Genomic DNA, 115,343 nt, shown 5'->3' on the forward strand with positions numbered 1-115,343 from the left:
CGGCAGATGTTCGGCCGCGCGGGCTTGGCCCTGCTCCGCAAGCGCGTCCTGCTGGCCGGGTGACCGTGCGGCGGGGGCGGGCCCGTGACCGTCCGTCAACGCTGCACGGAAAGTGATCCAGAACCAGGATTCACCCGTCGCCGACAGGTGAGGACCTCCCGCCCAGGTGCATCCCGGCGGCGTCATGGTGGGCGCGGTGGTGGAGTAGATAGCGACCAGGGACAGGTCCACCGCGCCCCGCTTCGCCGCCTCCGCTCAGGTCCTCCGGCAGGGCTTCGGACACTCCGGCGTCACGCCACTGGCGGAAGCGGTGGGAGACGGTTGACGAGGCACCGAACTCACTCGGCATCTCCCGCCGCTGCCCGCCCGTCCGGAACCGCCAGATCACGCCCTCGAACTGCTGCCGCAGGGTCCTGGGGTACGGGCCGTGCTCGCCGATCGGCAGGTGCGGCTCGATGAACTCCCACTCTTCGTCCGTCAGTTGCGCGAGCGTCACGCAGGCGGTCTACCGGGCCAGGGCCGGGAGGGGGGAAACCCACGGATCGATCACGGCTCGATCCGTGCCAGGCGGGCTGCGGGGTGGGCGTTGGGGGGAGCGGCCGCGACGTCGCGGGGCTCGCGCATGACCAGCAGGCCGTTGACCACCATCAGTGTCGCGGTCAGGCAGTGGACGCCGAGCGCGATGGCCACGGAGCCGTGGTGGGCCAGGACGTTGGTCATGTCGCCGTACGCGGCGAGGGCCTCGATCAGGAGCACCCAGCCCAGCGCCCGGCGGTGACCCGTCACCAGCAGGATGCCCAGCACCAAGGCCAAGACGACGTCGCGGATCCCCTTGATGATCAGGAAGCCGTCGCCGTCGCCGGACGGCCAGCTCGGCAGGCCGTAGCCCGGCGCCATCGTCTCCGGGCTCAGGATGTACTCCGTCCCGAACCAGAGGATGAAGAGGATGAAGGCGGCGGCCAGGACAGTGTTGATCTTCTTCAGCAACATTTTGCCTCCCTGCGAGCCTTCGTCGGCTCGGTGAGCTTCGTGGAGCTTGCGTTGTCGTGGGGCCTGGTCGGCCGCGTGGACGCGGCCGATGGGGCGTGCACCTGCGGGATTCGCGGGAAGGGGTGGTATCAGACGAGGGCGGCGACCAAGAGGGTGAAGGCGACGATGATGACGGCGACGCGAAGGTAGTGATAACGCTCCCAGCGGCGCAGCTGCTGCTTCCAGTCGGCGGGCCGGTTCTCTGGCGTCCAGGTCTTGTTGCGGTTGTTGATCGGGACGAGCAGCAGCAGCGACATGATCACGCTGAGAATGAGCAGGCCGGCAGCCGTGAGGACGAGTCCGGTGCCCTGCTGGTGCCAGCCGGCGATGGCCCAGATCGCGCTGAGGGCGAGCGAGCCGATGTACCAGAACGGCATCAGGGCGCCGAGCATTCGGCCGCCGTGGGCGTGGCCGAGCTGGCTGCTGTCCTCGGGAAGCGCGCCCAGGATCCGGTTCATGATGAAGGCTACGGAGAACTCCACCCCCACCATCAGGCCGACGATGACGGTGGTGACGACCTGGAGTGTGCTCAGCATGACGATCCCCCCCAATTGCCTAGCGCTGCTAGGCGATGAGGCAACGCTAGCACTGTCAACGCTCACTTGCCTAGCAACGCTAGGATAGATTCATGTCGGTAAAGGAACGCAAGGAGCGCGAACGGGCGGAGCGCGAGCGCCTCATCGTGAGGACCGCCCGCGAACTCGCCGAGCAGCAGGGCTGGGACGCAGTCACCACCCGCCGACTCGCCGAGCGCATCGAATACAGCCAGCCCGTCCTCTACAGCCACTTCCGCGGCAAGCGCGAGATCATCGGCGCGGTCGCCCTGGAGGGCGCCACCGAGCTGGCCGTGGGGGTGCGTGCCGCGACCTCCGGAGCGAACAGCCGTCGCGAGCGGGTCGCCGCCCTCGCCCGCGCCTACCTCGACTTCGCCGAACACAACCCGGCGGTCTACGACGCCCTGTTCCAGCTCGACGGCGGCCTGTCGTACGCACAGGAGGACACCCCCGAGCCACTGAAGGACGCCTTCGCCGCCCTGCTGGAGACCTTGGCCGAGGTTGCCGGCGACGGCGTCGATCCAGGTCCGTTCACCGAGACGTTCTGGGCCGCCCTGCACGGCCTGGCCACCCTGACCCGCGCGGGCCGCTTGCCGCCCGAGTACGCCGAGCACAGAGTGGAGCTGCTGGTGGACCGGCTTGCCATGGTCTGACACGCCGTCCCAGCGGGCACGCGGCCGGGGCCCCCGGGCCTCGCCGCTCCCAGGGCATACGCCTGCGCAGACCGGTCCGCACCACGATCCCGGAGCCGTCGGCGGCACCGGTCCCGGACCTGTTCCAGCGGGACTTCACCGCCCCGGCGCCCGGAGGCAGGTACATGGGCGACATCACCTATCTCCCCACCGGGGAAGGCCAGTTCGTCTACCTGGCCACCGTCCTTGACTGCTTCAGCCGCCGGGGGTCGGCTGGTCCCTCGCCGCCCACATGCGCACCGAACTCGTCACCGACGCCCTGCGGAGGGCAGCCGCCACCCGCGGCGGTCTGAGCGGCGCGGTCTGCACCGCGATCGCCGGGCTGGTCACGTCCGTGCATTCGGTGTTCTTCGTGGCCACGGTGAAGGAGGGAACGGTCACCTGGGCGAGCGTCGCCGGAGGCGTCACGGTGTGCGCCGCCGTCAGCCTCGTCATCGGCACGCTCGCCGGGCGATCCTCGGTCAGGGCCGCCGCCCGGTGGCGTCCCACCGGTGACTGACCGCACGGACCGCGCATCCGTCTGCGGTCGGCACCGGCGTGACCGTCCTGAACGCGGGCCCAGCGGAGCTGGTCCGTCACGAGGTCAGCTGGGTCGCGGCGCGCCCTTGCGGGCGTAGCGGATCCAGGTGATGGCGACGCACATGACCGCCCAGGCGATGCCCACCGCGTAGAAGGCGGTGGCGCCGATGGTGGTGATGCCGGCGCCGAAGAAGAACGGGCCGAAGGCGGCGATCGCGGCGGTCCAGCCGATCACACCACCGGCCTGGCGGCGTTCGAAGATCATCGGCATCTGCTTGAAGGTCGAGGCGTTCCCGATCCCGGAGAACAGGAAGATGGCGAGCATGCCCCACAGGAACTGGTGGAAGTCCGACTCCAGGGCCGCGGCGGAGCTCACGTCCGGCGTGAGCGCGGGAATGGTCCAGGCGATGGAGACGATCAGGCCGAGGCCCGAGACCAAGGTCCAGATCGCGCCGCCCATGCGATCGGTGAGCGGGGCGAAGACCACGCGCGCCCCGGCGCCGATGAGCGGGCCGAGGAAGACGAACTCGACGGGGTCCGGCACCGAGTAGCCCTGGATGAGGACGGTGGCCGTGGCACCGGTTCCGCTGACGATGTCGCCGTTGCCGGAGCCGTACAGGTTCGACATGAGCAGCCCGAACTGGGCGGCCAGGCCGGAGAACGTCCCGAAGGTCATGATGTAGAGCAGCGTCATCCACCAGGTGTCGCTGTTGTTGAAGATGTCGAACTGCTGCTTGATGTTGGCCTTGACCGGCACCGACTTCAGCAGGGCCCAGGCGAGTGCGGCGCCGATGACCATCAGCGGGATCCAGACGAACGCCGCGTTCTGGTACCAGACCTCCTTCGACGGCTTGCCCGGGACGGCGAGTTGCTGGCTGTCACCGAGGAAGGCGAAGAACGACACGGCGATCAGGTACGGCGTGAGCAGCTGGACCAGCGAGACACCGAAGTTTCCGAGGCCGGCCTGGATGCCCAGCGCCGTACCCTGCTTGGCCCGGGGGAAGAAGTAGGAGGTGCTGGGCATGAACCCGGAGAACGCGCCGCCGCCTATGCCGGCGAGGAAGGCCAGCACCATCAGTTCCCAGTAGGGGGCGGTGGGTGACTGGACGCGCACTCCCCAGCCCAGGGTGGAGGCGATGAGCAGCAGGGTGGTCAGGGAGACCAGCTTGCGGGTGCCGAGTGTCGGCGGGAGCGTCATCCAGACGAGCCGGAACAGGCCCGCCGAGAGGCCCGGCATGGCGGCCATCCAGTACAGCTCGGTGGTCGTGAAGCTGTAGCCCAGGGCGTTGAGCTTGGGGATGATCGCACTGGGCAGGAACCAGGCGACGAAGGCCAGGGTGAGGCAGAAGGTGGTGATCCACAGGGTTCGCCACGCGAGCCGGGAGTCCCAGGTGGACTGGTCCTCCGGGTCCCACGACTCCAGCCGTTCCCCCGAGTGGGTGTCTGTCGCTGATCTCATGCCGGTTCCTCCTCAGGGCCCCGCGGGGGGGGTGTTTCGATGTGACGTGCCCGGGCGGCGGCCGTGTCCGGTTCGCGCGGGTCGGGGCCGGGTACGGCCTCGGCGCGGCCGTGCGGGCAGACCTGCGCGCAGGCGCGGGTGGACTCCCGGATCACGATGAACTGCTTGTCCGCCGCGCTCCTGCACTGCCGGCGGAACGCCCGGGCGCCGCTCACCGGGTCCTCCGTCCCGCGGTCGTGTGCGTCGTGCGTCCGGCCGCCCGGGAGTCAGGGCAGACGTGCCGGGCGGCCGGACGGTGACCGGCCCGGACCGTGCGCACCACCCGTGACGGCGGACGGCGGTGGAGGCAACCGCACGGATGCCGGTTGCAGTGGTACACGGGACACCTCCGGATCGGTCGCTGATCAGCATGGGATGTCGATCAGGTCCGACGCGGCGGCCGTCCAGCCCTTCGCGATGGGCCGACAGTCCCTCGCTTCCGGGAGCAGGGCACAAAACGGACGGCGCGCCATGCCCGTCGCGTCAGCGGCGGCGGCCGAAGCCCGGGCGCAGGAAGCCGCCCGTGCTCTTCGAAGAGCACGGGGCCGAGGTGATCAGAGCCGTGCTGCCGCGACTCGCCGTGGCACCGGATGTTCGGTCTCCGGGCGTCGAACGGGCGAGGGCCGGTGGGCCGTGCGGTGAGGGCCGTTGGGCCCAAGGCCCTGCCGATGGCGGAAACCTAGCGTTCACGACCATGGAGAACGAACGGAAGGCACGGCCGGGACCGTCGCGCATCGAAGGAAGCTGGCCGCTGGCGGCGCGCAGGCTGCTGAGCCGGCGTGAGGTCTCGGCCGACGGACGCGCCGTCTTCGGCCAGGCCGACCCCGCGTGGGAGGGCTTCTACCGGGACCGCTGGGCGCACGACAAGGTGGTGCGCTCCACGCACGGCGTCAACTGCACGGGGTCCTGCTCCTGGATGGTGTACGTCAAGGACGGAATCATCACCTGGGAGCACCAGGCCACCGACTACCCGTCGATCGGAACCGACTGCCCCGAGTACGAGCCGCGCGGCTGCCCGCGCGGAGCCTCGTTCTCCTGGTACACCTACTCCCCCAGCCGGGTGCGCTACCCCTACGTACGAGGTGCGCTGCTGAAGTTGTGGCGTGAGGCGCGGCGCAGGCTCGGGGACCCCGTGGCGGCCTGGGCGGAGATCACCGGCGATCCGGCGAAGGCCCGCGCCTACAAGCGGGCCCGGGGCAAGGGCGGTCTGGTGCGCGCGGACTGGGACGAGGTGGCCGAGCTGGTCGCCGCCGCGCACGTGCACACCATCAAGGCGTACGGCCCCGACCGCGTCGCCGGCTTCTCCCCGATCCCGGCGATGTCGATGGCCTCGTTCGCGGCCGGGTCCCGGTTCATGTCGCTGATCGGAGGGACGCTGCTGTCGTTCTACGACTGGTACGCCGACCTCCCGATCGCCTCCCCGCAGGTCTTCGGCGACCAGACGGACGTACCGGAGGCGGCGGACTGGTGGAACGCGGGCTACCTGGTCATGTGGGGCTCCAACATCCCGGTCACCCGCACGCCGGACGCCCACTTCCTCACCGAGACCCGCTACAACGGCACCAAGGTCGTCGCCGTCAGCCCCGACTACGCCGACAACGTCAAGTTCGCCGACGAGTGGCTCGCCCCGCACCCGGGCACGGACGGGGCGCTGGCGATGGCCATGGGGCACGTGATCCTGCGCGAGTTCCTCGTCGACCGCGAAGTGCCCTACTTCCAGGGCTACCTGCGGAAGTTCACCGACGCCCCCTTCCTGGTGACCCTGGGCGAGCACGACCGCGGTCTCGTCCCGAACGGGTTCCTGACCGCCGCCGACCTCGGACAGGACACGGAACACGCCGAGTCCAAGACCGTTCTCCTCGACTCCGCCACCGGCGAACCGGTGGTGCCGAACGGCTCGCTCGGCTTCCGCTGGGGGCAGGCCGAGCCGGGTCGCTGGAACCTCGACCTGGGCGACACCGTGCCCGAGCTGAGCCTGCTCGACCGTGCGGACGACGTGGTGCGGGTGGCGCTGCCGCGGTTCGACGAGGGCGCCACCGAGGGCGGCTCGACGATGGTCCGCGGCGTCCCGGTCCTCAGGATCGGCGGCCGCCTGGTGACCACGGTCTTCGACCTGATGCTGGCCCAGTACGGGGTGGCCCGGCCCGGCCTGCCGGGGGTCTGGCCGCTGGCGTACGACGACGCGTCGCAGCCGTACACCCCGGCCTGGCAGGAGACGATCACCTCGGTCCCCGCCGTGCAGGCGGCCCGGATCGCCCGCGAGTTCGCCCGCAACGCCGAACGCACCGAGGGGCGCTCCATGATCGCCATGGGTGCGGGCACCAACCACTGGTTCCACTCCGACACCATCTACCGGGCCTTCCTGGCGCTGACCACCATGACCGGCTGCCAGGGCGTCAACGGTGGCGGTTGGGCTCACTACGTCGGCCAGGAGAAGGTCCGCCCGCTGACCGGATTCCAGCACCTCGCCTTCGCCTTCGACTGGCAGCGCCCCGCCCGGCACATGGCCGGCACCTCCTACTGGTACCTGAACTCCGACCAGTGGCGGTACGAGGCCTTCGGTCCCGACGAGTTGGCCTCCCCCCTGGGGAAGGGACGCTTCCAGGGCAAGGGGTTCGCCGACTGCCTGGCGCAGGCCGTGCGCCTGGGGTGGACACCCGGCCACCCCGGCTTCGACCGCAACCCCCTCGACCTGGCGGACGAAGCGGCGCGGGCAGGCAGGCCGGTCGCCGAGCACATCGTCGACGAGCTGAGATCCGGGCGGCTGCGGTTCGCCGTCGAGGACCCCGACGACCCGGCCAACTTCCCGCGGGTGCTGACGGTGTGGCGGGCCAACCTGCTCGGCTCCTCCGGCAAGGGCAACGAGTACTTCCTGCGCCATCTGCTGGGCACCGACGCGGCCGTCCGCTCGCAGGAGACGCCGCCCGACGCACGCCCGGAGGACGTGGTGTGGCGGGAGGAGGCACCCGAGGGCAAGCTCGACCTGCTGGTCTGCATGGACTTCCGGATGACGTCGACCGGGCTGATGGCCGACGTGGTCCTGCCGGCGGCGACCTGGTACGAGAAGGACGACCTGTCCAGCACGGACCTGCATCCCTTCGTGCACGCCTTCACCCCGGCCATCGCGCCGCCCTGGCAGGCCCGCACCGACTACGACACGTTCCTCACGCTCGCGGACAGGTTCAGCGAGCTGGCCGCCGAGCACCTCGGCACCCGCACCGACGTCCTGGCCGTGCCGCTCACGCACGACACCCCCGACGAACTCGCCCAGCCCGGAGGTGTCGTACGGGACTGGAAGGCCGGCGAGTGCGATCCCGTCCCCGGCCTGACCATGCCCAAGCTCGTCACCGTCGAACGTGACTACGCGGCCGTGGCCGAGAAGATGCGCGCGGTCGGCCCGCTCCTCGACAAGCTCGGGACGACCACCAAGGGTGTCACCGTCCGCCCCGACCGGGAGATCGAGGAGCTGCGCCACCGCTGCGGAACCGTCCGCGACGGCATCGCCGCGGATCGGCCCTCGCTGGCGACCGCCTCCGACATGTGCGAGGCGATCCTCGCCCTGTCCGGCACCACCAACGGGCGGCTCGCCGCAGAGGGCTTCCGTGAGCTGGAGCGGCAGACCGGCAGCGAGGGCCTGGTGGAGCTGGCCGCCGAGCGCGAGGCCGAGCGGATCACCTTCGCCGACACCCGCAGCCAGCCGCGATCCGTGATGACCTCGTACGAATGGTCGGGCTCGGAGACCGGGGGCCGCCGGTACTCGCCCTTCGTCATCAACGTCGAGCACAAGAAGCCCTGGCACACCCTCACCGGCCGCCAGCACTTCTTCGTGCAGCACGACTGGACGACCGAACTCGGCGAACAACTCCCCGTCTACCGGCCGCCGTTGAACGCACCCCGACACCACGGCGACGAGCACCTGCACGAAGCGGGGCGGGCGGAGGTCACCGTCCGCTACCTGACCCCGCACTCGAAGTGGTCCATCCACTCCAACTACCAGGACAACAAATACATGCTCGACCTGTCCCGCGGCGGACCCACGATCTGGATGTCCACCGCGGACGCCGAGAAGATCGGTGCCAAGGACAACGAGTGGATCGAGGCCTACAACCGCAACGGCGTCGTCGCCGCCCGCGCGGTCGTCACCCACCGGATGCCCGAGGGCACGGTGTACATGCACCACGCCCAGGACCGCAGCGTGAACGTCCCGAAGACCGAGGTCAGCGGCAAGCGCGGCGGGATCCACAACTCCCTGACCCGGCTGCTGCTCAAGCCCACCCACCTCGCCGGCGGCCACGCCCAGTTCACCTACGCCTTCAACTACTACGGCCCGACCGGCAATCAGCGCGACGAGGTCACCGTCATCCGCCGTCGCTCGCAGAACGTGGAGTACTGACATGCGTGTCATGGCGCAGGTGGCGATGGTCATGAACCTCGACAAGTGCATCGGCTGCCACACCTGCTCGGTCACCTGCAAGCAGACCTGGACCAACCGCTCCGGCGTCGAGTACGCCTGGTTCAACAACGTGGAGACAAAGCCGGGTGTCGGCTACCCCCGCCGCTACGAGGACCAGGAGCAGTGGAAGGGCGGCTGGACGCTGGACCGCAGGGGACGGCTGGTGCTGCGCTCCGGCGGCCGGGTCAAGCGCCTGCTGTCCCTGTTCTCCAACCCCGACCTTCCCTCCATCGAGGACTACTACGAGCCGGTCACCTACGACTACGACAACCTCGTCAGCGCCCCGGCCGGGACCGACGTCCCGGTCGCCCGCCCCCGCTCGGTCCTCACCGGCAGGCCCACCGCCATCACCTGGGGCGCCAACTGGGAGGACGGCCTGGGCGGCGCGCCCGAGCACGCGGGCGGCGACCCCAACCTGACCGGCGAGTGGGCCGAGAAGGTCAGGTTCGAGTTCGAGCAGACCTTCCTCTTCCACCTGCCCCGGCTGTGCGAGCACTGCCTCAACCCGGCCTGTGTGTCGGCCTGCCCGTCGGGCGCGATGTACAAGCGGGTCGAGGACGGCATCGTGCTCGTCGACCAGAACCGCTGCCGGGGCTGGCGGATGTGCGTGACGGCCTGCCCGTACAAGAAGGTGTACGTCAACCACGCCACCGGCAAGGCCGAGAAGTGCACCTTCTGCTTCCCGCGGGTCGAGGCCGGGCAGCCGACGGTGTGCTCCGAGACCTGCGTCGGCCGCCTGCGCTACCTCGGGCTGCTGCTGTACGACGCCGACAAGGTGGGCGAGGCCGCTGCGACCCCGGACGAGCAGTCCCTGCTGGACGCACAACGCGATGTCTTCCTGGACCCGTTCGACCCCGAGGTGATCGCCGCCGCCCGGGAGGCAGGCATCCCCGAGGACTGGCTGGACGCGGCCCGCCGCTCGCCGGTGTACGCGCTGGTGTCGAAGTACAGGGTGGCGCTGCCGCTGCACCCGGAGTACCGCACGCTGCCGATGGTCTGGTACGTGCCGCCGCTCTCCCCCGTCCTGGACGCCGTCACCACCGCGGGCGGCGACCAGGACGACCCGGACCACGTGTTCGCGGCCGTGACCCGTCTGCGCATACCACTGGAGTATCTCGCCGAACTGTTCACCGCCGGGGACACGGACGTGGTCGCCGGGGTGCTGATGAAGCTGACCGCGCTGCGCTCGTACATGCGGCAGAGGACGCTCGGCGAGGCCGCCGACGAGGCCGCGATCGGGGCCGCGGGGCTCACCGCCAGGGAGGCAGAGGACCTGCACCGGCTGCTCGCGGTGGCCAAGTACACGGACCGGTACGTCGTCCCCGCAGCCCACAGGGAGGACGCGGCTGCGTTGACCGCCGTGGAGGACCGCTGCCCGGTGGAGTCCTCCGGAGAGCCGGCCGAGCGGAAGGTCATGCTCGGTATCCCCACCCTCCGCCGCCGTACGCCCGAAGACCCCGCCGGAGGCCGTCCGTGAGTCCCCTGCCCGCCACCGTTCCCGCCATCGTCCGCACCCGGCTGCGAGCGGCCGTGCGCCGCCCGGCCCGGCTCACACCCGAGGAGGCCGAGGCACGGGCCCTGCTGCTGCGGCTGTGCTCGCTGCTGCTGCAGTACCCGGACGGCGAACTCGCCGCCGCCCGGTCGGTACTCACCGCCACCGTCGGCACGCTGCCGCCGTCACCCGCCGCCGAACAGCTGGGAGCCTTCACCGACTGGTTCGCCCACCGGCAGCCGGAGGAGTTGGAGGGGCACTACGTCGAGACGTTCGACCTGCGCCGCAGGAGCAGCCTCCACCTCACCTACTACCTGCACGGCGACACCCGCCGGCGCGGCATGGCCCTGCTCGCCCTGAACCAGCGCTACCGGGCGGCCGGCTGGGAGATCGACGGCGGTGAACTGCCCGACCATCTCCCGGTCGTCCTGGAGTTCGCCGCCCTCGCCGGCCCCAGGGCGGGGGAGGCACCACTGCGGCAGCACCGCCGCGGACTGGAACTCGTCCACCGGGCTCTGACGGAGGCGGACTCCCCCTATCGGCACATCCTGGCCGCCCTGCTCGGCCTCCTGCCCCCGGCGTCCGAGGCAGACCTGCGGGCCGTGGCCGAACTGGCCGCCCAGGGACCGCCCGACGAGGACGTCGGCCTCGACCCGTACGGGAGCGGAGAGTTCGCCCCGCCCGGCACCTTCGTCCCGCCCGAGCAGGCCCAGCCGACCCTCGTTCCGCCCCCGTCGTCCCCGGAAGGCCTTCGATGAGCACCGCCGAACCCCTCGCCGCCACCGGCGGACCCGACCTGCTGCTGTGGGTGGCGTTCCCCTACACCTGCCTGGCCGTGTTCGTCGTCGGGCATGTGTGGCGCTACCGGCACGACCAGTTCGGCTGGACCTCCCACACCAGCCAGCTGCTGGAGAACCGCTGGCTGCGCTGGGGCAGCCCGCTGTTCCACCTCGGCGCCTTCCTGGTGATCGCCGGACACGTGGTGGGGCTCGCCGTGCCCGCGTCGTGGACCGAGGCCGCCGGCATCGGCGAGCACGGTTACCACACCACGGCCGTGTGGGCCGGTTCCGTGGCGGGCGTGGCCATGGTCACCGGACTCGGCATGCTGTGCGCGCGGCGGCTGCTGACCCGGCGGATCCGGCTCGGTACCGACCGCAGCGACAAGCTCCTGTTCCCGCTGCTGTCCGCCACCGTGCTCCTGGGCATCTCCGCCACCGGAGCGCACAACGTCTTCGGGCCCGGCTACGACTACCGTCGAACCGTCTCCGTCTGGTTCCGCGGCATCTTCACCCTGCAACCGGACCCGGGGGCGATCAGCGGAGCCCCGTTGCTGTTCCAGCTCCACGCGCTGACCGCCTGCCTGCTCTTCGCGGCCTGGCCGTTCACCCGCCTCGTCCACGTGTGGAGCGTCCCGATCGGCTACCTCGCCCGCCCCTATCTGGTCTACCGGAGGCGGCCCACACCGACGGCCGGTTCGGCCGCCCGGGTCCGCACCCGGCAGACCCGTCCGGGGCAGCGCGCCGCATGATCCGCCCATCCGCCCGCACGCCGAACACCACGACCGCACCGCACGGCCAGGGGGCGGGCGCGAGCCGCAGGACCGGCCTGGTGCTGCTGCTGACCGGCGCCATCGGCTGGCTCGCCTCCTTCCGGCTCGCAGTGGACGACTGGCGGCTGCTCGAGGACCCCGCCTACCGACCGGCGTGCGACATCAGCCCGGTGGTGAGCTGCGGCAGCGTCATGTCCAGCCCCGAGGGCAGCGTGTTCGGCTTCCCCAACATGCTGCTCGGCCTGGGCGCGTTCGCCGCCGTCGCCGTCCTGGGTGCCGCCGTGCTCACCGGTGCGCGTCTGCACCGGCGGCTGTGGCGCGCGCTGGCCGCGGGGGCGCTGGCGGGGGTCGTGTTCGTGCACTGGCTGATCGTGCAGTCGCTGTACGAGCTGAACAAGATCTGCCCCTACTGCGCCGTCGTCTGGGTCGTCACCATCGGCCTCTTCTGGTGTGTGACCCTGCACTGCGTCGACCACGGGATCGTGCCGGTCCCCCGCCGCGTCGCCGGACTCCTGCGGGACACGCACTGGATGCTCCTCGGCGCCTGGTACGGGGTGATCGCCCTGCTCGTGCTCACCCGGTTCTGGCCGTACTGGAGCCGCTTGGTCTGACGCCTCCGCGCAGCTTCGCCGACCAGCCGCACGACACGCACGACGAGGGCGACGAGGGCGACCGACGCCACGCGCGGGCGTACCGGGACGGTGGGCGCGGGTTCCCGCACCCGTGCCCACCGCCGGGTTCCCGGTCAGGCCGCCTCGGCGGCCCGCTCCCGATGGCTGCGGACGATGTCCGCGTAGCGGTGTCCGGAGCCCTTGATCGTGCGGGCCTGCGTGGCGTAGTCGACGTGGACCAGGCCGAAGCGCTTGTCGTAGCCGTACGCCCACTCGAAGTTGTCCAGCAGGGACCAGGCGAAGTAGCCGGCGAGCGGGGCGCCGCGGCGGGCGGCGCGGGCGCAGGCCGCGAGGTGCTGGACCAGGTACTCCTGGCGTGCCGGGTCGTCGATCGTACCGTCCGGGCGTACGACGTCCGGGTAGGCCGAGCCGTTCTCCGTGACGTACAGGCGCCGCGCGCCGTACTCCTGCGTCAACCGCAGCAGCAGTGTCTCGATGCCGCCCGCGTCGACCTCCCAGTCCATGCCGGTGCGCGGGACGCCGGCGCGGCGGACGGCGCGGGCGTGCGGCACCGGGCCGGCGGGGTCGTCGGCGACGGTGGCCGGGAAGTAGTAGTTCAGGCCGAGCCAGTCCAGGGGGGCGGCGATCACGGACGGGTCGCCGGGGCGCTCGGGCAGTTCGACGCCGTACACCTCCCGCATGTCGTCGGGGAAGCCGCGGCCGTGCACCGGGTCCAGCCACCAGCGGTTGGTGTGGCCGTCCATGCGGCGGGCCGCGGCGACGTCCTCGGGGCGGTCGGTGGCCGGGTGGACGGTGGAGAGGTTGTTGACGATGCCGACCCGGGCCCGCGGGGACGCGGCGCGGATCGCGGCGGCGGCGAGCCCGTGGCCGAGCAGCAGGTGGTACGACGCCCGGACGGCGGCGGTGAGGTCGGTCAGGCCCGGCGCCATCAGTCCCTCCAGGTGGCCGATCCAGGCCGAGCAGAGGGGTTCGTTGAGGGTGGTCCAGTGGGCGACGCGGTCGCCGAGGCGTTCGGCCACCACCGCGGCGTACGCCGCGAAGTGCTCGGCCGTGGCGCGCTCGGGCCAGCCGCCGCGGTCCTGCAGTGTCTGCGGCAGGTCCCAGTGGTAGAGGGTGACGGACGGGGTGATGCCGGCTGCCAGCAGGGCGTCGACGAGCCGGTCGTAGAAGTCCAGGCCCTTGGCGTTGACCGGGCCGTCGCCGCCCGGCCGCACGCGGGGCCAGGCGACCGACAGGCGGTAGGCGTTGGTCCCCAGACGGCGCATCAGGTCGATGTCCTCGCGCCAGCGGTGGTAGTGGTCGCAGGCGATGTCGCCGTGGTCGCCGTTGTCGGTCCGGCCGGGAGTGTGCGAGAACGTGTCCCAGATCGACGGCGAGCGGCCGTCCTCCGCCACGGCCCCCTCGATCTGGTACGCCGATGTGGCCGTGCCCCACAGGAAGTCGTGCGGGAGTGCGGCGAGGTCGATGGTCACGGAGGGCCTTTCGGACAGCGAGAGGGACGGGTGAGGCGTGCGGGGCGGGGCAGCGGGGCGCGGGGCCCCCGGGGGGCTGTTCGGGGACGTGGACGGGGTCACTTCACCGCTCCGGCCGTCAGTCCCGCGACGAGGTAGCGCTGCAGGAGGAGGAAGCCGGCCACCACCGGGACGCTCACCACGAGGGAGGCGGCCATGATCTGGTTCCAGTAGACGTCGTTGAGGGTGGAGTAGCCCTGCAGTCCGACGGCCAGCGTGCGGGTGGTGTCGTCGGTCATGACGGAGGCGAAGAGGACCTCGCCCCACGCGGTCATGAAGGCGTAGACGGCGACCGCCACGATGCCGGGGATCGCGGCGGGGACGACGACGCGGAACAGCGCGCCGAGCGGGCCGCAGCCGTCCACCAGCGCCGCCTCGTCGAGGTCGCGCGGCACGGAGTCGAAGTAGCCGATCAGCATCCAGATGGAGAACGGCAGCGAGAAGGTCAGGTAGGTCAGGATCAGGCCGCCGCGCGAGCCGAACAGGGCGATGCCCGTGGCGTTGCCGATGTTGACGTACAGCAGGAACAGCGGGAGCAGGAAGAGGATGCCGGGGAACATCTGCGTCGACAGCACCGTCACCGTGAAGACGCGCTTGCCGCGGAACCGGTGGCGGCTGACGGCGTAGGCCGCGAAGACCGCGACGACCACCGAGCAGGCCGTCGCGGCGCCGGCGACGATCAGGGAGTTGGCGAAGTACCGGGCCAGCGGGACGGTCGACCAGATGTCGAGGTAGGGCCGGACGGTGAGACCGCTGGGCAGCCAGCGGAACTTCCCCGACACGTCCGCCAGCGGCTTCAGGGAGCTGGAGACCATGACGTACACGGGTACGAGGACGAAGCCGGCGAGGAGGGTGAGGAGGATCCGGCGGGTCCACAGGAAGGAGACCGGGGGCGCCATGGGTGAGGTGCGGGGCGGGGTCGGGGCCGGGCTACGCATCGGCGCTCCTCCGTCCGCGCGAGGTGACGGCGAGGTACACGCCGGTCACGACCAGCAGGAAGAGCAGCAGCAGGACGGACATGGCCGAGCCGGTGCCGAAGTTCCAGGTGACGAAGGACGCCTGGTAGATGTGGACGGAGATGAGGTCCGCGGCCTGCGGGGCCGCCCTGCCGAACAGGACGTACGGCGTGTTGAAGTCGTTGAACGTCCACAGGAAGAGGACGAGGACGAGGACCTGGTTGACCGGGCGCAGGGACGGCAGGGTGATCCGGCGGATCTGCTGCCACATCCCGGCGCCGTCCAGGGCCGCGGCCTCGTACAGCTCGCGGGGGATGTTCTGCAGGCCGGCCATGACGATGAGGAAGGCGAACGGCCAGCCCTTCCAGACCGAGACGGTCAGCAGGGCCCAGAAGCTGTTGTCGCCGATCAGCCAGAAGGACGGCTGGTCGGTGAGGTGCAGCTGGTCGTGCAGGACGTGGTTCACCAGGCCGTTGTCGCGCTGGAACATGAACACCCAGGTGATGACGGCCGCGTAGACCGGCAGCGCGTAGGGGACGAGGAAGAGCGCCCTGAGCGGTCCCCGGCCGCGGAAGGTGTCCTGCATGCAGATCGCCGCCGCGGTGCCGACGAGCCAGCACAGGCCGACCGAGAGGAGGGTGAAGGCGACCGTGACGAGGAAGGAGTGCAGGAGGGCCTCGCCCACGGGGGCGTCGAAGTCCACCGACATGCGGTAGTTGTCGAAGCCGGACCAGGGCGCGGTGCCCCAGTCGCGGATGTAGAACTGGGTGAGTTCCTTGAAGCTCATCACGATGCCGATGACCATCGGCACCAGGTGGACGAGGAGTTCGAGGACCAGCGCGGGCAGCAGGAGGAGGTACGGGAGTCCGGCGCGGCGGAGCCGCCCCGGGCGGCGGCGGGGGGTTCCCCGCGGCGCCGCACCGGGGGTGCTCCTGCCCACCGGCCGTTCGGCGGTGGTGGTGGTCATCGTGCTCACTTCGCCGGCATCTGCTGCTGGGCCTTCTCCAGCTTCGCCCTCACCGATGCGGTGGTGACCGGGCGTCCGGCGGCGGCGTCGGCGAACAGTTCCTTCACGGCGGTGCCGACCGTCGTCTCGAACTGGGATTCGTCGGCGACCTGCGGCAGGGCGGCGGCGCTCGTGGCCAGGGTGTTCTTGAGCACGGCGGTGGCGGGGGCGCTGAAGGCGGGGTCGTTCTGGGCGCCGGCCACCGGCGGGATGGTGCTGTAGGCCTTGTTGAGGATCTTCTGCTCCTCGTCGCTGGTCATGAACTTCACGAACCGGGTGGCGCCGTCGAGGTTGTCGGTGTTCTTGAAGACGGCCAGGTTGATGCCGGCGACCATCGAGTTGACCTGGGTTCCGGTGCCCGGCGTACCGGACTGCACGGGGACCGGGGCGATGCCGTAGGCGTCCTCGCTCATGCCCTGGGACGTGAGGTTGGCGGAGGCCGACTGCCACAGCAGCATGGCCGTCGTGCCCTTGGCGAAGTCGCTGACGGACTGGTTCTGGGCGTACTCGGCGTTGCCGGTCGGGATGACCTTGTCCGCGGCCATGAGGTCGACGTACTGCTTCACCGCTGCCACCACGCCGTCGTCGGTGAAGTCGGCCTTGCCGTCGTCGGTGAAGAAGCGGGCGCCGTGCTGCTGGGCGAAGACGAAGACGTGGTGGATGTTCTCGGAGACGTTGGCGCCCTCGGCGCCGAGTGCCTGCTTGCCCTCGGCCTGGATCTTCTTGGCGTCGGCGGTCAGTTCGGCCCAGGTGGCGGGGGGCTGGGCTATCCCGGCGTCGGCGAAGATCTGCTTGTTGTAGTAGAGCGCGTACGCCATCGAGTACAGCGGCACCGCGGCCGGGTCCTTGCCCGGGGCGCCGGTCGAGCCCAGCGCGGAGGCGACGAACCGGTCCTTGCCGCCGATCTTCCCGAAGTTCTGCGCGTCCCAGGGCAGCAGCGCGCCGGTCGCCTGGAGGGAGGCGGACCAGGTGTTGCCGATGTTCAGCACGTCGGGGCCCTGCCCGGAGGTGGTGGCGGTGAGGATCCGGTTGAGCAGGTCGGACCAGGGCACGACCTCCAGCTCGACCTTGATGCCGGTCTGCTTCTGGAACTTGTCGAGCTCGGGCTGCAGGACCTTCTTGTCGATCTCGATGCTGGCGCCCTGGTTGGAGGCCCAGTAGGTCAGGGTCGTGGGCTCGTCGTTCGATCCGCCGCCGGTGGACGAACCGCCTCCGCAGGCCGAGGCGGCGAGCGCGAGGGAGAGAGTGACGGCGCCTACGGCCGCGGCTCGGATGCTGCGCATGGCTCCTGGTGTCCCTTCCGGGAAGTCATCACGGCTTAATTTAGGACGTGAGTTAAACCGTGCCGACCCCGTCCGTCAAGGGTTTGCACAGACCTCGTCGAACTCTGCCGGACCCCTTGACGCATTCATTTCAGCAATGAACCATTCCCGGGCAAGAGAGCGCTCCCAATACCACCGACCGTTCACTTCCCGAACCGGCCGGTACTCCCCGACGCTGACGACACAGGAGAGCCGCCCCATGTCCTCCGTCTCCCCGGACTCCCCTCCCCCGCACCGCCCGGCCGTCCGCCGCAGAGCCGTCCTCGGCGCCGCCGCCGCGGTCGCGCCCGCCATCGCCGGCCTGACGGCCGGACCGGCGTCCGCCGCCCCCGCCTCCCGCCGGCCCTGCCGCCGCGTGCTGCGCGGCGGCGGGGACCTCGGGCCGAACGTGCTCGTCTTCGACCCGTCGACACCCGGCATCCAGGAGCGGCTGGACGACGTCTTCCGGCAGCAGGAGTCGGCCCAGTTCGGCACCGGCCGCTACGCACTGCTGTTCAAGCCGGGCACCTACCACGGCCTCGACGCCCGACTCGGCTTCTACACCTCGATCGCGGGACTGGGCCTGTCCCCCGACGACACCACCATCAACGGCGACGTCACCGTCGACGCCGGCTGGTTCGGCGGCAACGCCACCCAGAACTTCTGGCGCTCGGCGGAGAACCTCGCCCTGGTCCCCGCGAACGGCACCAACCGCTGGGCGGTCGCGCAGGCCGCGCCGTTCCGGCGGATGCATGTGCGCGGAGACCTGAACCTGGCGCCTTCCGGCTACGGTTGGGCCAGCGGCGGCTACATCGCCGACAGCCGCATCGACGGCCAGGTCGGACCGTACTCCCAGCAGCAGTGGTACACCCGGGACAGCGCGGTCGGCGGCTGGGTCAACGCCGTGTGGAACATGGTGTTCTCCGGTGTCGAGGGCGCGCCCGCGCAGAGCTTCCCCGACCCGCCGTACACCACGCTCGACACCACGCCGGTCTCCTGCGAGAAGCCGTTCCTGCACGTCGACGGCGACGCGTTCCGCGTGTTCGTGCCGGCGAAGCGGACGAACGCGCGCGGGGTGAGCTGGGCCGGCGGCACACCGCGCGGGGCGTCCCTGCCGCTGGAGCGGTTCTACGTCGCCGGGCCCGGCGACAGCGCGGCCACGCTCAACCAGGCCCTGGCGCAGGGACTGCACCTGCTGCTGACGCCCGGTGTCTACCACCTGGACGAGCCGGTCCGGGTGAACCGGCCGAACACGGTCGTGCTGGGTCTCGGCTACGCCACCCTGGTCCCCGGCGACGGCGTCACCGCCCTGAAGGTGGCCGACGTCGGCGGAGTCCGGCTGGCCGGGTTCCTCGTCGACGCCGGGCCGGTCGAGTCCCCCACCCTGCTGGAGATCGGGCCCCGCGGCGCGTGGCGCGACCACTGCGCCAACCCGACGACCGTGCAGGACGTGTTCGTCCGCGTCGGAGGGGCCGGAGCCGGCCGGGCCACCACCGGCATGGTGGTGAACAACCGGCACACCGTCGTCGACCACACGTGGATCTGGCGCGCCGACCACGGCACCGGCGTCGGCTGGGAGACCAACCGGGCCGACCACGGCCTCGTCGTCAACGGCGACGACGTGCTGTGCACCGGCCTGTTCGTGGAGCACTTCAACAAGTACGACGTGCAGTGGTACGGGCAGCGCGGACGCACCGTCTTCTTCCAGAACGAGAAGGCCTACGACGCCCCCGACCAGGCGGCGATCCAGAACGGCTCCGTCAAGGGCTACGCCGCCTACAAGGTCGGCGACCACGTCACCGAGCACGAGGCGTGGGGGCTGGGCAGCTACTGCTTCTACAACGTCGACCCGACGATCGTGCAGCACCACGGCTTCGCCGCCCCCGAGCGGCCCGGCGTGCGCTTCCACGACGTGCTGGTGATCTCACTCGGCGGCAACGGGCAGTACGAGCACGTGATCAACGACACCGGGGCGCCGACCTCGGGGACGTCCACCGTCCCGTCCACCGTGGTGTCGTACCCGTAGGCGCCCCTCCGCGCCGGCCCCGTCACCGCCGTCGCCGCCGCTCACCCGACCCGGGTGGCCCCGCCCGCGCAGGGGCGGGGCCACCCGGCACCGCTCACGTCGTCGTGGCCGGTGCCGGGGCCGGCGCGTAGCCGCTCGGCCGGGCCGTGAAGGTGCCGCGGCCCTGGGTGCGGCTGCGCAGCCGGGTGGCGTAGCCGAACAGCTCGGCCAGCGGCACGGTCGCGGACACGACCGCGGTGCCCGAGCGGACCTCCGAGCCGGTGACCCGTCCGCGGCGGGCCGCGAGGTCGCCGAGGACCGTGCCGACCGCGTCCTCGGGCACCGTGACGGTCACCTCGGCGACCGGCTCCAGCAGGGTCATCGCGCAGGCCCGCAGCGCCTCGCGGAGCCCGAACCGGCCGGCCGTGCGGAACGCGGCCTCGGAGGAGTCCTTCACATGGGTCGAGCCGTCGGTCAGCGTCACCCGCAGGCCGGTCACCCGGTGCCCGCCGAGGGGGCCCTCGGCGAGGGCGTCCCGGCAGCCGGCCTCGACCGCGCGGACGTACTCCTGCGGCACCCGGCCGCCGACGACGGCGGAACGGAACTCGAACCCGCCGTCGACGCCCAGCGGGGCGACGTCGAGGACGACGTGCGCGAACTGTCCCGCGCCGCCGTCCTGTTTGGCATGCCGGAACACCAGCCCGGACACACCGCGCGCCACCGTCTCGCGGTGACTGACACCCGGCCGGCCGACGTTCACCTGCAGACCGTGGTCGCGCCGCAGTCTCTCCGCCGCGACCTCCAGATGGAGTTCGCCCATGCCGGACAGCACGGTCTGGCCGGTCTCCGGGTCGGTGCGCACGGCCAGCGAGGGGTCCTCCTCGGCGAGCCGCGCGAGCGCGCCGGCCAACCGGCCGGAGTCGGTGCCGCGCCGCGCCTCGACCGCGACCGAGACGACCGGGTCGGCGACGCCCGCCGGTTCCAGGACCAGCGGGGCCCCGGGCGCGCACAGGGTCGAACCGGCACGAGCGGACCTCGGTCCGGTCACGGCGACGATGTCGCCCGCGACGGCCCGCTCCAGCGGCGCGTGCCGGTCGGCACGCACGCGCAGGATCCGGCCGATCCGCTCGGTGCGGCCGGCGCCGGCGTCCCACACGGTGTCCCCCTTCTCGATCGTCCCCGAATAGACCCGCAGGTACGTCAGGCGCCCGGTCGGCGTGGCGTGCACCTTGAACGCCAGCGCCGCGAACGGCGCCGCCGGGTCGGCGGGCCGCTCCTCGTCCGCGCCGTCCCGGGCACCGCGCACGGGCGGCCGCCCGCCGGGCGACGGCAGATAGGCCACGACGGCGTCGAGCAGCGGTTCGATCCCGCGGTTGCGGTAGGCCGACCCGCACAGCACGACCACGCCCTCGCCACTGCGGGTCAGCTCCCGCAGTGCGGCGGCGAGCGTCGGCGTCGACACCTCCGCCGCGGCGCAGAACTCCTCCAGCGCGCCCGCGTGCAACTCGGCGACCTGCTCCTCCAGCAACCGCCGGCGGTGCCGCGCCTGCTCGTCGAGCTCCTCCGGGACGGGCCCCTCGACCATGCCGTCCCGCCCGTCCGTCCAGGTCAGCGCCCGCATACGGAGCAGGTCGACGACGCCGGTGAAGTCGTCCTCCACCCCGATGGGCAACTGGACGACCAGCGGGGTCGGATGCAGCCGCTCCCGGATCGAGGCGACGGCCGCGTCCAGGTCGGCGCCGGCCCGGTCCAGCTTGTTGACGAACGCGATGCGCGGAACACCGTGCCGGTCGGCCTGCCGCCACACCGTCTCGCTCTGCGGTTCCACGCCCGCCACGGCGTCGAACACGGCGACGGCGCCGTCCAGGACGCGCAGCGAACGCTCCACCTCGTCGGCGAAGTCGACGTGCCCGGGGGTGTCGATCAGGTTGATGCGGTGGCCGTCCCAGGCACAGCTGACAGCCGCGGCGAAGATGGTGATGCCGCGGTCGCGTTCCTGCGGATCGAAGTCGGTGACGGTGGTGCCGTCGTGGACCTCGCCACGCCGGTGCGTGGTGCCGGTGGCGTAGAGGATCCGCTCGGTGACGGTGGTCTTACCCGCGTCGACGTGGGCGAGGATGCCCAGGTTGCGGACGGTGTCGAGCAGATCGACGAGGTGACGGTCGGATGTGTGGCGCACGGCCCTTGGCCCTTCGAGGTGGTACGGCAGGGGGCAGCGCGATGTCCCGGACGTCGTGCGGATGCCTGGTACGGCCGATCGGCGGGCGGACTCAGGCGGACGTCGCGGGCCTCCGGTGCCGGCCGCGCAGCGGGCACCGGACGGTGGGAGACACGAGGATCACCTCGTAGCGGGCGCGGGAAGCGGCGACAGCGGTGCGGTCACGCACGGCCGGGCTCCCCTCACTCGTCGGCGGCGGCGCGCCGCCGGTGTTCGGTCGTGGGGCGGCGCGCGCTGGCGTTGCGAGTGTAGGGAGACGGGCCGGGAGCGGGCACGCGATTTTCCGCGTGCCGGGTCGCCCGGCATCGGGCGCCGGGTACCGGTCCCCGAGGCGCCGGGCGCCGGCCTCCGCGTGCCAGGTCCAGCCTCCACGTGCCAGGTGCCGGCTTCCGGCTTCCGGCTTCCCGGTGCCAGTGCCGGATGCCGAGAGCCGGGCCCCGAAAACCGGTGTCGTCAGCGGTACTCGGCCAGGAAGGCCTTGATGTCGGCCCACACCGACGGGTGTTCGCGCAGCAGTTCGTTGCCGTGCGCGGCGCCCGGCACGATGTCGAGCTTCGCGCCCGCCGAGTTCCTCGCCAGCGCGCTCAGCTCCCGGGCCTCGTCGGCGGGCAGGCCGTCGTCCTCGGCCGCGACGAAGTACACGGGCAGGGACAGGTCGGGCACGATCGCGGCGGCGTCCATGGCGTTGAACCGGGAGCGGCCGGAGATCGACACGACGGCCGCGACGGACGGCTTCACCTGCGGGACGGCGACGAGGGAGGCGGTGCCGCCCTTGGACGTCCCCATCAGGAGCAGCTTGCGGACACCCTGTCCGTTCAGCACCTCGGCGGCGCCGCGGATCTCCTCGACCTCGGAGCCGTTGCTGTTGACGGCGATCACCCGGTAGCCGTCCTCCGCCAGTTCGTCGGCCTGCGGGATCCAGGCGCACACGTCGTTGTCGACCTGGTGGGACAGGATGACGCCGGTGGTGCCGGTGCCCGTCTCGTAGGCGTGGACGTCGTTGCCGTCGGTGTCCTTGAAGAGGATCGACCTGTCCTTCTGCTTGCCCTTCAGACACCCGAAGTCCTCGGTCGACGGGCCGGCGCTCGCGGGCCCTGCGGCGGGCTCGGAGACCGGGGGCAACGTCTCGCCCGGTGCCGCCGCCTCCGTGCCGAGCGCCGAGGCGCCCGCGTCGCCGCCGTCGCCGCCGCACGCCCCCAGGGTCAGTGCCCCCGCGCACACCAGAGCCAGCGCGGCCGGTACGGACCGTCTCATACGTCACTCTCCCCATCGGGAGGGTGGAGGCACCTCCCCGGCCTCCACCCGCGATCCGCCGCAAAGTAACGACCCCGTCGACGCACAGTCAACGGACGGGAAATAACGAAAAGCGATCATGCGGCCGATCCGTCCCGGATCGGTTCGCCGGGGAGGTAGAAGGCACGGCGGACACGGAGCAGCCAGGCCTCGGCGGCGGACTCGTCGGGGTGCGGGGGCAGGACGCTCGGGGTGGTGTCGAAGGCCTCCTCGAACCGGCGCATCAGGGACGCGGCGGCGGTGGGATCGTCGGCGACCCGCTCACCGAAGCGGTGATAGGCCTCGGGGTCCTCGACACGTACGGTCAGCCGGCCTGTCGCGTACAGTTCGAGGCCCTGCACGCACAGCCGCTTCAGATGGCGGGCGTGCTTGGCGGTGCGCCGGCTCGCCTCGGCGGAGAGGGGACCGTCGCCGCGGCCGAGCAGCTTCCTGAACTGCTGGGTGGCGTAACCGAGATAGGCGTCGCGGACCCGGGTGGCGCTGAGGAAGGACGTGCGGATGCCGATGAGCTCGTCGCCCAGCGGGGTGCGCACCTCGTAGAACTCCTCTGGCAGCCAGACGAGTTCCATCACCGTCGGATTGCCGCCGAGCGCCAGCCGGCACCATTTGCCGGCCTCGTGGAGCGTGCGGTCCGGTGCCGTGCTGACGTGGGACTCCTTCGGCCGGTGCAGGCCGAGCAGCCGCTCGGTGGGCGCGGCGAACAGGCCGAGCCGGTCGATGTCGGAGCCCGCCCGGGCCAGGCCGTAGGCGGTCGAGCCGACCACGCCGGAGAGCAGGATGGTGTCGACGGTCATGGATCCCCCCGGGCGGTGCCGCGCCGTGCCGCGGTCGCGATCACGGCACGCCCATGATGCCGGGAACGCTTTCCTTCCCGCCTCACCATTTCCGCGGGGCCGGATCTGCGGCGCCCCGACCTTGCCGGCCCCGGCAGGGGACCGGGGGCGAACCGCGGGTGGGGGGGCACGGCAGAGGTGCGGTTCCGGTCGAGAACGTGCCGACGGCGAAGGCGACGGCGCCCGGGAAACGCCGATGCGGGCCGAGCTCCGCTCGACCCGCATTCGGTGTTCGGTGTCCGAGGGGGGACTTGAACCCCCACGCCCGATAAAGGGCACTAGCACCTCAAGCTAGCGCGTCTGCCATTCCGCCACCCGGACCAGGTGCCTGTCGGTCGACGGGGTGCTCCCCCGCGGCGACATGGACAACAATACCAAGCTTTGGGAGTGCCTCTCACCTGCGTATCCGGGGCTCCGGAGCGGGTCCGCCGGGCGGGAGGGAGGGGGACTTAGAGTCTCACCATGGGTGACTGGATGACTACCGGGGGCTTGCGGGAGGGGCGGCGGCCGAGGGCGCTGTCGCCGTTGCGGGAGCACCTGCGGGACACGTTCTGGTTCGCGCCCGCGGCGACCATGGTGCTGGTCTTCGTGGTGTGGACGGGAGCGTCGAGCCTCGACACCAGGATCGTCGAGACACTGCAGGAGGCGGGCGAGTACGACGCGATCCGCGATCTGGTCGGGATCGCCGAGGACGCGCGGACGGTGGCCAACACCATCAGCTCGGCGATGATGACGTTCATCGGCGTGGTGTTCAGCATCTCGCTGGTGGCCGTGCAGATGGCGAGCGGGCAGTTCACACCTCGCGTGGTGCGGTTCTACGTGCGCAGCCGCATCACGAAGGCCACCTTCGCCGTCTTCCTGTCGACGTTCCTGCTGTCCCTGCTCGTCCTGACGTCGGCCACCGTCGAGACCGACCCGCGGCGCGTGACCACGGTTCCGCTGGTCCAGTCCCTTCTTATGATCGTCATGCTGGGGCTGAGCCTGGTGCTGTTCGTGATGTACGTGAACGCGACGCTGCGGCTGATGCGGGTCAGCCACGTCATCGACCGGATCACGGCGGAGTCCTTCCGCATGGTCGCGCTCATGCCCACCGCCGGGGCCTCGGCCGCCGAACAGGAGCTCGGGCCGGTGACGGCGTGGGTGGCGCACCGGGGCCGGGCGGGCGTGCTGCGCGACGTGAACATCTCCCGGCTGGTCAAGGCGGCCCGGCAGCGCGGGGTCGTCCTGCGGCTGGTCCCGCGGATCGGCGACTTCGTGGTCCCCGGCACGCCGTTGCTCGCCGTGCACGGCGGGCCGGCGCCGTCGGTGCGGTCGCTGAGCTACACCGTCTCGGTCGGTGTGGAGCGGACCTTCCACCAGGACTTCGCCTTCGGGCTGCGGCAGCTGGCCGACATCGGGTTGCGCGCGCTGTCCCCGGGGGTGAACGACCCGACGACGGCGGTGCAGGCCGTCGACCGGATCGTGCAGTTCCTCGCGACGCTGGCCCGTCGGCCGCTGCACGCCTCGCTCCATCGCGACCGGCAGCGCGCCGTGCGGCTGGTGCAGCCGGTGCCGAGCTGGTCCGAGTTGGTGGATCTCGGATTCGCCGAGATCAGGGGCGCCGGCATCGGCAGTCCGCAGGTCACCAGGAGGCTCGTCGCCGCGCTGGACGACCTGCTGCTGGTCGCCCCGGAGGAGCGCCGCCCTCCGCTGGAGCGTCACCGCGAGCTGCTGGCGGAGGCGGTGCGGCAGGCGGTGCCCGCCGCCGCGGACCGCGACTTCGCCCTGCGGCCCGACCGGCAGGGCATCGGATAGTGCCGCGATCGGAAGGCCTGCCGGAAGGCTCGCGGCGTCCGGTCCGGTACGTTGCGTTGCGTTGCACGGAGCCTCCGCCGACCTGTTGTGTGTCGGAGATCGACAAGTGCACCGAGGACGCCTGCTCGCTCGTCCACCACCCGCCGACGGAGGTGGTGGGGCCCTCGGTCGGAACGTTCCACGTCAGTCACCGAGGGTGAGTGAACGAAGGTCGGCGTCCAGCACGCGGACCAACTCACCGGTCCGTCCGCCGCCGCTCGGCGCCGCCGGGAAGCGATTGAGCACGTCAACGACGATCGGCGCCGCACGATGCACCGTCCGCTGAAGACGCGGTCGGCCGTGCGGGGTTCAGGAGCCGGAGCGGGCGTGGTAGGCGCGCCGGGTCCGCTCGGTGTGTTCACGCATCAGCCGGGTGGCGAGGTCGGCGTCCCGGTCGGCGATCGCGGCGGTCAGGGCCTGGTGCTCCGCCCAGGAGCGGTCGCCGCGCTGCCGGGCGACCGGGGCGTGGTACCAGCGGACCCGGCGTTCCACCCGAGCCGCGAGCCCGGCGAGGACGGCGTTGCCGGCCAGCTCCATGATGCGGGTATGGAAGCGGGCGTTGAGGGCGACGATGCCGTCCACGTCGGCGCTCTCGACCGCCGTCATGCCCTCGGCGACGATGTCCTTCAACGCCTCGACGCCCGCGCCGTCGGCGTTGAGCGCGGCGAGCCGGGCGGACTCGGCCTCCAGCAGCGTACGGACCGTCAGCAGCTGGTCGGCCTCCTCCTCGGTCGGCTCGTGCACGAACGCGCCCTGGGCGGGGCGCAGTTCGACCCACCCGTCGGTGTCGAGCCGCTGCAGCGCCTCCCGCACGGGCTGCCGGGAGACGCCGAGACGTCCGGCCAGATCGCTCTCGACGAGGTGGGCGCCGGGCTCCAGGGCCCGGGTGGTGATGAGGTCGAGGAGCGTCTCGTAGACGCGTTCGCGCAGCGGGCCGGGCCGTTCGAGCCGGGGTGCCGCGCCCTGCGGCGGTCCTGACGGCAGCATCGGTTCCCCTCCTGAGCGAGCGCCGGCCGCCCGTCATCGGTGGTCTTGCGGCCACAGCCTACGGGGCGCAGGGGCTCCGGGGCGGGAACTCGGCCTGCCCGCCGTGCGATGGGCCGGGCCCGCTCACGGGCAGCGCACGACCTGTCCCGCGTACGACAGGTTGCCGCCGAAGCCGAACAGCAGCACGGGGTCGCCGGTGCGGATGCGGCCCTGCTCGACCAGCTTGGACAGGGCGAGCGGGATGCTGGCGGCGGAGGTGTTGCCGGAGTCGGTGACATCGCGGGCCACCACGGCGCCGGTGGCACCGATGCGCTGTGCGAGCGGTTCGATGATGCGCAGGTTGGCCTGGTGCAGGACGACGGCGGCGAGGTCCTCGGGAACGAGTCCGGCGCGCTCGCAGGTCTGCCGGGCGAGCGGGGGCAGGCGGGTCGTGGCCCAGCGGTAGACAGCCTGCCCCTCCTGTGCGAAGCGGGCCGGCTGGCCCTCGATCCGCACGGCGTGGCCCATCTCCGGCACCGATCCCCACAGCACCGGTCCGATGCCCGGCTCGGCGCCGTCGGGGCAGGTCTCGACCACGGCGGCACCCGCCCCGTCGCCGACGAGGACGCAGGTGGTGCGGTCCGTCCAGTCGGTCACGGCGGACATCTTGTCGGCGCCGATGACGAGCGCGCGGCGGGCGGCGCCCGCCCGGAGGGTGTGGTCGGCGGTGGCGAGGGCGTGGGTGAAGCCGGCGCACACCACGTTGACGTCCATGGTGGCGGCCTGCGGGACGCCGAGGCGGGCGGCGACGCGGGCCGCGGTGTTCGGGGAGCGGTCGACGGCGGTGGACGTGGCGACGAGCACCAGGTCGATGTCGGCGGGCGTGAGGCCGGCCGTGGCGAGGGCCTTGGCGGCGGCGTTGGCCGCGAGTTCGTCGACCGGCTCGTCGGGGCCGGCGATGTGCCGGGTCCGGATGCCCACCCGGCTCCTGATCCACTCGTCACTGGTGTCGACCATGCCGGCCAGGTCCTCGTTGGTGAGCACCTCGGCGGGCTGGTAGTGGCCGATGGCGGCGATCCGCGAGCCGTTCATTGGGTGGTTCCCCCTCGTTGCCTCGGTCAGCGGGATTCACCAGTCTGATCAGTGACCCACGGGTAGGAGGGCAGGTGAAGCGACAGGAAACGGCCGCACGAGTTGTCGGCTTCCGGCACACCCCGCGACGCCCGCGGGCGCTCGCGGGGCCGTGTGCCCTCCCGGAGGGTCCGGCCACCGCCAGGGGCAAAGTGCGTGCCGCCGTGCGGCCGCGGTGGCGGACCGCAACGCGCGACCGGCGTCCGCGTCGTGGTCCGGACGGCGGCCCGGATCGCACCGGCGGCATGTCGCGCGGGGGTCCCGGGACACGGACGGGGAGCCCCGTATCGCGTGCCCGCAAGGTCCGAGCCCCCGTGTGCGGCACCTCGCGCCACCCGTACGCGACAATGGGAACCTGACGGTCGCCCTGCCGCACAACGGCCCGGTGACCTGCGGCGACCCGCCGCATCGAGGGCCGCCCCGGCCACCCGCACGGACAGAACCGGGACTGAGACAGGACATGGGACGAGTCACGGAACGACGCAAGGTGATCCGCATCCGCGACGGCGCCGTCTCCTCGCGCCCCGACACCCTCGTCGCCGAGGAACCGCTGGAGATCCGGCTGAACGGCAGACCGCTGGCCATCACCATGCGCACCCCGGGCGACGACTTCGCGCTGGCCGCGGGCTTCCTGGTCAGCGAGGGGGTGCTCGGCGGGCAGGGCGACGTGCAGAACATCGTGTACTGCGCGGGCGCCACGGAGGACGGCTCCAACACGTACAACGTGGTGGACGTGCGGACGTCCCCGGGCGTGACCGTCCCGGACATCACCCTCGAACGGAACGTCTACACGACGTCGTCGTGCGGCCTGTGCGGGAAGGCGAGCCTGGACGCGGTGCGTACGACCGCCCGCTGGGGGATCGCCGACACTCCCCCGGTCCGCGTCACGCCCGAGCTGCTGGCGGACCTGCCGGACCGGTTGCGTGCCGCGCAGCGGGTGTTCGACCGGACGGGTGGCCTGCACGCGGCGGCGCTGTTCTCCGAGGAGGGCGCGCTGCTGGACGTCCGGGAGGACGTGGGGCGGCACAACGCGGTCGACAAGCTGGTGGGCCGGGCCCTGGAGGGCGGCCGACTGCCGCTGTCCAGGGCGATCCTGCTGGTGTCGGGGCGGGCCTCGTTCGAGCTGGCGCAGAAGGCGGTGATGGCGGGCATTCCGGTGCTGGCGGCGGTGTCCGCCCCGTCCTCGCTGGCCGTGGACCTGGCCGCGGAGACGGGCCTGACGCTGGTCGGTTTCCTGCGGGGCAGCTCCATGAACGTCTACGCGGGCGAGGACCGCGTCGCCCTTCACCGGGCGGTGGCGCGGGACTGAGCCTGCCCCGCCCCACGGCTCGGCGGGCCCCGCCGCACCGTCGTTCCCCCCCGCCGCACCGCCGCTCGGCGAACGGCCGGCGCCGCGGTCAGTGGGAGCGCGGTGCCGTGCCGGCCTCGGGGCGCGGCGCCTGCGACGGTCCCGGGGCGGTGCCCGGCGCCGCCTCCGGATCGTGGGCGCGGCGCTTGGCGATCACCGCGCACACCATGAGCTGCATCTGGTGGAAGAGCATCAGCGGCAGCACGGCCAGCGAGGCCTGCGCGCCGAACAGGACGCCGGCCATGGGCAGCCCGGCGGCGAGGGACTTCTTCGAGCCGGCGAACTGGATGGCGATGCGGTCCTCGCGGCCGAAGCGCAGCGCCTTCGCGCCGTACCAGGTCAGCAGGAGCATCACGGCGAGCAGGACGGCCTCCACGGCGAGCAGTCCGCCGAGGCGGGCCGGGCTGACCCGGTGCCAGATGCCCTGCACCATGCCGGCGCTGAACGCGGTGTAGACGACGAGGAGGATCGAGCCGCGGTCGACGCGGCCCAGCACCTTCTTGTGCCGGGCGACGAATCCGCCGATCCGGGGTCGCAGCAGCTGCCCGGCCAGGAACGGCACCAGCAGTTGCAGCACGATCTTCACCAGCGCATCGGTGGAGAAGCCGCCGCCGCTGCCGCTGCCGAGCAGGGCCGCCGCGAGCAGCGGGGTGACGACGATGCCGATCAGCGAGGAGAAGGATCCGGCGCAGATCGCGGCGGGCACGTTGCCACGGGCGATGGAGGTGAACGCGATCGAGGACTGGATCGTCGAGGGCACCAGGGTGAGGAAGAGCAGACCCTGCTGGAGCTGGTGGGTCAGCAGGCCCGGGACGAGCGCGCCGGTGGCCAGGCCCAGCAGCGGGAAGACGACGAAGGTGCAGGCCAGGACGGTGACGTGGAGCCGCCAGTGGCGCAGCCCGTCGAGGGCCTGCCGGGTGGACAGGCGGGCGCCGTAGAGGAAGAACAGGAGGGCGATCGCGGCGGTGGTGGCGCCCGAGGCGACGTCGGCGGCCGTGCCGCGGGCCGGGAGCAGGGCCGCGAGACCCACCGTGCCGAGCAGCAGCGCGATGTACGGGTCGATCGGCATCCAGCTCGGCCACTGCAGGCGTTTCACGGTGCTCCACGTGCTTCGTCGGCGGTTTGCGCGGGGCCCTCGAAGCCGTCGCGGCGGTGCCCGGAGGGCCCTCCTCCATCGTCCTCCCCGGGGCGCTGATCGGGAATCCGGTACACCGCTCTGACTGTCATCATGATTCATGATGAGCGGGTAGCGTGGCCGGTGTGTACGACCCCTCCCAGCTGCGGACCTTCCTCGCGGTGGCGCAGACACTCAGCTTCACGCAGGCCGCGCGGCGGCTCGGGCTGCGCCAGTCGACCGTCAGCCAGCAGGTGCGCCGTCTGGAGGAGGCGACGGGGCGCACGCTGTTCAGCCGGGACACGCATTCGGTGGAGCTGACGGAGGACGGCGAGGCGATGCTCGGCTTCGCCCGGCGGATCCTGGAGGTGCACGAGCAGGCCGCCGCGTTCTTCACGGGGACCCGGCTGCGCGGGCGGTTGCGGTTCGGTGCGTCGGAGGACTTCGTGCTGACCCGGCTGCCGGAGATCCTGGAGGGCTTCCGGCACGACCATCCCGAGGTCGACCTGGAGCTGACGGTCGAGCTGTCGGGCACGCTGCACGAGCAGTTGGCGGCGGGCAGGCTCGACCTGGTGCTCGCCAAGCGACGCCCGCAGGATCCGCCCGGGGAACTGGTGTGGCACGACGACCTGGTGTGGATCGGCGGGCAGCGGCTGCGGCTGGAGCCCGACCGCCCGGTGCCGCTGATCGTGTTCCCGCCGCCGGGCATCACGCGCGCCCTCGCCCTGGAGGCGCTGGAGCGGCAGGGGCGGGCGTGGCGGATCGTGTGCACGAGCGGAAGCCTGAACGGTCTGATCGCCGCCGCGCGGGCGGGCCTGGGCGTGATGGCCCATTCGCGGGGCCTGATCCCGCCGGGGCTGGTCCGCGTGCCCGACCGGTACGGGCTGCCGGAGCTGGGCCGGGTGGATTTCGTGCTCGTCCACGGCCGGCGCGTCGGCCCCGCCCAGGGCGCGGCCGACGCACTGGCGGCGGCGATCCTGGCGGGCGGGGACCGCCTGCAGCGTCGCCGGAGGACCGAGGCGGAGTAGGGCGGCGGGGCCGCCGGGCCGTCGGTCCGGGCGCTCCGTCCGGGCCGGGTCCCGGGCCGAGCGGACGGGACGGCCTGCGCACACGGTGCCTCGACGAGCACTGCGGGCCGGATACCCGGAAGGCCCGGTGGCCCGGCACCGTCGCCGGTCCGGCCCCGACCACCGGTCCCGCCCCCGGTCCTGTTCCGCCCTGGGCCGTGTCCCGGTCCGGTGGGGGAGCGGCCGGCGACGGTGCCGGGCCGCGGCGGGCGGTGCTCCCGGTCCGGGTGGCCGCCCGGGTTCAGTGACCGACGTCGTGGCCGCCGGCGGCGACGAGTCCGCTCTCGTACGCGAAGATCACGATCTGGGTGCGGTCCCGCAGGCCGAGCTTGGTGAGGACGCTCGACACATGCGACTTGACGGTCGCCGCCCCGATGCGGAGGTGCTCGGCGATCTCCGCGTTGCTGGCCCCCCGGGCGACGGCGACCACCATCTCCCGCTCCCGCTCGGTCAGTCGCTCGACGCGCCCCGCGACGGCCGGGGTGACGGCACGGCCCTGAGCGAACCGGCCGATGAGGCGGCGGGTGATCGACGGTGCGAGCAGTGCCCCGCCGTCGGCCACGGTGCGGATGGCGACGGCGAGTTGTTCGGGGGGAATGTCCTTGAGGATGAAGGCGGTGGCACCGGCGCTCAGCGCCCTGTAGACGTACTCGTCGGGGTCGAAGGTGGTCAGGATCAGCACCCGGACGTCCCAGTCGGCCTTCTCCAGGATCCTGGACGTCGCCTCCAGGCCGTCCATCCCGGGCATGCGGATGTCCATGAGGACGACGTCGGGACGGTGCCGGTGTGCCGCCTCGATCGCCTCGTGTCCCGTCCCGGCCTCGGCGACGACCTCGATGTCGTCCTGAACCCGCAGGATCATGGAGAAACCGGTGCGGACCAGGGCCTGGTCGTCGACCACGACGACGCGGATGCTCATGCGGACTCCCCTCCGACGGGCAGGCGGGCGACCACGCGGAACCCGCCGCCGGGCCGCGGCCCCGCATCGAGGCTGCCACCCAGCAGGAGCGCCCGCTCGCGCATGCCGACGATGCCGTGCCCCGCCCCGACGCCGTGGCCGCCGCCCGGCACCGACGGCGCGGCGGAGCCCCGGCCGTCGTCGACGATCTCGACGGTGACGTCGCCGTTGCCGTCGCTGCGGACGTGCACCTGCGTGCGTGCCCGCGGTCCGCAGTGCTTGAGCACGTTGGTGAGCGCCTCCTGGACGATGCGGTACACCGACAACTCCACCCGTGCCGGAAGGGGGACGCGGCTGTCACCGCCGAGCGACACGTCCAGGCCCGCCTCCCGCATCTGCTCGACGAGCGCCGGAAGATCCGTCAGAGCGGGCTGCGGGCCCAGTCCGCCGTGCTCGCCGTCGGGGCGCAGCACGCCCAGCAGGTGCCGGAGTTCGTCCAGGGCCTGGCGGCCCGCCTCCTCCACGGCCACCATCGCCTGCAGCGCGCTCTCCGGGTCGTCGGCTGCCACCATCCGTGCCGCACCGGCCTGCACGGTCATCATGCTCACCCGGTGGGCGACCACGTCGTGCAGTTCGCGGGCGATGTGGGTGCGCTCCTCGGCGACGATCCGGTTGGCCTCGGCCGCCTGCTCCCGGCGGAGCTGCGCCGCCCGCTCCCCACGCAGCCGCAGTCGCCGGCCGGTGTACCAGGCCCCGAACAGGACCACGGCGCCGAAAGTGATCTCGCCCACGGGCAGGGCGTCGATGAGCCCGTCGGCGGTGACCACGGCGAGTGCCGCGGCGAGGCCGAGGCCGGCCCGCTTGTCGTGCGCGGCGTAGCGGCCCGCGCTGTAGAGGGCGACGATCGTGATGCCCCCCAGGTCGGAGTAGCCGCTGCCGAGGGTGAGGGCCCAGCCCGTCACCGCCGTTCCCAGCACGGCGACGGGAGCGGTCCGGCGCCACCGGAGCGCGGTGCCGGCCACCGCGAAGACCAGCAGGGCGGCGGGGGCGACGGCGCCGACGGCGCGGACGGCGATCGCGTCGCCGGGCGCGTCGTGGACGAGCGTCGTCGTGAGGGTCACGAAGACGGCGAGTACGGCGTCCGCGACGCGTGGCCAGCGCGCGAACGGGCCGCGGAACCTCCGCCGGGCACGGCCGGGCGGCGTGTCGGAGGGCAGCGCCGTGCGGTTCATCTTCGCTCCAGGAAGGGCGTCCACGGCCCCGGCTCGGATCGTCGGGATGTGCGGGGCGAGCCATTGTAGGGACGGGCCGAGCGCCCGGTCACCCGTCGGCGGGGGGAGACCGGGCTCCGTCCGGAGGGGGAGGCGGCGCGTGCCTCCTCCCGTCCCGGGGGTGACGGACGACCCCCTCCGGCGGCGGGAGACCCCGGCGGTGCCGGGCCCGCACGATGAGACCCCTCGTTCCTTCCGCCGCCGTGCCCGTGACGCCCGGCGGCCGTCGCCCGTACCAGGGCCGTCCCGGCGGGTCGGACCTGCCCGGCGGCACACCTCTGACGGGAGCCCCTTGTCCATGAACCGATTCACCCGGCGTGTCGGCGATGCGAGCGCCCGCCGGCCATGGGTCACGATCGCCTCCTGGGCGGTCGCCCTCCTGTGCCTGCTGTCCCTGGCCGCCACGGCCGGCGGCACGTTCGCCGACGACCTCGTGGCGCCCGGCAGCCAGAGCCAGGAGGCGATGGAGCTGCTGGAGGAGCGCTTCCCCGAGGAGTCGGGCGGCACGGCCATGGCCGTGTTCGCCGCGCCCGAGGGGCAGCGTCTGGACCGCCACCGTCCCGCGGTCGACGCGGCGGTCGCCCGCATCGCGGGCGTGGCCCATGTCGCCTCGGTAGCGGGTCCGTTCACCGCGGGGACGGTGTCGCCCGACGGGCGCGTCGGCTTCGCGGCGATCACGTTCGACGTGGCCGCGACGGACCTGGATCCCGGGCAGCTGAGGGCGGTGACCGACGCGATCGGGCCGGTGCGCGGGGACGGGGTCGTCGCGGAGCTGGGCGGCGACGCCGTCTTCATCAACGCCGAGACGGAGACCTCGGGCGCGGAGGCGGCCGGGCTGCTGGTGGCGCTGGTGGTGCTGGTCGTGGCGTTCGGCACGGTCGTGGCCGCCCTGGTGCCGATCGCGCTCGCCCTGGTGGCCGTCGCCGCCGGTCTGGGGGCCGTCACCCTGCTCGCCGGGGTGCTGGAGGTCTCCCCCGTCGCCCCGACGATCGGCGCGATGATCGGGCTGGGGGTCGGTGTCGACTACGCCCTGTTCATCACGGTCCGCTACCGCGAGAACCGTGCCGCGGGACAGGACAACGCCACCGCGCTGTCGGACGCCATGGGTTCGTCGGGCGCGGCCGTCGTGTTCGCGGGCGGCACCGTCGTGGTGACGACGGGCGCGCTCGCCCTGACGGGTCTGGGATTTCTGACCTCGATCGGGGTCAGCACCGCCCTGGTCGTCCTGCTCGCCGTGGGATCCGCGCTCACGTTGCTGCCGGCACTGCTGTCGCTGCTGGGCGACCGCGTCGACCGCGGGCGGCTGGGCCGCAGGCGCCCGGCGAAGCGGGCCGAGGACACCGCCTGGTGGCGCTTCGCCCACCGGGTGTCGAGCCGGCCCCTGCGTCACCTGGCCGTCGGCGCGGCGGTGCTGTGCGCGCTGGGCGCGCCCGCGCTGGGCATGCAGACCGGTTTTCCGGACGCCGGCGACGACTCGCCGCGCACCACGCACCGCCGCGCCTACGACCTGCTCACGGAGGGCTTCGGCCCGGGTATCAACGCCCCGCTGGTCATCGTCGCCGACCTGCGCGCCCCGGGGGTGGACGCCCGGACTGTTCCGGCACTGGCCCAGCGCATCGCCGCGGACCCCGGCATCGCGTCGGTCGGCGCGCCCCGGACCTCCCCCGGCGGGGACACGGTCGTCCTGCCCGCGCTTCCCACCACGGCGCCCGCGGACGCCGCGACGTCGGCGACCCTCGCCCGCGTCCGCGCCCTCGTCCCCGGCAACGTCGCGGTGTCGGGGCTGACCGCCATGACCGACGACCTCACCGAGCAGCTCGCCGACACCCTTCCGGTCCTCGTCGCCGCGGTCGTGGGTGCGTCGTTCCTGCTGCTGATGCTGGTGTTCCGTTCCGTCGTCATACCGCTGAAGGCGGCCGTGATGAACCTGCTGTCGATCGGCGGCGCGTACGGCGTGGTGGTCGCGGTGTTCCAGTGGGGCTGGCTCGGTTCCCTGCTGCATCTGGAGGGCACGCTCCGGATCGCCTCGCCGCTGCCGACGGTCTTCTTCGCGGTCCTGTTCGGCCTGTCGATGGACTACGAGGTGTTCCTCCTCTCGCGCATCCGCGAGGAGTACGACGCCTCGGGGAACAACGCGGAGTCGGTGGCGCGCGGCATGGCGGCCACCGGCCGGGTGATCACCTCGGCCGCTCTGATCATGACCGCCGTGTTCGGGAGCTTCGTGGCCAGTCCGTCGCCGCTGGTGAAGATGATGGGCCTGGGTCTGACGACCGCGGTCGTGCTCGACGCGACGATCGTCCGGATGGTGGTGGTGCCCGCGGTCATGGCCCTGATGGGGCGCGCGAACTGGTGGTTGCCGCGCCTGCTGGAGCGGCGGCTCCCCCGCGTCGGCGCGCACGGGGCGCCCGCCCCCGAGCGGCCGGGGAGCGGCACGCCGGCCGCCACGCCAGCCGACGGAGCGGATGGAGCGGATGGAGCGGATCTTCACCGCCTCCCCGGGTGACGGACCGGCCAGTGCCGGGGCAGGCAACGATCGCCCGTTGAGGAGCGGCGTCCGGTGCGTGCTCCCGGCATGCCGGCCGGAAGTCCTCGTACTGGGCGTACTCGGGCTTCCGGCCGGTGCGGCGGGTGGGGGCACCGCCCCCGCCCCTCGGGGCAGCGGGGGAGCGTGCCGGGCGTCGCGACGGGGCGAACGTTGCCTGTTGTGACACTAGGCTCCCCGGGTCCTCCAGGGCCGGGTCCTCCAGGGCCGGGTCCTCCAGGGCCGGGTCGGCGGGGTGCGGACGGCAACGGGGCACCGCCTGCCCGTCCACACCCCGGCGTCGTTTGCGCACCCGCCTCCTCAGCCCTGCCCCGCCCTCCCGGCACCGCGCACCGGCACCCGGCGCCCCGCTTCTCCGACGCCCCTCCGGTCCTCCCGCACCCCCGCCCGCCGCATCGCCGCCCGGCCCGCCGTGCCCGGCAGTGACGGAAACAGCCGCCGCGACGCAGAGCGGAGTGAGGGTGGGTCCTCCGGAGCAGGGGACGTCACACGCGGTGCCCGGCCGGTACGGATTCGGTGGAGATTTCGGTGCAGGCCTCCGCCCCGAAACTTACGGAACCGTCGGTTTTCTGTCCGACCCTTCCTCATGTGTGTGCATTTTCCCCCACTGAGCAGCGCGGCTGTGCGCGTCGGCGGCCGTCGCCACCCCCTCCCGGCCGCCGGCCGGGTGGGGTAGCTTTCACGGCGCCGTGCGGAGCACCGCGTGGGGGACGGACCTCGGGAGGGAGTGGGTTTGCGCGAGTACACCAACCCCCCGTCGGCGTCGGAACCGCCGGTGGGCGGTCTGGCCGATGTCGTCTTCCGGCATGCCGAGACCGATCCGCGGCATGTGGTCCTCGGTCGCAAGGACGCCGAGGGTCACTGGCGGGACGTGACCGCCGTCGAGTTCCGCGACGAGGTGCTCGCCCTGGCCAAGGGACTGCTGGCGAGTGGCATCAGGTTCGGCGACCGTGTCGCGCTGATGTCCCGCACCCGCTACGAGTGGACCCTGTTCGACTTCGCGCTGTGGACCATCGGCGCCCAGGTGGTGCCGGTCTACCCGACGTCGTCGGCCGAGCAGTGCTTCTGGATGCTGTACGACGCCGAGGTCGTCGCGGCGATCGTGGAGCACGAGGACCACGCGATGACCATCGCCACGGTCATCGACCGGCTGCCGCAGCTGCGCCGGCTGTGGCAGGTGGACTCGGGTGCCCTTCAGGAGCTGTACGACGCGGGTGCCCACCTCGACGACGACGTCGTGCACCGGCACCGCGAGGCGGTCACCCCGGACACCGTCGCGACGATCATCTACACCTCGGGCACCACCGGCCGGCCCAAGGGCTGCGTCCTGTCCCACGGCAACCTCCAGTACGAGGCGGACACCGTCCTGGAGCGCTGGCAACCGCTGTTCCGCTCCAAGCGGGGCGGGGACGCCTCGACGCTGCTCTTCCTGCCGCTGGCGCACGTCTTCGGGCGGATGGTGCAGGTCGCCGCCGTCCGCGGCAAGGTCCGCTTCGGGCACCAGCCGCAGATGAACGCCGAGGCACTGCTGCCCGACCTCGCCTCGTTCCGGCCGACGTTCGTCCTGGCCGTGCCGTACATCTTCGAGAAGGTGTTCAACGCCGCCCGCCGCAAGGCCGAGCGGGAGGGCAGGTCCGGGCCGTTCGAGAAGGCGGTCGAGGTGGCGGTGCAGTACGCCGACGCGCTGGAGGCCAAGGCCTGGGGCATCGGGCCGGGGCCGTCGGCGGGGCTGCGGATGCAGCACCAGTTCTTCGACAAGCTGGTGTACTCCAAGGTGCGCGCGGCCATGGGCGGCCGGATCAGCAACGCCATGTCCGGCGGTTCGGCGATGGACCGGAGGCTGGGCCTGTTCTTCGCCGGCGCGGGCGTGCAGATCTACGAGGGGTACGGACTGACCGAGACGACCGCGGCGGCCACCGCCAACCCGCCCGAGCGCACCCGCTACGGCACCGTCGGGCAGCCGATCCCCGGCGTCACCGTGTACATCGCCGACGACGGCGAGGTCTGGCTGCGCGGCGACAACGTCTTCCAGGGCTATCTGAACAACCCCAAGGCAACCGACGAGACCCTGCACGACGGCTGGCTGGCCACAGGCGACCTCGGGGCCCTCGACGAGGACGGCTACCTCACCATCACCGGCCGCAAGAAGGAGATCCTCGTCACCTCCGGCGGCAAGAGCGTCTCGCCGGGCGTGCTGGAGGAGCGGGTGCGCGACCATCCGCTGGTCAACCAGTGCATCGTCGTCGGCAACGACCGCCCCTTCGTCGCCGCGCTGATCACCCTCGACCCGGAAGCCGTCGAGCACTGGCTGCAGATGCGCGGCAAGCCCCGGATGCCGGCGCCGGATCTGGTGCGCGACCCGGACCTGGAGGCGGAGGTGCGGCGCGCGGTGGTGGCCGCGAACACCCTGGTCAGCAAGGCCGAGTCGATCCGTACCTTCCGCATCCTCGCCCAGCCGTTCACCGAGGAGCACGGACTGCTCACCCCTTCGCTGAAGCTGAAGCGCAGGGCGATCGAGAAGACGTACGCACGCGAGGTCGAGGCCCTGTACCGGGCGTGAGGCCGCCGCGGGCGGATTCGGCGATCAGGAATGCATCACCGTCTGTGATCGTTGACGATGGGAGTACCACCTGTCGGACAAGCGAAGGATCAAGAGCTCGTGAGCAGCAACGTCCCCCCGATCATCCTCAACAACGGCGTCGAGATGCCCCAGCTGGGCTACGGCGTGTGGCAGGTGCCGGACGACGAGGCGGAGCGGGCCGTTGCCACCGCCCTGGAGGCCGGGTACCGCAGCATCGACACGGCCGCGATCTACGAGAACGAGGGGGGCACCGGCAAGGCGATCGCCGCCTCCGGTCTGCCCCGCGAGGACATCTTCGTCACCACCAAGCTGTGGAACAGCGACCAGGGGTACGACTCCACCCTGCGCGCGTTCGACACCTCGCTGGCCAAGCTCGGCCTCGACTATGTCGACCTGTACCTGATCCACTGGCCGCTGCCGAACCGCGGCACCTACATCGACACGTACAGGGCGTTCGAGAAGCTGTACGCGGACGGCCGCATCCGCGCGATCGGCGTCTCCAACTTCCTGCCGGAGCACCTGGAGCGGCTCATCGGCGAGACCTCCGTCGTCCCGGCGGTCAACCAGATCGAGCTCCACCCCTTCCTCCAGCAGCACGCGGTGCGCGCCTACCACGCCGAGCAGGGCATCGCCACGGAGGCCTGGTCGCCGCTGGGGCAGGGCAAGAGCCTGCTGGAGGTCCCGGCGATCGTGGCCATCGCGCAGAAGCACGACCGCACGCCCGCCCAGATCGTGCTGCGCTGGCACCTGCAGATCGGCACCATCGTCATCCCGAAGTCCGTGACGCCGTCCCGGATCGTGGAGAACATCAGCGTCTTCGACTTCAGCCTCGACGACGAGGACCTCGCCGCGATCAGCGCGCTGAACGAGGACCGGCGCCTGGGCCCGGACCCGGTCGCCTTCGACCTGGGCTGACGCCCCGCGCGCGCCGTGCGCCGGTTCCCGCCGTCCACGGGGGCCGGCGCACGGCCGCGTGCACCCGCACACCTGTGCACCGCGCCGGACGGGGAACCTCCGGACCGGCACCTGCGTCCCTCAAGCGTGCACACTCGACGACTGACGCTCGCCGCGACCTGCGCCGCGGCGCTGCTCGCCGCCTCCCTCACCGGCTGCGGCACCTCGGCCTCCGCCGGAGAGGGCGGCGTGAGCGCTGCCGCCCTGCTGGCCAGGACCCGCTCGTGCGACCGCATCTCCCGCGGGACCTACCGCACCGACGAGGAGAAGCCTCCCTCGGTCGCGGTGTGCGGTGCGAAGGGCGCCGTGTTCTGGACGGCCGACCTGGACGTCGACTGCGACGGGCTGCGCACGTCGCGGTGCAACGAGCACACCGACCCCTGGTACCAGGACGACACGGCGTTCCACCAGTCCGACGGCCGGCCGCTGCAGGCCGACCGGCTGCCGTACATAGTGGTGCCGGGCGCGAGCGCCATCTGGGACTACCGTGGTGCGCGTCTGCGGGGCGGCGAGGTGGTCGCCGTCGTCCACGACGGCCGGGTGGAGTACGCCGTGGTCGGCGACCTCGGCCCCAAGGAGATCATCGGCGAGGCCTCGTACGCCGCCGCCCGGGCGCTGGGCATCGACCCGGACCCGGCCCGGGGCGGCACCGACAAGGCGGTCACCTACGTGGTGTTCACGGGCTCACGGGCCACGCCGATCGAGAGCCACGGCGCGGCCCGCGCCGTCGGCGAACGGCTGGCCCGGCAGTTCGTGGCCGCGGACTGAACCGCGCGCACGTCGTCAGGTGGGCTGTCCCAGCGGCCGGACGACGACGGTGTTGACGTCGACCCCGTCGGGCCGGCGGATCGCCCAGGTGATCGAGTCGGCGATCCGGTCGGCGCTGAGCAGCCGGCCGGGAGGCAGGCTGCCGCCCGCGTCCCAGAACGGCGTCTCCACCCGCCCCGGCGCGACGAGTGTCACGCCGATGCCGAATTCCGTGACCTCGCGACGCGTGTTCTCGGCGAGCCCGGTCACCGCCCATTTCGTGGCCCCGTAGATGTTGCCGGGCGTGTTGACGAACCCGGCGACGCTGCCGATCAGCACGATCCGGCCCCGGGTCTCCTTCAGGGCGTCGACGGACGCCCTGACGAGCAGCGCCGGACCGAGCACGTCGGGCAGCACCATCTCGCCCCAGCCGGCGGGGTCGCCGGCGGCGACGGAGTCGTGCGTGGCGAACCCCGCGTTGGCGACGACCGTGTCCAGCCGGCCGAAGGCCTTGAGTGTCCGTTCGACGGCGGCCTGCACGTCGCCGTACTCCGCGGCGCTGCCGACGGCCGTCAGCAACCGTCCGCCGGGTTGCCGAGCCCGTCGGCGACGTCACGCAACCGCTGCTCACCGCGGCCGGTGACGGTCACCTTCCATCCGTCGTCCAGCAGCCGCCGTGCGACGGCCGCCCCGATGCCGCTGCCACCGCCGGTGACCAGTGCCACCCGAGAGCCGGACATGTCCGCCCCCTGTGTCGTCCGCTTCCGTTTCCGGCCGGCAGTCGATCACTTGGAGTGCTGTCGAAGTCAAGGCACCGTCAGGGGAGTTCAGTGCGGGCGCACCGCGGTGTGCACCGTGTGCGCGGTGAGCACGAACACGTCCGGCCGGTGGTGCACGCTCTCCGGGGCGTCGGGGTCGAGGAGCACGTCGAGGGTGGCGCGGTCCTCGGTGTCGAGGCCGTCGCCGACGGTGTCGCGCAGACGGCCCAGCCAGGTCGCGGCGTAGGCGCGGGCCCGGTCGGTGGCGGGTGCGGGCAGGTCGAGCAGGAAGCTGCGGGTGCGGGTGTGCTTCAGGCCTGCGGCGGTGAGCAGTGCGGGCCAGTCCTCCCGCTCGGCGACGGTGCCGGGCAGTTCGGCGCGCATCTGCGCGAACCACTCCTCCTCCAGCACGTCCAGGCGTGCCTGGAGTCCCGGCCGTCCGATGCCGATGTCGCGGGGAAGGAAGCGGGTGGGCAGGCCGCCCTCCATCAACGCCAGGGTGCCGTCGGGCGCGAGCCGTTCGGCGAACGCGGCCAGGGCGGCGCGCTGGTCGCCCAGGTGGTGCAGGCTGCGGCTGGCCCACAGCAGGTCGGCGGGGTAGTCCAGGTCGTCCAGGACCTCCGGCAGCTCGCCGGCCACGGTGGCGAAGCGGTCGGCGACGCCGGTGCGGGCGGCGCGCTCCCGGGCGCGCTCCAGCAGCGGCTCGGAGCCGTCCACGGCGACCACCCGGGCGCCGGGGAACGTCTCGGCGAACAGGCAGGAGATCACGCCGGGGCCGCTGCCCGCGTCGACGATCAGGCCCGGCTCGGTGACCTCCTTCCCCAGCCAGGCCAGGGCCCGCTCGTACAGGGGCGTGAACAGCTCGGCCTGCGATTCGAGGTGCGCGGCCATCTCCGCCCAGTCGATGTCGGTGCCGTGGGCGTCGTGGCCGTGGTGCCCGGGACCGTGGTGCCCGGGACCGTGACGATGGCCCTGCCCTGCCTGCTCTGCCTGGTGGCCTCGGTGGTCGTGCGCCATGGGGTCAGCCTCTCTTCCGGATGACACCAGCCTGCGCCGACGCACCGCGCGACGGCCACTGAAGTTGCGGGGACGGCAAAACAACCGTGGGCGCGGGACCGCGGCCACGGCCCGGACGACAGCCGACGCCGGGGTCCGCCGGGCCGGTCCCCCTCGGTGGGGAAACCGGCCCGGCGGGCCTTGACCGCCCTACGGCAGTGCCGGATGGGCGTTCTCATCAGCTCCTGGAACTGGGCGGAGAACCAGTGCCCCGCCACCGGCGCGTTCGCCAGCGCCCCGGTCGGGTTGTTGCCGTTGCGCGCGTTGCCCTCACGCGCCGCGCACGGCTCCCGGCACACGCCTTGCCGCCCGCGGACACGGCTCAGGCCTTGCCGAACCCTCGCACGGTGAACACGGGTTCGGGGCGCGGGCGGTCCTGGTCGGGGAGGGCGGACAGGCGGGCGGCGAACTCCTCGGCGAGAGGCTCGCCCGGCGGGAGGGTGACGAACCAGCCGCGCCGGAGGTCCGTGATGGCGCGCTGCGGGCTGCGGCCCTGCCCGTGGCCGGTGAAGCGGGCCCGTCCGGCCGCGGTGAGGCCGCGTTCGGCGGCGTAGGCCTCGACCAGCGCTGCGGCGTCCCGGGACGGGGTGGGCGGGCGGGCGGCGAGGACGGCGTCGATGTCGCTGCCGACGTTGTGCGAGGCGCCCTTGTCGACGGTCGTGACGTACACACCCCCGGGCCGCAGCACCCGGGCGCACTCGGCGACCACGGCCCGCGCGTCGGCGGGGTCGTCGACGAGGTGCAGCAGCCACACGGTCGTCACGGCGTCGAACACGCCGTCCGGGAACGGCAGCCGGCGGCTGTCGGCCCGGACGACCGCCCCGGGCAGCCGGGCCGCGGCGTGCCGGGTCATGGCCTCCGCCAGATCGGCGCCGGTCACCCGCAGCCCGGCCCTGGCCGCGGCGAGGCGCCTGGTGACGATACCGGTGCCGCAGGCCACGTCGAGCAGGCGGGTGGCGTGCGGGGGCACCAGGCTCAGCACGGCGTCGGCCGCCGCGATCGCCCTGGGCTCCCCGCCGCGCAGGGCGTCGTAGCGCTCGGCTTCCTTGTCGTAGTCCAGCATGGGCGCTCCCCCCCCCGGACGCCGGATCAGTGCGCGCCGTGCGTGGGGGCCAGTTCCTGGATGCGGCGCGCCAGCTCGACGTCGAGCCCGGTGACCCGGCCTCCGACGCTGTGCGTGTTCACCGCGACGGAGACGGTGTTGTAGCCGAGCGTGAGGTCGGAGTGGTGGTCGAGCTCCTCCTGGACCTGGGCGATGTGGATGACCAGTGCCGTCGCGGCGAAGTGGTTCGCGAGCCGGTAGGAGCGGACGAGGCGGTCGTCGTCGAGCGACCAGCCCGGCAGGTCCGCCAGCCGGTCCTCGATCTCCTTCTGCGACAGCGGTTCCACGGCCATGGCCCGGCTCCCTTCGACAGCGGCTCGCACCCGTCCAGCCTGCCACAGGGGGGCGGTCGGGGCCCTCGGCGCGTTCCGGCCGTACGGGTGGCGGAAAGCGGCCCCCGCGCCGGGCGCCGATGACGGACCGCGCGCCCCCTCGTGTGCGGGCCGTCCGGGTACGCCGACGGGGTCCGGGCCGCCCGGGGCCCGCCCGGCCGGGCTCGATGACGGGGCCGGCCTTCGACTACGGTCGGCCGTATGGCCTTTGTCGCGTCCCGTGCCGCCGCGTCCCCCTCCGCCCCCGCCGAGCAGGGCGTCGGTCCGCTGCTGCGGGCATGGCGGGAGCGGCGACGGGTCAGTCAGCTGGAACTGGCGCTGCGCGCCGACTCCTCCGCCCGGCACATCAGCTTCGTCGAGACGGGCCGCTCACGGCCCAGCGAGGAGATGGTGCTGCGACTCGCCGAGCACCTCCAGGTCCCGGTGCGGGAGCGCAACGCGCTGCTGCTGGCGGCGGGTTACGCCCCGCGCTACCCGGAGACCCCGCTGGACGACCCGGCGCTGGGGGCGGTCCGGGCGGGCCTGGAACGGCTGATCGGAGGCTACGAGCCGTACCCGGCGCTGGTGGTGGACGCCTTCTACGACGTGCGGGTGGCCAATCGGGGCATCGGCATGCTCCTCGAAGGGATCCCCGAGCCGCTGCTCGCGCCGCCGCTGAACGCGATGCGGCTGACCCTGCACCCCCAGGGCATGGCACCGCGCATCCGGAACCTGCGCGCCTGGCGCGGGCACCTGCTGGAGCAGATGGAGCGACAGATCGCCCTGCACCGGTCGCCGCGGCTGCGGGCACTGTACGAGGAGGTGGGGGCGTATCCGGTGCCGGAGGACGCGCCGGAGGCCGGGGCGGCGGGCGGCGGACCGCCGAGTCCCCACTTCGCGCTGCCGCTGCTGATCGAGCACCGGGGGCGGGTGCTGTCGTTCGTCTCGTCGATCGCGACGTTCAACACGCCGATGGACGTCACCGTCGCCGAACTGGCCGTCGAGACGTTCCTGCCGGCCGACGCGGCGACCGCCGAGTACCTGCACGCGGCGATGTCCTGACGGCGGCCGCGCAGGCGGCGAACCGGAGTGCCGCGAGAGCCGGCCGTGACGGCCACCCGCGCTGCGCCCGTACCGGGCCCGTCGTGGTGGGCGCGAGCCGGACGGCCGGGCGAGGACGCTCGACGCGGTGCGGTGCCGGCGAGTTGCCGGTTCCCGGGCCGGAGCACGCCGGCCGGAAAACCGCCGGTCCGCGATCCCGGCACCCGCCCGGGAGGGTCGGTCACCCCTGAGGTCATGGGTGTTGAGGAGACTCCGAGTGGTGAGCGCCTCACCCGGGGGCCTGTGAGATGTGTGCCGGAGCGTGACAGACTGCTCGCGTGGTTCGGCTGCCAGGGCGCTGAGAGGGAGACGTGGCGTGAGTGAGCGGCGGCCCGCGCCGACCGTGGGCCAGGTGGTGCTCGGCAAGCGATTGCAGGAACTGCGCGAGGAGGCCGGGCTGCGGCGCGAGGAGGCCGCGCAGATCCTCCGGGTGGCCCCGGCGACCGTACGGCGCATGGAGACCGCGGAGGTCGCGCTGAAGGTGCCGTACGTGCAGGTGCTGCTGGAGGCGTACGGCGTGTCCGCACAGGAGGCCTCGGCCTTCGTCGATCTCGTCGAGGAGGCCAACCGCCCCGGCTGGTGGCAGCGTTTCCACGACGTGATGCCGGACTGGTTCAGCCTGTTCGTCAGCCTGGAGGGCGCTGCACGGATGATGCGCTCCTACGAGCCGCACTTCGTGCCCGGGCTGCTGCAGACGGAGGCGTACGCGCGGGCCGTGCTGGAGACGGGCACGATCGGGCGGACGACGCCGGAGACCATGGAACGGCACGTGTGCCTGCGCATGGAGCGGCAGCGGCTGCTGGAGCGCGCGGACGCCCCCCACCTGTGGGTGATCATGGACGAGACGGTGCTGCTGCGCCCGGTGAGCGTCCACTCCGGGGTGATGCGCGAGCAGTTGGACAAGCTGCTGGAGTTCGCCGAGCGGGACCGGGTGACCCTGCAGGTCGCCGAGTTCGCCGCGGGCCCCCATCCGGGCACGTACGCCCCGTTCTCCCTGTTCCGCTTCGCCGAGCCGGAGCTGCCGGACCTGGTGGTCACCGAGTACCTCACGGGCGCGCTGTACCTGGACTCCCGGCACGAGGTCTCGGCGCACCTGGAGGTCCTCGACCACCTCACCACGCACGCCGCCTCCGCACACCGCACGAAGAAGATCCTGAGCGACTACCGCCGGACGTTCTGACCGACCGAGGAGAGCACCCCGCATGACCGGTTCCCAGGCCGACCCCCTCCGCATCGACGCCGGCCGGCCGCATCCGGCCCGGGTGTACGACTGGTGGCTGGGCGGCAAGGACAACTACCCCGTCGACGAGGAGCTGGCGCGGCGCATCCTCGCCGTGGACGGCACCGCGGTGCGCGGGGCGCGCGCCAACCGCCGCTTCATGCACCGGGCGGTGCGCACGGTCGCCGAGGCGGGTGTGCGCCAGTTCCTGGACATCGGTACGGGCATTCCCACCGAGCCCAACCTGCATCAGGTCGCACAGCAGGTGGCCGCGGAGGCGCGGGTGGTCTACGCGGACAACGACCCTCTCGTGCTGCGGCACGCCGAGGCCCTGCTGCACTCCGCGCCCGAGGGTGCCACGCACTACGTGCACGCCGACGTCCGCGACGTCGACGCCCTCCTGACCCGGGCCGAGGAGGTCCTGGACCTGGCCCGGCCGGTGGCACTGTCGCTGGTCGCCCTGACCCACTACCTGGACGACGATCCCGAGGGCGACGACGTGTACGGCCTGCTGGGCCGCTACGTCGCCGCGCTGGCCCCCGGCAGCCACGTGATCCTGTCGCAGGTCACCGCGGACCTCAACCCGGAGGCCGTGCAGCGGGCCGCGGAGCACTTCCGGCGCAGCGGCACCCCCTTCCACCCGCGGTCGGTCACCGCGTTCGGGCGCTTCTTCGACGGTCTGGAGCTGCTCGGTCCCGGCGTGATCCCGGTGACCGGCTGGCGGCCCGGCCCGGAGGACGTCGACGCGCAGGCGGAGGGCGTCGTACCGGTCTACGCGGGCGTCGCCCGCAAGCCCTGACGGCATCGCCCCGCCGGACTTCCCCGCACGGCCGAACCGGGCGCACGCCGGATCCCGTCGCGTCGCGGACCCGGGGGGCGCAGCACCCTGCCGCGACGGCGGAATCGCCCCCGTGGTCGGCCGGGCGTTCCCGCACGGCCGACCCACCGGGCCCCCACGGGGGAACCCGGCTTCCGCGGCGGGCTTCCCCGCTCGGCGCCCCGGGCGTCTCCGCGCCGGACACCCCGTTCGGGTGCGCTGAACGAGTGCGGTGCGCGGCACCGCCCTAGGGTCTGTTGCGGACGTCCCGTCGTCCCGCGGGAGGACGGTCACGCGGCGTGCGGTGCGTGCCATCGCAGGGCGCGGGGCCCCTCGTACCGGACGCGGGAGGCCGGTCACCGCCACGCGGCACACGCGGTTTGCCGCTCGGGCCCCACCGGGCGCGGGGAGTGCGTGCAGGGCGTCCGCCGCGTCGCCGGTGACCGGCCACGACCCGGTCTAAGCCGATCCGGAGGAGGCTCCGCGATGCCCTCGGACGCCGTGCTGTACCAGGCTGCCGCCCTGTGCCTGACCTACCCCGACGAGGGCTTCCGGGCCCGGCTTCCGCTGCTGCGCGAAGCCGCGCCGCAGTTGCGGGAGTTCGCCGACCACGCGGCTTTGACCCCGCTGCAGGAGCTGGCCGCGCACTACGTGCAGGTCTTCGGCCTCGGCAACCGGCACCGTCTGTACCTGAGCTCGCGGTGCGACGGGGACGTGCGGGTGCGCGGAAGGTCGCTGGCGCGCTTCAAGGAGCTCTACCGCGCCCACGGTCTGGAGTTCACCGGGGAGGAGCTTCCCGACTTCCTGCCGGCGGTGCTGGAGTTCACCGCCCGCACCGGCGACACCGGCCTGCTCACCGAGTACCGCGACGACCTGGAGAAGCTGCGCTCCGGGCTCGCCGAGTACGGCACACCGTACGCGGCCGTCCTGGACGCCGTGTGCGCGGTCGTGCCGACCTCGCACACGCGTGACCCCGGTTGACGGCGCCGCCTCGGGGCTCCCCTACCGCTGGTCGCGTTCGTCGTCGATGATCTCGGCGTCGACGACGCTCTCGTCCTCCGGGTGCGGTGCGGTGTGCTGCTCGCCGGACGGCTCCTGCTGGGCGTGCGCGTACATGGCCTGGCCCATCTTCTGGCTGACCGTGGCCAGTTGCTCCACCCCGGAGCGCAGCGCGGCGGCGTCGGCGTTCTGCTCCAGCAGGGTCCGGAGCGCGGTGACGGACGACTCGACCTCGGCGCGCGTGTCGGCGGGGACACGGTCGCCGTTCTCCTGGAGGAACTTCTCGGTCTGGTAGACGAGTTGCTCGGCCTGGTTGCGGGTCTCGGCGGCCTCGCGGCGCGCACGGTCCTCCTCGGCGTACTGCTCGGCCTCCCGCATCATGCGGTCGATGTCGTTCTTGGGCAGCGCCGAGCCGCCGGTGACGGTCATCTTCTGCTCGCGGCCGGTGGCCAGGTCCTTGGCGGAGACGTGCATGATCCCGTTGGCGTCGATGTCGAAGGCGACCTCGATCTGCGGTACGCCGCGCGGAGCGGGCGGCAGTCCGGTGAGGTCGAAGACGCCGAGCTTCTTGTTGTAAGCGGCGATCTCCCGTTCGCCCTGGTAGACCTGGATGCCGACGGAGGGCTGGTTGTCGGCGGCGGTGGTGAAGATCTCCGAGCGCCGGGTGGGGATCGTGGTGTTGCGCTCGATGAGCTTGGTCATGATGCCGCCCTTGGTCTCGATGCCGAGGGAGAGCGGGGTGACGTCGAGCAGCAGGACGTCCTTGACGTCGCCGCGGATCACACCGGCCTGGAGGGCGGCGCCCACGGCGACGACCTCGTCCGGGTTGACGCCCTTGTGCGGGTCCTTTCCGGTCAGCTCCTTCACCAGGTCGGTGACGGCGGGCATCCGCGTCGAGCCGCCGACCAGGATCACGTGGTCGATCGCGGACAGTTTCACGCCCGCGTCCTTCACCGCCTGGTGGAAGGGCTGCTTGCAGCGTTCCAGGAGGTCGGCGGTCAGCTCCTGGAACTGGGCGCGGGTCAGCTTCTCGTCGAGGTGGAGGGGCCCTTCGGCGGTGGCCGTGAGGTAAGGCAGGTTGATCGTCGTCTCCGAGGAACTGGACAGCTCGATCTTGGCCTTCTCCGCGGCCTCGCGCAGTCGCTGCACGGCCATCCGGTCGGCGGCCAGGTCGATGCCGTGACGTCCCTTGAACGCCCTGGTCAGGTGCTCGACGATGCACTGGTCCCAGTCGTCGCCGCCCAGGTGCGTGTCGCCGTTGGTGGCCTTGACCTCGATGACGCCGTCGCCGATCTCCAGCAGCGAGACGTCGAAGGTGCCGCCGCCGAGGTCGAAGACGAGGACGGTCTGCTCCTCACCGCGGTCGAGGCCGTAGGCGAGGGCGGCGGCGGTCGGCTCGTTGATGATCCTGAGCACCTTCAGGCCGGCGATCTCCCCGGCCTCCTTGGTGGCCTGCCGCTGGGCGTCGTCGAAGTAGGCGGGCACGGTGATCACCGCGTCGGTGACGTCCTCGCCGAGGTAGGCCTCGGCGTCCCGCTTCAGCTTCTGCAGCACCCGCGCGGACAGTTCCTGGGCCCGGTAGCGCGTGCCGTCCACCGAGCCGTGCTCGGGGAAGCGCCAGTGCGCGTCGCCCATGTGCCGCTTGACCGAGCGGGCGGTGCGGTCGACGTTGGTCACCGCCTGCCGTTTGGCGACCTCACCGACGAGCACGTCGCCGTTCTTGGCGAAGGCCACGACCGACGGTGTGGTCCTGGCCCCCTCCGCGTTGGCGATGACCGTGGGCTCGCCGCCCTCCAGCACCGCCACGACCGAGTTGGTGGTTCCCAGATCTATCCCGACCGCCCGTGCCATCGCCGTCCCCTTCCGTCGAGGCGCTGCCTCCACCCCTCCAGCACAGAACGCGGGCAGGTGGTTGTCAATGCCGCCCTCGGTGTCGGGGCCGTGCGGCACGGGGAGCGACGGCACGGAGCCGGCCGGATGCGGTGCGTGCGCGGGCGGGCGGGCTGGGTTCCGCGGGGTGCCGGGGCGCCGGGGCCGGGAGGTGGCGCAGGGCCGGGCAGGCGCGCGGACCGGCTCCCGCTCCCGGGCGCCGGTCCGCGCGGTGCGTGCTCAGGCGAGCTTCGCCGACAGGGTGATCGGCACGGCCTTCAGCGCCTGGCTGACCGGGCAGTTGGCCTTCGCGTCCTCGGCGGCGGCGACGAACGCGTCGTTGTCGATGCCGGGAACGGTGCCCTCGACGGAGAGGTGGACGCCGGTGATGCCCTCCCCCGGCTGGAAGGTGACGTCGGCCGAGGTGACGAGCTTGGTGGGCGCGGTGCCGGCCTTGGCGAGGATGTTGGAGAAGGCCATGGAGAAGCAGCTGGAGTGGGCCGCCGCGATCAGTTCCTCGGGGCTGGTCCTGCCGTTCGGCTCCTCGGCGCGAGAGGGCCACGACACGGGCTGCTTGTCGATCGCGCCGGAGGAGTCGAAGGTGACGACGCCGCTGCCCTGGAGCAGGTTGCCTTCCCAGACGGTGTGTGCGGAGCGCGTGGTAGCCACGGTAGATCCTTTCGCGTGTGGTCCCGTGTCCGGGATTCCTGCCCCCATCCGATCACATTCCGGCGCGGCACACCCGGAAGAACGGCCCGGGGGCGGGGAACGGCGTACGTGGGGCCGGGACGGGCGCAACACGGCGACAACAAGGCGGCTCCCTGCGGGTGTTGAGGCGGCGGATCCCGGCCGGTGTCGGGTGCCGCCGGCGGGCCTGCTCGCCGTCCGGACGCCGCGGCCCCTCCGGCACGGCACCGGCTGTGCCGGCCGGCCCGCGGTGGACGGTTCGCGGTGCCGTGGGAGGTGCCGGGGGTGCCGAGCCGCCGAGGGCGCCCGGGGTGGTGGCGCCCTGCGGGTCCGGGGGCCTGTGCACCGTCGTCCGTGCCCCGGGGCGGGCCCGAGCCGCATCCCGTCACGCGCTCCTGTCCCGCGCGCCGGGGTCCGGCACCGCCCAGGGGGCGCCGCCGGAGGTCGCGGGCCGCGGCGTGTCGACCGGGACCACCGGGGCCGCGGGGGCCGCAGGGGGCGCGGGGGCCGCAGGGGGCGCGGGGGCCGCCGGGAGGTGGGAGCCGTCCGCCTCGTGCAGCCAGCGGCGCAGAACGCGGTGGACCTGCTCGGCGCCTGCCGGCTCCGTCCCGTCCTCGGCGGGCGGCGACAGGACCAGCGGGGACAGCAGGAACGGCCGGCTCTGGGCACCGCCCAGGCCGCCGTGCGAGCCGATCTGCTCCTCGAAGGCCAGGACCTCGCCGTCCACGGGGTCGTGGATGGAGTTGACCATGATGTCGGCGGTGTTGGGGAAGGCGTGGGTGCGGCGTACGGCGTCGGCGGCGCCCGGCCCGAACGCGCCGAGCGGTCCGGGGTCCTCGTCCAGCCGGTCCAGCGGGACCGCGGCGCCGCGCGCGCCGAGGACGACACCGCCGTGCTCCCGGTCGGCGACCAGGAGGAATCCGATGCCGGGATGATCGGCGAGGGTCGCCAGCAGGGCGGGGTGCCGGGCGTCGATCTCCTGCCGGGTCATGCGGTGCGGCACGTCCGGGAAGGAGACCAGGCCCAGGTTGCCGGAGGCGAGCACGATCGGCTCCGAGCGCCGGGAGGGCCGGTGCCGCTCGCCGCCCTCCTCGACCGGGCGGCGCAGGGCCGCGCGGACCGCGGACCGGGCCTCCGCACCGCTGTGGGTGCGCTCGGCGCGGCGCGGCACGGGCAGTCCGCACCCGGCCCGCACCAGGTCGGCGAGGTTCAGGCCGTAGCGGGCGCGGAACGTCTCGCCGGGGCTCTGCCCGTGGTCGGACAGGACGACGATCCGGTAGGGCCGCGGGGCGTGCTCGGCGACGTTCTCGATCAGTGCCAGTGAGCGGTCCAGTCGCTGCAGCACCTGCGCGGCGTCGCGGCCGGCGGGACCCGAGTGGTGGGCGACCTCGTCGTAGGCGACGAGGTCGGCGTAGACGGCGGTGCGCCCGGCGAGCATGTCGCCCGTCACGGCGGCCACCACCACGTCGCGTTCCACGACGGTGGCGAAGGCCCGGACGAGGGGGTAGAGGCCGCCGCGGGAGACGCGCGGGCGCTGTTTCCGCACCCGGGCCCGGGCGGACTGGCCGAGCTCCCGGCAGGCGTCGGCGACGAAGGACAGCGCGGTGCGCACGGCGTTCGCGGGGTCGGAGAAGTAGGCGAAGTATCCGGCCCGGGACCGGTTGTCCCGGCCGCGGCGGGCGGAGACGGACAGCACCAGGGCGAGTTCGCCGGCGCCGCCGCTGAAGAGGTTGCCGCGGCTGGCGCCGTCGACGGCGAGCAGCCCGCCGTCCCCGGTGCGCTCGATCGCGCGCCGCTGGAGTTCGGCGGCGCTGCTGGGCCGGTTGCAGACCATGACCTCGCCGCGGTCCTTCTCGTACCAGCGGAAGGCGGGCACACCGTCGTTGGTGCCGTGCAGGATGCCGAGCTGGCTGGCGCCGGTCTGGCTGGACCAGTCGGTGCGCCACGGGGTGAGCCGGTGGGTGGCGGCGCGGCCGTCGCCGTCGCCGAGCCAGCGGGCGACGGTCGGCATCAGCCCGCTGCCGACGGCGTCGAGCAGGACGTCGTGCCCCACCCCGTCGAACTGCACGAAGACCGTGCCGGGGGTGGAGGCGCACGGCGGGTGGTGGCGGCGCCGGCGGTCGGCGAGCCGGTACAGGCGGCGGCGGTAGGCGTCGTCGTCGCGCACGGCGAGGGCGGCACCGGTCGCCGAGGCGACCGCGGACATCACCGCGGCGACGATGACGGCGGTCTCGGGGTCGGCCTCGCTGGCGCCGGAGGGGTTGATGCGCAGGGCGACGAGCAGCAGGGAGCCGTTGAGGAAGAAGACCAGCAGGCCCAGGACGAGCGCCGGCACCAGCAGCAGGAGCCGTACCAGGACGGGCCAGACCAGTGCCGACAGCAGGCCGAAGGCGCCGGCGCCCAGCGCGGCCGTCACGGCGATGCGGGTGGCGCTGTCGCCGTCGGGGGACTGGAGCTGGAAGTCCGGCAGGAGTCCGGCGAGGACCAGCATGGTGACCGTGGACACCGCCCACACCGCGACGCTCCGCCCTATCTGCCCGGCGATCCGCCGCCAACGCCCTGCGCCCACGCTGTGCCCACCTCACGTCCCGGCCCGCCCCCCGCAAACGGGTCTGGCTCCACCCTGTCACACGCCGGGGAACGGGTACGGTCCCGTCGCACGGCCGGGGAGCGGCACGGGCCCGCGGTGGCCGCCGCCGGTCCGGGCGGGGCCGGGTCCGCGGACGGGGCGGGCGGGACTGCGGTGCCGGACGGGCCCCACGGCGGACGGGGCCCGCGGCAGCGCTCCGGGCGGACGGGGCCAGCGGGACGGGCACCGGCGGGCAGGAGCGGGCGGCACCGGCCGCGGGTGCTGCGGGCGGTGGCTACCTGCCGTCGTATCCGGCCGTGGGCATGGACAGCCGCCGGTGCACGCAGGCCTTCATCCGGGCGTCGTAGGACGGCTCCGCGCAGCCCACCGTCTCCACCCGCACCCCGCGCCGGACGCACTCCTCGGTGAACGCCTCCACGGAGGCGAGGGCGCTCTCCAGCACCCGGCGGCTGGGCGCCACGAAGACGTCGATGCCGGACCGGACGCCGTCCCACAGCGCACCGTGGTCGGGGCGCAGTCCGCTGACGAGCAGTTCGCGGCTGACGACGTACCCGCGTTCGGCGGCCCAGCGGGCGCAGATGGCGTGCTGGCTGCGGGAGTCCACCAGGAACGGGTCGCTGTCCAGTGCCTCCAGCGGCGTCAGACTCGCGATCGCCGTGACGCGGACCGGTCCCATGGCGTTCCCCTCACCTCCGGGTTTCGCCGCCGACCCTACTCCTGCCCGTAGGCTTCGGGGAGTCGCGCGAAGGAGGCAAAGGGGTGCCGGTGGAGATCACCTGGTGGGGGCACGCCACCTGCACGGTCGAGGATTCGGACGTCCGTGTGCTCACCGATCCTCTGTTCGCCCGCAGGCTGGCCCATCTCAGGCGCCGCCGCGGGCCGGTACCGCCGCCGCGGGCCCGGCACGCGGACGTCGTGCTGGTCTCGCACCTGCACGCCGACCACCTCCACGTGCCCTCGCTGGAGACCCTCGCTCCGGGCACGCGCCTGATCGTGCCCCGGGGTGCGCCCCTCGCCGTGCCGGGCCTGCGGCGCCTGAAGCACCTGCGGTTGCACGAGGTGGAGCCCGGCGACGTGACGGCGGTCGGCGATGTGCTGGTGCGTGCCGTTCCGGCCCGGCACGACGGGCGGCGGCTGCCGGTCGGGCCGCAGCGCTCCCCCGCGCTCGGGTACGTCGTGGAGGGCGAGGCACGCACCTACTTCGCCGGGGACACCGGGCTGTTCGCGTCGATGGCCGAGGAGGTCGGGCCGATCGACGTGGCACTGCTGCCGGTGGGCGGCTGGGGACCGTACCTCGGCGACGGGCACCTGGACGCGGGGCGCGCGGCGCAGGCACTGGCCCGGCTCGCGCCGCGCAGCGCGGTACCGGTGCACTACGGCACGTACTGGCCGATCGGGATGAGCGCGGTGCGCCCCCACGAGTTCCACTCCCCGGGCGACGAGTTCGTCCGGCTGGCCGCCGAGCGGACGCCGGCGGTGGCCGTGCACCGGCTGGGGCACGGGGAGAGCGTCCGCCCGGAGGTGACCCGGTGACGCTGCTGGCCCACGCGCTGTCCGCGGCGCGCTCCACGGTGCCGCCCGAGTCGACCCAGCAGGCGATCGGCTATCCGACGCTGTTCCTGCTGGTGCTGATCGGCGCGCTGGTGCCGGTGGTGCCGACGGGGGCGCTGGTGAGTTCCGCGGCCGTGGTGGCCGTGCACCAGACGGCGCCGTTCGCGCTGGCACTGGTGTTCGTGACGGCGTCGCTGGCCGCCTTCTGCGGAGACGCGGCGCTGTACGCGCTGGGGCGGCACGGCATGGGTTCGAAGAACGGCTCGCGCTGGCTGGAGGCGATCCGGGCGCGGGCGCCGGAGGAGCGGCTCTCCCGGGCCCAGGCCAGGCTCGCCGAGCACGGGGTGGCGGTGCTGGTGCTGTCCCGGCTGGTGCCGGCCGGCCGGATCCCGATCATGCTGGCGTGCCTGCTGGCGCAGTGGCCACTGCGGACGTTCGCCCGTGGCAACCTGCCCGCCTGCCTGGCATGGGCGGTGACGTACCAGCTGATCGGCATCCTCGGGGGTTCCCTGTTCCCCCGGCCGTGGCAGGGCGTGGTCGCGGCGGTCGCGGTGGCGCTGCTGATCAGCGGCGCGCCCGCCCTGTGGAGGCGCCTGCGCGGGTGAGGTGCCCCGATGCAGGGCGGCTGCCGTGCGCGGGGTGCCGCGTGCGGGCGGTGGTCTCGTCCCGGGTGGTCGGCCGCCGGCCCGTTCCACGGCCGGTCCGGCCGGGAGCCCGGTGCGCGTCCGGCCCGTTCGGCCGGTGGCCCGTCAGGGCCCGCCCAGCACCCGTGAGGCCCCGACCGGCAGGTCCCACAGGTCGTCGCGGTCCAGCCCCGCCGCCTGCCAGGCCGCCCGCACCCGGGTGAGGGGTTCCAGGACGGGCTCGGCGGAGAGGACGAACGTGCCCCAGTGCATCGGTGCCATGCGCCGGGCCCCCAGGTCCTGGGCCGCCTGGACCGCCTCCTCCGGATCGCAGTGGACGTCGCTGAGCCACCAGCGCGGGTCGTAGGCCCCGATGGGCAGGAGCGCGAGGTCGATGCCGGGATGGCGTCGGCCGATGCGGTCGAACCAGTGGCCGTAGCCGGTGTCGCCGGCGAAGTGGACGCGCTGTCCGTCGGGAGCGGTGATCACCCAGCCGCCCCAGAGGGAGCGGCAGGTGTCGGTGAGGGTCCGCTTGGACCAGTGGTGGGCGGGGACGAAGTCGAAGCGGACGCAGGCCGGCCGTCCCCCGCGTTCCCCGGCCGGGGTCTCCGCCGCCGCCCCCCTGGCCGCCAGTTCGGCACCCTCCCACCAGTCCAGTTCGGTGACGCGGGTGAACCGGCGGCGGTGGAACCAGCGGCCGAGGCCGGCCGGTACGAACACGGCGGTGTGGCGCGGGAGCCGGCGCAGGGTGGGGGCGTCGAGGTGGTCGTAGTGGTTGTGACTGATGACGACGGCGTCGACGGGCGGCAGCGCGCTCCAGGCGACGCCGACGGGAGTGATGCGGGCGGGGGTGCCGAGGATGCGGCGGGACCACACCGGGTCGGTCAGGACGGTGAGCCCCCCGATGCGGATGACCCAGCTGGCGTGCCCGGCCCAGGTGACGGCGACGGTGCGGGCGTCGACGGACGGCAGCGGGCCCGGCTCGAACGGCAGCCGGGGGATGTCGGCCAGGCCCTCCTCGCCGGGGCGCACGGACCCCTCGCAGGCGAAGCGGGCGAGCGCCTTGAGGCCGGGCAGCGGCGCGGTCAGCCGGTCGTGGAAGGTCCGTGGCCACACCCGCCGTTCGCCCAGCGGACGCGGGTCGGCGAGCGGGGGTGCCGCGGGTGCGAGGGGGGCCGCGGTGCCCACCGGGCGGGTCGCCGCTCCCGTCGTGGCGGCGGACGCGGCCCCGGCGGTGGCCGTCGGGCTGTTCGACTCGGACTTCTGCGTCATCGAAGAGGCTCCCGTCGCTGGGCGTCGTCACGGAGATCGTCGAAGACCGACCTCACCGTGTTCAGGGCGCGGCGCACATGCGGCAGGTCCAGCGGGGCGGCCGAGGTGAGGCATTGCGCGCGCTCGGCGTCCGTGCCGCCGAGCAGCGGGCCGGTGGAGAGGCGTACGCGCAGGGCCCCGAGGTCGTCGCCGAAGCGGTGGCCGCCGGGTGCGGGCATGCCGAGGCGCGCGGTCAGGAAGTCCTCCAGTTCCTGTGCGTCGCCCACTCCGTGGCAGGACAGGGCGGGTCGGAGCGGGCCGAGGTCGGTGTACAGGTGGCGGCCGGCCCTCGGGGGGCGGGCCAGCGCGCCCGCGGCCACCACGGCGGCCTGCACGGCGACCGCCACCCGGGCGTGGAGGCCCACGGAAGCGGCCACCCGCGCGGTGACGGCCTCGGGCTCGGTCAGCGCGTGGACCGCCACCGCGGCGACGGGCACGGCCACGCGGGCGCCGAGCGCGGTGAGGACGTCGAGCACGCGTGCGTGGAGGCCGTCGCCGTGGCCGTTCGCGGGGAAACGGACGACGGCGGCGGGCCAGCCGACCGGCAGCAGGGCGCCGGCGAGGTCGGAGACGACGGTGACCCGCTCGGGCAGCATCTCGGCAGGGCTCAGCAGCACGGTGTCGTGGGGGCGGTGCAGGGTGTCGCGCCAGGTCTCGTCGCTGACCAGGTGCAGGCCCTCGCCGGCGGCGGCCTCGACGGTCTCGTGCAGCACCTCGGGCGGCGCGACGGTGGCCGTGGGGTCGTCGGCGACGGACAGCACCAGCAGCCGCGGGTCGCCGCCCTCGGCGCGCACCCGGCGCACCGTCTCCAGCAGCGCGTACGGGTCGGGCACACCACCGCACTCGGCGGGCGTCGCCACATGGAAGACGCGTCTGCCCAGCAGACGCGCGCAGGGCGCCCACCAGGCGGCGCACGGACGCGGCACCAGCACGTCTCCGCCGAGCGCGGCGGTCAGGGCCAGCAGCAGCGCGGGGGCACCCGGGGCGGCGGCCACCCGGTCGGGCTCGGCGGGCAGCCCCCGGCGGGCGAACCAGCCGCAGGCGGCGTCCAGCAGGGCTCTGCCCCCGCCGACCGGCTCGGCCTCGGCACGGCTCGCCGCGGCGGCGACCACGGCGGTCAGCTCGGGCAGCACGGGGAGCCCGTCGCCGGGGAGGGGAGGCCCGTAGCGAACGGGCCCGTGGCCTTCGGGGTCCGTTCGCCGCATGCCTGCCTCCACCCGGACCCAGGAGCCCGCCGTCGCCGCCTGGATCTTCGTCGGTCTTCGGTCGATCTTCCGTCCCTCGGAATCGGAGTACCCACGGACCCCGTGCGCCATGGGCGCCCGCACGGGTCGCCCGGGTCACACCCGCCGACCGTGCCGGTCGGAGTGCCCCTGGCGCAGCCGGTGCACGGCGGCGCCGGCCGCGCCCGCGACGAGCACCCCTCCGGCGACCAGGGCGGGCACGGAACCGGTGAAGGCGCCCCCCTCGCCCGCCCGTACGCCGTGCTGGATCACCGGGCCGCCGCAGGGAGTGACGTGCGGCTCGGGGCAGGGTGACGGGGTGCCGCGGTGGGCGGCTCCGCGGGCGACGTCGAAGGTGGCGCTCCACGGCCCGTCCTGCCCGCCGGGGGGTGCGGGGCAGTCGCCGTCGACGGTCCACGCCGTGTCCGGCCCGGTCCCGTCGACTCCCTCGAAGTCATCGGGCGGGGAGATGCGGGCGGTGCCGCGGTAGGCGGGCCCACCGGCGGCGCGATCCCCCTCCCCGGGCACCTTCTGCAGGTGGACGGTGCCCTCGTCGAAGGCCGGGGAGGTCGCCTCCAGGGTCTCCGGCGCGGTCCCGTCCGGGGCGTCGCAGGAGACGGAGCCGGTGACCGCTCCGCCCGGCTGCACCGACCCCGGGGCGACCTCGGCGGCCGGCCCGGCAGCGGGCTCGGCGGCTCCCTGCGGCGCGACGGCCGCCACCGCGGCCCCGCTGAGCAGGACGACGGCCAGGACACGGGAGGTGCGGCGCATGGGACGGGCTCCTTCCGGGCGGCACGGCGTGTGCGTGCCCCCGCGGACATCACAGCCCGCCGGGCGCTGAGGCGCGCGCGGCCGTCCCCCATTGGCGGGACGAACGCGGCCGACCGGGTGACGGGGGGGACGCGCCGCGGCCGATGGAAGGTGCCCGGCGATCCGGTCGGCGTCGGCGGTCCGCGCGGACGGCCCGCTCGGGTGGCGCTTCGCGGCCCGGTCCCGGCGGCGGTGCCGCCCGGGGTGCGGACGCGCGCGGCGAGGGCGGGGGCGTCGTGGTGCGGGCGTCCTCGGGCCCTGCCACGTCCGCAGCCGTGTGGTGGCCGCCCGGTGCCCCAGGGGGTTCGGACGGAGCGTCGCCGGGAGCGCGAACCGGTCCGGGCAAGGCCCATAGCGGGCGCGGCCGGCCGCGAAAGGGTGCGGAGGCGCCCGCGATCCGACCGGGGGCGCCGCTCCCGCCCGCGCGGGCGGGAGCGGCGCGAGGTTTCCACCCGGCGTCCGCGGTGACCCGTCAGGCCCCGGCCGCGCCGGTGTCGCCGCCGGTCCGCCGGGTACGCAGGGGGGCACGTTCGAGGATCTGGAGGGAGACATGCAGCGAGGCAGCGACCGGATGAGCGTGTACCGCGACGAGGAGAGGAAGCACGAACTGCAGGGCCTGCTCCGCTCGGGCCACCCCACGCGCGTGGAGGAGTGGCACGACCCGGAGCCGGCCGCCGAGGACGACCCGCAGGTCTGGGGCGGCCCCGTGACGCCCGGCGCGGGGGGAGCGCCCCTGGAGGCGGTGCGGCTGGAGCTGGCCCGGATCCTGGGCCGCAGCGCCTTCCCGGCCGACGCGGCACGGCTGGCCGGCGTCCTGCACAGCAGGAACGCGCCGGACGCGCTCGTCGAGGCGCTCCGGACACTGCCGCGCCGGGAGCGCTACGGCAACGTGCAGGAGCTGGCCGAGGCGGTCACGGGAACGGCACGACGGCAGGGCGGCCGGTGAGCTCGATGCGACGACGCCGGCAGCCGCATCGACAGGGCCGCGGCCGGGACACCGGGCGGCACGAACCGCCGGAGGGCCGATCATGCGTGTCGCTTTCCTGACCGCACCGCAGGGCGTCGAGCAGGTCGAACTCACGGACCCCTGGCGGGCCGCGATCGACGCGGGCCACGAGCCGGTGCTGGTGTCGACGAGGCCCGGTGCGGTCCAGGCGTTCGACCACCTGGACAGAGCCGGCACCTTCGAGGTCGACGCGGTCGTCGGCGAGACCTCCGCCGACGCCTACGACGGGCTGGTCCTGCCCGGTGGCGTCGCCAACCCCGACTTCCTGCGGACGAACGCCGCGGCGGTGCGGTTCGCGAGGGACTTCTTCACCCTGGGCCGTCCGGTCGCCGCGATCTGCCACGCGCCGTGGACGCTGATCGAGGCCGACGTCGTCCGCGACCGCGTGCTGACGTCGTGGCCGAGTCTCAGGACGGACATCCGCAACGCGGGCGGCATCTGGGTGGACCTGCCGGTGAAGATCTGCGGGAACGGGCCGAACAAGCTGGTCACCAGCCGCCGGCCGGGTGATCTGAAGGCGTTCGACGAGGCCTTCCTCGAGGTGTTGGCCCAAGAGGCCGCCTGACGGACCCGCACCCGGTCGGGCCCTCGTGGCACGAGGACCCGACCGGGTGCGGATGCGCGAGGACATACCGACTCGGGGCGTGCCGGGACGCACCGACCCGTGCGCGGCTCCCGGCGGGGTGTGCCGCGCTCCGCCTGGGGCGGGCGCGCCCGCCGAGCGGCCCGAGCGCTCGGTGCCCGGTGCGACCGCCGCACGCTCGGCGGGTGCCGCAGGTCACGCGGGGGGTGCCGCGGACTCCCCGGCGCTGCGCTCCCGGGCACCCTCGCGGGTGCGTCCGGCGGCGACGGTGCGCCGTGGATTGCGGCGCAGGTACTCGCCCTCCAGCTGCGCCATGCGCTCGTTGTGGGCGCGCAGCGCGCCGCTCGAGCCGTACAGCAGGGTGTCGTGGCGCGTGCGGTGGATCGTCTCCAGCTCCCTCATCAGCTGCTGGTCGTCCAGTCGCGCCGGGTCGACTCCGCTCATGGTGGTGCCCTGTTCGTCGTCGCTACGTCGTGTTCGTCCCTGTGGTCCGGGTACCCACCCCGGTGAGCACACCACGACTTCCGAGCGGCATCCGGGAGGGAGCGATGGATCTCGCCTATCTGCATCCACTCTACGAACAAACCGGGCCCTGGGCCTCCGCGTACGTGGACCTCTCCCACCATGCCGGGGACCGGCGTGCCGAGGGCGGGCCGACGGCCCTCGCGATGGCCCGTGAGCTCGCGGCGCAGGGGGCGGACGAGGCGACGTGCCGGGCGGTGCGGAACGCCGTCGACGACCTGGCGCACTCCGGCGAACCGCAGGACCGTGCCCTGTTCGCCCGGTCCGGCGAGGTGGTGCTGGATCCACTGCTCGCCCGGCCCCCGCGGGGCGGCGGCTCGGCGCAGTGGGCCCGGCTGCCGCGGGTGGCGCCGCTGCTGGAGCTGGCCGGTGAGGACCCGGTGTGCGTGGTCGCCTACCTGGACCGCAGGGGCGCGGACTTCGAGCTGCGCGGCGCGCCCGCGGGCCACGAGGAGGGGGTGCTGCAGGGATGGCAGTGGCCGGTGCACCCGACCGGCCCGGCGGACCGGTCGGAACGGCAGTTCCAGCTGCGGGTGGAGAACGCCTGGGAACACAACGCGGCGGAGATCGCCGACGCGCTCGCCGTCTGCCAGGAGGAGACCGGCGCCGACCTGCTGATCCTGGTCGGGGACGAGCGCGAGCGGCGGGCCGTGCACGACCGGCTGCCGCAACGGCTCCGCGACCGGATCGTGGAGACCGGCCACGGCTCGGGCGGCAGGCTGACCGGCGAGGAGCTGGACCGGGCGCGCGCCGAACATGTGCGCCGCAGGGCGCGGGAGGACCTGGACCGGTTCCTGGCGGCCCGCGTCCCGGACGCCCGGGGCCGGGCCGGTGCCGTGGAGGGTGTGCCCGCTCTGGCGGAGGCCGCCCGTGAGCACCGCATCGACGAGTTGCTCATCCGCCCGCAGGGGCCGGACACGCGTCGCGAGGTGTGGATCGGTCAGGAGCCGGACCGGGTGGCGGTGCGCCGTGCGGAGCTGACGGCGCTCGGCACTCCCCACGCGTGGCCGGCCCGTGCCGACGACGCCCTGCTGCGGGCCGCGGTCGACGCCGGCGCGCCCGCCGTCTGTGTCACGCCGGCCCTGCGGGACGCCTCCGCGGACACGCCCTCCGGTGGTCTGGGCGCGCTGTTGCGCCGACGGTGACCCGCCCGGCGGACGGCGGGAGCGTCACGGCGGCCTTCAGCGCGCCCGCTCCACGCGCCGTTCGTCCCACACGGGGCCGGGTGTCTCCCGGACCCGGCCGTCGCTGCCGAAGACGAGGAACCGGTCGAAGGAGCGGGCGAACCAGCGGTCGTGGGTGACGGCGAGGACCGTGCCCTCGAAGGCCTCCAGCCCTTCCTGGAGAGCCTCGGCGGACTCCAGGTCGAGGTTGTCGGTCGGCTCGTCCAGCAGCAGGGCGGTGACCCCCTGGAGTTCCAGCAGCAGGATCTGGAAGCGGGCCTGCTGGCCGCCGGAGAGCCGGTCGAAGGTCTGCTCGGCCTGCTGGGTGAGTTCGTAGCGGCGCAGTCGGGGCATGGCCGCGCCGCGGTCCTGCGCGTGTTCGCGCCACAGGATGTCCAGGAGGGTGCGGCCGTGGAGTTCGGGGTGGGCATGGGTCTGCGCGAAGTGGCCGGGCACGACCCGTGCGCCGAGCTTCCACTGTCCCGTGTGCGCGACGTCGTCGCCGGCGAGCAGTCGCAGGAAGTGCGACTTGCCGGAGCCGTTGGAGCCGAGCACGGCGACCCGTTCGCCGAAGAAGACTTCCAGGTCGAAGGGTTTCATCAGGCCGGTCAGCTCCAGACCGGTGCAGGTGAGGGCGCGCCGGCCGGTCCGGCCGCCCCTCAGCCGCATCCTGATGTCCTGTTCGCGCGGCGGCTCGGGCGGCGGTCCGGCCTCCTCGAACCTGCGCAGCCGGGTCTGGGCGGCCCGGTAGCGGGACGCCAGGTCGGCGCTGTTCTCCGCGGCCTGGCGGAGGTTCAGCACCAGCTTCTTCAGCTGGGCGTGCTTCTCGTCCCAGCGCCTGCGCAACTCCTCGAAGCGGGCGAAGCGTTCGCGGCGCGCCTCGTGGAAGGTGGCGAAGCCGCCGCCGTGCACCCAGGCGTCGGCGCCGGCCGGGCCGGGCTCGACGGAGACGATCCTGTCCGCGGCGCGGGCGAGGAGTTCGCGGTCGTGGGAGACGAACAGGACGGTCTTGCGGGTCTCCTTCAGCCGCTCCTCCAGCCAGCGCTTCCCGGGCACGTCGAGGTAGTTGTCGGGCTCGTCGAGGAGGAGCACCTCGTCGGTGCCGCGCAGCAGCGCCTCCAGGACGAGCCGTTTCTGCTCGCCGCCGGACAGCGTGCTCACCTGCCGCCACTGGGCCTTCTCGTAGGGCGTGCCCAGGGCTGCGGTGGTGCACATGTCCCACAGGGTCTCGGCCTCGTAGCCGCGGGCCTCGGCCCAGTCGGCGAGTGCCTGCGCGTACCCGAGCTGTGCGGCCTCGTCGTCGACGGTCATGACGGCGTGCTCGGCGGCGTCGACGGCGCGCGCGGCCTCGCGGATGCGCGGCGGGGCGACGGAGACGAGCAGGTCGCGCACGGTCGTGTCGTCGCGTACGGAGCCCACGAACTGGCGCATCACACCGAGTCCGCCGCTGACGGTGACGCTGCCGCCGTGCGGCTTCAGCTCGCCGGAGATGAGCCTCAGGAGGGTGGTCTTGCCGGCGCCGTTGGGCCCGACGAGGGCGACGGCGGCGCCGTCGCCGACCCGGAAGGAGACGTCGCCGAGGAGAGCCCTCCCGTCGGGAAGGTAGTACTCCAGGTGCGCTGCTTCCAGGTGTCCCATGAGGTCGCATTCTGCGGGCGGGCCGCGCGCCCGGGCAAACGCTTATCCGCCGCGCCCGTGCCGCTCCCCGCACCACTCGTCCCGCCGTGTCCCGGCGGGCCGGTGGCCGAGCCCGTTCCACAGGGCGCGCAAAGGACCGTCCGGCCGCGCGCGGGACCGGGCCGCCCCGTCCGTCCGGCGCACCGAGCGTGCTTCCGTGCCGGAGGTCAGGGGCCGGCCACCGGGTGGCCGGTCGGGCCCGCCGCCCCGGACGGGGTCACCGTCTCGCCCGCCCATGTCAGGGCCTTCCACCCGTCGGACGGGGAGCCCTCCAGGACGACCACGCCGGTGTTCCTCAACGGGTGCGTGGCGGCGAACGGGACGTCGACGTTGTCGACACGGGCGGCGGTCCACATGCGGATCGCGGCGCCGTGACTGACGAGGGCGACCGTGCCCGCCTGGAGAGCCGCGGCCTCGGCGACCACGGCGTCGTAGCGGCGCAGCGCCTCGTCGCCGTTCTCTCCGCCCGGGATGCGCAGCGCGGTCCGCCCGGACGACCAGGCGAACACCGTCCTCATGTAGAGCTCCCCCCGCTCGGAGTCGCCGCGCAGCATCTCCAGGTCGCCCGCGGAGATCTCGCGGATGCCGTCGCGGACGGTGACCTCCAGGCCGCGGGCCACGGCCAGCGGGGCGGCGGTGAGCTGGGTGCGGACGAGCGTGGAGGCGAACACGGCGCCGATGTCCTCGTGGGCGAGGGCCGTGGGAAGGGCGGCGGCCTGCCGCTCGCCGAGGTCGGTCAGACCTGGTCCGGGGACGCCGGTGTCGAGGACGTACTCCAGGTTGGAGGGGGTCTCGCCGTGGCGGATGAGGAGCAGGCGCATGCAGGGTTCCTCCGGGCGGGCGATCCGCCGGTCGGGAAACGGCCACTTCAGGGTACCCGGGGCGGTATGAGCCCTGATGTCGACCTCACCACGCCCCTGTCCGCCCGTCACCGGCTGCGCGAGAAGTTGCTGGCCCTCGACTCCCGGCTGTTCGAGTTCGCCGCCGAACGGCACTGGCCCGCCGCCGGGCCGGTGCTGCCGCGGCTGAGCAGGAGTGCCAACCACGGGGTGCTGTGGTTCGCGACGGCCGCGGCGATCGCGGTGAGCGGTACCCCGCGGGCCCGCCGTGCCGCCGCCCGGGGAGCGGCGTCCCTCGCTCTGGCGTCGCTGGCCGTCAACACGCTCGGCAAGCGCTCGGTGCGCCGCCCCCGCCCGGTCCTGGACCCGGTTCCGCTGGTGCGGCGGCTGAAGCGGCAGCCGATCACCACGTCGTTCCCGTCGGGGCACGCTGCGTCGGCTGCCGCGTTCGCGACCGGGGTGGCGCTGGAGTCGCCGGGGTGGGGCGCGGCGGTCGCCCCGCTGGCGCTGTCGGTGGTGATGTCCCGCGTGTACACGGGCGTCCACTTCCCGAGCGATGTGCTGGCCGGTGCGGTGCTGGGCATGGGCGCCGCGTACGCCGGCCGGGCGCTGGTTCCGACACGGGCTCAGCTCGGCCCGCCGGCCCGGCCCCGCGCCACGGCACCCGTGCTGCCCGACGGAGAGGGGCTGGTGCTGGTCGCCAACACGGCGGCGGGCACCGCGGAACGGGTGCGGGCCCTGGTGTCCCAGCTGCCCGCCGCGCAACTCGTGGAGTGCGAACCGGGTGTTGTGGCTGCCGAGTTGGAGAAGGCCGCGACCCGGGCCCAGGTCCTCGGGGTGTGCGGCGGCGACGGCACGGTCAACACGGCGGCCGAGGTCGCCCTGCGGCACGGGCTGCCGCTGGCCGTCCTGCCGGGCGGCACCCTCAACCACTTCGCCTACGACCTCGGTGTCGAGGGTTCCCGGGACCTGGCGGAGGCGCTGACCCGGGGCGAGGCGGTCCATGTGGACGTGGGCCGCTTCACCTCGGGCGAGCGGCGCGGCATCTTCCTCAACACCCTGAGCCTGGGCGTGTATCCGGAGCTGGTGCAGGTGCGGGAGCAGTGGTCGGACCGGATCGGCGGCTGGCCGGCCGGGGTGCTCGCGGCGCTCCGCGTGCTCCGCGCCGACCGGCATCCGCTGCACACGGAGCTCCGCGGACGGAGGCACCCGCTGTGGCTGCTGTTCGCCGGCAACGGCACCTACCACCGCATGGGGCTCGCCGCGGGCCGCCGGCTGGACCTGGCGGACGGGCGGCTCGACGTGCGGGTCGTGCACGGGGGCCGCTGGCCGGCGCTGCGTCTGCTGGCCGCGGCGGTGGCGGGCCCGCTGACCCGCTCCCCCGTGCACGCCGCCGTCCAGGTGCCCCGGATCCGCCTGGACGGCGTCGCGCCGGGGACGCTGCTCGCCTACGACGGTGAGGTCGCCGAGGCGGCGGACGAGGTGACGGTGGACAAGCTGCCGCAGGCGCTCGTCGTCTACCGGCCGATCCCGCAGAACTGACCCTGGAACCGCCGCTGGGTCGACCCCCCGGCGGCTCACATCGTGGACCTTACGTCTCACCATGCGGCCACAACGCGTACGGTGTCGCCCATCGCCCCGCCGGGTCGAACCCCGGCGGGGGCCGGCGCGAGCAGAGGGGCACACCATGACGCAACCGCGGGAGACGGCCGTCTACACGCACGGGCACCACGAGTCCGTGCTCCGGTCGCACACCTGGCGCACCGCCGCCAACTCGGCGGCGTACCTGCTCGGCGTCCTCCGGCCCCGCACGCGGATCCTGGACATCGGCTGCGGTCCGGGCACGATCACCGCCGACCTGGCCGCGCTGGTCCCCGACGGGCAGGTCGTCGGGGTCGACCGGGCACCGCGGATCCTGGACCGGGCACGGGCCACGGCCGCCGCGCGCGGCGTACGGAACGTCGGCTTCGCGGTCGGCGACGCGCACGCCCTCGCGCACCCCGACGACGTGTTCGGGGTCGTCCACGCCCACCAGGTGCTGCAGCACGTGGGCGACCCGGTGCAGGTACTGCGGGAGATGAGGCGGGTGACCGCGCCGGGCGGGTTCGTCGCGGCGCGCGACGCCGACTACGCGGCCATGACCTGGTATCCGCAGGTGCCCGGGCTGGACGACTGGCTGGCACTGTACCGGCGGGTGGCCCGTGCCGGCGGCGGCGAGCCGGACGCCGGGCGCCGTCTGAGGGCGTGGGCGCTCCGGGCGGGCTTCACCGACGTCACCGCCACCTCCGGCACCTGGACGTACGCCTCACCCGAGGAGCGCCGCTGGTGGAGCGAACTGTGGGCGGATCGCACGGTGGCCTCCTCCTACGCCGGGCTGGCGGTCGACGGGGGGCACGCCACCGCGGCCGAGCTGCGCGCGGTGGCGGACGCCTGGCGGGAGTGGGGGCGACAGGAGGAGGGCTGGTTCGCCGTGCTCCACGGAGAGATTCTGTGCCGGAAGGATCCGTGACGTTCCATCGGATCCGGTCCCCCTGTTTTCCGGGCCGTTTTCGGGACACACGGAATGACAGGAGGTTGACATCATGGTTCCCATTCTGCTGGTACTACTGCTGGCGGCAATCCTGTTCGGTCTCGGCTTTGCGGTGAAAGTGCTCTGGTGGATCGCACTCATCGTTCTCGTCGTATGGCTGCTGGGATTCCTGATGCGTGGCACGTCCGCGAGCGGGGGCAGGGGCCGCTGGTACCGGTGGTGAGGCGCCCGGGGCGGGGTGCGCGCCGGGCCACCTCCCCGGGGCGCACCGGCCGACCGGCCCAGGGGCGCCGCAGCAGGCCCCGGGTCGGCGCCGCATGACGCCGGGCCACCGGCGGCGCCGACCCGGGGCCTGCTGCGGGGCACGCCTCCCCTCCCGGGACCGCCGCCGCACCACGCGCCCGGCGGGCGCCGGCGGTCACTCGTACTCGTCCTCCACGAAGGAATACGCAGCCCACGGACCGGTGAGTTCCACCCGGATTCCCGGAGCCACGCCCTTGGCGCGGTCCACGGCTTCCACGAATTCCTCGCAACGGATTCGCGGGACGAGATAGGCGGCATTGAGGACAGGGCGCCCGAATGTTTCCGACTCGTCGGACGGCGCAGCATTCTCCGGTGGGTTGATCCGGGAATCCTCCGCGTACCCGGAAAGTTCCGCGTGCAGCCGCCCGGCGAATTGTTCCGCCGCCTGCCGCTCGTTCTCCCCGGGGCCCGCGTCCTGTTCCACCCCGGTTTCGGCGTACACCTGCACACCCCATTCCACCCGCCCCTCCAGCCGGTCCAGGGTGCGGTTCAGGACGTCCTCCCGTTCCTCGATCATCGTGCGGACGCCGCTGTCGTCCCGGAAGACGGTGCCCGGCCGCAGGGGCAGCGGGGTCGTCACGACGGTGAGCGCGTCGACGACGCCCTGATGGGCGCGGGCGGTCGCGGTCAGCCAGTCGGGGTCCTCCAGGCGGGCCCGCAGCGGCTCCTCGGCGAAGTCGCTCGCCGGGACCTCGCTGAACACGGCGACGAGGCCGTGATGGACGAGCCGCCGGGGCGGGGCACCGGCCACCCCCGTCAGCTGTGTCTGCAGCGGCGCGCCGAAGGGCCGGCAGACGGCGTACACGTACCGCAGCCCGGTCATGGGTCTCCTCCCTGCGACGGACGGACGACGACGGCTCGTGGACCGCCGGCAGCCTCCGCCCGCTCCCGTCCGGGGCGGGTTCGCCGCGCCGGCAAGCCACGGGGGACGCTCCCGGATCGTCCTGCCACCAGTCGACGCCCCTCTCCTCGGCCTTGTCCACAAAGGCGGCGACGGGCCGCCCGGGGTAGGCGACGGGAGGTGCTGGGACCGGGACGCGTCCGTGCCGCCCGTGCCGCCCTCGGCCTCCCTCTCGTCGCCGCGGACGGCGTCGCCGTCGCGAGGATCACGCCACCGGTCTCCGCCCGGCCTCCCCCTTCAGGGTGACAAGGCGAGCGGAATTCGTCAGGTCGAGCGGACTCGCCCGTCCCGGGCATGCCCGGGCACGGCACCACCGGCCGCACCCGGCACGGCTCGCACAGGGCTGCCGGACGCACCGGATCCGGCTCACGCGGCACGAGGGAGCCCACGAAATCCGGCTCGTACCCCGGCGCCGGGCGCACGGGATCCGGCACCGCGGGGCGCCGACGCGGCGCGGTGCGGGTGTCCGTCCGGGGCGGGCACCGGGTCCGTGCGGTGGGTTCCGGTGCATCGGCGCCCGGCCGGCGGGGTGCGCGCGCCGGTCGCGTTCACGGCGCGATCGCCTCTTCGACCAGCAGCTTGCCGGCCGCGGCGATCGACTCCGCGTCGATACCGGCGGCGCGCAGTTGCTCGGCGGGGCTCGCCGAACCGGGCATCGTGCGCACCGCGAGCCGGGCCGTGCGCGGCTGCGGGCGTCCGTCGCAGAACGCCTCGGCCACGGCGTCGCCGAGGCCGCCCTCGGGACGATGGTCCTCGACGGTGAGCAGGCAGCCCGTCTCCTGCGCGGCCAGCCGCAGGGTGGGACGGTCGACGGGCTTGACCGAGTACAGGTCGATCACCCGGACCGGGATGCCGTCGCCGGCGAGCGCGTCGGCCGCGGCGAGCGCCTCCGGAACGGTGATCCCGGCGGCGACGACCGTCAGCCGGTCCCGGTCGGAGGAGCGCAGCACCTTGCTGCCGCCGACGGGGAACTCCTCGTCGGGGCCGTAGATCACCGGCGTCCCGCCGCGCAGGGTGCGCAGGTAGCGGATGCCGTCCAGGCCGGCCATGGCGGCCACGAGCCGGGCGGTCTGGTTGGCGTCGCAGGGGTGCAGCACGGTCGAGCCGTGCACCGCCCGCATCATCGCCAGGTCCTCCAGGCCCATCTGGCTCGGTCCGTCCTGCCCGATGGAGACCCCGGCGTGCGAGCCGACCAGATTGAGGCTCGCGCCACTGACGGAGGCCATGCGCACGAAGTCGTGGGCACGGGTGAGGAAGGCCGCGAACGTGGCGGCGTACGGCACCCGGCCGCGTGCCGCCAGGCCGACCGCGGCGGCCACCATCTGCTGTTCGGCGATGTAGCACTCGAAGTAGCGGTCGGGATGCTCCTTGGCGAAGAACTCGGTGCGCGTGGAGTCGCCCACCTCCCCGTCCAGGGCCACGACGTCGTCGCGCGCGGTTCCGAGGGCGGCGAGCGCGCGGCCGTAGGCGTCCCGGGTGGGCACCTCGTCGCCCGGGTCCCAGCGGGGCAGCTCGACGGGGGCGGTGGACACGGAGTGCAGCGCCCGCGCGGCGGGCGGCTGGTGGACCTCGACCCGCAGCGCGCGCGGTCCGCCGAGTTCCCGGATCGCCTCGTCGGCGTCCGGCAACGGCTTGCCGTGCAGGCCCTCGCGGTCCTGGACGCCCTCGACCCCTTTGCCCTTGAGGGTGCGGGCGAGGATCACGGTCGGCTGCCCCCGGGTGGACAGCGCCTCGCCGTAGGCGCGGTCGATCGCATCCACGTCGTGTCCGTCGATCTCGACGGTGTGCCAGCCGAAGGCCTGGAAGCGGCGGGCGTAGGCGTCGAGGTCGTGGCCGTGCCGGGTCGGACCGCGCTGGCCGAGCCGGTTGACGTCGACGACGGCGACGAGGTTGTCCAGATGCTCGTAGGCCGCGTGTTCGGCGGCCTCCCACACAGATCCCTCGGCGAGTTCGCTGTCACCGGTCAGCACCCACACCCGGTAGCCGGTGTGGTCCAGCCGCTTCCCGGACAGCGCGATGCCGACGCCGACCGGCAGCCCCTGCCCGAGGGAGCCGGTGGCCGTCTCCACCCACGGCAGCCGCTGCGGGGTGGGGTGCCCTTCCAGGCGGCTGCCGAGTTCGCGGAAGGTGAGGAGTGCGTCGTCGTCGAGGGCGCCGGCCGCCCTGTAGGCGGCGTACAGCAGCGGCGAGGCGTGCCCCTTGGACAGGACGAAGCGGTCGTTGCCGGGGTGGGCGGGGCGGTCGAAGTCGTAGCGGAGGTGGTGGGCGAGGAGGACGGCCATCAGGTCCGCCGCGGACATCGACGACGTCGGGTGCCCGGATCCCGCAGCGTCCGCGGCGCGCACGCTGTCCACCCGCAACTGCTGTCCCAGCTCCAGGAGTTCGCCGGTGTTCATCGGTCTCCTTCCCTGTGGTCGGGAGCATCGGTGCGCCGGACCGGTCCGGGAGCGGGATGCTCCTCGAAGAGCGTGTCGGGCGCGGGCTGGTTCCTGGCGGGCTCACCGCCGGGCTGGTTCTTCGCCGGCTCACCGCCCGGCTGGTTCTTCGCCGGCTCACCGCCCGGCTGGTTCTTCGCCGGCTCACCGCCCGGTTGGTTCCGGGCCGGTTCCGCGGTCGTGTCCCGCTCGGTGGCCGCACCGGGCCCCGAGCCCGCGCCGGACGTCGTCCCCGCGGCGGATCCGGCTGCCGGGGCGCCGGGCGTGCCGGCCTGCCCGTCCGCCCGGCCCGGCACGCGCGCCAGTTCCGGCGACGCCGTGTCCAAAGGCACCGACCAGGACCGGACGAGCCCCAACTGGACGGCCTGGCGCGGCAGTACGGCGTCCAGCAGCCAGTCCGCGGCGACCCGGACGCGATTGCCGGGCATGGCCGCGAGATGGTAGCCGCGGGTGACCGCGCCGGCCACCGGACCGGCCAGCGGCACACCCAGCGGGTTGGCCGCGGCCTTGACGCCGCCGAGGTCGACGACGAAGCCCTTGTCCCGGTGCCGGTACGGGTGCAGCTCGCCGCCGTTCAGCGAGGCCGCGACATTGCGGCCGGCCGACCTGCCCTGGCGCCAGGCGTGCTGCGCGGTCGGCGGCGTGTACTCACCCGGGTTCTCCAGGTCGGGCACGGCCGCGGCGTCGCCGCACGCGAACACCTCCGGCCTGCCCGGGACACGCAGCGTGGGCTCGACGAGGAGCCGACCGCGCTCCATCGGCAGCCCGAGGGAGTCCGCCAGCGGGTCGGGGCGCACGCCGACGCACCACACGAGGGTCCGGGTGTCGACGAACTCGCCGTCGGTGAGCAGGACACCGTCGTGCGTGGCCTCCTTCACCGACGTGCCCATGCGCACGTCGACACCCCGCTCGCGCAGTACCCGGTCGGCGGTGCGCGACATCCGCCCGTCCAGCTCCGGCAGGACCCGGTCGGCGATGTCCAGCAGCATCCAGCGCGGTCGCACGGCCTGACGCAGGGGGTGTCTGCGCACCAGCGCGTCGGTGAAGAGCTTGCCCTGTGCGGCGACCTCGGTGCCGGTGTATCCGGCGCCGACCACGACGAAGGTGCAGCGCGCCCGGCAGTCGGCCGGGTCCTCGGCGGCGGCTGCGAGTTCGACCTGCCGGGTGACATGGTCCCGCAGGTAGAGCGCCTCTGGCAGGCCGCGGAAGCCGTGCGCGTGCTCGGCGACGCCGGGAATGGGCAGCAGCTTGTTGACGCTGCCGGCGGCGAGCACCAGCCGGTCGTAGCCGAGACTGCCGGCCCCGCCCTCGGGGTCGGTGTAGTGCACCGTACGGGCGTCCAGGTCGATGCGGTCGGCCTCGCCGAGCGCCAGCCGCACGTGCGGCAGGGTGCCGGACAGGGACACGGTGACGCGGCGCGGTTCGAGGATGCCTGCGGCCACCTGGGGCAGCAGCGGCAGGTAGAGGAAGTAGTCGGTCGGGTTGAGCACGGTGATGTCGGCCCTGCCCCGGGCGAGCCCGGCCAGGGTGCGGGCCGTGCGGTATCCGGCGAAGCCGGCACCGACGATCACGATGCTGGGTCGACTCACGGTTCGCCTCCGGCGTCATGGGTCTCGAAACGAGAGTGTCCGCGTTTCCCCCGCCCGGGGCGTCAAACGTGCCCCGGCTCGACGAGGTCCGGCCAAAGGGCGTGCGCGCCCGTCCCCCGGGCACTTGGCGGGCGGCCTCACCCCTCGTCGCGGGGTCACCCCCTGCGCGAGCACCACCGCGAGGTGCTCCTGCCCGCCGCGCCGCGGTTCCGCCGCGGTCGCGGCGGCCTTGACGGTCCGGGCGCGGGGCGCCCGTGTGCGGACGGATCCCGTGAAGCGATCACTCGCCACGACGGGTCCCACTAGGCTCGCGGCATGGAGATCCTGGGTGCCACCCTCCGCGTCTGCGTCGCCGACCTCGAGGCCGCGATCCCCTTCTACGAGCGTCTGGCGGGCGGCAGAGCCCTCCGTTTCGGGCGCGGCGGTGTGCAGGTGGCCGCGGTCGGCTGTTTTCTGCTGATGAGCGGTCCCGAGGCGGAGTTGGAGTTGTTGCGGAAGGTGGCGGCCACGATCGCCGTGACCGATGTCGACGAGGCCCACGCGGTGCTCACCGCGAGCGGAGCGGACGTCATCGCCGGCCCGTTGCCGACTCCGGCGGGCCGCACCCTGATCGCCCGGCATCCGGACGGCACGGTCTACGAGTACGCCGATCGCCGCGGGGCTCCCGCGGAAACCGCGTAGGCCCGCCCCGGCCGAGGCCCAGGCCGTCCTTCCGCGCCCGGGACGAGCACCGCCCCGGTTTCCCGCCCCTCGCTCCCCGCCCCTCGCTCCCCGGCCCGAGCGGCACGTGGTGCGACGCAACCCGGTGTCGCGTCCGGAGGAGGTCACCGGATTCCGCACGGCGCCCTCGGCCTGCGGTTGCGGGCGACCTCGGGCATGCGGGCGCCGAGGCGGGGATCACCTCCGCCCCGAGGGCACGGCGGGGGCCGTGCGTACCGCTCCGGCCGCCCGGAACCGCAGCCCGGACCCGACTCGGCCGCCTGCTGGGCGGTCGGCCCGATGCCGGCGTCCTGCGTGCCGAGCTCACGCCCGCGCGGGACCGACCGGCCGGGGCCGCTGCGGACCGGCAGGCCGGCAGGCCGGCAGGGGCGCGACGGTAATCCGTGTGCGCCCCGGCGGCACCGACCGTAGAGTCGGGCCCCTGCCGACCCGAACGAAGGAGCGCACCAGCCGATGAGCGAGCAGCACACCTACCGGGTGATCGTCCGCGGGACCTGGGACGAGCTGACCGACGTGGCCCGCACGCGACTGCTCGCGGAGGCCGGCGAGCACGGTCTGGCGAGCATGCGGTTCACCGAGGAGGGGACGCTGAGCTACGAACCGCGCCCGCTGAAGCACTTCTCGATGCGGTACGTGGTGGTGTCGGACGCAGCCGACGGCGAGGAGATGGCCGGCGCCATCGGTGAGGACCGCGCCGAGCGCACCCTGCGGGAGCTGGGCTACGGCTTCCGCGAGCTGAGGTCGACGGTCACGGACCTCGACACCATGAAGATCAACCGGAAGCCCGCATCTCGGCGGTGAGCGCCCAGCGCTCGTGGTCCCGCCAGGCCCCGTCGATGAAGAGCATCTTCGGTGAGAAGCCCTCCAGGCGGAATCCGCACGAGCGGGCCAGGGCGATGGACGCGGCGTTACCGGGCTGCACGTTGATCTCCAGCCGGTGCAGCCGCATCCGCCCGAAGGCGTGGCCGACGACCAGGCCGAGCCCCTCCTTCATCAGCCCGCGTCCGGCGGCGTGCGCGAAGGCCCCGTAGCCGAGGGCCCCGCACTGGAACGCGCCCGCGACGATGTTGTTGATGTTGATGAAGCCGGCGACGGCGCCCCCGTCCCGCTCGCACACCAGGAAGCCTGCCTTCGTCGGGTCCTCGATCAGACGGCCCGCGTACGCGGTGTACCCGCCGGCGCTGTCCGGCGGGAACAGCCAGGGGTGGTGCAGCCCCTTGCTCTCCCTGGCACGGGTGGTGAACTCGGGGCCGTCCTCGTAGGTGAAGTGGCGTATGCCCACGCGGGGGCCCTCGGCGAGATGACGGGACGGGGTGTGCGGCATCCCGCCACCATACGACGGCACCCTGCGGCAGGCCGCCCGGCCGGCGCGGGCCCGGGCAGGCGCCACCGGCACCCCGGCGGGCGCACTGTCACCGGGGCCCGCGTGCCGACGGGGCGGGCGCCGCACACCGCGTGGCCGAGACGCCACCGGTGCCGCGGCAGGCAGCGCTTCCCGTCTCGACGGGGCGAACGCGAACGTCGCCTGTCGCGGCCCTGGTGCCGCGGCAGGTGACGTTCGCCCATCAAGGAGCGGCGTCCGGTGCGTGCTCTCGGTGTGCCGGCCGGAAGCCCTCGTACCGGGATGTACTCGGGCTTTCGTCCGGTGCAGCGAGAGTCCGTGCCGGGCGCCGCGACGGGGCGAACGTCGCCTGCCGCGGCCCTAGCTTCTGCGGCGCATGAAGTACGCCCCGCACAGGGCCCCGATCAGGCCGGTCGCCAGCAGGGCCGTCCACAGCGGCACGGTGACCTCGGGGATCAGCAGACGGATCTTCGTCGAGCGGGTGTTCTCGAAGATGAAGATCACGGCGAGGACTGCGAGCACCAGGACGGTGATCCGGGCGGGCGTCAGCGTCACACCCCGGCGTGTCCGTGTGCCGGTGCTCTCGGATGTCTTCGAGCTCATACCACCAGGGTCGCCCCCCGCGGCCGGTCACGCGCGGTGAGGCCCGGGGAATGTCCGGGGTTCCGGTGGCGGGCGGCTCCGCACTCCCCGGTGCCGCGGGCCGGGACGCCCCCTGTCCGCGGTGCGCGCCCCGGTGCGCCGGGGGGACGCGGCGTACGCCCCGTTCTCGACCTGTGCCGGACCCCGGTGGGCGCGCCGGGCCCGCCCCACCGTGCCGCCGGGCAGGGCGGGTGCGGTACGGCAGCCGGCCGGTGCCGCCGACCCGGCTGCCCGGAAGAGCGGGCGCATGCCCTGGGGCGGCCGGTCAGGTGAGCGCGGGCGCGTCAAGGGTCACGGTCCCCGCGTCCGCGTCGAGTTCGGCGGCGACGCCGAAGGGGATCGTCAGCGCGCCCTCGCAGTGGCCGAACCCGAACTCCTCGGCCACCGGCACCCCGAGCCCGCCGAGCCGGTCCGCGAGCAGGGCCCGCACCCGGTCGTGGGGTTCGCACCTCTCCCACGAGCCGAGCAGGACGCCGCGGACGCCGTCCAGCCAGCCCGCGCGCAGCAGCTGGGTGAGGTAGCGGTCGAGCCGGTAGGTCTCCTCGCCGACGTCCTCCAGACACAGCAGGCCACCTGCCGCGGAGAGACGGGCGTACGGGGTGCCGAGTTCCGCGGCGAGCAGGGCGAGACAGCCGCCGAGCAGCACGCCCCGGGCCCGGCCGCCGGTCAGGGCTCGCCCGCGGGAGGCGATCGTGCGGACCGTCTCCGGGGCGAACAGGGTCGCCTTCAGATGGTCCTGGGCGCGGGCGTTCTTCAGGAAGTCGACGCCGGCCGCCATCGGCCCGTGCAAGGTGGCCAGGCCCAGCCGGGTGGCGAACGCCTCGTGCAGCGAGGTGATGTCGCTGAAGCCGACGAAGACCTTCGGGCCGGCCGCCCGCATCGCCTCCCAGTCCAGCAGGTCGATCATGCGTTGCACACCGTATCCGCCACGGGCGCAGAGCACGGCGTCCACCGCCGGGTCGCACCACGCGGACTCCAGGTCGGCGGCGCGGTCGGCGTCCGTCCCCGCCAGGTAGTCGAACGCGTCGTGCCGGTCCAGGACGTGGGGGGCCACGACCGGGTCGAGGTCCCAGCCGCGCAGCACGTCGAGCCCGGCCTCCAGCCGCTCCTCGGGCACGGGCCCGCTGGGCGCCACGACGGCCACACGGGCGCCGGGCGCGAGGCGGGCCGGGCGGGTCAGTTCCCTCATTTGGCGAGCTCCAGCGTCGGGATGCCGGGCACGCTCAGCCCGAACACCTGGGCATAGAGGGAGAGTTCGGCTTCCAGGGCGCGCACCATGGTGTCCGCGCGGCGGAAGCCGTGCCCCTCCCCCTCGAAGGCGATGTAGGCATGCGGCACCCGGCGGCCGGCCATGCGGGCCAGGAGCCGCTCGCACTGGGCGGGCGGGCAGATCACGTCGTCCAGGCCCTGCAGCAGCAGGAACGGCGCGGTGATCCGGTCGGCGTGCTCCACGGGCGAGCGCTCGGCGTACCGCGCGGGCACCTCGGTGAACGCTCCGACCAGCGACTCCAGGTAGCGGGACTCGAAGTCGTGGGTCTCCCCCGACGCCCAGCCGGTGAGGTCGAGGACCGGGTAGACGATGGTGGCGCAGGCGTAGACGTCGGTGACCGCCAGGGACGCGGCCGCCGTCCAGCCGCCGGCGCTGCCGCCGCGGATCGCGAGCCGGTCCCGGTCGGCGGTGCCCTCCTCGGCGAGGGCGAGCGCGACGGCCGCGCAGTCCTCGACGTCGACCACGCCCCACTGCTCGCGCAGCCGGTTGCGGTACGCGCGGCCGTACCCGGTGGAGCCGCCGTAGTTCACCTCGGCGACGCCGATGCCGCGGGAGGTGAAGTAGGCGATCTCCAGGTCGAGCACGAGGGGCGAGCGCCCCGTGGGGCCGCCGTGGACCCAGACGACGTACGGCGCGGGCCGGTCGCCGGGGGCGACGCAGGCGGGGTTGTGGGGCGGGTAGACGTGCGCGTGGATGTCACGTCCGTCGGGGCCGGTGAAGGCGCGGATCTGGGGTTCGGGGTAGTGGACGGGGTCGACGGCGTCGCTGTGCGCGGCGCCCACCACACGGGCCCGGCCGGTGCCGGTGTCCAGCTCCACCACCTCGTAGGCGCTGCGCGGGCTGGCGCCGACGGCGAGGACCCGGTCGCCGTGGACGGCGAGCGTGGGCGCGAACTCCGTCCACGGTCCCGCCGCGTCGACGACCTCGCCGGACTCGGGGTCCAGGATCCCGAGCACGGTGGCGCCGCGGCCGTGCACGACGGCGATCAGGCCGCTGTCCAGCGGGGCGAACCAGCGGTGGCCGAGCTTCCACAGCGCCCCGCCGAACTCCTCCTCCCGCGGGGCCAGCGGTGTGCCGTCCCGGTAGAGGTTCCACCAGCCGCTCCGGTCGCTGGCGTACAGCAGGGCGCCGTCGGCGGACCAGTCGGCCTGGGCGATCGACTCCTCCGGGCCGCCGGCGACGGGACACGCCCCGTGCAGGGTGCCGTCGGCGTGGACGTCGGCGACGATCAGCTCGGTGCCGTCCCAGGGCATCCGCGGGTGGTCCCAGGCCAGCCAGGCGGCCCGGCGGCCGTCGGGCGAGAGGCGCGGGCCGGTGACGAACCGGTGCCGGTCGTCGGTGAGTTCGCGCACCGCGCCTCGGTCCTCGGCGGCAGAGCCGTCCAGCGGCACGGCGGCCAGGACCCGGCGCACGTTCCCGGGCCCCTCGCCGGTGAACTCCTCCAGCACGCACCACACCTCGCCGCGCCCGGCCGGCATCTGCGGCTCCGCCCAGCGCAGCCCGCCGCCCACCGCGGACACCGGCGTGAGCGGGCGGGGCTCGCTGCCGGGCTCCCAGCGGTACAGGCGCTGGTCGGCGAAGTGGGTGAACACCACGACCGTCCGCCCGTCGACGACGGCGCCGCCCCAGGGCCGGCCGCCGTACTCGATGACGCGGCTGCGCACGTTCCACGGGGCCGGCAGCACCGATTCCTCGCGGCCGTCCGCGTGCCGCCGCACCAGGGTGCGCCGTCCGCCCTCCTCGGGCCGCGGCTCGGTCCACCAGGCCTCGTCGCCGACGAAGCCCACGTACTCGGGATGCCCGTCGTGGGCGGCGGCGAGGGCCGCGTCGATGGGCGACGGCCACGCGCCGTACGGCAGTGTCTGCACGCTCTCCCCCAACTCCCCTACGCCGTCCGCAGGAAGCGGTCCAGCACGTTCACCCCGAAGTGCAGTGCCTCGACCGGCACCCGTTCGTCGACGCCGTGGAAGAGGGCCTGGTAGTCGAACCCCTCGGGCAGTTTCAGCGGCGCGAAGCCGTAGCCGGTGATGCCCAGCCGGGAGAACTGCTTGGCGTCGGTGCCTCCGGACATGCAGTACGGCACGACGTGGCCCTCGGGGGCGAACTCCTCGACGGCGGCCCGCATCGCCGCGAAGACCGGCGCGTCGACGGGTGCCTGGAGGGCGACCTCGCGGTGGTGGAAGGTCCAGTCGACGTCCGGGCCGGTGAGCTCGTCGAGGGTGGCGCGGAACTCGTCCTCGAAACCGGCGAGGTAGCGCCCGTCGACGTGGGCGTGGGCCTCGCCCGGGATGACGTTGACCTTGTAGCCGGCGTTCAGCACGGTCGGGTTGGCGCTGTTGCGGACGGTGGCCTCGACCAGCGCGGCGGCCGGGCCGAGCTTGGCCAGCAGCCCGTCCACGTCGTCGAGGTCGGCGTCGAGGCCGTAGAGGGCGGCGAGTTCGGTGAGGGCGGCGCGCACGGTCGGGGTGAGCCGGAGCGGCCACTGGTGCTCACCGATGCGGGTGATCGCGGCGGCGAGCCGCGTCACCGCGTTCTCCCGGTTGACCTTGGAGCCGTGCCCGGCCCGGCCGCGCGTGCTCAGTCTGAGCCATCCTGTTCCGCGCTCGCCCGCGGCGATCGGGTAGATCTGCCGTCCGCTGCCGTCGTGGAAGGTGAACGCGCCGGACTCGCTGACGCCCTCCGTGCAGCCCTCGAAGAGTTCGGGATGCCGGTCGGCGAGGAAACCGGAACCGTCCTCGGCACTGTCCTCCTCGTCCGCGGTGAAGGCGACGACGACGTCCCGGCGGGGCCGGAAGCCCTCCCGGGCCCAGCTCCGGACGACGGCGAGGATCATCGCGTCCATGTTCTTCATGTCGACGGCGCCGCGCCCCCACACGACGCCGTCGCGGATCTCGCCGGAGAACGGGTCGACGCTCCAGTCCGCGGCCTGGGCGGGCACGACGTCGAGGTGGCCGTGGACGAGCAGCGCGTCGGCGGCGGGGTCGGTGCCCTCGACGCGGGCGACGACGTTGGTGCGGCCTTCGGTGCGCTCCAGGAGCACCGGCTCCAGGCCCGCTCCTGCGAGTTGCCCGGCGGCGTACTCGGCGGCCGGCCGCTCCCGGCAGTCGCCGCCGCCCCGGTTGGTGGTGTCGATCCGGATCAGCTCTGACGTGAACCGGACCACCTCGTCCAGCGCCTGCTGGTCAGCCATACTGCTCCTCCACCGCCGACGAGGCGATCGTGGTGACCGCCTTGAACGTGCGGATGCCTTCGTACATCGTGCCGCTGGTGTACGCCACCTTCCGCTCCCCGATCCGCGCCACGCCCGGTACCACGGTGGCGGCCATCGCCAGGTGCTCGGCGTCGAACTCGACGGCGACTGTGCAGGGTCCCCCGTCGACAGGGTCGCGGCGGACCGCGAGGGAGGCCGCCTCCTTGGCCGCGGCCCGGATGTCGTCGGCCGTGCGGGCCGGTGTGCGGCACACGGCGGCGTAGCGCGAGACGTGGTCCTTGACCGCGACCTTGAGCGCCCCGGGCGCGTACCCCAGGGCGTCCTCGCAGGCCACGTCGTCCCCGGTGACGAGCACGACGGGGACCCCGTACTCGGCCACGACGTGTGCGTTGAGCAGGCCCTCGCTGGCGCGCACGTCGTTCAGCCACACGCCGGTGATCTGGTTGGCGAGGTAGGTGTGGGCGAGGACGCCCTCCATGCCGGCGCCGGCGTGGTAGCCGACGAAGGCGATCCCGTCGACGTCACCGTGCTGGACGCCCTCCACCATGGACAGCGCCTTGTGCCGGCCGGTGAGCATCTGGACCCGGGGGTCGAGCCGCTCCAGGAGCAGGTTGCGCATGGTCGAGTGTGCCTCGTTGACGAGCACCTCGTCGGCGCCGCCGTCGAGGAAGCCGAGGGCCGCCGCGTTGACGTCCGAGGTGAACAGGGCGCGGCACCGCTCCCACTGGGGGGTGCCCGGCATCACGTCCGCGGGCCAGGTCACGCCCGTGGCACCCTCCATGTCGGCGCTGATGAGGATCTTCATGAGCCCCACGTTACGCACCGGGAAGGGCGTCGGCCAGGGACGACGGCGCACCGCTCCGAGGCGTCGCTCGTCGGGCCGTCACGGGCGCCACGGCGGCACCGCGGGCACCAGGGCCCGCGGTGGGCGCGCCGCGCGGTCGTGCCGTCCGGTCAGCCGGCGCGTCCGGCCACCAGCCACCGCGACGGCAGCTGGATCGGTGCCCCGTCGGGCCCCTCCTCGGTGGTCGTCAGCGGCAGCTCGCCGCTCGCCAGGACGGTCAGTCCGGCCGCGCGCAGATACGCGGGGAGGGCGGCGTCGGTCACCTCGGCGGGCGCGATGCCGTGCCGCAGGACCGGTGCGAGCTTGGCCGGCGGCCCGGCGGCGCTCGTCGCCATGCTCTGGAGCGCGGCACCGGCGGCTTCGGCGAGCTCGACGACGAAGGCCCGGCCGCGGGTACCGACGAGGGCGGCGACGGCGTCCGCGAAGGGCTGCCGGTCGTCCGGCTCGCACTGGTGGATGACGCCCCGCAGGTAGACGTTGGCGTCGCCGAGCTCGGTGTGCAGCGTCCCGGTCTCGGCCTTGTCGGCCGCGTCGAGCTGCCGGTACCGGGCCAGACCGGCCGGGTCGGCGTGCCGTGCGTGCGCCAGCGCCGCCGAGGACAGGTCCGCGCCGACGACCCGCGGAAAGTGCTCGGCCAGGAAGCGGGTCTGGGTGCCGTTGCCGCAGCCCAGGTCCACCAGTGGCAGCTCCGGGTCGGCCAGGTGCGGCCGGAACAGCGCGAGATGGAGGCGCGCGGTCACGGCGGGCTCGGCGTCCCAGAGGGCGGCCCCCGGCTCGTCGGGGACCTCCTGCCAGAAGCGCTCCCAGGCCGCGCGGTACCGACTCGTCACACTCATGCCCAACTCCCCTGGGTGCAGCGCCGATCCGTCGTGTCATGACGGGCCACTACGGTCTATCGTCCCCCGGTCACCACCACAAGCGGGGCATGCGATCGTTCACACCGCGTTCCACCGGCACGGACGGCCGCTTGTGCCGTGCCGGCCGCGCGGCGGCCCGGCCGGCGGGCTGCGCACCGGCCGGGTCAGCCCCGCGGCAGGGTGAGTTCGCACCAGACCGTCTTGCCCGTGGCGGTGCGGCTCGTCCCCCACTCCCGGGCCAGCGTGCCGACGACGTGCAGGCCGCGCCCGGATTCGTCGGCGGGCCCGGCGTTCAGCAGGGTGGGCAGGTCGTGGGAGTCGTCCTCCACCTCGCACAGCAGGGTGTCGCCGCACACCAGCCGCAGCTCGACGGGGCGTGCGCGGGAGTGCCGCACGGCGTTGGTGACGAGCTCGCCGACCAGGAGTTCGGCGGTGGGAGCCAGGGCGGACAGGCCCCAGGTGTGCAGTTGCTCGCGCACCGCCGCGCGGGCGCGGCCCGCCTCGGCGGCATCGAGGGCGAGCCGCCACCGGGCGACCTGGCCCGCGGCGACGCCGTTGAGGCGGGCCATCAGCAGGGCCACGTCGTCCTTCCGGCCCCCGCGGGCGCCCAGGGCGCGGATGACGGTGTCGCAGGCCGCATCCATGGACGCGGCCGGGTGGGCGGCGGACTCGCACAGCGTCGCGAGGCCGACGCCGATGTCCTCGCCGCGCATCTCGACGAGTCCGTCGGTGCACATCACCAGCCGGTCGCCGGGGCGCACGGGAACGCGCACCGCCTCGAACGGCACCCCGCCGACGCCGATCGGCGCGCCCGTCGGCAGGTCGAGCAGCTCGCTGCGGCCGTCGGCGGCGCGCACCAGCACCGGCGGGATGTGGCCGGCGTTGGCGAGGTGGAGGTCGCCCGCGACCGGGTCGTAGACGGCGTACAGGCAGGTCGCGAGATAGGTGTCGCCGAGCCGCTGGGCGAGGTCGTCGAGATTGCGCAGCAGCTGCGAGGGCGGCAGGTCGAGTGCCGCCATGGTCTGCACTGCGGTCCGCAACTGGCCCATCATGGCGGCGGAGTTGAGGCCGTGCCCCATCACGTCGCCGACGACGAGGGCGGTGCGCGCGCCGGGCAGTTTCACCGCGTCGAACCAGTCGCCGCCGACCCGGCCGAGCAGGGTGCCGGGCAGGTAGCGGGTGGCGATGTCGCAGCCCGTCATGTGCGCCGGGATGTGCGGCAGCATGCTGTCCTGGAGCGTCTCGGCGACGTTCTCCTGGTAGGTGTACATGCGCGCGTTGTCGAGGACGAGGCCCGCGCGGGCGGCGAGTTCGGCGCCGGTGACCCGGTCCATGTCGTTGAAGACGGGCCGCTCGGGGTGGCGCAGCAGGATCATGAAGCCGAGGACGACGTTGCGCGCCTTGAGCGGGACGACCAGCATGGAGCGGCCGGTGATCAGCGGCCTGATGTCCCGCTTCTCGAACTGCGAGGCGATGGCGTGCCCCATCTCCTCGGTGATGCGCGGCACGAGGACGGGCTCACCGGTGGTCATGCACTGGAAGAACGGGGTGTGCGCGGGGAACGGCATGGCCTCGCCCACCGGTACGACGTCGTCCCACCGGCCCGGTTCGTCGGTGTGCTCCAGCGCGACCCGGTGCCACATCGTGGTGGTGTCGGGGACGCCCTCGGGGAATCCCTCGCCGGCAACGACCTGTTCGCGCAGATAGGTGCCGGCGACGTCGGTGAAGCGCGGGACGACGGCGCGGCTCACCTCGCCGATGGTCTGCGCGAGGTCGAGGGAGGTACCGATCCTCCCGCTGATCTCGTTGAGGAACTCCAGCCGCTCGCGCACGGCGGCGTACTCAAGGTCCTCGGCGTCCTCGGCGTCCTCCGCCGCCTGCCGGTGGGTGCGGTCCCCCGGTCGCCCCGCGCCGTCGAGCGGGCCCGGCGGCAGCGGACGGCCGGCTGCCGCGGCGCGGGCGGCCCGCTCGCGGCGCGCCCTGCGCTCGTCGCGTCGCGGCACGCCCCAGTCGGGGGTCACCGGGACCCGGTCGTTCTGACTGAACTCCAGGACGGGATAACCGAGTTCGAGCACCTGTGCGACGATGCGGGCGCTCTCCCCGACGCTCATGCTGGGCAGGATCTCGGGCAGGCGGCGGGCCAACTGATCGGCGCCGGGGAAGTCGGTGTGCAGGGCGAAGCCGGGCGCGATGCGCTCCACGGCCAGGGCGGCGGGGTCCTCCCGGGCGAGGGCGCCGGCGTCGGCGGCGAGGACGAGCAGCCGCTCACTGCCGGGTCCGACCAGCGGGTAGGCCCACCACAGCACGTCGGTGCGGTCGCGCCCCGGGACGGTCAGGCGTGCGCGGCCGGCAGCGGGGTAGGACAGATGCCCGTCGAGGGAGGCCTCCAGGTCGGCACCCAGGTCGTCGGAGGAGTCGTACGACGCGTAGGGGTACGGGTCCTCGCTCTCCGGGAACGCGCCGGAGACGGGCAGCAGGTCGGCCACCGGGCGGCCGATCGCCTCCTCCTTGTCGGTGCCGAAGAGCCGTCGCGCGCCCCGGCTCCAGTGGGTGACGAGGCCGTCACGGTCGACGACGACCACGGCGAGCGGGATGCGTCCGGCGCCGGTCGGTCCGGCGGGGCTCGCGGCAGGCGCGGCCGTGCTGCTGAGAGGTGTGTCCCGGTCCGTGCCATGGTCCATGGCCCAGGTCCTCTCCCCAGGTGTCGGCAAGATCTCTTCCTCCTTACTCAACGGTACGGCCCGTACCGGCGGCAAGGGGCGGCAATGCCGGAATTGGCCACGGCCGGGTCCCCGGGGCGCCCGTGCGTCAGTCCTCGTGCCCGAGTTGGAGGTCGCGTTCGGTGCGTCCGCCGCCCGCCATCTGCAGCACGGTGGCCACGGGCGGGTATCCGGCGGCGATCACGGTGTACTCGCCGGAGGACAGGTCGACGAACCGGAAGGTCCCCTCGGGGCCGGTGGTGAGGGTGTCGACGACGTTCCCGGCGGCGTCGAGCAGGGTCACGCGCGCGTCCTCGACGGGTCGGCCGCCACCGGCCCGGACCGTGCCGCGCAGCATGGCGCCCCCCGCGAGTTCGATGTCCTGCCGGGTCTCCCGGGAGGCCTGGACGGTGACCGGGAGGGCCGCGGGGCGGAAGGCGGGCGCGCCGGCCGCGAGGGTGTACTCCCCGGCCACGAGGTCGGTGATGACGTAGCCCCCCTCGCGTCCGCTGCGGGTGGCGGCGACGACCTCGCCGTGGACGTCGGTGAGGGTGACGGTGGCGTCCCGCACGGGGGTGCCGTCGGCGGTGACCACGCTGCCGGCCAGGCGTCCCGCGCCGCCGAGGACGACGTCCAGTTCGACGGGGCGCTCGCCGACCGTCACGGAGACGGCCTGCGGCTGGTGGCCACCGGCGGCGGCGATGAGCACGTAGGCGCCGGGGCCGGGCGTCGAGAGCGCGTACCGGCCGTCCGCGCCGCTCGCCCCACGCCCGACCTGGGTTCCGGAGGCGTCGATGAGGGTGAGTGCCGCGCGGGGCACGGAGGTGCCGTCAAGGTGCTGCACCGCGCCGCAGACGGGGATTCCACCGGCGTGCGGCGGGCGGGGCGTGCCGACGGCCGCCCGGCCGGAGGGGCGCGGCAGCGTCCGCGGGGCGGGGCGGCGGGTCTGCTCGGTCTCGTCGGTGGCGGCGTGGTGGGACACCAGGGGTTTCTCCTTGAGGAAGAAGGCGATCAGCAGACCGAGGACGAGCACCGGCACGAGGCAGAGGAAGATCCGCGGCATGGCGTCGGCGTACGCCCGGGCGTAGGCGTCGCGCAGCGCCGGGGGCAGGGCGCGGACCAGCTGCGGGGTGAGGGAATCGGAGTCCGGCGCGCCGCCGCCCCGGGGGAGTTCGGCGCGGAGCGCGTCGGCGAGCCGGCCGGCGAAGAGGGTGCCGAAGACGGCGGCGCCGACGCTGCCGCCGATCTGGCGGAAGTAGTTGTTGGCGCTGGTGGCGGTGCCGAGGTCGGAGGGGCGCACGGAGTTCTGCACGGCGAGGATCAGCACCGGCATCACCATGCCGATGCCCGCGCCGAGGACGGCCATCCAGACGCTGTAGTGCAGCCGGGGGGTGTCGGTCCGGAGCCGGGACAGCAGCCACATCCCGGCGGCCGACAGGGCGCAGCCGAGGACGGGGTACGGCTTGTAGCGGCCGGTGTGGCTGATGAGCTGACCGGAGACGATCGAGGCGCCGACGATGCCGCCCATCATGGGCAGCATCAGCAGCCCCGACTCCGTGGCGGAGGCCCCGTCGACCATCTGCAGGAAGGTCGGCAGGTAGCTGGCGGCGCCGAACAGGGCGGCTCCGACGACCAGGCCCACCAGGCCGGTGACGGTGAAGACGGAGTCCTTGAACAGCCGCAGCGGGATGAGGGGTTCGGCGGCGAAGCGCTCCGCGAGCACGAAGAGGACGGTGGCGAGCGCGGCGCCGGCGCCCAGTCCGAGGACGACGTGCGAGGTCCAGGCGTATGCGGTGCCGCCCCAACTGGTCAGCAGGACCAGGCAGGTCGAGGCGGCGGCGAGCAGCAGGGAGCCGAGGACGTCGAAGCGGGGGCGCGCGGTGGGCCGGGGCAGCTTGAGCACGAGGGTGACGACGGCGAGGGTGACCAGTCCGAAGGGGACGTTGACGTAGAAGCACCACCGCCAGGTGAGGTGGTCGGTGAAGTAGCCCCCGAGCAGCGGTCCGGCGACCGAGGCGAGACCGAAGGCTGCGCCGATGAGGCCCATGAACCGGCCCCGCCGTCGGGGCGGCACGATGTCGGCGATGATCGCCTGGACCCCGATCATGAGTCCGCCCGCGCCGACGCCCTGGACGGCGCGGAAGGCGATGAGCTGGTCCATGGTGGCGGCGCGGCCCGCGAGGGCGGAGCCGATCACGAAGACCACGATGGCGAACTGGAAGACGACCTTGCGGCCGAGGAGGTCTCCGAGCTTGCCGTAGACCGGCAGGCCGACGGTGGAGGTGAGCAGGTAGGCGGTGATCGCCCAGGACATCCGGTCCAGGCCGTGCAACTCGCCGACGATCCTCGGCAGAGCGGTGGCGACGATCATCTGCTCCAGGGCGGCCAGCAGCAGGGCCAGCAGCAGCGCGACGAAGACCAGCCGCACCCGGCGCGGACCGAGCGCCCCGGCCGGTGCGGGGGCGGCGGGTCCCGGTGGTGCCACCGCCGGCTCGTCGTGCACCGGAGCGCTCCCGCCCACTGCCGCTCCCCTCGTCACGCCTGTCACCATTACCGCGTAATGCGGCAACTGCGGTCAGGCGCGACGGGTTACGGCGCCGCGACGCGTCGAACGGAGATCCACTCGTACCGGTGAAGGGGAGCAACCCACCTTCACCGGCGGCGACTTGCCGTCACTCGACCTCGGCGGCGAGCTTGGCGAGCAGCGCATCGTAGATCCGGCCCAGGCCCTTGGGCGCGAAGGTGCGCTCGAAGAAGCCGCCGATGCCGCCGGCGCCTTGCCAGGTGGTGGTGACGACCACCCGGGAACGGCCCTCACCGGCCGGGGTGACGGTCCAGGTCGTGACCATCGAGGAGTTCCGGTCCTTCTCGACGAGTTGCCCGTCGGTGGGCTCGGTGACGTCCAGGAGGCAGTCGCGGATGCGCTTGCTGGTGGCCTGGAGCTTCCAGTGCACGAGGGTGCCCTCGCCGTCGCCGCCCTCTTGCACCTCGTACTCGCTGAAGTGCTCGGGCAGCAGCTTCCGGCGGGCGTCGCTGTAGTCGGCGAGGGTGTCGAACACCTTCTCCGGGTCCGCCGCGACGACCCGCTCCGTAGTGGCCTCGACCTGCGCCATTGGATCCCTCCAGGACCTCATGTTCTCGGGGTTGGGGCAAGCCAACCACCCCGGTCGCCGACCACCCAAATCGAGGTAGCGGAACCGATCGTTCGAGTGTCAGGGACGAACCGAAGATGACGCTCGCACGATCATGCGAACATGTGTTCTATTCTGTGGCCACTGCTACCGAGGAGGCCTCATGCGCTGGGAGAACCTCGCCCTGGACACGGGCGGCCACGAGCGTGCCGCCGGAACCGCGCTGTTCGGCGCGCACGCGGTGGTGACCCGCACCTTCGACACGCCCGAGTTCGCCGGCGTCACCTTCCACGAGGTCCGGGCCCGCTCCCTCGTCAACCGCGTGCCGGGCGCCTCCCGCATGCCCTTCGAGTGGACGGTCAACCCCTACCGGGGCTGCACGCACGCGTGCGTCTACTGCTTCGCCAGGAAGACGCACAGCTACCTCGACCTCGACACCGGGACCGGCTTCGACAGCCAGATCGTGGTGAAGGTGAACGCCCCCGAGCTGCTGCGCCGCGAGCTCGGCGCGCGCGGCTGGCGGGGCGAGCACATCGCCATGGGCACCAACGTCGACTGCTACCAGCGGGCAGAGGGCCGCTACCGGTTGATGCCGGGCATCCTGGCCGCCCTGCGGGACCACGCCAACCCGTTCTCCCTCCTCACCAAGGGCACGCTGATCCTGCGCGACCTGGAGCTGCTGACGCAGGCCGCACAGGTGACCGACGTCGGTCTGTCCGTCTCGGTCGGCTTCACCGACCCCGAGCTTCTGCGCGCGGTCGAGCCGGGCACCCCGGCACCGCAGCGGCGGCTGGACGTCGTCCGTACGCTGGCCGGGCACGGCCTCGCCTGCGGGGTGCTGATGGCGCCGGTGATCCCGTTCCTGAGCGACGACCCGGCCCTGCTGCGCGCCACGGTGCGCGCGATCGCGGAGGCCGGCGCCTGTTCCGTCACGCCGCTGGTGCTCCATCTGCGCCCAGGCGCCCGCGAGTGGTTCATGGCCTGGCTGGGCCGGGAACACCCGCATCTGGTGCGCCGCTACGAGCGGCTGTACGCGGACGGCGCCTACGCGCCGAAGTGGTACCAGCGCCGGATCACCCGCCAGGTGCACGACCTGGCACGGGAGTACGGCATCGGGCCGGACGGTGCGGGCACGCCCCGCAGGATCCGGCCGCCGGGGCCGGTGGCGCCCCCGGCGCCCGGGCCGACCCAGCTCTCACTGATCTGAGTGCGTTCGAGCGCATCGGGCGACCCGATCGGGTCAAGTATCGCCAGAACACGTTCTTCCGGGCGTGATCCCCGGGACGATGCGGCCGGGGCCGTGGGCACCGTGCCCCGCGCCCCTCCGTCCTGGGAGGACCCGCATGAGAAAACGCGCTGCCGTGCTGTGCGCAGCCGCCGTCGTGGCCGGTTCGCTGTCGGCCCTGCCCGCGCGGGCCGGCACCTCGCCCGCGCCTGCCGCCGCGACAGCGGCCCACGACGGCAGGGGCGCCGGGCTCGACTGGAAGAAGTGCGGCACCACCCGCTATCCGACGCTGCAGTGCGCGTCCCTGCAGGTGCCGCTGGACCACGCCCGCCCGCGGGGGCGGCAGATCACTCTCGCCCTGTCCCGGGTCCCGCACACCGGGACGACGTACCAGGGCCCCCTGCTGGTCAACCCGGGCGGCCCCGGAGGCAGCGGCCTGAAGCTGGCCGGCTTCGTCGCCTCGGCGCTGCCGAAGCGCGTGGCGGAGCAGTACGACGTGATCGGCTTCGACCCGCGCGGGGTGGGCAGCAGCGAGCCGGCCCTGGACTGCAGCCCGGACCATTTCGCGCCGCCGCGTCCGGACCCGGTCCCGAGCACCAGGGCGCTGGAGAAGGCGAACCTCGCGCGCGCGAAGTCCTTCGCGGACGCCTGCGGCAGGAAGTACGCCGACCTGCTGCCCCACCTCGGCACCGTCAGCGCCGTGCGGGACATGGACGCCATCCGGCGGGCGCTGGACGCCCGGAGGATCAACTACTTCGGCTACTCGTACGGCACCTACCTGGGCGCGGTGTACGCCAAGCTCTACCCGCACCGCGTGCGGCGCCTGGTGCTGGACTCCGTCGTCGACCCGACCGGGGCGTGGTACGACGACAACCTCCACCAGGACTACGCCTTCGACGACCGCCACCGTGCCTTCCTGGCCTGGGTCGCCCAGCACGACGCCGCGTACGGGCTCGGCACCGACGCGGAGAAGGTCGGGGACGCCTGGTACGCGATGCGGGCGGCCCTCGGCAGGAAGCCGGCCGACGGCCGGGTCGGTGCCGCGGAGGTGGAGGACACCTTCCTGCCCGGCGGCTACTACAACGGCTACTGGCCCCACCTCGCCGAGGCGTTCGCCGCGTACGTCGAGGACGGGAACACCGATCCGCTGGTGGCGGCCTACGACACCTTCGGCGCCGTCGACGCCGCCGGCGACAACGGATACAGCGTCTACACCTCGGTGCAGTGCCGGGACGCCGCCTGGCCGCGCGACTGGCGGCGGTGGCGCGAGGACAACTGGGCGGCGTACGCGAAGGCACCGTTCCTGACCTGGAACAACGCATGGTACAACGCGCCGTGCGCGTTCTGGCCGACGCCCTCGCTCACCCCGGTGGACGTGACCAACCACGCGCTGCCTCCGGCGCTGCTGTTCCAGGCGACGAACGACGCGGCCACCCCGTTCGAGGGCGGCCTGACGGTCCATCACCTGCTCGGACGGTCCAGCCTGGTGGTCGAGCAGGGCGGCGGCAACCACGGCATCACCCTGAGCGGCAACGACTGCCTCGACGGGTATCTGGCCGCGTACCTGACCGACGGGTCGGTGCCGCGCGGCCACGACGACGTGGATGCCGTGTGCCCGGCGCAGCCCGATCCCGAGCCGCTGGACGCGAAGGCGGCCCGGGGCGTCAGCCGCGGCACGACGCTGCACGGCCTGGTCGGCTTCCGGAGCTGACGCTCCACAGCCCGGCCCCGGTCGTCGGGCGCACCCGGCCGCGGCGGAAATCCGTTGGGGGCGGGACGGCGCCGTCGGCCATGATGACCGTATGAGCCGATCGACCCGCCCCGCCCCCGGCGGGCCCGCCTCCGCCGCCCGGAACGCCCCGGGCGCCGCCCGCACCGTCACGGTGTGCGGCCGGTGCGAGGCTCTCGCGGTCCGCGCCGGCCGCCCTCGTCCGCCCCGCGCGGGGCGGGTCAGTCGGCCGGGCCGTCCGGCGGACCCGCGGCGGAGCGGACCGCTCGCGGCGGTGGCCGAATGAGCGCGCTCAGCGTCCGGGAGATGACCTACGCCGACTGCGACCGTGTCGCCGGGATCCGCGTCCGCGGCTGGCAGAGCGCCTACCGGGGGCTGATGCCTCAGCCCCACCTCGACGCACTGAGCGTCGCCGTGGACGCCGATCGGCACCGCGGACGGTTCTCCCGGCGCGACGGCGACGTGGTGGATCTGGTCGCGGAGCGGGACGGCGAAGTCGTCGGCTGGGCTTGCCACGGCCCTTACCGGGACGGCGACCTGCGCACCGCCGACGCCGAGCTGTACGCGCTCTACGTCGACCCGGCCCGCCACGGCATCGGCGCGGGCCGGCTGTTGCTGGCGGAGGCGGTGCGCCGATGCGCGGCAGCGGGACACGCGCGCGTGCTGCTGTGGGTGCTCAAGGAGAACCTCCGCGCCCGGCGCTTCTACGAACGGTCGGGCTTCGCCCCGGACGGCGCCGAGGAACCGTACGAGGTGGACGGCGCGGCCGTGCCCGAGGTGCGGTACGTCAAGGACCTGACCGACTGACACGGCGCCGGCGCCAGGTTCCCGGCACCGCCTCCGCGGCTGCCGCCGCGGCGCGCACTCCGGACGCCCGGAGAGCCCTGGCCCCACGCCCCACGCCCCACTCACAGCGTGCTGCGTGCGGTGCAACCGACGGCCGCGCTCTGGCTCCCGGGGAACCCTGCCCGCACCGCGCGACGGCCCCTCGCCACTGCAACCGGCCGGTGCGCAAGGCCCCCGAACCGGGCTCGAGCCCTCCGGCCGCCTGCCCCCGGTTCACGGAGGCCCGGCCACCCCTGCCCCGCCGCGCGCCCACCCGGTCCTGCGCTCACCGCGGCTCCCCGCGCTGCGCGGGGATCCGGGCCAGGGCCCGGACCGCGGCCTGCGCCAGGGCCGGGTGGGCGAGGGCGTCGTTGAGGACCGGCCGGGCCCGGGGGTCGCCCAGGGTGCCGAGGCCCTCGACGCAGGCCAGCGCCACGCGCCGGTGGGGATCGTGCGGGTGCAGGCGGCGCCGCAGCGTGGTGATCAGCGCGGGTACGGCCTCGGGCGCGCGCAGTTCGGCCAGCAGCCGCACCGGGTGCAGGGCGTAGGCGACGCGCAGTTCGTTGGTGGCCAGGGCGGCCGCCGCGCGAGCGGTGCGCGGATCGCCGAGGCGGGCCAGGGCGTACGCGGCGGAGGCGCAGCGCTGCGGGTCACGGTGGTTGAGCAGGAGGACCAGGGCCTCGAAGGCCCTCCGGTCGCCGGCCAGGCCCAGCCGGAAGGCGGCCAGTTCCCTCGCCCACAAAGGCCGGCCGGGTGCGGTGAGCACGCCCGCCAGTTCGTCGGGATCGTCGGTGGCCGCCAGCCGGTCGTACTCCGCCGCGCCGTGCGCCTCCCGCCGTACGCGCTCCGTGAGCGATCGCAACTCTTCGTCCATGACGCCGAAGCGTAGGCGGGCCGTCCGGCCGACGGGACGTACATCACAAACTCCGGGGGCTGGCGCGCTCGTTACCCACTGGTTAAGCTCAGACGAGCGAGTTACCCCCTCGCGTACTCCTCACGGCGGTCTGGTGACGCGGCCCCGTGGGAGCAGTCGGTTCGGTACCTGACGTACCGCAGTACGACCCGGCCCCGGGACAGGGCCGGTCGGATCCGCCGTCCTGCCGGGCGTGTGCGCGCCCCGCGACGACGGCACCGGGCGTGTGCGCTTGCAGCCCGTGACACCCGCATTCCTCAATCACGCGCCCGGTGCGCCGCTTCGGCGACGCACCCGGTCGCGCTTCCCGTCGTCACCCTCACCCTGGAGTCCCGCGATGGCCACTCCCCTGACCGACCCCTCCCTGTCCCCCCTCAAGACCATTGCCGTCGTCGGCCTCGGCACGATGGGCACCGGCATCACCGAGGTCCTCGCGCGCGCCGGTCGCGAGGTGATCGGCATCGACATCAGCGAGGCCCAGGCCGCCCACTGCGTCGCCGCCCTGGAGACCGCCACCGCCCGCGCCGTGGAGCGCGGTCGCCTGACCGAGCCGGAGCGCGCCGAGGCGCTCGCCCGCGTCCGCACCTCCACCGACCTCTCCGCGGCGGCCGACGCCGACCTGGTCATCGAGGTCGCTCCGGAGTCGTACGAGGTCAAGCAGCAGATCATCCGGGAACTGGACGGCATCGTGCGGCCCGGCGCGATCCTGGCGACCGGCACCAACGCCCTGTCCGTCACCCGCCTGGCCGCCGACTCGGCCCACCCCGAGCGCGTGCTCGGCCTGCACTTCTTCAACCCGGCCCCGGCGATGAAGCTGGTCGAGGTCGTGTCCTCGGTGCTGACCGCGCCCGCCGCCGTCGCCGCCGTCACCGATCTCGCCGTCGACCTGGGCAAGGAGCCCGTCGCGGTGGGCGACCGGCCCGGCTTCGTCGCCGACGGGCTGCTGTTCGGTTACCTCAACCAGGCCGCCGCGATGTTCGAGGCGAAGTACGCCTCCCGCGAGGACATCGACGCCGCGATGCGGCTGGGCTGCGGTCTGCCGATGGGCCCCCTGGCGCTGCTCGACCTGATCGGTGTCGACACCGCGCGCACGGTCCTGGAGGCCATGTACACCGAGTCCGGGGACCGGCTGCACGCTCCCGCCCCGATCCTCAAGCAGCTCAGCGAGGCGGGTCTGACCGGCCGCAAGTCCGGGCGCGGCTTCTACACCTACGAGGCCCCCGGCAGCGCGACCGTCGTGCGGGACGCGCAGACCCCACTGGAGGGCGGCGCCCTGAGCGCCGGCCGTCCGATCCGCTCGGTCGGCGTGGCCGGCTCGGGCACCATGGCGTCCGGCATCGCCGAGGTGTTCGCCAAGGCGGGCTACGAGGTCGTCCTGGCGGCCCGGAGCGAGGAGAAGGCGGAGGCCGCCAAGGCCCGGATCGGCAAGTCGCTGGCCCGCTCCGTCGACAAGGGCCGGCTGACCGCCGAGGCCGCCGCCCAGACGCTGGAGCGGATCACCCCGGCGGGTTCCTACGACGCCTTCGCCGATGTCGACCTGGCCGTCGAGGCGGTGGCCGAGGACCTGTCGGTCAAGCAGCAGCTGTTCGCCACGCTGGACAAGGTGTGCAAGCCGGGCGCGGTTCTGGCGACCACGACGTCCTCGCTGCCGGTCGTCGCCTGCGCCCGCGCCACCTCGCGTCCGCAGGACGTGATCGGCATGCACTTCTTCAACCCGGCGCCGGCGATGAAGCTGGTCGAGGTCGTGCGCACGGTGCTGACGGCGGACGACGTCCACGCGACCGTCCGCGAGGTCTGCGTCAAGATCAAGAAGCACGCCGTGGACTGCGGCGACCGGGCCGGATTCATCGTCAACGCCCTGCTGTTCCCCTATCTCAACAACGCGGTCAAGATGGTCCAGGAGCACTACGCGTCCCTGGACGACATCGACGCGGCGATGAGGCTGGGCGGCGGCTACCCGATGGGCCCGTTCGAACTCCTCGACGTCGTCGGCCTGGACGTCTCCCTGGCCATCGAGAAGGTCCTGCACCGCGAGTTCCGCGACCCGGGTCTGGCCCCGGCCCCGCTGCTGGAGCACCTGGTGGCCGCGGGCTGCCTCGGCCGCAAGACGGGCCGTGGCTTCCGCGAATATGCCCGGCGCTGAGCGGCCCGGCGACCGGATCACCGGGGGTCGGGACTGGGGCGGACTGCTCGATCCGGCCACGGCACCGCCCCCGGCCCGGCCCGCCCCTCCCCCGCCCGCGGAGGGCGGGGGAAACCGCGGACCTGCGCACCGAGCTGCGCACATGCAGTACGTTCGGGTCATGTCCCAGCCCGCCAAGTCCTCACGTACACCAGCTACGCCAGACGCGCCGGAAAGTACCGCAGGCAGTCGCGCCGCCGCCCAGCGGCTCAAGATGCGCCGGGAACTGGCGGCGGCGGCGATGGAGCTCTTCGCGACCAAGGGCTACGAGGCGACCACCGTCGACGAGATCGCGGCGGCCGCCGGCGTGGCCCGCCGCACCTTCTTCCGCCACTTCCGCTCCAAGGAAGAGGCGATCTTCCCCGACCACGACGACACGCTCGTCCGCGCCGAGGCGGTGCTCAACGCCGCCCCCGCGCACGAGCACCCGCTCGACACGGTGTGCCGCGGCATCAAGGAGGTCATGAAGATGTACGCGGCGCGGCCGGAGATCTCCGTCGCCCGCTACAAGCTGACCCGCGAGGTGCCCACCCTGCGCGAGGCGGAGATCGCGTCGGTGGCCCGCTACGAGCGCCTGTTCACCCGCTACCTCCTCGGCCACTTCGACGAGCACGCGCACGACGACGACGCCAACGACGACCCGCTGCTGGCCGAGGTCGCCGCCTCGGCGGTCGTCACCGCCCACAACCACGTGCTGCGGCGCTGGCTGAGGGCAGGGGCCCAGGGCGACGTGGAGGCCCAGCTCGACCACGCGTTCGCGATCGTCCGCAAGACGTTCGGGTCGGGCATCATGGCGGGCCGCAGCGCCCCTCCGGCGAAGCCCACCGCGGCGACCACCTCGACGCAGGGCGAGGTGCTGGTGACGGTCGCCCGCACCGACGCCCCGCTGGACGAGGTGATGCGGACCATCGAGAAGGCGCTCAAGGAGCGCTGATCGGCTCTGCCCGCGCTGTGACGACGGCCACCCGACCGGGTGGCCGTTTTGCCATGTCAGGGAGCCTTTTCGCCCACCTCTCCGGCGTCGTTCGATCGATCATCGCTCATTTGTTGCGTAAAGATTTCATCTGAGAGCAAGTTCTGGCACTCAGTGCCTTGTCACCTGACACGGTGTGCCATACGTTGGAAGTGTCCGGGCGGCCGGCGTGCAGAGACCATGCGTACGCCGGCTGTCCCCGCAGACCCTTCCCGGGGTCTGTGCGCCCGGCGCCTGCGTCACAGGCAACCTCCCGCGCCACAAAGCGCTGCCGATCAGCACCACCGCCGAACCGACGGCACTTCCTGGACCCTCAGCAGCACCGACACCACCCTCAGCGCCCCTCCCTCAGGGCGCTTCCCCTCGACCCTCGGCACCGCCCGAGCAGGGGAGACCCCAACCGCCGGAGGCAACACCGTGACCGTGAAGGACATCCTCGCCGCGATCCAGTCGCCCGACTCCACCTCGGCCGACTTCGCCGCGCTGCCGCTCCCCGAGTCGTACCGCGCGATCACCGTCCACAAGGACGAGACGGAGATGTTCGCGGGCCTGGAGACCCGTGACAAGGACCCGCGCAAGTCGATCCACCTGGACGAGGTCCCCGTGCCCGAGCTGGGTCCGGGCGAGGCCCTGGTGGCCGTCATGGCCTCCTCGGTCAACTACAACTCGGTGTGGACCTCGATCTTCGAGCCGATGTCCACCTTCGGTTTCCTGGAGCGCTACGGCAAGCTCTCCCCGCTGACCAAGCGGCACGACCTGCCGTACCACATCATCGGCTCCGACCTCGCGGGCGTCGTGCTGCGCACGGGTCCCGGCGTCAACGCCTGGCGGCCCGGCGACGAGGTCGTCGCGCACTGCCTCAGCGTCGAGCTGGAGTCCCCCGACGGGCACGACGACACCATGCTCGACCCCGAGCAGCGCATCTGGGGCTTCGAGACCAACTTCGGCGGCCTCGCCGAGATCGCCCTGGTCAAGACCAACCAGCTGATGCCGAAGCCGAAGCACCTGAGCTGGGAGGAGGCCGCCGCCCCGGGCCTGGTCAACTCGACCGCCTACCGGCAGCTGGTCTCACGCAACGGCGCCGCGATGAAGCAGGGCGACAACGTCCTGATCTGGGGCGCGTCCGGCGGCCTCGGCTCCTACGCCACCCAGTTCGCCCTGGCCGGCGGCGCCACCCCGATCTGTGTGGTCTCCTCGCCGGAGAAGGCCGAGATCTGCCGGAAGATGGGCGCCGAGCTGATCATCGACCGCGCCGCCGAGGGCTACCGGTTCTGGAAGGACGAGAACACCCAGGACCCCAAGGAGTGGAAGCGCTTCGGCAAGCGCATCCGCGAGCTCACCGGCGGCGAGGACGTCGACATCGTCTTCGAGCACCCCGGCCGCGAGACCTTCGGCGCCTCCGTCTACGTCACCCGCAAGGGCGGCACCATCGTCACCTGCGCCTCCACCTCCGGGTACATGCACCAGTACGACAACCGCTACCTGTGGATGTCGCTGAAGCGGATCGTCGGCTCGCACTTCGCGAACTACCGCGAGGCCTACGAGGCCAACCGCCTCATCGCCAAGGGCAGGATCCACCCCACCCTGTCGAGGGTGTACTCCCTGGAGGACACCGGCCAGGCCGCCTACGACGTGCACCGCAACCTCCACCAGGGCAAGGTCGGCGTGCTGTGCCTCGCCCCCGAGGAGGGCCTGGGCGTGCGCGACGAGGAGATGCGCGCCCAGCACATCGACGCCATCAACCGCTTCCGGAACATCTGAGGTCCGTCCATGACTGAGCGTCAGAAGGACCGGCCGTGGCTCATGCGGACCTACGCCGGTCACTCCACGGCCGAGGCGTCCAACGAGCTGTACCGGCGCAACCTCGCCAAGGGCCAGACGGGTCTGTCGGTGGCGTTCGACCTGCCCACGCAGACCGGCTACGACTCCGACCACATCCTCGCCCGCGGCGAGGTCGGCCGGGTCGGCGTGCCCGTCGCGCACCTCGGTGACATGCGCAGGCTGTTCCAGGACATCCCCCTGGAGCAGATGAACACCTCGATGACGATCAACGCCACGGCCATGTGGCTGCTGGCGCTCTACCAGGTCGTCGCCGAGGAGCAGGGCGCGGACATCACCAAGCTCCAGGGCACGACCCAGAACGACATCGTCAAGGAGTACCTGTCCCGGGGGACGCACGTCTTCCCGCCGGGTCCGTCGCTCCGCCTGACGACGGACATGATCGCGTACACGGTCTCCCACATCCCGAAGTGGAACCCGATCAACATCTGCAGCTACCACCTGCAGGAGGCGGGCGCCACACCGGTGCAGGAGATCGCGTACGCGATGTCCACCGCGATCGCCGTCCTGGACGCCGTGCGCGACTCCGGACAGGTGCCGCAGGAGCGCATGGGCGACGTCGTCGCCCGCATCTCCTTCTTCGTCAACGCGGGCGTCCGCTTCGTCGAGGAGATGTGCAAGATGCGCGCCTTCGGCCGCATCTGGGACAGGATCACACGCGAGCGGTACGGCATCGAGAACCCCAAGCAGCGCCGCTTCCGCTACGGCGTCCAGGTGAACTCCCTCGGCCTGACCGAGGCGCAGCCGGAGAACAACGTCCAGCGCATCGTGCTGGAGATGCTGGCCGTGACCCTCTCCAAGGACGCCCGCGCGCGGGCCGTGCAGCTGCCGGCCTGGAACGAGGCACTGGGGCTGCCCCGCCCCTGGGACCAGCAGTGGTCGCTGCGCATCCAGCAGGTTCTCGCCTACGAGAGCGACCTGCTGGAGTACGACGACCTCTTCGAAGGCTCCAAGGTCGTCGAGGCGAAGGTGGAGGAGCTGGTCACCGCCTCCCTCGCCGAGATCGAGCGGATCCAGGAGATGGGCGGCGCGATGGCCGCCGTGGAGTCCGGCTACCTCAAGTCGCAGCTCGTCGCCTCGCACGCCGAGCGCCGCGGGCGGATCGAGTCGGGCCAGGAGAAGATCGTCGGCGTCAACGTCTTCGAGTCGACCGAGCCCAACCCGCTCACCGCCGACCTCGACACGGCGATCCAGACGGTCGACCCGGCCGTCGAGCAGCGCGTCGTCGACGCACTGCAGCACTGGCGCGACACCCGCTACCAGCCGCCCTTCAACCACCCGCGCCCCTGCAAGGCGCTGGAGCGGCTGAAGGAGGCCGCACGCGGCACCGCCAACCTCATGGAGGCAACCCTGGAGTGCGCCCGAGCCGGCGTGACGACCGGGGAGTGGGCCGGGGCACTGCGCGAGGTGTTCGGCGAGTTCCGCGCTCCCACGGGCGTGTCGTCCGCGCCCGTCGCGGTGACCGCCGAGGAGGGCACGAAGCTGGCCGAGGTGCGCCGCCGGGTGGACGTGACCGCCCGCGACCTGGGCGTGGGCAAGCTGCGCTTCCTCGTCGGCAAGCCGGGGCTGGACGGGCACTCCAACGGCGCCGAGCAGATCGCCGTGCGGGCCCGCGACGCCGGGTTCGAAGTGGTGTACCAGGGTATCCGGCTCACGCCGGAGCAGATCGTGGACGCGGCCCTGGCCGAGGACGTGCACGCGGTGGGCCTGTCCATCCTCTCCGGCTCGCACGCCCAGCTGGTGCCGGACGTGCTGGAACGCCTCCGTGTGGCCGGTGCCACAGATATACCCGTGATCGCAGGTGGCATCATCCCGAACGGTGACGCCGAAGAGCTGCGAGCCGCCGGGGTGGCCGCGGTCTTCACCCCGAAGGACTTCGACATCACGGGCATCATCGGCAGCATCGTCGACGAGATCCGCACAGCGAACAAGCTCGACCCCCTGGAGGTCCCCGCATGACCGTCAACCGCCTTCGCCCGCGCCGCTCCTGCCTGGCGGTCCCGGGAAGCAACCCCCGCTTCCTGGAGAAGGCGCAGGGCCTCCCCGCCGACCAGGTCTTCCTGGACCTGGAGGACGCGTGCGCGCCGCTGGCCAAGCCCGAGGCGCGGCACACCATCGTCAAGTTCCTCAACGAGGGCGACTGGACGGGCAAGACGCGGGTCGTCCGCGTCAACGACTGGACGACGGAGTGGACGTACCGCGATGTCGTGACGGTGGTCGAGGGCGCCGGCCCGAACCTCGACTGCATCATGCTGCCGAAGGTGCAGAACGCCCAGCAGGTGGTCGCTCTGGACCTGCTGCTGACCCAGATCGAGAAGACCATGGGCTTCGAGGTCGGTCGCATCGGCATCGAGGCGCAGATCGAGAACGCGCAGGGCCTGAACAACGTCAACGAGATCGCGCAGGCCTCGCCGCGCGTGGAGACGATCATCTTCGGCCCGGCCGACTTCATGGCGTCGATCAACATGAAGTCGCTGGTGGTCGGTGAGCAGCCGCCCGGTTACCCGGCGGACGCCTACCACTACATCCTGATGAAGATCCTGATGGCGGCCCGCGCCAACGACCTCCAGGCGATCGACGGCCCCTACCTGCAGATCCGCAACATCGACGGCTACCGCGCGGTCGCGCAGCGCGCCGCGGCGCTCGGCTTCGACGGCAAGTGGGTGCTGCACCCGGGCCAGGTCGAGGCGTCGAACGAGATCTTCTCGCCGTCGCAGGAGGACTACGACCACGCCGAGCTGATCCTCGACGCGTACGACTACTACACGTCGGAGGCGGGCGGCAAGAAGGGTTCCGCCATGCTCGGCGACGAGATGATCGACGAGGCCAGCCGCAAGATGGCGCTGGTCATCTCCGGCAAGGGGCGCGCCGCCGGTATGCAGCGCACCAGCAAGTTCGAGATCCCGGAGGCCTGAGCGCGATGCAGTTCGGACGTACGTACGAGGAGTTCGAGGTCGGGGCGACGTACAAGCACTGGCCCGGCAAGACGGTCACGGAGTACGACGACCACCTGTTCTGCCTCCTCACCATGAACCACCACCCGCTCCACATGGACGTGAACTACGCCGAGAAGACGACGGACTTCGGCAAGAACGTGGTGGTCGGCAACTACATCTACTCCCTGCTGCTCGGCATGAGCGTGCCGGACATCTCGGGCAAGGCGATCGCCAACCTGGAGATCGAGTCGCTCAAGCACGTGGCGCCGACCTTCCACGGCGACACGATCTACGGCCAGACGACGGTCCTCGACAAGTGGCCGTCGAAGTCGAAGAACGACCGGGGCATCGTCTACGTCGAGACCAAGGGCTACAAGCAGGACGGCACCCTGGTGTGCGTCTTCCGCCGCAAGGTGATGGTGCCGACCGAGACGTACATCAAGGAGCGCGGCGGCGAGCAGCCGGGCCGCCCGGAACTGAACGCCCCTTCGGAAAAGACGGAGAAGTAGGCCATGGCACGTCTCGCCCAGACCGCCGGTCTGACGGACATCCAGCAGGAGATCCTCGCGACCGTCCGCGACTTCGTGGACAAGGAGATCATCCCGGTCGCGACCGAGCTGGAGCACCGCGACGAGTACCCGCAGGCGATCGTCGACGGGCTGAAGGAGTTGGGCCTGTTCGGCCTGATGATCCCCGAGGAGTACGGGGGTCTGGGCGAGTCCCTCCTGACGTACGCGCTGTGCGTGGAGGAGATCGCCCGCGGCTGGATGTCGGTGTCCGGCATCATCAACACGCACTTCATCGTGGCGTACATGCTCAAGCAGCACGGCACGCAGGAGCAGAAGGACCACTTCCTGCCGAGGATGGCCGCCGGCGACATCCGCGGCGCCTTCTCGATGTCGGAGCCCGGCCTGGGCTCGGACGTCTCGGCCATCACGTCCAAGGCCGTCAAGGACGGGGACGAGTACGTCCTGAACGGCCAGAAGATGTGGCTGACGAACGGCGGCACGTCGTCCCTGGTCGCCGTTCTCGTCCGGAGTGACGAAGGACACTCCCCCGAGGAGACGGCCAGGGCCCCGCACAGGTCCATGACGACCTTCCTGGTCGAGAAGGAGCCCGGCTTCGGCGAGGTCCGCCCGGGCCTCACCATTCCGGGCAAGATCGACAAGATGGGCTACAAGGGCGTCGACACGACCGAGCTCATCATGGACGGCCTGCGCATTCCCGCCGATCGGGTGCTCGGCGGGGTCACCGGCCGAGGTTTTTACCAAATGATGGACGGCGTGGAGGTCGGCCGCGTCAATGTGGCGGCACGTGGCTGCGGCGTCGCTCAGCGTGCGTTCGAACTCGGCGTCCAGTACGCCCAGCAGCGTCACACTTTCGGCAAGCCGATCGCCCAGCACCAGGCGATCCAGTTCAAGCTCGCGGAGATGGCTACCAAGGTCGAGGCCGCTCATGCGATGATGGTGAATGCAGCGCGCAAAAAGGACTCCGGAGAACGAAACGACCTCGAGGCTGGGATGGCGAAGTACCTCGCCTCCGAGTACTGCAAGGAGGTCGTGGAGGATGCCTTCCGGATCCACGGCGGCTACGGCTTCTCCAAGGAGTACGAGATCGAGCGCCTCTACCGCGAGGCCCCGATGCTGCTCATCGGTGAAGGTACCGCCGAGATCCAGAAAATGATCATCGGGCGCAGGTTGCTCGAAGAGTATCGATTCCAGGGCTGATTGTCCGGATGCGGGGTGTTATCTCCGGGAGGAAGATCACACCCCGTAGGCACTCTTCGCCTGCCGACTCGGCTTCCTGGCTTACCCAGTTGTGGCCGTGAACCGCTACGATCGCCGGAAAGCCGCCGTCCCCCTCCTGAAGCGCGGCATCATCCGCTACGAAGGTCATCCATGCCCCACAGCCAAACCTCTGCACCACGCGACAGCCGAGTCGGCGTACGCCTCGCGCGCGGAGCATCGCCGTGGCTTCTCCCGACCGTCGCCACCGCAGCCGTCAGCCTGGTCCGCGCTCGCCGCTCCGGCGCGGCCAAGGCCCTGGCCGTTCCCGCCACCGCGCTCGCGGCGGGAATGCTGTGGTTCTTCCGCGACCCCGAGCGCGAGATCGCCCAGGGCCGGGTCATCTCGCCCGCCGACGGTGTGGTGCAGAGCATCATGCCCTGGAAGGACGGCCGCACCCGCGTCGCGATCTTCATGAGCCCGCTCAACGTCCACGTCAACCGGGCCCCCCTGTCCGGCACCGTGACGTCGGTCGAGCACATCCCCGGCGGTTTCGTTCCCGCGTTCAACAAGGAGAGCGAGAACAACGAGCGCGTCGTCTGGCACTTCGACACCGAGCTCGGTGACATCGAGATGATCCAGATCGCCGGCGCCGTGGCCCGCCGCATCGTCCCCTACGTGCCCCAGGGCACCAAGGTCGAGCAGGGTGAGCGCATCGGCCTCATCCGCTTCGGCTCGCGCGTCGACATCTACCTGCCCGAGGGCGTGGAGGTCGCGGTCGAGGTCGGTCAGAAGACGGTGGCTGGGGTGACTCGCATTGACCGTGATTGATCCGGAGACACAGGGCGGCTGGGTGCCCGAGGCGGCCGAGGCGGAGGAAGAGGAGGAGATGCCCCTCTCGCTCCGCCTCTCGATAGCGGACACCCTGACCCTGGGCAACGCCACGTGCGGCTTCATGGCGGTGTACTTCACCACCACCGGGATCCTGATCCCGCACCTGACCGGCAGCCAGGAGACCGGCATGGCCCGCCACAGCGCGGCCACGGCGGTCATCCTGATGCTCTGCGCCGCGGTCTTCGACCTGTTCGACGGCCTGGTGGCGCGCAAGCTGCGCAGCTCGCCGATGGGTGCGGAGCTGGACAACCTCTCCGACCTGATCAGCTTCGGCCTGGCACCGGCGTACTTCGTCCTCGTCTACGGCATGGTCGCGGACGACGCACACCAGCGAGTGGCCGCGCTCGGGGCAATCGTGGTGCTCCTGGCCGTGGTCCTGCGCCTGGCCCGCTTCTCCTGCGTGACCATGAAGGACGGCGTGTTCCAGGGCATGCCGAGCCCCTTCGGCGCACTGACGGTGGTCTCGATCGTCCTGCTGGAGCTGCCCTTCGTGGCGACGCTCCTCGCCATCCTGGGCACCGCCTGGCTGATGGTGAGCCGTGTGGAGTACCCCAAGCCGCGAGGCCGCCTCGCCGGCGCGATGCTCTCCTGGATCGTTCTGTCGATGGGCCTTCTGGCGGCCTGGGCCTTCGACGCCCCCAGCGGTCAGCTCCTCCTCCAGACGGGCTGCGCACTGCAGCTGGTCATGGGCGCGGTCATCCCGCTGTTCGCCACGGCCCGCCGGGTGAACAACTTCCGCGACAACCGGCGCGAGGCACGGGCGGCGCAGTTGCCGTAGCGAGCACCAGGTCAGGACGGCACGGTACGAAGGGGCCTCGAACCAGATGACGGTTCGGGGCCCCTTTCGCATGCCCGGACGGCGATGGAGGTACGGGGACGAGCTGCGGTGAGCTCGGGCGAGCCCTGAACTCGGGCGAGCGGTGGCCGGAGGGCGGTGGCCTTCAGGGGCGAGGCTCCGGAGGCAGGGGCAGGGATCCCGGACCGCGGTCACGGGCTGATCAAGGGCCGGGCCCCACCACAGGCCGCGGACCGGCTTGCGGGACGCGCGTGTGCAGGGTGACGTGCGCCGGGGCGGGGCCGGTGCGGGTGGGGCGGACCGGCGGCGGGGGACGACGAGAGCCCGCCCGGGGCATGAGCCGGCGCAGGGCAGCACTACGGCACGGCGCCGCCGGAGGGTGTGCGGGCAGGATGGCGCCGGGCTGCGTGACGGGCGTGACCGCGGAGGCCGGCGAGGGTGTCGGTCAGCGGGAAGCCTGCGCCCGCGGTCCGTCCGGCTGCCCGGCCCGCCCGGGGCCGGAGCGGCATCCCAGGTCCGCTCGGCCCCCGTGAACGGCCCGCGTCCACGGGGCTGCCGGGCTCGGCCGGACCGGCGGGATGCGAGGGGGCGCCCCGCGGGACGCGGAGGACAGGACGCCGGCCGGGGAGCGGACGCGATCCGGTCCCCGGCGGCGCGGGCAGACGCTCCCCCTCCGGGGGAAGCCGGCTCAGGCCAGGAAATCCCGTGCGATCCGCGCGGCGACCCGCTCCAGGATCGGTCCCGCCTCCGCGATGCACAGGGCGACGTCCGGCTCCGCCTCCGTCAGCGCGTAGGCCCGCCGGATACCGGCCCGCCCCAGCTCCTCCGGCGGCAGGGCCAGCCGCCCGCACACCGCGACGACCTCCTTGCCCACCGTTCGGGCCGCCGCGGCGACGCCCGCCGGCGCCTTGCCGTGGAGGGTCTGCTCGTCCAGGGACCCCTCCCCGGTGATCACCAGGTCGGCCCGGTCCAGCGCCGTACCGAAGCCGAGCACGTCGAGCATGACCTCGATGCCGGGCCGGAACCGCGCGCCGATCAGCAGGGCGCCGTAGCCGATGCCGCCCGCGGCCCCCGCTCCCGGCGACGCGGCGTACTCGGCGGCCGTCGGGCCGACCGCGTCCTCCAGCACCTTCGCGTAGTGGGTGAGCGCGGAATCCAGCGCCGTCACGTCCTCCGGCGAGGCGCCCTTCTGCGGCCCGTACACCGCGGGCGCGCCCTTCGGGCCGGTCAGCGGGTTGTCGACGTCGCTGGCCAGCACCAGCTCGACCTCCGCCAGGCGCGGGTCGAGGCAGCTCAGGTCGGCGGACGCCAGCTCGGCCAGCCCGCCGCCGCCCGGCGGCACCGGTTCCCCCGTGTCGTCGAGAAGCCGGGCGCCCAGCGCGGAGAGCATCCCGGCTCCGCCGTCCGTCGTCGCGCTGCCTCCGACCCCGAAGACGATCGTGCGCGCACCGGCGTCCAGCGCGGCACGCAGCAGTTCGCCGGAGCCGTACGTGGAGGAGGAGAGCGGCGCGAGCACCCCGGCCGGCAGCCGCTGCAGCCCGCTGGCCTCGGCCATCTCCACCACCGCGGTCTCACCGCGCACCGCGAACGCCGCGGTCACCTCGTCACCCAGCGGCCCCGCGACCCGTACCTCGTGCCGCTCGAAACCGGCCGCGACGGCCGCGGCGACGGTGCCGTCACCGCCGTCGGCGACGGGCAGCGACTCCACCTCGACATCCGGTACGACCAGCCGGAGCCCGGCCGTCACCCGCTGGGCGACCTGCACCGCCGTCAGCGAGCCCTTGAACTTGTCCGCGGCAACGAGCACCCGCCGGGTGCCGTGCACAGCAGCGTCCGCCACCTTGCAATCCCCTTGCTCTCCGGGCCCGACGCATGTCGGGGCCAGTCGCGCCGCTGCGACCTTAACCGGAGACCGCCCGTGCCGTCATGCCCCGCCCGAACCGTGGACCCTGGACACGGGCGACGCCGCCGGGAATCGGGTAGACCGGTGTCATGACGTCTCTCATGACACCGGTGGAGACGAGGCCGGGGCTCGCCGACCGCGTCCTCGGCGGCTGGCTGGGCCGGATCGCGGGCAACATGCTCGGCAAGCCGGTCGAGCAGGGCGAGGTGTGGACCCGTGAGCGGATCGACCACTACCTGCGGCAGGCCGGCGCCCTGCCGCTCGACGACTACCTCCCGGAGCCCCCGGGCGGCGACGGGCTTCCGCCGCTGCGTCCGGAGTGGCGCCAGTGCGTACGCGGACGCATCCACGGCAGCTGCCGCGACGACGACGTCGACTACGCGATCCTCGGCCTGGACCTGCTGGAGACGCACGGCTTCCGCTTCACCACCGAGCAGGTCGGCGACCTGTGGCTGCTGCGGCTGCCGTACCGGCAGACGTTCACCGCGGAGCGCGCGGCCTACCGCAACCTCGCCAACGGGCTCAGGCCGCCGCTGACCGCGACGTACGACAACCCGTACCAGGACTGGATCGGCGCCCTGATCCGCGCCGACATCTACGGCTGGACCTGCCCCGGCGACCCGCGCCGCGCCGCAGCCCTGGCCCGACGGGACGCGGTCCTGTCGCACACCGGCAACGGGGTGTACGGCGCGATGTTCGCAGCCGCCCTGATCTCGGCCGCGTTCACCGCCCCCGGCGTCCGCGGCGCACTCGACGAGGCGCTCGCCGTCATCCCGGCGGGCAGCCGCCTGGCGCGTACGGTCCGTCGGGTCGTATCCCTCCACGATTCCCGGATGACCTGGGAGGACACGCTCACCACCCTCGCCGAGGAGACCGCCGGGCTGGGCTGGATCCACACGGTCCCGAACGCCGCGGTCCTCACGGCGGGCCTGCTGTACGGCGACGGCGACTTCACCCGCACCGTCGCGCTCACCGTCCGCGGCGGGCTGGACACCGACTCCAACGGCGCGACGGCCGGGTCGGTGGCCGGCGTGCTGACCGGCGCGGCGGCGATCCCCCCGCAGTGGACGGAGCCGCTGGAGGACACGGTCCGCAGCGCGGTGTTCGGCTTCGACGGGGTCCGCATCAGCGAACTGGCCGAGCGCACACTGCGCCTGGCGGAGTCGGCCCCCTGACCGACGGTCGGCAGGAGAAGACCGCCGCGTGAGTGCGCCTCCGTGGGCGCAGGCGGATTCCTTCCGCACGCGGACCGAGCGGGACGGCTCGGCTACCCGCTCGTCCGCACAGGAGACGTGATACTTGAATGCCCGCGTCACGCGGGTGGCCACGATTCACACACTGTTTCGCCGGTTCGTGACTTCCTGGCGGGCCGACGAGAGGGGACGGCGCATTGCCCCGGCGGCGATGCGCCTTTCCCCGAGCCGCTCCCCAGGCGTCCTGTTCCTCCCCCGTCCGAAGGCGGGGGCTTCCTCGGAGGTTCCCGATGACCACTGCCGACTTCGCCGCCTACATCGCCTCGCTCCCCCGCGTGCTGGCCGGGGCCGCGGCCCTGTTCCGGGACGCAGAGGGCCGGGTGCTGCTCGTCGAGCCCAACTACCGGGAGGGCTGGGCACTGCCGGGCGGCACGATCGAGTCCGACGACGGCGAGACCCCACGGGAAGGGGCGCGCCGGGAGACGCTGGAGGAGATCGGCCTGGACCGGCCGCTGGGCCGCCTGCTCGCGGTGGACTGGGTGCGCGGCCCGGGCCGGCCGCCCCTGGTGGCCTACCTGTACGACGGCGGCGTCCTGGCCGAGGACGAGCTGAAGTCGATCCGCCTGCAGGAGGAGGAGCTGCTGTCCTGGCGGCTGGTGATGCCAGAGGACCTCACCGCCCACCTGCAGGGCTCGCTGGGCCGCCGGGTGCTGGCCGCGCTCGACGTCCTGACGGACGGCACCACCACCGCGGAGCTGGAGAACGGCCACCGCGTCGCCTGACCCGGGCCGAGCGGTGCCACGCGGCCGCCGCCCGTGCCCTCCGCCCCTCGGCGAACCACCCTCGGTGCCGGTACGAACAGCCGGGACATATCCACTCGCTTGTGGGCGGGGCCGCGTCCTACCCTCGGCAGCATGACCGAACCCCTCGTCGCCATCCTCAGCGGCGCCGGTGTCTCCACCGACAGGGGTATTCCGTCAAAGCGTCCTGCGCCTTGCACGAGCACCAGGAACTACGAGGCAGCTGGGGCCGACGTTCGTGCCTGGGCGTGGGCGGGGTCCAAGTCTTGGGAGAGCCTTCGGCACGCATAGGTGCCGGTGGCCACATCACAACTGACGGACCGGGACGCACTGTGCGGCGGCCTGTACGCGCGGCCTGAGCCCGCGACACGTCTCTCTCCCTCCCCCGTTGCACCCGCCTGAGTTGAGCGGTCTGTCACACAGGTCCGCAACCGGAGTGGCGAGGTTTCGGTACGCCCCTCCCCAGTGACATGATCGATTGACTGTTCGAGGCAACGAGCTGAAGGGGGAACAGGTTGTCATTCGAGGAGGAGTGGGCCCAATTGAAGGCCGACGCCTTGGCGCGTCGGCAGACCGGCATGCAGATCGACCAGCTGCCGGCAGACGGGGGCTCGGGGTCAGGCACCCCAGCCTCCGGGTCCCTGGTGGCCAAGGCCGAGTCGATCAATGGCAACGCGAATCTGCTGATCGAGATCGCGGGCTTCCTTCACGAGGGGCGGCCTGACGCCGAACTGACCACCATGGCCCGCGAACCCCGGACGCCTGAGGAGGTGGCCGAACAGGTGGCACGGTTCGCTGGATTCGCCGATGACCAGTACCTCGACGCAGTTGCCCTGTTCGCGGCGCTGTCCACCCGCCTGAGGACGACCGGCAGCGACTTCGTGAAGATCGACGACGACACAGCTCAGCGCTTCCTCGACGACGTCCTTCGCTACGGCCAGTACGTCGCCCCGGAGGCACGATGAGCATCGGCATCAGCCACCGCAAGGACGTCGAGTTCCTGGAAAGCTGCAACCCGCCCCTCGTCGAACGGAACGCGGACGAGTACAAGCGCCTGCACGACCTGCTCGTGGCGGTCGCCCCCTCCGCCGAGCGGGCCGAGAAGCACACGCAGTGGAAGAGTGAGGGCAGTCAGCACTACGAGGCCCGACTCGCCGAGGGGCGCAGACTCATCGCGCAACTGGCCGAGGGCTACGACAAAGCCGCCAGCGCCCTGCGCAGCTACGCCTGCGCGCTGGAGGTGGCCAAGGCCCACTACTCCAACGGCAAGGCGAACGAGCAGGCCCTCGCGACACTGATCCACACCAAGGGCACGGCGATCACCCGCGAAGCCCAGGAAGCGGAGCCGATGCGCCAGTGGGAGGACATGCGGGCCACCACCGGTGTCATGGACTTCTTGGCCGAACTCACCATGGACGTCGACGACATCCGCGATGATGCGAACCGGCTGCACGACGCCGCCGGCGGGGACTTCCACCTGGCGAAGACCACTGAGCACGAGGCACGGGAGATCTGCGTCCACGAACTCAAGCAGGCCTACGACCTGCTGCCGGACTTTCGCATGGGTTTCATCCAACGCGTCGACATCGTCTCCGCGGTCTCGGAGCTGCGGCGGGAAGCGGCCGAGGCGAGCACCAACCCGCTGACGCGGCTGCCCGGCAGCGGCCCCAAGCAGGACTACTACCCCATCGCCGGGAACGAGATCGTCTCTCCGACACTGCGCGACATCCGCCTCCAGGTCGCCAGCCTCCCCGGAGCGAAGGACAGTTACTGGAGCCCGCCCTCCAACGCCCAGGAGCGCGCTGAGTGGATCGCCGCGAACAAGGAGATCATCAAGGCAGCGGCACGGAACTCTGGGCTGCCGCCGGACATGGTCGCCGGCATCGCCTGGCAGGAGATCGGTGGCCAGCCCGGCATCCTCGACGACATCACCGACACCATCCGCGAACAGGCGGACTCTCCGTTGAGCCCGATCGCCCCCGAGAGCCTGCCTTGGCGTCTCGGCGGCGACCCCGACAACACATCCATGGGGCCCATAGCCATCCAAGTGCGACGCGGCGCCGAGGTCCTCGGCTACGACCCCGACAACCTCACCGACCAACAGCGCGGCATGGTGGAGGAGGCCCTCCAAGACCCCGGGCAGAACATCTTCATCGCCTCGGAGTACCTGGCCCAGCTCAAGGCGGAGAGCGAGTTCGCCGACGTACCGCCGGAGGGGATGACAGCGGCCCAATACCAGGAGCTCGCCGCGCGTTACAACGGTGGCCCGTACTGGCAGACCGATGACGCCCAGGCCTACGGGCGTGGCTTCACTAACAACCTGGACGAGGCAAGGAACGCACTGCGCTGATGACCCGCCCTTCCCACCCGGACAACGATCGCGGCGGCCTTCGCCTGGTCCTCGCCGTACCACTGAGCCTGCTCACCCTCATCGCCGTGTACTTCTGCTGGACCGCCCTGACCATCCGTCCGTCAGGCTCCTGGGACCACGACGCATACGCCGGCATCGTCCTGTCTTGCGTGCTGACGATCGGGGCTGCCGGTGCGGCGACGGGTTTGTGGCTGCTGCCGTCGGTGCGGCGGGTCATGGGGTGGGGGTGGGTGGTTCCTGCCGTGGTGCTCGGGGTTGTGGCGGGCGTGCGATGGGGCTTGGGCGGCTAGGGACCACTACCGCCCCGTTCAGCGCGTCACGTGATGGCCATCGCCTCCTATGAACGCTCCGCGCCGGAACGACGACATGTTACGTCTGCCAATGCCTTGCGACTCCGGGATCCCTGACTATCGCGGTCCCAACGGGCTGTGGCGTCGGGATCCCGAGGCGGTGAAGCTCGTCACCTACGAGTACTACATGGCGGATCCGGAGATCCGGCGGCGTTCCTGGCAGATGCGGCGGGGGAACCGCACGCTCAAGGCCGAGCCGAACGCGGCGCACCGGGCCGTGGCCGAGCTGGAGCGGACCGGGGGGCCGGTGCGGGTGATCACGCAGAACGTGGACGGGCTGCACCAGCTCGCCGGGATGCCTGCCCGCAAGGTGCTCGAACTGCACGGCAGCGCCCGGAGCGTGGTGTGTACGAGGTGTCATGAGCGCGGATCCATGGAGGACGCGCTCGCACGGGTCGAGGCCGGGGAGCCCGATCCGCCGTGCCTGGAGTGCGGCGGGATCCTGAAGTCGGCGACGGTGATGTTCGGCGAGCGGCTCGACCCGGTGGTGCTGGGCGAGGCCGTCGCGATCAGCAAGGCCTGCCAGGTGTTCTTCGCCGTCGGCAGCAGCCTCCAGGTCCAGCCGGCCGCGGGGCTGGCCGGGGTCGCCGCCGATCACGGGGCTCGGCTCGTCGTCGTCAACGCCGAGCCGACACCGTACGACGAGCTCGCGGACGAGGTCGTACGGGAGCCGATCGGCACCGTACTCCCGAAGCTGCTGAGCGACCTGGATGGTCGGCGCTGAGGACCACGGGGTGGCGGGCCGCCGCCGGCCGGCGGATTCCGCGCCCGTCACCTCGGCGGTGTGCACGGCCGCCCGTACCTGCCGGCGCGCAGGTACGGGCGTTCTCGCGCGTGGGCTCTTGCCCGTGACGTCACCTCACGCGGAGCGCCGCCGCCGTTTGGCGAGCAGAAGCACCGAACCGGCGATCATGAGCGTCCCGCCGACCACGGCGGGCCACAGGGTCGTGCCGGTCTCGGCCAGATCACCCGCGACCGTCTGCGTTTCGGTCTGCGGCTCCGTGGAGGAAGAACCGCCACCGGGGGGCGACGCGACCGACGACGCCTCGGGCTCGGCCGTCCCGGTGACCTGGCTGTCGTCCGAGCCGTTCTGGGATGCCTCTGCGGGCTCGTCCTCCTGTCCGCCCGACGAGGGGGCCTTGTCCTGCTGCTCGCCCGACGAAGGCGCCTTGTCCTGCTGCTCGCCCGACGAAGGCGCCATGTCCTGCTGCTCACCCGACGAAGGCGCCTTGTCCTGCTGGTAGGCCGGGGAGGACGCCTTGTCCGCCCTGGGGGCCGCGCTCGGGGCGGTGGTCGAGTCGCCGCGCGACGGTTCGGTTGCCCGCGTGCCGGCCGATGCCTGCGGCGGGTTCATGCCCCCGGAGGTGTCGTGGTTCATGCCGTCCTGGCCGCCCCCGGATGCGGTACCCGCGTCAACGGTCGCCTTCGGTTCAACGGTCGCCGCCGGCTTGTCCTGTGGCTGTTCATCGACTCCGGTGCCGCACTGCCGGCCGTTGTTGATGCAGTCGACCACCTTGTTCATCAGATCGCCGTCCATGACGCTGATGAAGTCGTCGTGGTCGGTGATCGCCTTGTGCAGCTCGGCCTGGAACCCGTCGACGGCGAACGGATTCTTCACCTGACCGTTCTCGATGGTCGGCGTCGGAACGTCGTACACCAGCCGCATCGTCAGCTGCGGAATCGCCTCGAAGCCGTTCTGGCAGTTGCCCTCGGCGTCGGCGAAGGCGACGTGCGAGCGGTGGTTGGCGCTGTCGATGTTCCGGCCGTCCCAGCAGCTCTGGAAGGCGAACGAGCGGACCACGCCGCTGCCCTGGGGACACAGCGGATACTTGTCCGTCAGCTGCACCTTGTCCTCGAAGCCGGTGCAGCTCCAGTGCGCGTTGGCATTCGCCGTGCCGTTGCTGAACGCCTTGGCGTCACCGGTGATGATGCGCAGGAACTTCGGCATCGCGACGACCTTGCTCGTCGGGCTGCCGACATACTTGATCTCGGCCGTCTTCGCCTTGAGGATCCTGCCCGCGTTGCCCTCCGCCCCGCCGCCGAGCTTGTTGTCGTCGAACTCCTTGTTGCCGTCCTGCAGTCGCAGAACCGGCCAGTAGTAGGCCGACTTGTCGTCCTGTTCGGAGCAGCTGGTGGTGGCGGCGGCCAGGTCCTGGTCCTTGGAGAAGGCGTTGACGTCCTGGTTGCCCACATAGTCGTGCGTGTGGTGGGCGCCGTTGTTCACACCGGGCGCCACGATCAGGTTGTCGGTGTTGAAGTTGTTGTTCTCGTTGACACCGCAGGAGACGCTGAACGTGCCGATCGAGGCACTGCCGTTGGGCTGCGGCGCCGGCTGGACGTTGGGCCGGACCTTGGTGATGTCGACGAAGTCGTCCGCCACCGGACCGTTGCCGGCCTGCCCGCCGATGTTCTGCTGCCCGCCGTTGTTGTTCTGCCCCTGCTCACCACCCGGCTGCTGGTCGCCGTTGTTCTGGCCGGCATCGGCCCGCACCTGATCGGCGGCCACTGCAGTGCAGTTCGCGAGTTCCTTCAGCGAGTCGTCGAAGGTGCCGCCGACGCGCTCGATGTCCATCCTGATCCTGTCGATCACCGCGGACCGCTTGTCCTTCAGCGGACCGAGGATCGCGTTCTGCACGAACGACGTGTCACCTGCCTGTGCCTGGCGCGTGGACGCCAGCCTCGCGTAGGCCTCGTTGACCTGCTTGTCGAGGTTCGCCAGCTCCATGTCGACGCCGGCCCGTGCCTTGTGCGGCACGTCCGCCAACTGCTGGCCGACGTCCGGACACTTGATTGTCGCTATCTGGGCCGCAGCGGCCTTCGTCCGGTTCTGCCCGGAGTCGTTCGTCTCGTGCGCCGAAGCATAGAAGTTCGCCGCTACGAGCCCCCCTCCGCCCATGATCAGCGCGACCGATGCGAAGGTGGCGCGCCGTGCGCCGGTAGGTCGTCTGCGTGCGTTGCGTCTCACGAAAATACTCCTACGCGTCGTGCTGCCCCGGAATGACGGTCAAAGTGAAGACCTTCCATGTCCTACGCAGACGACCCCGGCAGCGTTCAAACGCCCCACGAATTCATGACGGTTTCGTTGCGCGCGGCGACCGGAGCGCAGCGCGGTGCGGGTGGGACCGGGCGAAGCGGGCGGGCCGACCGGTGGCCGTCCGCGGCGACGAAACCGGCATCCCCTCCGCCCACGACGTGTGACTCCGAAGTCCCCGGCGACCGCGGTCTCCGAGCGCCCCGGCGGTGGGACCCGAGGCGGTGCGACTCCGGACGTACGCGCGCTGCATGGGCCATGCGGAGATGCGCCGACACTCCTGGCGGATCCGATCGGTGGTGACGGTGTACCTGTTCGGTGGCCGACCGGCCGGCGCTGAGAGCTACCCCGCGAGGGCGTGGAGGACGGAGTCGCCGATCGGGCCGAGCCAGGCAGCGAACGAGGACAGCACCCCCGCGAGGGTCCCGCCGGCGGTGACCACGGCGCCCGCCGTCTTCACCAGCCCGGTGATCCGAGCCAGGCGCTGGGCCACGGTGGGCCGGTCGGGAGACGGGGAACCGAGTTCGGCGTCGAGGGAGTCGACCTCGTCGTTCACCTGCCTCGCGACATCGGGCGGGAGTCCGAGACGGTCGATCTCCGTGCGCAGCAGGCCGAGCAGGGCCTGCGGATCCATGACCGTCGTGAAGTCGCCGTGCTGGCCGCCGTGGATGGTCTGGTCACCGGCGACGTTGTTGATGTTGCCTTGCTGGCTGCCGATGTTGAAGGTCACCGCAGTTCCTCTCGCGTGCGTCAGTGCCGGCGCGCCGCGGCATCGAACGAGCGCCGGCGCGCTGCGGTGACGATGTGCATCACCAGCCCGATCGCCATCAGGAGAAGGCCGGCGGCCGCGGCTGCCCAACCGATGAGGAACACCGGAATGCCGTTGATGTCCGCGCCGAACATGTCCCCCGGGTCGGGCCACTTGTTGGGGTCCTGGGGTATGGGATCACCGATGTGGCCCATGAAGCGCAGGATTCCCCAGGCGAAGACGGCGAAGCCGGCCAGGAAGATCACCAGACCGATGAGGATGAGCCTGCGAGCCCTGGTGCGGGCCGCAGCGATGTGGCGGAGGAAGCTCTCCTGCCGTTGATCGATGTACTGGTCGCCGCCGACGTTGTTGATGCTTGCGCCGTACTGGCGGCCCACATCGAACCGACGCGTGCCGTGCGCGGCGGGCATCAGAGCCGTGGCCCCCCTCGTCCCTTGCCGGAGTGGGGCGTTGCGGGGCCACTCGTACCGGAGGCTCACCGTTCCCAAGGTGAGTACGTCTCCGTCGTGGAGCGTCCACGGAGCGCGGACCGGGCGGTCGTTCACCAGGGTGCCGTTGGCGGACCCCAGGTCCTCCAGGACCACCTGCGCGCCCGAGCGGTTCAGCACGGCGTGCCTGCCGCTCACATACGGGTCGTCGATCCTCATGTCGCAGCCCGGGTCCCGGCCCAGGACGGATCGGACGCCGGCCAGATGATGGGGGGCACCCTGGAGATGCGCAGGGTGAATGACCGTCAGCTGGGGATCGGAGCAGTCAGGACGGCTCGCCATGATCCCACCCCGCCGGGACTGGACGCAAAGGTCGGGTTCGGTCGCGGCGGTCATCGCACGCCCCGCCCTGCACGGGAGCCGGTCCTTCCCGATCGCTCACCCCCGGTCGAGGTGAGAAGTCGGGGAATTGCCCCGAGGGCTCCGCTGCTTCCGAGGCGATGCCACCTTGCTCAGGACTTTCTCCTGATACTTCCGGTTTCAGTCTGGCACACCCGCATGTACCTCGCGACCTCGTCACGCCCCGCCTCCCGCGCCCCGACAGGCTTCGGCAGCGGGGGCCGGGGGTGGTGAGTCCCCCTGCGGCGGGGCCGGCGGGCGTGGCCGCCGATCGCGGGTCACGACGCGTTCTCCCGCCCGAGCCGACGCCGTACGACGAGAGCGCCGACGGGGAACGGGGCCGACCGCGGACACCCGGTGGAACCGGGCGCCGTCGGCCGGGGGCGCCCGGGGCGTCAGCCGAGTACGCGGCGCTTCTGGGCCTCGAACTCCTCGTCGGTGAGGACTCCTTGGGCCTTCAGCTCGCTCAGCTCCTTGAGCTGGGCGATCCGGTCCGCCATGTCGTCCGGGGATCCGTCCGACGGGGCGCGTTGGGCCTGTGCCTCCGGTGCGGGTGCCGCGGGGGCCTGCTGCTGGTACGCCGTCTGCTGCGCGTAGTCCTGTTGCGCCCACCGGCCGGCCTGGCGTCGCGAGACCCGGTTCGACACGGCTGTGGCGGTGCCCGCCACGACGGCGGTGCGTGCGACACCGCGGAGCAGTCCAGGCATGTCTCTCATCTCCCAGTGGTGGTGCGGTGTCAGGCGGCGGCGGGACCGCTGCCGGGCGGCGTGGCCTCCGCCGCCTCGAGGGAGGCCAGCAGTGCCTGGACCGGTACACGCCCACCCGCCACGAGCTGGGCGCCGCTGCGCCGGAGCGCCTGCGCCAGCGGCGCCGCCCAGACGTTCTCGTAGATCACGAGTGCCGCGGAGTTGCCCGGTTCCAGCACGGCTCCCGCCTCGTCGATGTCCTCCTGCCCCATCAGGCCGGAGGACACGCCGCTGAACACGGAGAGGTCCACCTCTTCCCCGAGGTCCGCGAGCTCCACGACGGAGACCGAGCCGTCCTCGTCCTTGCGGACGAAGACGAGATCGAGGAGGCGGATGATGCCGCGGTCGACGAGGTCGACGAGCAGCGGCAGCCCCTCTCCCGTCATCCGGTTGCCGGGGAACTCGACGACCAGGTAGTCGACGGGACCCATTTCTTCCACAGCGTCACTCATGTGCTCACTCCTGAGGAGTGGAGGGGACACGACGATCTCGCCCGACCGCACCGACCGGTGTCCGCGCGGGCGGACGGGCGCGCCGTTTCCGACGTTCGCTTCGTTTCCTTCGTAGGCACCTCAATTCCACCATCGGTGCCGGGGCCGCGCACGTCGTGTGCGCCTCAGCGGGGTTCCGTCCGGTCGTCGCAGCCTGTACGCAGGAGCCCCGGGATCAGGGCCGCCTCCCCTTCGAGGTCCAGCAGGCGGCGCTTGCGCTCCAGGCCGCCGCCGTAGCCGGTGAGGCTGCCGCCGGCGCCGACGACGCGGTGGCAGGGGACGATGACGCCGATGGGGTTCCGGCCGTTGGCGAGGCCGACGGCCCGGGACGCGGTGGGGTTGCCGAGGGCCGCGGCGAGGTCGCCGTACGTGCGTGTCCGGCCGTAGGGGATGCCCCTGAGCAGGTCCCACACGCGGCGCTGGAACGGCGTCCCGTCCATGCGCAGGGGCAGCGTGAACTCGGTCAGCTCCCCCGCGAAGTAGGCCTCCAGCTGTGCCTTCGCCTCCCCGAAGGGGGTGTCGTCCCGCTCGCCGAACGTCTC

The 115,343-nt window shown here is 72.9% G+C and carries 96 protein-coding genes, 1 tRNA gene and 3 pseudogenes (1 of these 100 running past the window's edge); 47 read left to right on the forward strand and 53 right to left on the reverse strand.

All coding sequences use genetic code 11. The features are described 5' to 3' along the window. Window positions 1-163 precede the first annotated feature (163 nt). The 3 genes and pseudogenes from JS756_RS09965 to JS756_RS09975 all read right to left on the reverse strand — a co-directional run. A pseudogene (locus JS756_RS09965) lies at window positions 164-496 on the reverse strand (transposase); the annotation flags it as partial. 50 nt (window positions 497-546) lie between these two features. Beyond that, complete coding sequence (locus tag JS756_RS09970; protein ID WP_205382663.1) at window positions 547-990, reverse strand: DUF4267 domain-containing protein; 444 nt, start codon at window positions 988-990, stop codon at window positions 547-549. 128 nt (window positions 991-1,118) lie between these two features. After that, entirely contained in the window at window positions 1,119-1,565 is a 447-nt protein-coding gene (locus tag JS756_RS09975; protein ID WP_205382664.1) for an anthrone oxygenase family protein, read from the reverse strand. A 92-nt stretch (window positions 1,566-1,657) separates the two neighbouring features. Here JS756_RS09975 and JS756_RS09980 point away from each other — a divergent pair, with 92 nt between their 5' ends. Beyond that, window positions 1,658-2,236: a TetR/AcrR family transcriptional regulator gene (locus JS756_RS09980; RefSeq protein ID WP_205382665.1), complete on the forward strand. Its 579-nt coding sequence runs from the start codon at window positions 1,658-1,660 to the stop codon at window positions 2,234-2,236. 53 nt (window positions 2,237-2,289) lie between these two features. Further along, window positions 2,290-2,574: pseudogene (locus tag JS756_RS36640) on the forward strand (DDE-type integrase/transposase/recombinase); the annotation flags it as partial. A gap of 284 nt (window positions 2,575-2,858) precedes the next feature. On the opposite strand, the gene JS756_RS09990 reads toward JS756_RS36640, so the two are convergent. Then, window positions 2,859-4,253 carry an MFS transporter gene (locus tag JS756_RS09990; protein WP_205382667.1) on the reverse strand — a complete coding sequence of 465 codons (1,395 nt, stop codon included), beginning with the start codon at window positions 4,251-4,253 and terminating at the stop codon, window positions 2,859-2,861. Beyond that, on the reverse strand, window positions 4,250-4,468 hold the full coding sequence (locus tag JS756_RS09995) for a hypothetical protein (RefSeq protein ID WP_205382668.1): 219 nt from the start codon (window positions 4,466-4,468) through the stop codon (window positions 4,250-4,252). The genes JS756_RS09990 and JS756_RS09995 overlap by 4 nt, the downstream gene beginning before the upstream one ends. 518 nt (window positions 4,469-4,986) lie before the next feature. Here JS756_RS09995 and JS756_RS10000 point away from each other — a divergent pair. From JS756_RS10000 to JS756_RS10020, 5 genes are read left to right on the forward strand one after another with little or no spacing between them, the layout of a single operon-like run. Further along, a complete protein-coding gene (locus JS756_RS10000) occupies window positions 4,987-8,685 on the forward strand; it encodes a nitrate reductase subunit alpha (RefSeq protein ID WP_205382669.1) in 3,699 nt (1,232 codons plus the stop codon). A 1-nt stretch (window position 8,686) separates the two neighbouring features. After that, a complete protein-coding gene (narH, locus tag JS756_RS10005; protein ID WP_205382670.1) occupies window positions 8,687-10,222 on the forward strand; it encodes a nitrate reductase subunit beta in 1,536 nt (511 codons plus the stop codon). Continuing rightward, a complete protein-coding gene (narJ, locus tag JS756_RS10010; RefSeq protein WP_205382671.1) occupies window positions 10,219-10,995 on the forward strand; it encodes a nitrate reductase molybdenum cofactor assembly chaperone in 777 nt (258 codons plus the stop codon). The genes narH and narJ (JS756_RS10010) overlap by 4 nt, the downstream gene beginning before the upstream one ends. After that, window positions 10,992-11,765, forward strand: coding sequence for a respiratory nitrate reductase subunit gamma (gene narI, locus JS756_RS10015; protein WP_205382672.1), 774 nt, complete (start codon window positions 10,992-10,994; stop codon window positions 11,763-11,765). The genes narJ (JS756_RS10010) and narI overlap by 4 nt, the downstream gene beginning before the upstream one ends. Next, the gene (locus tag JS756_RS10020) at window positions 11,762-12,397 is read left to right on the forward strand and encodes a vitamin K epoxide reductase family protein (RefSeq protein WP_205382673.1); all 636 of its coding nucleotides are present in this window, start codon (window positions 11,762-11,764) and stop codon (window positions 12,395-12,397) included. Before narI ends, JS756_RS10020 begins: the two co-directional genes overlap by 4 nt. 134 nt (window positions 12,398-12,531) lie before the next feature. On the opposite strand, the gene JS756_RS10025 is transcribed toward JS756_RS10020, so the two are convergent. The 4 genes from JS756_RS10025 to JS756_RS10040 form a co-directional block, all read right to left on the reverse strand. After that, the gene (locus JS756_RS10025) at window positions 12,532-13,890 is read right to left on the reverse strand and encodes a GH1 family beta-glucosidase (RefSeq protein ID WP_205382674.1); all 1,359 of its coding nucleotides are present in this window, start codon (window positions 13,888-13,890) and stop codon (window positions 12,532-12,534) included. A 98-nt stretch (window positions 13,891-13,988) separates the two neighbouring features. Further along, entirely contained in the window at window positions 13,989-14,828 is an 840-nt protein-coding gene (locus JS756_RS10030) for a carbohydrate ABC transporter permease (RefSeq protein ID WP_205382872.1), read from the reverse strand. 31 nt (window positions 14,829-14,859) lie between these two features. Beyond that, complete coding sequence (locus JS756_RS10035) at window positions 14,860-15,852, reverse strand: carbohydrate ABC transporter permease (protein WP_205382675.1); 993 nt, start codon at window positions 15,850-15,852, stop codon at window positions 14,860-14,862. Between the two features lie 5 nt (window positions 15,853-15,857). After that, window positions 15,858-17,174, reverse strand: a complete 1,317-nt coding sequence (locus JS756_RS10040; protein WP_205382676.1) for an ABC transporter substrate-binding protein — start codon at window positions 17,172-17,174, stop codon at window positions 15,858-15,860. Window positions 17,175-17,412: 238 nt separating this feature from the next. Between JS756_RS10040 and JS756_RS10045 the strand changes: the two genes are divergently transcribed. Continuing rightward, on the forward strand, window positions 17,413-19,218 hold the full coding sequence (locus JS756_RS10045) for a pectate lyase-like domain-containing protein (protein ID WP_205382677.1): 1,806 nt from the start codon (window positions 17,413-17,415) through the stop codon (window positions 19,216-19,218). Window positions 19,219-19,312: 94 nt separating this feature from the next. Here JS756_RS10045 and fusA read toward each other — a convergent pair whose 3' ends face one another. The 4 genes from fusA to JS756_RS10065 form a co-directional block, all read right to left on the reverse strand. After that, window positions 19,313-21,376, reverse strand: a complete 2,064-nt coding sequence (fusA, locus tag JS756_RS10050) for an elongation factor G (protein ID WP_307790492.1) — start codon at window positions 21,374-21,376, stop codon at window positions 19,313-19,315. Between the two features lie 492 nt (window positions 21,377-21,868). Then, window positions 21,869-22,669: an alpha/beta hydrolase gene (locus JS756_RS10055; protein WP_205382678.1), complete on the reverse strand. Its 801-nt coding sequence runs from the start codon at window positions 22,667-22,669 to the stop codon at window positions 21,869-21,871. Between the two features lie 116 nt (window positions 22,670-22,785). Next, on the reverse strand, window positions 22,786-23,502 hold the full coding sequence (locus JS756_RS10060) for a nucleotidyltransferase domain-containing protein (protein WP_205382679.1): 717 nt from the start codon (window positions 23,500-23,502) through the stop codon (window positions 22,786-22,788). 275 nt (window positions 23,503-23,777) lie between these two features. Beyond that, a tRNA-Leu gene (locus JS756_RS10065) sits at window positions 23,778-23,862 on the reverse strand. A 141-nt stretch (window positions 23,863-24,003) separates the two neighbouring features. On the opposite strand from JS756_RS10065, the gene JS756_RS10070 reads away from it, so the two are divergent. After that, on the forward strand, window positions 24,004-25,335 hold the full coding sequence (locus tag JS756_RS10070) for a DUF2254 domain-containing protein (RefSeq protein ID WP_240203551.1): 1,332 nt from the start codon (window positions 24,004-24,006) through the stop codon (window positions 25,333-25,335). 348 nt (window positions 25,336-25,683) lie between these two features. On the opposite strand, the gene JS756_RS10080 is transcribed toward JS756_RS10070, so the two are convergent. Both JS756_RS10080 and JS756_RS10085 read right to left on the reverse strand, forming a co-directional pair. After that, the gene (locus tag JS756_RS10080) at window positions 25,684-26,361 is read right to left on the reverse strand and encodes a GntR family transcriptional regulator (RefSeq protein WP_205382680.1); all 678 of its coding nucleotides are present in this window, start codon (window positions 26,359-26,361) and stop codon (window positions 25,684-25,686) included. A 123-nt stretch (window positions 26,362-26,484) separates the two neighbouring features. After that, window positions 26,485-27,432 carry a beta-ketoacyl-ACP synthase III gene (locus JS756_RS10085; RefSeq protein ID WP_205382681.1) on the reverse strand — a complete coding sequence of 316 codons (948 nt, stop codon included), beginning with the start codon at window positions 27,430-27,432 and terminating at the stop codon, window positions 26,485-26,487. Window positions 27,433-27,931: 499 nt separating this feature from the next. On the opposite strand from JS756_RS10085, the gene fdhD reads away from it, so the two are divergent. Beyond that, entirely contained in the window at window positions 27,932-28,780 is an 849-nt protein-coding gene (gene fdhD / locus JS756_RS10090; RefSeq protein ID WP_205382682.1) for a formate dehydrogenase accessory sulfurtransferase FdhD, read from the forward strand. A gap of 88 nt (window positions 28,781-28,868) precedes the next feature. Here fdhD and JS756_RS10095 read toward each other — a convergent pair whose 3' ends face one another. Continuing rightward, window positions 28,869-29,888: a bile acid:sodium symporter family protein gene (locus JS756_RS10095; protein ID WP_205382875.1), complete on the reverse strand. Its 1,020-nt coding sequence runs from the start codon at window positions 29,886-29,888 to the stop codon at window positions 28,869-28,871. 191 nt (window positions 29,889-30,079) lie between these two features. Here JS756_RS10095 and JS756_RS10100 point away from each other — a divergent pair, with 191 nt between their 5' ends. Continuing rightward, on the forward strand, window positions 30,080-30,961 hold the full coding sequence (locus JS756_RS10100) for a LysR substrate-binding domain-containing protein (protein ID WP_205382683.1): 882 nt from the start codon (window positions 30,080-30,082) through the stop codon (window positions 30,959-30,961). 280 nt (window positions 30,962-31,241) lie between these two features. On the opposite strand, the gene JS756_RS10105 is transcribed toward JS756_RS10100, so the two are convergent. Both JS756_RS10105 and JS756_RS10110 read right to left on the reverse strand, forming a co-directional pair. Then, on the reverse strand, window positions 31,242-31,919 hold the full coding sequence (locus tag JS756_RS10105) for a response regulator transcription factor (RefSeq protein WP_205382684.1): 678 nt from the start codon (window positions 31,917-31,919) through the stop codon (window positions 31,242-31,244). Continuing rightward, window positions 31,916-33,130 carry a sensor histidine kinase gene (locus tag JS756_RS10110; protein WP_205382685.1) on the reverse strand — a complete coding sequence of 405 codons (1,215 nt, stop codon included), beginning with the start codon at window positions 33,128-33,130 and terminating at the stop codon, window positions 31,916-31,918. Before JS756_RS10110 ends, JS756_RS10105 begins: the two co-directional genes overlap by 4 nt. Window positions 33,131-33,467: 337 nt before the next feature. Here JS756_RS10110 and JS756_RS10115 point away from each other — a divergent pair, with 337 nt between their 5' ends. From JS756_RS10115 to JS756_RS10130, 4 genes are all read left to right on the forward strand, one after another. Then, a complete protein-coding gene (locus JS756_RS10115) occupies window positions 33,468-35,672 on the forward strand; it encodes an MMPL family transporter (protein WP_205382686.1) in 2,205 nt (734 codons plus the stop codon). 772 nt (window positions 35,673-36,444) lie between these two features. After that, window positions 36,445-38,271 (forward strand): AMP-dependent synthetase/ligase, encoded by a 1,827-nt coding sequence (locus JS756_RS10120; protein WP_205382687.1) that lies wholly within the window; start codon window positions 36,445-36,447, stop codon window positions 38,269-38,271. A gap of 99 nt (window positions 38,272-38,370) precedes the next feature. After that, window positions 38,371-39,207, forward strand: coding sequence for an aldo/keto reductase (locus JS756_RS10125; protein ID WP_307790493.1), 837 nt, complete (start codon window positions 38,371-38,373; stop codon window positions 39,205-39,207). 126 nt (window positions 39,208-39,333) lie between these two features. Beyond that, window positions 39,334-40,014 (forward strand): glycoside hydrolase family 75 protein, encoded by a 681-nt coding sequence (locus tag JS756_RS10130; protein ID WP_205382689.1) that lies wholly within the window; start codon window positions 39,334-39,336, stop codon window positions 40,012-40,014. A 15-nt stretch (window positions 40,015-40,029) separates the two neighbouring features. Here the strand turns inward: JS756_RS10130 and JS756_RS10135 are convergent. From JS756_RS10135 to JS756_RS10150, 4 genes and pseudogenes are all read right to left on the reverse strand, one after another. Beyond that, a pseudogene (locus JS756_RS10135) lies at window positions 40,030-40,733 on the reverse strand (SDR family oxidoreductase). Between the two features lie 87 nt (window positions 40,734-40,820). Then, window positions 40,821-41,768 carry a class I SAM-dependent methyltransferase gene (locus tag JS756_RS10140; RefSeq protein WP_205382690.1) on the reverse strand — a complete coding sequence of 316 codons (948 nt, stop codon included), beginning with the start codon at window positions 41,766-41,768 and terminating at the stop codon, window positions 40,821-40,823. Window positions 41,769-42,129: 361 nt separating this feature from the next. Continuing rightward, window positions 42,130-42,870 (reverse strand): class I SAM-dependent methyltransferase, encoded by a 741-nt coding sequence (locus JS756_RS10145; protein WP_205382691.1) that lies wholly within the window; start codon window positions 42,868-42,870, stop codon window positions 42,130-42,132. A gap of 26 nt (window positions 42,871-42,896) precedes the next feature. Continuing rightward, window positions 42,897-43,202 (reverse strand): 4a-hydroxytetrahydrobiopterin dehydratase, encoded by a 306-nt coding sequence (locus JS756_RS10150; protein ID WP_205382692.1) that lies wholly within the window; start codon window positions 43,200-43,202, stop codon window positions 42,897-42,899. A 240-nt stretch (window positions 43,203-43,442) separates the two neighbouring features. Between JS756_RS10150 and JS756_RS10155 the strand changes: the two genes are divergently transcribed. The 4 genes from JS756_RS10155 to narJ (JS756_RS10170) all read left to right on the forward strand — a co-directional run bounded on the left by JS756_RS10155 (window position 43,443) and on the right by narJ (JS756_RS10170) (window position 47,338). Continuing rightward, window positions 43,443-44,282, forward strand: coding sequence for a helix-turn-helix domain-containing protein (locus tag JS756_RS10155; RefSeq protein ID WP_205382693.1), 840 nt, complete (start codon window positions 43,443-43,445; stop codon window positions 44,280-44,282). Between the two features lie 355 nt (window positions 44,283-44,637). Continuing rightward, window positions 44,638-45,501, forward strand: coding sequence for a Sco1979 family transcriptional regulator (locus JS756_RS10160; protein WP_205382694.1), 864 nt, complete (start codon window positions 44,638-44,640; stop codon window positions 45,499-45,501). 22 nt (window positions 45,502-45,523) lie between these two features. Beyond that, the gene (locus JS756_RS10165) at window positions 45,524-46,339 is read left to right on the forward strand and encodes an SAM-dependent methyltransferase (protein WP_205382695.1); all 816 of its coding nucleotides are present in this window, start codon (window positions 45,524-45,526) and stop codon (window positions 46,337-46,339) included. A gap of 504 nt (window positions 46,340-46,843) precedes the next feature. Continuing rightward, a complete protein-coding gene (narJ, locus tag JS756_RS10170) occupies window positions 46,844-47,338 on the forward strand; it encodes a nitrate reductase molybdenum cofactor assembly chaperone (protein ID WP_205382696.1) in 495 nt (164 codons plus the stop codon). A gap of 21 nt (window positions 47,339-47,359) precedes the next feature. Here narJ (JS756_RS10170) and dnaK read toward each other — a convergent pair whose 3' ends face one another. From dnaK to JS756_RS10190, 4 genes are all read right to left on the reverse strand, one after another. Further along, window positions 47,360-49,207 (reverse strand): molecular chaperone DnaK, encoded by a 1,848-nt coding sequence (gene dnaK / locus JS756_RS10175; RefSeq protein WP_205382697.1) that lies wholly within the window; start codon window positions 49,205-49,207, stop codon window positions 47,360-47,362. A gap of 258 nt (window positions 49,208-49,465) precedes the next feature. Beyond that, window positions 49,466-49,894: an OsmC family protein gene (locus JS756_RS10180; RefSeq protein ID WP_205382698.1), complete on the reverse strand. Its 429-nt coding sequence runs from the start codon at window positions 49,892-49,894 to the stop codon at window positions 49,466-49,468. Between the two features lie 403 nt (window positions 49,895-50,297). Next, window positions 50,298-52,481, reverse strand: coding sequence for a phage holin family protein (locus JS756_RS10185; RefSeq protein ID WP_307790495.1), 2,184 nt, complete (start codon window positions 52,479-52,481; stop codon window positions 50,298-50,300). Between the two features lie 295 nt (window positions 52,482-52,776). Then, complete coding sequence (locus JS756_RS10190; protein WP_205382699.1) at window positions 52,777-53,178, reverse strand: hypothetical protein; 402 nt, start codon at window positions 53,176-53,178, stop codon at window positions 52,777-52,779. Between the two features lie 83 nt (window positions 53,179-53,261). Between JS756_RS10190 and JS756_RS10195 the strand changes: the two genes are divergently transcribed. Together JS756_RS10195 and JS756_RS10200 are read left to right on the forward strand one after the other, a co-directional pair. Next, window positions 53,262-54,035, forward strand: a complete 774-nt coding sequence (locus tag JS756_RS10195; RefSeq protein ID WP_205382700.1) for an MBL fold metallo-hydrolase — start codon at window positions 53,262-53,264, stop codon at window positions 54,033-54,035. Then, on the forward strand, window positions 54,032-54,658 hold the full coding sequence (locus JS756_RS10200; protein WP_205382701.1) for a DedA family protein: 627 nt from the start codon (window positions 54,032-54,034) through the stop codon (window positions 54,656-54,658). The genes JS756_RS10195 and JS756_RS10200 overlap by 4 nt, the downstream gene beginning before the upstream one ends. A gap of 144 nt (window positions 54,659-54,802) precedes the next feature. Here JS756_RS10200 and JS756_RS10205 read toward each other — a convergent pair whose 3' ends face one another. The 3 genes from JS756_RS10205 to JS756_RS10215 form a co-directional block, all read right to left on the reverse strand. Next, window positions 54,803-55,948 carry an MBL fold metallo-hydrolase gene (locus JS756_RS10205; protein WP_205382702.1) on the reverse strand — a complete coding sequence of 382 codons (1,146 nt, stop codon included), beginning with the start codon at window positions 55,946-55,948 and terminating at the stop codon, window positions 54,803-54,805. After that, window positions 55,945-57,192, reverse strand: coding sequence for an aminotransferase class I/II-fold pyridoxal phosphate-dependent enzyme (locus tag JS756_RS10210; protein ID WP_205382703.1), 1,248 nt, complete (start codon window positions 57,190-57,192; stop codon window positions 55,945-55,947). The genes JS756_RS10205 and JS756_RS10210 overlap by 4 nt, the downstream gene beginning before the upstream one ends. Before the next feature lie 135 nt (window positions 57,193-57,327). Continuing rightward, window positions 57,328-57,981, reverse strand: coding sequence for a hypothetical protein (locus JS756_RS10215; protein ID WP_205382704.1), 654 nt, complete (start codon window positions 57,979-57,981; stop codon window positions 57,328-57,330). Between the two features lie 589 nt (window positions 57,982-58,570). On the opposite strand from JS756_RS10215, the gene JS756_RS10220 reads away from it, so the two are divergent. Together JS756_RS10220 and JS756_RS10225 are read left to right on the forward strand one after the other, a co-directional pair. Continuing rightward, window positions 58,571-58,966 carry a DUF2795 domain-containing protein gene (locus tag JS756_RS10220; RefSeq protein WP_205382705.1) on the forward strand — a complete coding sequence of 132 codons (396 nt, stop codon included), beginning with the start codon at window positions 58,571-58,573 and terminating at the stop codon, window positions 58,964-58,966. A gap of 82 nt (window positions 58,967-59,048) precedes the next feature. Next, window positions 59,049-59,591: a type 1 glutamine amidotransferase domain-containing protein gene (locus JS756_RS10225; protein ID WP_205382706.1), complete on the forward strand. Its 543-nt coding sequence runs from the start codon at window positions 59,049-59,051 to the stop codon at window positions 59,589-59,591. 213 nt (window positions 59,592-59,804) lie between these two features. Here JS756_RS10225 and JS756_RS10230 read toward each other — a convergent pair whose 3' ends face one another. After that, a complete protein-coding gene (locus JS756_RS10230; RefSeq protein WP_205382707.1) occupies window positions 59,805-60,053 on the reverse strand; it encodes a DUF6158 family protein in 249 nt (82 codons plus the stop codon). A gap of 104 nt (window positions 60,054-60,157) precedes the next feature. Here JS756_RS10230 and JS756_RS10235 point away from each other — a divergent pair, with 104 nt between their 5' ends. Next, complete coding sequence (locus JS756_RS10235; protein ID WP_205382708.1) at window positions 60,158-61,276, forward strand: baeRF2 domain-containing protein; 1,119 nt, start codon at window positions 60,158-60,160, stop codon at window positions 61,274-61,276. Between the two features lie 36 nt (window positions 61,277-61,312). On the opposite strand, the gene JS756_RS10240 is transcribed toward JS756_RS10235, so the two are convergent. Next, entirely contained in the window at window positions 61,313-62,932 is a 1,620-nt protein-coding gene (locus tag JS756_RS10240; protein WP_205382709.1) for an ABC-F family ATP-binding cassette domain-containing protein, read from the reverse strand. Between the two features lie 206 nt (window positions 62,933-63,138). Continuing rightward, window positions 63,139-63,792 (reverse strand): histidine phosphatase family protein, encoded by a 654-nt coding sequence (locus JS756_RS10245; RefSeq protein WP_205382710.1) that lies wholly within the window; start codon window positions 63,790-63,792, stop codon window positions 63,139-63,141. A gap of 66 nt (window positions 63,793-63,858) precedes the next feature. On the opposite strand from JS756_RS10245, the gene JS756_RS10250 reads away from it, so the two are divergent. From JS756_RS10250 to JS756_RS10260, 3 genes are all read left to right on the forward strand, one after another. Continuing rightward, complete coding sequence (locus JS756_RS10250; protein ID WP_205382711.1) at window positions 63,859-65,352, forward strand: bifunctional phosphatase PAP2/diacylglycerol kinase family protein; 1,494 nt, start codon at window positions 63,859-63,861, stop codon at window positions 65,350-65,352. A gap of 145 nt (window positions 65,353-65,497) precedes the next feature. Then, window positions 65,498-66,319, forward strand: a complete 822-nt coding sequence (locus JS756_RS10255) for a methyltransferase domain-containing protein (protein ID WP_205382712.1) — start codon at window positions 65,498-65,500, stop codon at window positions 66,317-66,319. A gap of 73 nt (window positions 66,320-66,392) precedes the next feature. Then, window positions 66,393-66,563, forward strand: a complete 171-nt coding sequence (locus tag JS756_RS10260; RefSeq protein WP_205382713.1) for a hydrophobic protein — start codon at window positions 66,393-66,395, stop codon at window positions 66,561-66,563. 195 nt (window positions 66,564-66,758) lie between these two features. On the opposite strand, the gene JS756_RS10265 is transcribed toward JS756_RS10260, so the two are convergent. The 3 genes from JS756_RS10265 to JS756_RS10275 form a co-directional block, all read right to left on the reverse strand. Next, window positions 66,759-67,466, reverse strand: a complete 708-nt coding sequence (locus JS756_RS10265; RefSeq protein WP_205382714.1) for a GvpL/GvpF family gas vesicle protein — start codon at window positions 67,464-67,466, stop codon at window positions 66,759-66,761. 626 nt (window positions 67,467-68,092) lie between these two features. Continuing rightward, window positions 68,093-69,940, reverse strand: a complete 1,848-nt coding sequence (locus JS756_RS10270; protein ID WP_205382715.1) for a transketolase — start codon at window positions 69,938-69,940, stop codon at window positions 68,093-68,095. Then, window positions 69,937-71,568, reverse strand: coding sequence for an NAD(P)/FAD-dependent oxidoreductase (locus tag JS756_RS10275; RefSeq protein WP_438817295.1), 1,632 nt, complete (start codon window positions 71,566-71,568; stop codon window positions 69,937-69,939). Before JS756_RS10275 ends, JS756_RS10270 begins: the two co-directional genes overlap by 4 nt. Before the next feature lie 315 nt (window positions 71,569-71,883). On the opposite strand from JS756_RS10275, the gene JS756_RS10280 reads away from it, so the two are divergent. Together JS756_RS10280 and JS756_RS10285 are read left to right on the forward strand one after the other, a co-directional pair. After that, window positions 71,884-72,249, forward strand: coding sequence for a VOC family protein (locus JS756_RS10280; RefSeq protein ID WP_205382716.1), 366 nt, complete (start codon window positions 71,884-71,886; stop codon window positions 72,247-72,249). Window positions 72,250-72,741: 492 nt separating this feature from the next. Continuing rightward, window positions 72,742-73,089 (forward strand): DUF6204 family protein, encoded by a 348-nt coding sequence (locus JS756_RS10285; RefSeq protein WP_205382717.1) that lies wholly within the window; start codon window positions 72,742-72,744, stop codon window positions 73,087-73,089. Here JS756_RS10285 and JS756_RS10290 read toward each other — a convergent pair. From JS756_RS10290 to JS756_RS10335, 10 genes are all read right to left on the reverse strand, one after another. Next, a complete protein-coding gene (locus tag JS756_RS10290; protein WP_205382718.1) occupies window positions 73,061-73,612 on the reverse strand; it encodes a GNAT family N-acetyltransferase in 552 nt (183 codons plus the stop codon). The genes JS756_RS10285 and JS756_RS10290 overlap by 29 nt on opposite strands. Window positions 73,613-73,990: 378 nt before the next feature. Continuing rightward, a complete protein-coding gene (locus JS756_RS10295) occupies window positions 73,991-74,233 on the reverse strand; it encodes a LapA family protein (protein WP_205382719.1) in 243 nt (80 codons plus the stop codon). A 304-nt stretch (window positions 74,234-74,537) separates the two neighbouring features. Beyond that, complete coding sequence (locus JS756_RS10300) at window positions 74,538-75,461, reverse strand: S66 peptidase family protein (RefSeq protein ID WP_205382720.1); 924 nt, start codon at window positions 75,459-75,461, stop codon at window positions 74,538-74,540. Beyond that, complete coding sequence (locus JS756_RS10305; protein WP_307790496.1) at window positions 75,458-77,410, reverse strand: prolyl oligopeptidase family serine peptidase; 1,953 nt, start codon at window positions 77,408-77,410, stop codon at window positions 75,458-75,460. The genes JS756_RS10300 and JS756_RS10305 overlap by 4 nt, the downstream gene beginning before the upstream one ends. A 17-nt stretch (window positions 77,411-77,427) precedes the next feature. Next, window positions 77,428-78,732: a M20/M25/M40 family metallo-hydrolase gene (locus JS756_RS10310; RefSeq protein ID WP_205382722.1), complete on the reverse strand. Its 1,305-nt coding sequence runs from the start codon at window positions 78,730-78,732 to the stop codon at window positions 77,428-77,430. Further along, window positions 78,725-79,558 (reverse strand): M55 family metallopeptidase, encoded by an 834-nt coding sequence (locus tag JS756_RS10315; protein ID WP_205382723.1) that lies wholly within the window; start codon window positions 79,556-79,558, stop codon window positions 78,725-78,727. Before JS756_RS10315 ends, JS756_RS10310 begins: the two co-directional genes overlap by 8 nt. A gap of 149 nt (window positions 79,559-79,707) precedes the next feature. Next, the gene (locus JS756_RS10320; RefSeq protein ID WP_205382724.1) at window positions 79,708-80,433 is read right to left on the reverse strand and encodes a class I SAM-dependent methyltransferase; all 726 of its coding nucleotides are present in this window, start codon (window positions 80,431-80,433) and stop codon (window positions 79,708-79,710) included. A 185-nt stretch (window positions 80,434-80,618) separates the two neighbouring features. After that, on the reverse strand, window positions 80,619-83,135 hold the full coding sequence (locus JS756_RS10325; RefSeq protein WP_205382725.1) for a SpoIIE family protein phosphatase: 2,517 nt from the start codon (window positions 83,133-83,135) through the stop codon (window positions 80,619-80,621). A gap of 127 nt (window positions 83,136-83,262) precedes the next feature. Beyond that, a complete protein-coding gene (locus JS756_RS10330) occupies window positions 83,263-85,674 on the reverse strand; it encodes an MFS transporter (protein WP_205382878.1) in 2,412 nt (803 codons plus the stop codon). Window positions 85,675-85,825: 151 nt separating this feature from the next. Further along, entirely contained in the window at window positions 85,826-86,266 is a 441-nt protein-coding gene (locus JS756_RS10335) for an SRPBCC family protein (protein ID WP_205382726.1), read from the reverse strand. A gap of 181 nt (window positions 86,267-86,447) precedes the next feature. Here JS756_RS10335 and JS756_RS10340 point away from each other — a divergent pair, with 181 nt between their 5' ends. From JS756_RS10340 to JS756_RS10350, 3 genes are all read left to right on the forward strand, one after another. Next, window positions 86,448-87,491: an Rv2578c family radical SAM protein gene (locus JS756_RS10340; protein ID WP_205382727.1), complete on the forward strand. Its 1,044-nt coding sequence runs from the start codon at window positions 86,448-86,450 to the stop codon at window positions 87,489-87,491. Between the two features lie 136 nt (window positions 87,492-87,627). Further along, window positions 87,628-89,220, forward strand: a complete 1,593-nt coding sequence (locus JS756_RS10345) for an alpha/beta hydrolase (RefSeq protein ID WP_205382728.1) — start codon at window positions 87,628-87,630, stop codon at window positions 89,218-89,220. Between the two features lie 300 nt (window positions 89,221-89,520). Continuing rightward, window positions 89,521-90,045: a GNAT family N-acetyltransferase gene (locus JS756_RS10350; protein WP_205382729.1), complete on the forward strand. Its 525-nt coding sequence runs from the start codon at window positions 89,521-89,523 to the stop codon at window positions 90,043-90,045. A gap of 304 nt (window positions 90,046-90,349) precedes the next feature. On the opposite strand, the gene JS756_RS10355 is transcribed toward JS756_RS10350, so the two are convergent. Next, a complete protein-coding gene (locus JS756_RS10355; protein WP_205382730.1) occupies window positions 90,350-90,937 on the reverse strand; it encodes an adenylosuccinate lyase in 588 nt (195 codons plus the stop codon). Window positions 90,938-91,313: 376 nt separating this feature from the next. Between JS756_RS10355 and JS756_RS10360 the strand changes: the two genes are divergently transcribed. The 9 genes from JS756_RS10360 to pssA all read left to right on the forward strand — a co-directional run bounded on the left by JS756_RS10360 (window position 91,314) and on the right by pssA (window position 102,302). Next, entirely contained in the window at window positions 91,314-93,119 is a 1,806-nt protein-coding gene (locus tag JS756_RS10360) for a 3-hydroxyacyl-CoA dehydrogenase family protein (RefSeq protein ID WP_205382731.1), read from the forward strand. Window positions 93,120-93,279: 160 nt separating this feature from the next. Then, complete coding sequence (locus JS756_RS10365; protein ID WP_205382732.1) at window positions 93,280-94,092, forward strand: TetR family transcriptional regulator; 813 nt, start codon at window positions 93,280-93,282, stop codon at window positions 94,090-94,092. A 462-nt stretch (window positions 94,093-94,554) separates the two neighbouring features. After that, window positions 94,555-95,892 (forward strand): crotonyl-CoA carboxylase/reductase, encoded by a 1,338-nt coding sequence (gene ccrA / locus JS756_RS10370; protein WP_205382879.1) that lies wholly within the window; start codon window positions 94,555-94,557, stop codon window positions 95,890-95,892. 9 nt (window positions 95,893-95,901) lie between these two features. Then, entirely contained in the window at window positions 95,902-97,929 is a 2,028-nt protein-coding gene (locus JS756_RS10375) for a protein meaA (RefSeq protein WP_205382733.1), read from the forward strand. Then, entirely contained in the window at window positions 97,926-98,885 is a 960-nt protein-coding gene (locus JS756_RS10380) for an HpcH/HpaI aldolase/citrate lyase family protein (protein ID WP_205382734.1), read from the forward strand. The genes JS756_RS10375 and JS756_RS10380 overlap by 4 nt, the downstream gene beginning before the upstream one ends. Before the next feature lie 5 nt (window positions 98,886-98,890). Further along, window positions 98,891-99,415 carry a MaoC family dehydratase gene (locus tag JS756_RS10385; RefSeq protein ID WP_132850191.1) on the forward strand — a complete coding sequence of 175 codons (525 nt, stop codon included), beginning with the start codon at window positions 98,891-98,893 and terminating at the stop codon, window positions 99,413-99,415. A gap of 3 nt (window positions 99,416-99,418) precedes the next feature. Further along, entirely contained in the window at window positions 99,419-100,633 is a 1,215-nt protein-coding gene (locus tag JS756_RS10390; RefSeq protein WP_205382735.1) for an acyl-CoA dehydrogenase family protein, read from the forward strand. Window positions 100,634-100,804: 171 nt separating this feature from the next. Then, window positions 100,805-101,461 (forward strand): phosphatidylserine decarboxylase, encoded by a 657-nt coding sequence (locus JS756_RS10395; protein WP_205382736.1) that lies wholly within the window; start codon window positions 100,805-100,807, stop codon window positions 101,459-101,461. Between the two features lie 22 nt (window positions 101,462-101,483). Further along, window positions 101,484-102,302, forward strand: a complete 819-nt coding sequence (gene pssA, locus JS756_RS10400; protein WP_205382880.1) for a CDP-diacylglycerol--serine O-phosphatidyltransferase — start codon at window positions 101,484-101,486, stop codon at window positions 102,300-102,302. A 706-nt stretch (window positions 102,303-103,008) separates the two neighbouring features. On the opposite strand, the gene JS756_RS10405 is transcribed toward pssA, so the two are convergent. Next, complete coding sequence (locus JS756_RS10405) at window positions 103,009-104,127, reverse strand: glycerate kinase (RefSeq protein WP_205382881.1); 1,119 nt, start codon at window positions 104,125-104,127, stop codon at window positions 103,009-103,011. A gap of 197 nt (window positions 104,128-104,324) precedes the next feature. Here JS756_RS10405 and JS756_RS10410 point away from each other — a divergent pair, with 197 nt between their 5' ends. From JS756_RS10410 to JS756_RS10435, 6 genes are all read left to right on the forward strand, one after another. Further along, entirely contained in the window at window positions 104,325-105,398 is a 1,074-nt protein-coding gene (locus JS756_RS10410; RefSeq protein WP_205382882.1) for an ADP-ribosylglycohydrolase family protein, read from the forward strand. Window positions 105,399-105,706: 308 nt separating this feature from the next. Next, complete coding sequence (locus tag JS756_RS10415; protein ID WP_205382737.1) at window positions 105,707-106,198, forward strand: NUDIX domain-containing protein; 492 nt, start codon at window positions 105,707-105,709, stop codon at window positions 106,196-106,198. Window positions 106,199-106,731: 533 nt separating this feature from the next. Then, window positions 106,732-107,181, forward strand: a complete 450-nt coding sequence (locus JS756_RS10420) for a hypothetical protein (protein ID WP_240203554.1) — start codon at window positions 106,732-106,734, stop codon at window positions 107,179-107,181. Next, window positions 107,178-108,566, forward strand: coding sequence for a hypothetical protein (locus JS756_RS10425; RefSeq protein ID WP_205382738.1), 1,389 nt, complete (start codon window positions 107,178-107,180; stop codon window positions 108,564-108,566). Before JS756_RS10420 ends, JS756_RS10425 begins: the two co-directional genes overlap by 4 nt. Continuing rightward, window positions 108,566-108,877, forward strand: a complete 312-nt coding sequence (locus JS756_RS10430; protein ID WP_205382739.1) for a hypothetical protein — start codon at window positions 108,566-108,568, stop codon at window positions 108,875-108,877. Before JS756_RS10425 ends, JS756_RS10430 begins: the two co-directional genes overlap by 1 nt. A gap of 76 nt (window positions 108,878-108,953) precedes the next feature. Continuing rightward, a complete protein-coding gene (locus tag JS756_RS10435) occupies window positions 108,954-109,661 on the forward strand; it encodes an SIR2 family NAD-dependent protein deacylase (protein WP_205382740.1) in 708 nt (235 codons plus the stop codon). A 135-nt stretch (window positions 109,662-109,796) separates the two neighbouring features. Here JS756_RS10435 and JS756_RS10440 read toward each other — a convergent pair whose 3' ends face one another. The 6 genes from JS756_RS10440 to JS756_RS10465 all read right to left on the reverse strand — a co-directional run. After that, window positions 109,797-111,902, reverse strand: coding sequence for a DUF1996 domain-containing protein (locus JS756_RS10440; RefSeq protein WP_205382741.1), 2,106 nt, complete (start codon window positions 111,900-111,902; stop codon window positions 109,797-109,799). Window positions 111,903-112,311: 409 nt separating this feature from the next. After that, complete coding sequence (locus JS756_RS10445) at window positions 112,312-112,698, reverse strand: hypothetical protein (protein WP_205382742.1); 387 nt, start codon at window positions 112,696-112,698, stop codon at window positions 112,312-112,314. A 20-nt stretch (window positions 112,699-112,718) separates the two neighbouring features. Continuing rightward, window positions 112,719-113,507, reverse strand: coding sequence for an FHA domain-containing protein (locus JS756_RS10450; protein ID WP_205382743.1), 789 nt, complete (start codon window positions 113,505-113,507; stop codon window positions 112,719-112,721). A 452-nt stretch (window positions 113,508-113,959) separates the two neighbouring features. Further along, window positions 113,960-114,271, reverse strand: coding sequence for an SHOCT domain-containing protein (locus JS756_RS10455; RefSeq protein ID WP_205382744.1), 312 nt, complete (start codon window positions 114,269-114,271; stop codon window positions 113,960-113,962). A gap of 29 nt (window positions 114,272-114,300) precedes the next feature. Continuing rightward, entirely contained in the window at window positions 114,301-114,762 is a 462-nt protein-coding gene (locus JS756_RS10460) for a DUF6325 family protein (RefSeq protein ID WP_205382745.1), read from the reverse strand. A gap of 164 nt (window positions 114,763-114,926) precedes the next feature. Further along, window positions 114,927-115,343, reverse strand: the 3' portion of a protein-coding gene (locus JS756_RS10465) for a methylated-DNA--[protein]-cysteine S-methyltransferase (protein ID WP_205382746.1). It continues 111 nt past the right edge of the window; only the last 417 of its 528 coding nucleotides appear in the window; its start codon lies beyond the right edge, outside the window — the gene reads right to left on this strand; the stop codon is at window positions 114,927-114,929.

The sequence above is a fragment of the Streptomyces actuosus genome, assembly GCF_016921115.1.
In the GTDB taxonomy this organism is placed as follows: Bacteria; Actinomycetota; Actinomycetes; order Streptomycetales; family Streptomycetaceae; genus Streptomyces; species Streptomyces actuosus_A.

Coding starts and splice junctions, on each gene's coding strand:
- JS756_RS09970 (WP_205382663.1), bottom strand. CDS start 990: ATGTTGCTGAAGAAGATCAACACTGTCCTGGCCGCCGCCTTCATCCTC.
- JS756_RS09975 (WP_205382664.1), bottom strand. CDS start 1,565: ATGCTGAGCACACTCCAGGTCGTCACCACCGTCATCGTCGGCCTGATG.
- JS756_RS09980 (WP_205382665.1), top strand. CDS start 1,658: ATGTCGGTAAAGGAACGCAAGGAGCGCGAACGGGCGGAGCGCGAGCGC.
- JS756_RS09990 (WP_205382667.1), bottom strand. CDS start 4,253: ATGAGATCAGCGACAGACACCCACTCGGGGGAACGGCTGGAGTCGTGG.
- JS756_RS10000 (WP_205382669.1), top strand. CDS start 4,987: ATGGAGAACGAACGGAAGGCACGGCCGGGACCGTCGCGCATCGAAGGA.
- narH (WP_205382670.1), top strand. CDS start 8,687: ATGCGTGTCATGGCGCAGGTGGCGATGGTCATGAACCTCGACAAGTGC.
- narI (WP_205382672.1), top strand. CDS start 10,992: ATGAGCACCGCCGAACCCCTCGCCGCCACCGGCGGACCCGACCTGCTG.
- JS756_RS10020 (WP_205382673.1), top strand. CDS start 11,762: ATGATCCGCCCATCCGCCCGCACGCCGAACACCACGACCGCACCGCAC.
- JS756_RS10030 (WP_205382872.1), bottom strand. CDS start 14,828: ATGGCGCCCCCGGTCTCCTTCCTGTGGACCCGCCGGATCCTCCTCACC.
- JS756_RS10035 (WP_205382675.1), bottom strand. CDS start 15,852: ATGACCACCACCACCGCCGAACGGCCGGTGGGCAGGAGCACCCCCGGT.
- JS756_RS10040 (WP_205382676.1), bottom strand. CDS start 17,174: ATGCGCAGCATCCGAGCCGCGGCCGTAGGCGCCGTCACTCTCTCCCTC.
- JS756_RS10045 (WP_205382677.1), top strand. CDS start 17,413: ATGTCCTCCGTCTCCCCGGACTCCCCTCCCCCGCACCGCCCGGCCGTC.
- JS756_RS10055 (WP_205382678.1), bottom strand. CDS start 22,669: ATGAGACGGTCCGTACCGGCCGCGCTGGCTCTGGTGTGCGCGGGGGCA.
- JS756_RS10060 (WP_205382679.1), bottom strand. CDS start 23,502: ATGACCGTCGACACCATCCTGCTCTCCGGCGTGGTCGGCTCGACCGCC.
- JS756_RS10070 (WP_240203551.1), top strand. CDS start 24,004: ATGGGTGACTGGATGACTACCGGGGGCTTGCGGGAGGGGCGGCGGCCG.
- JS756_RS10080 (WP_205382680.1), bottom strand. CDS start 26,361: ATGCTGCCGTCAGGACCGCCGCAGGGCGCGGCACCCCGGCTCGAACGG.
- JS756_RS10085 (WP_205382681.1), bottom strand. CDS start 27,432: ATGAACGGCTCGCGGATCGCCGCCATCGGCCACTACCAGCCCGCCGAG.
- fdhD (WP_205382682.1), top strand. CDS start 27,932: ATGGGACGAGTCACGGAACGACGCAAGGTGATCCGCATCCGCGACGGC.
- JS756_RS10095 (WP_205382875.1), bottom strand. CDS start 29,888: ATGCCGATCGACCCGTACATCGCGCTGCTGCTCGGCACGGTGGGTCTC.
- JS756_RS10105 (WP_205382684.1), bottom strand. CDS start 31,919: ATGAGCATCCGCGTCGTCGTGGTCGACGACCAGGCCCTGGTCCGCACC.
- JS756_RS10110 (WP_205382685.1), bottom strand. CDS start 33,130: ATGAACCGCACGGCGCTGCCCTCCGACACGCCGCCCGGCCGTGCCCGG.
- JS756_RS10115 (WP_205382686.1), top strand. CDS start 33,468: ATGAACCGATTCACCCGGCGTGTCGGCGATGCGAGCGCCCGCCGGCCA.
- JS756_RS10140 (WP_205382690.1), bottom strand. CDS start 41,768: ATGGCGCACGACCACCGAGGCCACCAGGCAGAGCAGGCAGGGCAGGGC.
- JS756_RS10145 (WP_205382691.1), bottom strand. CDS start 42,870: ATGCTGGACTACGACAAGGAAGCCGAGCGCTACGACGCCCTGCGCGGC.
- JS756_RS10150 (WP_205382692.1), bottom strand. CDS start 43,202: ATGGCCGTGGAACCGCTGTCGCAGAAGGAGATCGAGGACCGGCTGGCG.
- JS756_RS10155 (WP_205382693.1), top strand. CDS start 43,443: ATGGCCTTTGTCGCGTCCCGTGCCGCCGCGTCCCCCTCCGCCCCCGCC.
- JS756_RS10165 (WP_205382695.1), top strand. CDS start 45,524: ATGACCGGTTCCCAGGCCGACCCCCTCCGCATCGACGCCGGCCGGCCG.
- narJ (WP_205382696.1), top strand. CDS start 46,844: ATGCCCTCGGACGCCGTGCTGTACCAGGCTGCCGCCCTGTGCCTGACC.
- dnaK (WP_205382697.1), bottom strand. CDS start 49,207: ATGGCACGGGCGGTCGGGATAGATCTGGGAACCACCAACTCGGTCGTG.
- JS756_RS10190 (WP_205382699.1), bottom strand. CDS start 53,178: ATGGGACCGGTCCGCGTCACGGCGATCGCGAGTCTGACGCCGCTGGAG.
- JS756_RS10205 (WP_205382702.1), bottom strand. CDS start 55,948: ATGACGCAGAAGTCCGAGTCGAACAGCCCGACGGCCACCGCCGGGGCC.
- JS756_RS10210 (WP_205382703.1), bottom strand. CDS start 57,192: ATGCGGCGAACGGACCCCGAAGGCCACGGGCCCGTTCGCTACGGGCCT.
- JS756_RS10215 (WP_205382704.1), bottom strand. CDS start 57,981: ATGCGCCGCACCTCCCGTGTCCTGGCCGTCGTCCTGCTCAGCGGGGCC.
- JS756_RS10220 (WP_205382705.1), top strand. CDS start 58,571: ATGCAGCGAGGCAGCGACCGGATGAGCGTGTACCGCGACGAGGAGAGG.
- JS756_RS10225 (WP_205382706.1), top strand. CDS start 59,049: ATGCGTGTCGCTTTCCTGACCGCACCGCAGGGCGTCGAGCAGGTCGAA.
- JS756_RS10230 (WP_205382707.1), bottom strand. CDS start 60,053: ATGAGCGGAGTCGACCCGGCGCGACTGGACGACCAGCAGCTGATGAGG.
- JS756_RS10235 (WP_205382708.1), top strand. CDS start 60,158: ATGGATCTCGCCTATCTGCATCCACTCTACGAACAAACCGGGCCCTGG.
- JS756_RS10240 (WP_205382709.1), bottom strand. CDS start 62,932: ATGGGACACCTGGAAGCAGCGCACCTGGAGTACTACCTTCCCGACGGG.
- JS756_RS10245 (WP_205382710.1), bottom strand. CDS start 63,792: ATGCGCCTGCTCCTCATCCGCCACGGCGAGACCCCCTCCAACCTGGAG.
- JS756_RS10250 (WP_205382711.1), top strand. CDS start 63,859: ATGAGCCCTGATGTCGACCTCACCACGCCCCTGTCCGCCCGTCACCGG.
- JS756_RS10255 (WP_205382712.1), top strand. CDS start 65,498: ATGACGCAACCGCGGGAGACGGCCGTCTACACGCACGGGCACCACGAG.
- JS756_RS10260 (WP_205382713.1), top strand. CDS start 66,393: ATGGTTCCCATTCTGCTGGTACTACTGCTGGCGGCAATCCTGTTCGGT.
- JS756_RS10265 (WP_205382714.1), bottom strand. CDS start 67,466: ATGACCGGGCTGCGGTACGTGTACGCCGTCTGCCGGCCCTTCGGCGCG.
- JS756_RS10270 (WP_205382715.1), bottom strand. CDS start 69,940: ATGAACACCGGCGAACTCCTGGAGCTGGGACAGCAGTTGCGGGTGGAC.
- JS756_RS10280 (WP_205382716.1), top strand. CDS start 71,884: ATGGAGATCCTGGGTGCCACCCTCCGCGTCTGCGTCGCCGACCTCGAG.
- JS756_RS10285 (WP_205382717.1), top strand. CDS start 72,742: ATGAGCGAGCAGCACACCTACCGGGTGATCGTCCGCGGGACCTGGGAC.
- JS756_RS10290 (WP_205382718.1), bottom strand. CDS start 73,612: ATGCCGCACACCCCGTCCCGTCATCTCGCCGAGGGCCCCCGCGTGGGC.
- JS756_RS10295 (WP_205382719.1), bottom strand. CDS start 74,233: ATGAGCTCGAAGACATCCGAGAGCACCGGCACACGGACACGCCGGGGT.
- JS756_RS10300 (WP_205382720.1), bottom strand. CDS start 75,461: ATGAGGGAACTGACCCGCCCGGCCCGCCTCGCGCCCGGCGCCCGTGTG.
- JS756_RS10310 (WP_205382722.1), bottom strand. CDS start 78,732: ATGGCTGACCAGCAGGCGCTGGACGAGGTGGTCCGGTTCACGTCAGAG.
- JS756_RS10315 (WP_205382723.1), bottom strand. CDS start 79,558: ATGAAGATCCTCATCAGCGCCGACATGGAGGGTGCCACGGGCGTGACC.
- JS756_RS10320 (WP_205382724.1), bottom strand. CDS start 80,433: ATGAGTGTGACGAGTCGGTACCGCGCGGCCTGGGAGCGCTTCTGGCAG.
- JS756_RS10325 (WP_205382725.1), bottom strand. CDS start 83,135: ATGGACCATGGCACGGACCGGGACACACCTCTCAGCAGCACGGCCGCG.
- JS756_RS10335 (WP_205382726.1), bottom strand. CDS start 86,266: ATGGCGCAGGTCGAGGCCACTACGGAGCGGGTCGTCGCGGCGGACCCG.
- JS756_RS10340 (WP_205382727.1), top strand. CDS start 86,448: ATGCGCTGGGAGAACCTCGCCCTGGACACGGGCGGCCACGAGCGTGCC.
- JS756_RS10345 (WP_205382728.1), top strand. CDS start 87,628: ATGAGAAAACGCGCTGCCGTGCTGTGCGCAGCCGCCGTCGTGGCCGGT.
- JS756_RS10350 (WP_205382729.1), top strand. CDS start 89,521: ATGAGCGCGCTCAGCGTCCGGGAGATGACCTACGCCGACTGCGACCGT.
- JS756_RS10355 (WP_205382730.1), bottom strand. CDS start 90,937: ATGGACGAAGAGTTGCGATCGCTCACGGAGCGCGTACGGCGGGAGGCG.
- JS756_RS10360 (WP_205382731.1), top strand. CDS start 91,314: ATGGCCACTCCCCTGACCGACCCCTCCCTGTCCCCCCTCAAGACCATT.
- JS756_RS10365 (WP_205382732.1), top strand. CDS start 93,280: ATGTCCCAGCCCGCCAAGTCCTCACGTACACCAGCTACGCCAGACGCG.
- JS756_RS10375 (WP_205382733.1), top strand. CDS start 95,902: ATGACTGAGCGTCAGAAGGACCGGCCGTGGCTCATGCGGACCTACGCC.
- JS756_RS10380 (WP_205382734.1), top strand. CDS start 97,926: ATGACCGTCAACCGCCTTCGCCCGCGCCGCTCCTGCCTGGCGGTCCCG.
- JS756_RS10385 (WP_132850191.1), top strand. CDS start 98,891: ATGCAGTTCGGACGTACGTACGAGGAGTTCGAGGTCGGGGCGACGTAC.
- JS756_RS10390 (WP_205382735.1), top strand. CDS start 99,419: ATGGCACGTCTCGCCCAGACCGCCGGTCTGACGGACATCCAGCAGGAG.
- JS756_RS10395 (WP_205382736.1), top strand. CDS start 100,805: ATGCCCCACAGCCAAACCTCTGCACCACGCGACAGCCGAGTCGGCGTA.
- JS756_RS10410 (WP_205382882.1), top strand. CDS start 104,325: ATGACACCGGTGGAGACGAGGCCGGGGCTCGCCGACCGCGTCCTCGGC.
- JS756_RS10415 (WP_205382737.1), top strand. CDS start 105,707: ATGACCACTGCCGACTTCGCCGCCTACATCGCCTCGCTCCCCCGCGTG.
- JS756_RS10425 (WP_205382738.1), top strand. CDS start 107,178: ATGAGCATCGGCATCAGCCACCGCAAGGACGTCGAGTTCCTGGAAAGC.
- JS756_RS10430 (WP_205382739.1), top strand. CDS start 108,566: ATGACCCGCCCTTCCCACCCGGACAACGATCGCGGCGGCCTTCGCCTG.
- JS756_RS10435 (WP_205382740.1), top strand. CDS start 108,954: ATGTTACGTCTGCCAATGCCTTGCGACTCCGGGATCCCTGACTATCGC.
- JS756_RS10450 (WP_205382743.1), bottom strand. CDS start 113,507: ATGGCGAGCCGTCCTGACTGCTCCGATCCCCAGCTGACGGTCATTCAC.
- JS756_RS10455 (WP_205382744.1), bottom strand. CDS start 114,271: ATGCCTGGACTGCTCCGCGGTGTCGCACGCACCGCCGTCGTGGCGGGC.
- JS756_RS10460 (WP_205382745.1), bottom strand. CDS start 114,762: ATGAGTGACGCTGTGGAAGAAATGGGTCCCGTCGACTACCTGGTCGTC.